Consider the following 110,093-nt stretch of genomic DNA (forward strand, 5'->3'; position numbering starts at 1 on the left):
CCGCCGCGCCGGCGCCGGCGACGACCAGATCCACGCGGTCGCCGCCTGGCGGGAGACGCCCTGCTTCGGCGCCGGGGAACGGGCCGCGCTGGCCCTGACCGAGGCGGTGACCCGGCTCGCCGACCGCGGCGACGCGGTGCCGGACCGGGTCTGGGACGTGGCCGCCACGCATTTCGACCGCACCGAGCTGGCCGCGCTCCTGCTCGCCGTCGCCATGACCAACGCCGTCAACCGGCTCAACGCACCGACCCGTCAGCAAGCCAGTTTCGAGATCTGAGGAGAATCCGATGGCCACCACCAAGACCACCGCCAAGACCACCGCCGGCTTCAGCGACGCCGAGCGCGGCGCGATGAAGGAGCGCAACCGGGAGCTGAAGGCCGGCAAGGGCGACACCGAGGGCGAGGTGCTCGCCAAGATCGAGTCGATGCCGGACGCCGACCGCGCGATCGCCGAGCGGCTGCACGAGGTGATCAAGGCCGCGTCGCCCGAGCTGACCCCGAAGACCTGGTACGGGATGCCGGCCTACTACCGCAACGGCAAGATGATCTGCTTCTTCCAGGCCGCCTCGAAGTTCAAGGCGCGGTTCGGGATGCTCGGCTTCAGCGACCAGGCGAACCTCGACGACGGCGACATGTGGCCGGCCTACTACGCGGTGGCCGCGCTGTCCCCCGCCGTCGAGGCCCGGGTGACCGCGCTCGTGCAGCGGGCCCTGAGCTGAGACCGGACTGGCCGGGAGCCGCACCCCTCCGCTAACTTCTACGTCTTGTAGGAGTCCGGCGGAGGGGGCGCATGACGGCGCTGCTTGGGGACGTGCTGCTCGTGCTGCTCGCCGACCAGGGCGGGACCACGCACGAGATCCAGCGACGGCATGCCGCCGCGTTCGGGGCAGGGCAGAGCGTGGACATCTCGCGGGTGTCGTGGACGCTCAGCCGGCAGGAAAGACTGGGACTCGTACGCTCGTCCGCCGCCCCCGCGCATGCCCGGCAACGCCGCTACGAGCTCACCGACGACGGCGCCCGGCGGCAGCGGATGTGGCTGTTGCGGGTGCCGGCCGACTTCACCCCCGACGAGATCCGCACCCGGGTCCTGCTCGCGCTGGACGCGGTCGACCGGTCCACGTTCGAGATGGTGGTGTCGGTCTGCCTGGCCCACCTCGAGCTGAGCCGGCTGCGGGCCCGGCCCGGCGACCCGGAGGCGCCGCTCTCGGCCGAGACGGCCCGGGCCGAGCTGGACGACGCCACGCTGGCCGCCCAGGTCGCGTGGTTGCAGAGCCTGCGCACCCGGCCCCGGCAGCGGGACCGCGCCGGGGACGCCCTGGCCCTACGCGAGACCCGCGGTCAGGACTCGTGAGTGGCCGGCCGTCGCGGCGCCCGGGACGGTGAACCAGAAGACGCTGCCGCCGCCCGGGTTGGGCTCGACGCCGATCTCGCCGCCGTGCAGGGTGACGATGCGCTCGCAGAGGGCCAGGCCGAGGCCGGTGCCGGGGTAGTCGGCGGCGTCCGGCCCGCGGTGGAACGGGGCGAACACGAGGGGTCGCTGGTCGGCGGGGATGCCGATGCCGCGGTCGGCCACCTCGATGCGCCACCGGCCGCCGTCGAGCTCGCGGGCGCCGACGGCGATGCGGGCGGGCCGGCCGGGCCGGACGAAACGGACCGCGTTGGCGATCAGCTGGTCGAGGACCTGCCGCAGCAGGACGGCGTCGCCGGCGACGGCGGGCAGCTCGCCGATCTCGATGTCGGGGCCGGGCAGGTGCGCGGCGGCGACGTCGAGGGCGAGCATGCTGGCCTCGATCGGCTCGGGGTGGATGGCGGCGCCGGCCGAGGAGGCGTACGCGATGAGGTCGTCGACCATCCCGAGCATCCGCCGGGTCGCGCCGTCGATGCGCCGCACGAAGCTCGCCGACTCGGCGTCGAGCCCCGGGGCGACGTCCTCGAGGAGGATCTCGGTGAAGCCGGCGATGGTGTGCAGGGGCGACTGGAGGTGCGAGCCGGCCGTTACCGCGAACCCGGACAAATCGGTCTGGGGCGAAGGCGGCGGCGAAAGTGAAAGCGGCGGCGCGGCCATCAGGACGAACGCGGCCAGTCCCAGGCTGCCCAGTGCGGTCACGACGAGCACGACGGGCGCCGCCAGCGCGTCCGTGGTCCCGATGAGCGACGTGGTCGGCCGGACCAGCACCTGCCAGGTCCCGCCGGCGAAGGGCAGGTCGATCACGCGCGGCCGGTCACCGCGCGCCGATCCGCCCTGGGCCCACGCGGCGACCGACCGGGTCGCCTGGGTGCGGGCGGTGTCGGCCGGGTCGGCCGCCGACGTGGTCTCGGTGAGGGTGGCGGTCACGCCGGTGACGCCGGCGGCGCGCAGGGCGGCGTCGAGGAAGTCGCCGGCCCGGACGCTGACCACGACCCAGCCGCCCGCGTGCGGCGGCAGGGGCGTCACCAGCTCGAATCCCAGCTGGCGCTGCCCGGCGGGCAGGCCGGTGTCGGCGGGGAGCACGTGCGCGGTGCCGGCGACCAGGCCGCCGTGCTGCGCGGCGAGCGCCATGGCCCGCGACAGCTCGGGCCCGAAGCCGTCCGGCGCCACGGGGGTGCTGCCGTCGGCGGCGTGCCGGGCCAGCACCTCGCCCGAGGCCGAGACGATCTCGACCTGGTGGGCGCCGGGCAGCCGGCCGCCGGCCATCCGGTCGGCGGTGACGGCGGCGGCCGGGTCGTCGGCGAGCGTCGAGAGGTCGTGCATCGTGTCGGCGTACCGCTGAATCGCGGAACTCAGCGCCGACCGCACGCCCGCCTCGCGCAGGGTGAGGGCCGCGGCGCCGGCGTCGGCGGCGGCCAGCGCGAGCGCCACCGAGGCCGTCGCGCCGGCGGCGAGACCGAGGGTGAGCACGGCGGCCGCCAGACCGACGGCACGCCGGCCACGGGACCGCAATGCTCCGATGTTCACGGCTGGCTCTTCGGACCGGCCCGGCGGCGACTGAGCCGGTCACCGCCTTGCTCCCGAGCTGAACCGGAAACCCTCAAGCGCGCCGCCCGGCGGCCGATGAGCGTGAATCATGACAGCGCGTGAAACGACCAGAGGGCCGCGAGCGGCGATGCCGGCGTGGCCGGTGCACGCCGGCGTCCTTCTCGTCTCGGTCGCGGCGGTCGTCGCCTACCTGATCGCCGGGCCGCACCTGCGGGTGGCGATCTTCGCGCTGGTCACGGTGGTGCCGATCGTCAGCTTCGCCGGGGCGCTCGCCGCCGGGCGCCTGCCCGACCGCCGGCCGTGGCTCACCGCCACCGTGGGGCTCGTGCTGCTCTCGGTGAGCATGGCCTTCTGGTCGGACTGGGTGACCGGGCATCATCTCGGGCGGGCCGAGGGTCGCGCCGCCGACTTCACGATCGCGTTCGCGCACCTGGTCTTCCTGGCCGGCACCGCGGGCGTGCTGCGCAAGCACGGCGCCAACGACCTGGCCGGGCTGCTCGACGCCGCCCTCTTCGGGGTGTGCGTGGCCGGGCCGATCTGGGCCTGGCTGATCGCGCCGCGGCTCACCCCGGCCGCGACCCTGCTCGGCGAGGTGCTGGTGCTGAGCGACGTGGCCGTGCTCGCGGCCATGCTCGGCTGCCTGGTCCGGATCGGCCGGCGGGCGTCGCGGGCGCGGGGGCCGATCGCCTATCTGGTGCTGACCGCCGCGTTCACCCAGGCCGCCCAGATCACGTCGGTGCTCACCGTCCACGCCACCGCCGACGTGACCGCGGTGCTGCTCATGCTGGCCTACCTGACCATCGCGGCGGCGCCGATCCACCCGGCCGCGCCGCTGGTCACCAACCCGGACCGGCCCGGCAAGGTGCCGACCGGCCGGCCGCCGCTGCTCTGGATGGGCGCGGCGCTGTGCGCCAACCCGCTGATCGCCGCGATCCAGCTGGCCCGCGGCGACGAGACGGCGAACGTGCTGCTGCCGGTGGGCACGATGCTCGCGGTGCCGCTGGTGCTGCTGCGGCTGCGGCAGATGTCGGCGCTGCGCAGCGAGGCCGAGCGGACCCTCGCCCACCACGCGCACCACGACGAGCTGACCGGCCTGCACAACCGCCGGCACGTGGTCACCGAGATCGACCGGGCGCTCGCCGACCTCGAGCGCGGCGACCTCGACGAGGTGACGCTGCTGCTGCTCGACCTGGACGGGTTCAAGCCGATCAACGACCGCTACGGCCACCAGGCGGGCGACGCGGTGCTGCGGGCGGTGGCGTCGCGGCTGTCCGGGATCACCGGGCCGGACGACCTGGTCGGCCGGATCGGCGGCGACGAGTTCCTGGTGCTGCGGCGCGGCCGCGGCGGCGCGGACGAGCTGGCCGGGCGGGTGACGAGCGAGGTGGGCCGGCCGATCTCGGTGGGTGCGGCGACGGTACGGGTGGGAGCGTCGGCGGGCTCGGCGACGGCGGCCCGGGGCGAGGTGATCGATCGCGACACCCTGATCGGGCTGGCCGACGCGGCGATGTACGCCCAGAAGGCCGCCCACCGCCGCGACCGGCACCCGGTGACCGCCTGACCTACCCCGCGGGCAGGCGCAGCGTGACGACGGTGCCGACGTTCTCGGTCGAGTCGACGGCGATCGTGCCGCCGTGGTTGTCGACGATCTTGTGGCAGATGGCCAGGCCGAGGCCGGTCCCGGGGACGGCCTGACGGATCGCGTTGGTGGCCCGGAAGAAGCGCACGAACAGGGCCTGCTGCTCGCCGGCCGGGATGCCCATGCCGGTGTCGGCGACCACCACCACCGCCTCGCCGCCGTCGTGTTCGGCGCGGATCGTCACGGTGCCGTCGGCGGGCGTGAACTTGACCGCGTTGCCGAGCAGGTTGGCGAAGACGCGATCGAGCTGAACGCCGTCACCCCGCAACGGCAGCGGTCCCCGTACGTCGGAATGAAGCCCCACCGACGCCTTCTCCGCCGCCGGCGAGATCGCGGTGAGCGCGCGCTCGATGACCTGGGCCAGGTCCACCTCGCCCGGCTCACTGCGGAAGCCGCCCGACTCGATCCGGGAGAGCGTGAGGATGTCCTCGATCAGCTCGCGCAGCCGGCGGGCGTTGCGGGCGATCACCTCGATCATCCGCAGCTGGGCGTCGCTCAGCTCGGGCGGCTCGGCGTCGCGCAGCAGCTCGACGTAGCCGGAGATGCTGGTCAGCGGCGTGCGCAGCTCGTGCGACACGGTCGCCATGAAGTCGGTCTTGGCGGCGTCCAGGGCGTACAGCTTTGCTTCGAGCTCATGCTCCCGCCGGCGGCACCGGCCGACCTCGGCTCGCATGCGGGCCGCCGACTGCCCCAGCGCGAGGGTGGCGGCCGCGCCACCGGCGATCAGACCGGCCGCGAGGAGACAGGCGCCGAGTCCCGTGCGCCGCATCGGAGGGCCTCGTCTCAGGCCCGGGCCCGGCTCAGCAGCGCCTGGATGCGGGAGACCAGTTCGCGCGGGCTGAACGGCTTGGTCACGTAGTCGTCGGCGCCGGCGCTGAACCCGCCCTCGACGTCCTGCTCCTGCACCCGGGCGGTGAGCATGATGATCAGGATGCCCGCGGTGGCCGGATCGGCGCGCAGCATCCGGCACACGTCGATGCCGGAGAGGCCGGGCATCGAGACGTCGAGCACGGCGAGCGTGGGCTGCCGGCCGCGCGCCTGGTCGAGCGCCGTCTGGCCGTCCTCGACCGCGATGACCTCGAAACCGGCCTGTTCCAGCTTGAACGCGACCAGGTCACGGATGTCGGCGTCGTCGTCGGCGACCAGAACCACCGTCACAGCATCTCCTCCATCGGTGCCACTAATCGGCACCATATCCCGTTATTTGGTGTTGTGACGGGTGCTCAAGGGAATGGGGCTCACAGCGACCCGCAACTCAAGCGCAACCGTGGCGCATCGAACCTGCAGCCCAGGACGGGTGTTCTGGAAGGCACGACGCCCGACACGACCGCCGGCAGGAGGATCCGATGACCGTGATGATGGACGAGGTCCGTACCGAAGCGCTCTTCGTCTCGAACGTTCAGCGTTCCCAGCAGCTGACGGCGGAGCTGATCCGGGCGGCCGTGCTGGCCACGGTCGACCGGCTGGGCGAGGCCCGCTGCGCCGAGCTGGTCGCGCAGGAGTTCGGCGAGCACCCCGACTGCGCCCCGTCCCGGATGATGTGGGCCCGCAACGCGGTGCGTCTCGCCTTCGCCTGAGCCATGCCCTAAGCTTCCGAACCATGCACGCGCGATTGAGCATGTGGTGGCCCGCCTCTCCGGCGGCCACACCCACCCGCGCGTAACCAACCCACGCGGCCGCCTCTCCGAGGCGGCCGTTCTGTTTGGCCTCGACCTCGGCCGGCGCACCGCCCAGCGAGGAAGAGGACCAGCCATGCAGCCCTTCGCCCTGCTCCACCGCGACGGCGCCGACCACGTCGAGGTGCTCACCGGTGACGTGATCACGGTCGCCACGCTCGACGACATCCCGCTCAAGCGCGGCCGCCGCACGCTCGCGGTCATCCCCTATCGGCAGATCGCCGAGCGCGGCTTCGCCTGCGTCGACGACGGCGCGCCGCTCGAATGCCTGCTGGTCACCGAGAGCCGCACCGAGCCGCTCGACCGTTTCCCGCCCGGCGAGCTGCGGATCACCGGCGGCGAGTTCGACCTCTCGGACGACGAGTACGGCGAGATCGTCGAGACCGTTCTGCGCGACGAGATCGGCCGCGGCGAGGGCGCCAACTTCGTCATCCACCGGGTCTTCGAGGCCGGCGTCGAGGGCGACCCGGTGGCGGCGGCCCGGGCCGCGTTCGGCCGGCTGCTGGCCGGCGAGCGGGGCACGTACTGGACCTTCCTCGTGCACACCGGAAGCCGCACGCTGGTCGGCGCCACCCCCGAGCGGCACGTCAGCGTCCTCGACGGGATCACCATGATGAACCCGATCAGCGGCACCTTCCGCCACGGCGACCGCGAGCTGCTCGACTTCCTCGCCGACCCCAAGGAGGTCGAGGAGCTCTACATGGTGCTCGACGAGGAGCTCAAGATGATGGCCACGGTGGCCGAGCACGGCGGGCAGGTGGCCGGACCGTACCTCAAGCAGATGGCCCACCTCACCCACACCGAGTACCTGCTGGCCGGGCGCGGGTCGCTGGACGTGCGCGAGGTGCTGCGGCAGACGATGTTCGCGCCGACGGTGACCGGCAGCCCGATCGAGAACGCGTGCCGGGTGATCGCCCGCCACGAGCGCCGCGGCCGAGGCTACTACGCCGGGGTGCTGGCCCTGCTCGACCACGACGACCAGGGGCGGCAGACGCTGGACGCGCCGATCCTGATCCGCACGGCCGAGATCTCGCCGGCCGGCCGGCTGCGGGTGCCGGTGGGCGCCACGCTGGTGCGGCACTCGACGGCGGCGGGCGAGGTGGCGGAGACGTACACCAAGGCGGCGGGCATCCTGGCCGCGCTGGGCGCGAAGGGGTCGGCGGCCCCGCCCGTACGACCGGAAGACGAGTCCCCGGAGGTACGCGCCGCGCTCGCCGCCCGCAACGACCAGCTCGCGCGCTTCTGGCTCGACTCCCGCGCCCCCGGCGCCCTCACCGTCCCGGCGCTCGCCGGCAAGACCGCGCTGATCGTCGACGGCGAGGACACGTTCACGGCGATGCTCGCCCACCAGCTCAAGGCGCTGGGCCTGACCGTCGAGGTGAAGCCGTGGCAGTCCGCCGTCGCCCGGACCCCGACCGAGCCCGACCTGGTCGTGGTCGGCCCCGGCCCGGGCGATCCCGACGACCCGGCCGACCCGAAGATGGCGGCCATGCGCGACCTGGTCGCCGATCTGCTGGCGGCCCGCCGCCCGCTGCTCGGCGTCTGCCTCGGCCACGAGATCCTGGCCGTGCTGCTCGGGCTGCGCCTGCGCCGGCGGGACTCGCCGTACCAGGGGCTGGCCCGCGACGTCGACCTGTTCGGCCGGGTGCGGCGGGTCGGCTTCTACTCCAGCTTCGCGGCCGTCTCGGGGTCGAGCCGCCTGGACTCGCCGCTGGGCCCGGTGGAGATCGCCCGGGACGAGATCGACGACGCCGTGCACGCGCTGCGCGGCCCGGGCTTCGCCGGCGTGCAGTTCCACCCCGAGTCGGTGCTGAGCCGGGACGGGGTCGCGGTGCTCGCCGAGCTACTTCCCACATTGATGTCCGGCGTGGTTAGCCCGGCCACGAACGGGTAGCAGAACTGGCACCGGTGGTTCAAGGGGATCGAGAGCCTCCGCTTGGACCACCGGCCATATTCAACTTCTCTCCGTAGCGTTTTCTCTCCGTCGCGTTGTCGATTCCGCGGCCGCCCGTTTGTCGGGTCGGCAGAGGACCACGACGGAGAGGCGTTTTCATGACCGGGAACTTTGAGGTGCGCTGGTCCGGCGATCTGCCGGGCACGCCGGAGCAGATCTGGCGCCTCGACGGCACCCACCTCGACTACATCCACCACGGGACGACCACCGGGGACCACGACGCCGAGGTGGACGCCTGCCGGCAGCACACCGACTTCTACTACGCGACGCTCGGCGAGTACCTGCGGCACTTCGCGGGGCGGGAGGCGGCGTACGTGAGCCTGGACGCGCCGCCGGGGGTCACGTTCGCGGCGGTGCGGCGGAAGCTCGGCATCGGCGACGAGGTCGGGGCCGGGAAGCTCGGCATCGGCGACGAGGTCGGGGCCGGGATCGTCGACTATCTGACCCCCAACTTCGTCGGCCTGCGCACCGACCGGGCGCTGTACCGTTTCTTCGGCAGGGACGCCTGGGGCTATCCGGTCGGTCTCTCCGTGCATCTGTTCGACGGCGATGCCGCCGCCGAGACCAAGACGTGGACCGCCTGGCTGGAGGGGGTGCGCTGATGGCGCGCTACGCGGTAATGATCTTCGAGCGCAACGGGAACGACCTCCCGCCGGAGGTGATAGCCGAGCACGTGGCGCTGGCCGGGCGGATCGAGGAGAACGGCGGCCGGGTGGTCGCCGGGATGGCCCTCGAGGACAACAGCACGGCGACGGCGATCCGCGGCGACCTGATCACCGACGGGCCGTTCATCGAGACCAAGGAGATGATGGCCGGCATCTTCGTGATCGAGGCGCGCGACCTCGACCACGCGATCGCGCTGGCCCGGATGACCCCGATCCTCGACGGCGGCGTGGAGGTCCGCCCGCTGATCGACTTCCAGGTGCTGTGAGCGGCGTGGTGATCCGGCCGCCGATCGCTCTGCGGACGCCGTGAGCGGCGTACCCGATGCTGTCGCGGACGCGCATCGCCGGGAGTGGGCCCAGGTGCTCGCCTCGACGGTGCGCGTCACGCGCGATCTCGACCTGGCCGAGGAAGCCGTGCAGGACGCCTACGTCCAGGCGCTGACGGCGTGGGCGTCCGGCGGCGTTCCGGACCGGCCGGGCGCCTGGCTCACCACGGCGGCCCGGCGGAACGCGCTCAACGTGCTGCAACGGCGGCGCACGCTGGCCACGAAGCTGCCGCTGCTGATCGTTCCCTCTTCCGACGTCTCGGATATTCCGGACGATCGGCTGCGGCTCGTCTTCACCTGCTGCCATCCCGCGCTCGCGCTCGACACCCAGGTGGCGCTCACCCTGCGGCTGATCTGCGGCATGGCGACCCCCGAGGTGGCGCGGGCGTTGCTGGTCTCCGAGACGACCATGGCGGCCCGGATCACGCGGGCCAAGAAGAAGATCGCCATAGCCCGGATCCCGTACGCCGTCCCGGCCCCGGACGAGCGCCCGGCGCGCGTGGGCGCCGTCCTCACGGTCATCCACCTGCTCTATGCGGCCGGGCACACCGCCACCGCCGGTTCCGCCCTGCTCCGCGACGACCTCGGCGACCGCGCCCTCGACCTGGCCCGGATGCTGCGCCTGCTGCTGCCGGCCGAGCCCGAGGTGGCCGGCCTGCTCGCCCTGCTGCTCATCCACCACGCCCGCCGGGCCGGGCGCGCCGACGCCGGCGGCCGCCTGGTGCGCCTGGTCGATCAGGACCGGGCGAGCTGGGACCGTACGCTCATCGCCGAGGCCGACCAACTGATCACCGCAAGCCTGACCGCCGCCCCGCCCGGCCGGTTCACCCTCCAGGCGGCGATCGCCGCCCTGCACGCCGAGGCCGCCACCTTCGCCGGCACCGACTGGCCCCAGATCGTCCTGCTCTACGACCAGCTCCTGACGATCTGGCCGTCCCCCGTCGTCGCCCTGAACCGGGCCGCCGCCGTGTCCATGGTCGACGGCCCGGCGGTGGCGCTGGCGCTGGTCGAGGCCCTGGAACGGGACGGCCGGCTGGCCGCCTACCAGTACCTGCCGGCCACCAAGGCCGACCTGCTGCGGCAACTGGCCCGTCGCACGGAGGCGGCCGCCGCGTACGCCGAAGCCCTTGCCCTGGCCGGCAACGACGCCGAGCGCGAGTTCCTCGCCGCGCGCCTAGGGTCTGTTTCGTGACCAATCCCCTGCGCAAGCTCACCCTCGACCAGCTCCGCGAGCGCACCAGCGAGAAGTGGCGAAACTTCCCCGCCGACGTCCTGCCGCTGTTCGTCGCGGAGATGGACGTCCCGCTGGCGTCGCCGATCGTGCGGGCCGTCGGCGAGGCGATGAGCCGCGGCGACACCGGCTACCCGGCCGGCACCGACTATGCCGACGCCCTGGCCGAGTTCGCCCGCAAGCGCTGGGACTGGGACGGCATCGCCGTCGAGCGCACCACGATGGTCCCCGACGTCATGAACGGCATCGTCGAGATCCTCCGCCTGATCTCCGCCCCCGGCGACCCCGTCGTGATCAACTCGCCGGTCTATCCCCCGTTCTACGACTTCGTCCGGCACAGCGGCCGGCGCATCGTGGAGGCCCCGCTCGGCGCCGACGGCCGGATCGACCTGGCCGTGCTCGACGAGACGTTCGCCCGCCTCACCAGCCCCGTCTACCTGCTGTGCAGCCCGCACAACCCGACCGGCGTCGTGCACACCGCCGCCGAGCTCACGTCCATCGCGGCGCTCGCCGACCGGCACGGCGTCCGGGTCGTGGCCGACGAGATCCACGCGCCGCTGGTGCTGGCCGGGGCGCGGTTCGTGCCGTACCTGAGCGTCGCCGACAACGCCTTCTCGGTGATGTCCGCGTCGAAGGCGTGGAACCTGGCCGGCCTCAAGGCCGCCCTGGCCATCGCCGGCCCCGCCGCGGCCCCCGACCTGGCGCGGCTGCCGTGGTGGCTGAAGGCGGGCCCGAGCCACGTGGGCGTCCATGCGCACGTGGCGGCCTTGCGCGAGGGCGGCGACTGGTTGGACGCTTTGCTGGCCGGCTTGCTGGAGAACCGCGGCCTGCTGGCCGCGCTGCTGGCGTCGCACCTGCCGGAGGTGGTCTACCGCCCGGGCGACGGCACTTACCTGGCGTGGCTCGACTGCCGCGCGCTAGCCCTCGGCGACGACCCGGCGGCGGTGTTTCGCGAGCGTGGGCGGGTAGCGCTGAATTCGGGCCCAAGCTTCGGCACCGGCGGGGCGGGCCATGTGCGGTTGAATTTCGGCACGACCCCGGAGATCGTCACCGAGGCCGTGCGGCGGATGGGGAGCGCTCTTTGAGGGCTAGGCCGCCCGGAAAGGGTTGGGCCGCGCCGTCACGCCCGGGCCCGACCCCACGCAGCCCGACACCGCCCCAGCCCGACGCCAACCCCGCCCCACCCCGGAACTGGGTGGGGCGACACTAGCGGGCGGGACCGACAATCGAGGCCCGTTGTCCACAGCTCTATCAGCGGGGCCGCGGCAGGTCTCGGGTGTCGGCCTCGGCGACGATTGCCTCGGCCACGTGGCGTAGCTGGGCCGGGTCGGGGTGGAAGCCGTCGGCGATGTCGTGGTGCAGGCCGGACCGGGTGCGTTCGAGCAGGGTGTCGGTCACCTGGTCGACGGTCTCCCCGGCGTACGCGTGCTTGGTCTTCTCCGTCGCCGCCCGCAAGGCCGACGTCAGCTGCTCCTCGAGTGGCCCGCGCAGCTTGTCCTCGATCGGGCTGAGGCTGTTCGGGTCCAACGTGACCTGCGGCTCCGCCATCTTCGTCCCCCATAGTAAGGAAAAGGCGCGACGCGAATACCCCACCGCGCCGCGCCGAAAACGTATGACGTCAGGGTCGGCCGCGCTTCACCTCGAAGAAGGTCTTCACCCGCATGAGGGGCACGATCGCGTCCCAGATGGTCAGCGCCTCCTCGGCGTCCGGCACCTCGCCCACGATCGGGCCGTGGAAGCCGCGCTCGGCGCCCTCCACCTGGAGCACCGGCGAGCCGATTCCGGGGCCGGCCGCCTTCAGGGCCGTCTCGTGTGACTCGCGCACCGCCTCGTCCCAGCGGGGGTCGTCGAGCACCGACCTGGCGTCGGCGATGCCCGCGGCCTCGGCGGCGGCCAGCACGATCTCGTCGCTCAGCTTGTCGCCGGCGTCGTGCGTACGCCGGCCCAGCTCGGTGTAGAAGGTGGCGACCGTCTCCTCGCGGCGATCCGCCCGCAGCGCCTCGACCAGGCGCAACGCCTTCGCCGAGGCGGCCATCATCGGCCGGTACTGCTCGGGCGCGTTGTCGCCGTTGAGGATGGAGAGGCTGAACGCCCGCCAGTCGATGGTGAGATCACGCTCGTGCGCGACCTTGGTCAGCCAGCGCGACGTGCGCCAGGTGAACGGGCACGCGGGATCGAAGAAGTAGGTGACCTTCATGAATCAGAGCCTAGAACGCCCGATCGGTCACATGCGCGCCGTCGGCGGTGCTTGACGGGTATGGAAGCGGCCGGCGGTAGCAGACCCGACCTCGAGCAGGTGTTCCGTGCCACCTACCCGCGGGTGGTGGCGGTCGCCGCGCGGGTGCTCGGTGCCCGCCACGAGGCCGAGGACGTGGCGCAGGAGGTCTTCCTGACGTTCTCGCGCTCGTCGGTGCCGGCCGGCGAGGCGCTCGGCTGGCTGTCGGTGGCCGCCGTGCACACCGCGCTCAACCACATCCGCGCCGGTCGCCGCCGGGCCAGCCGGGAGGAGGCCGCCGGCCGCCACGATCCGGTCGCGCCCGACATCGCCGACGCGGTGGTGGCCGGCGACGAGCGCCGCCGGGTGCGCGCGGCGCTCGCGCGGCTTCCCCGCAAGCAGGCCGTGGCGCTGGTGCTGCGGCATTCCGGCCTCAGCTACGCCGAGGTCGCCGCCGCCCTCGGCATCGCGCCCGGCGGCGTCGGCACCACCGTGCGGCGTGCCGAGGCCGCCCTTCGCTCCGCCCTTCACGAGGAGTTGACCAGCCATGCGCCATCCGACTGACGGCACGCTGCGCCGCCTGGCCGACGAGCCCGAGCCGGCCGGGGTGGCCGGGGTCGCCGACACCGACCGCGCCCACGTCGCCGATTGCCCGGTCTGCCAGGCCACCCTCGCCACGGTCCGGTCCGACGCCGCGTTCGCGGCCGGCGTGCTGGAGGTCGACGCCACCGACGTCGATGTCGACGCGGCGTGGCGGCGTCTCTCGGCGGCGGCACCGGGCCGGGCCGGGGCCGGGCGGGTGTCCCGGTGGCGGAAGGCGATCCGCAGCCCGTTCGTGGCCGGGGCGGCGGTCGCCGCGCTGCTGGCCGGGGCCACTGCCGCGGCCGCCACCGACTGGCTGCCGATCTTTCACACCGCCAAGGTCGCGCCGATCACCGTGAACCAGGACGACCTGCTGAAGCTGCCCGACCTCTCCGCCTACGGCAGCGTCGAGATCACCCAGCGGGCGAACATCCACCGGGTCGCGAGCGCCGCCGCCGCCCGCGACGAGAGCGGGCTGGCCGTGCCGCAGGTCGCTCACCTGCCGCACGGCGTGACCGGCTCGCCCAGCTATCAGGTCGGCGACCGGATCGGCGCGACGTTCACCTTCTCCGCGGCAAAAGCCAGGGTTATGTCCGAAAAAGCCGGAAAACCGCTCCCGCCGCCGCCGGCGGGCCTCGACGGTGCCGAATTCCGGCTCACCGCGGGTCCCGGCGTGGCCGCCGTCTGGTCGGAGGCGCGCGGCGTCCCGGCCCTGATCGTGGCTCGGGCGGTGCCGCCGACGGCCTTCTCCTCGGGCATCGCCTTCGCGACCGCCCGCGACTACCTGCTCACGCTTCCCGGCCTGCCCGCCGATGTGGCGGCCCAGCTGCGCGACTTCACCGGTGACGGCCGGACGTTCCCGCTGATCGTCAAGGCGGAACGGGAGAAGGCCTCGACCGCGGATGTCGGCGGCGTGCCGGCCACCGTGATGACCACCCGTGACAGCTCGCTGGCCGCGGTGATCTGGGTCAAGGACGGGGTGGCGACGGGAGTGGCCGGTTCCCTGAGCGCGGACGAGGTGCTGACGGTGGCCCGGGAGCTGCAGTGGTGACGTCACCGGCGGTCTGGTGCGACGGGCTGCGCAAGACCTACAAGCGGCGGGTGGCGGTCGACGGCGTCTCCCTGACCGTCGACCGGGGCGAGGTGGTCGGGCTGCTCGGGCCGAACGGCGCCGGCAAGACGACCGTGATCAAGATGCTGCTCGGGCTGGTGCGACCCGACGCCGGCGAGATCATGCTGCTCGGGCAGCCGTGGCGGGAGCCGCGCTCGCGGGCCCGGGTCGGGTACCTGCCCGAGCTGTTCCGCTACCAGCCGTGGCTGACGGCGTCCGAGGTGCTGGCTCTGCACGTACGGCTGAGCGGTGTTGAAGTGCCGGCGAAGGAGAGCCTCGGCGCCGTCGGCCTGGCCGATCGCGCCGGCGACCGGGTGGGCGGGTTCTCGAAGGGCATGCAGCAGCGGCTCGGGCTCGCGGTGGCGCTGGTGGCGAGGCCGGAGCTGGTCATCCTGGACGAGCCGACGAGCGCGCTCGATCCGCTCGGGCGGGCCGACGTGCGCGATCTGCTGCTGTCGCTGCGGGAGCGGAACGTGGCCGTGCTCCTCAACTCGCACCTGATCGGCGAGGTCGAGCGGGTCTGCGATCGGGTGGTGATCCTCGACCACGGGCGGGTGGCCGCGGCCGGCACGCTCGGCGATCTCCTCGGCCGGCCCACGCTCTCCCTGCGACTCGGGAACGTCACGCCCCAGGCCGAAGCCCTGCTCGACAAATACGGACAAAAATCCATAAACAAGCAGACGTACGCCGGGGAAAGGCCGCCCGACGTGCCCGATCTCGTCGCCGGCCTCGTCGGGCTCGGAGTGGAGATCCACGCTGTCGAACCGGGTCATGTCAGCCTCGAGGAGCGCCTTCTCGAGGTCCTGCGCGCGGGGGACAAATCATGATTCGCACCATCGGGACGATCGCCGCCCTGACCCTGCGCGAAGCGGCCCGCCGCCGGGTGCTGAGATCCCTGGCGATACTGACCGTAATTCTGCTCGCCCTCAGCGCCTGGGGCTTCAGCCGGATCGAGGCCGAGTTCGGCGACCTCACCAGCGGCGAGGCCCAGATCACCGCCTCCTCGGTGCTCAACCTGGTGATGTTCGGGCTCAGCCTGATCGCCGCGCTCGGCACCGCGTTCCTGGCCGGCCCGACGGTCGGCGGCGAGGCCGAGTCCGGCATCGCGCTCGCCCTGCTGGCCCGCCCGATCCGCCGCGCCGGCGTGCTGCTCGGCAAATGGCTGGGCCTGGTCGTCTTCGCCTGCGGCTTCGTCGGCGTGGCCGGGCTCGCCCAGCTCGTCATCGTGCGGGTCGCGATCGGCTACTGGCCGCCGCACCCGGTCACCGGCCTCGTCCTGCTCGCCGGCCAGGCCGCCGTGCTGCTCACGCTCAGCCTGCTGCTGTCGACCGCGGTCTCGCCGATGGCCTCGGGCATCGTCGCGGTCGGGCTGTTCGGCGCGACCTGGATCGCCGGTGTGGTCGGCTCCGTCGGGGAGGACCTCGGCAACGAGAGCGTGGCCCGGGTCGGCACGGTCTCCCGCATCCTGCTGCCGACCGACGGGCTGTGGCAGGGCGCGATGAACGCGTTCCAGGACCCGGGCGTGATGGCGCAGTTCGCGACCGGGCTCGGGCACTCGCCGTTCGTCAGCGAGGCCTCCCTCACCATCGCCTATCTGAGCTGGACCGTGCTGTGGGTCGCGGCCGTGCTCGGGCTGGCCGCCGTCGCCTTCCAGCGCCGCGACCTGTGACGCCAGGGCCCGGGCCAGGGATCTCCCTGGGGCGGCCGGGGTCCCGCACCGGGGAATCTGTAGGCAACCGAGCCGAAGGAGCCCCCGCGATGTCCACGATCCGCATGCACGCGACCACCACCGCCACCCCCGAGCAGTTCATCACCGGCCTCACCGACTTCGGCCCGGGCCGCAAGGAGCTGTTCGGCAACAGCTCGGACGAGGATCTGCAGGTGCACTCCCAGGACGCGACGCACGCCGATGTCACCGAGGGCGCGGGCGGCGTCTGGGAGCGCCTCTCCTACGACTGGTCCGACCCGTCGCGGGTGACGATGAAGACCACCGACTCCAACCTGTGGGGCGGGGCGTCGGGTCACACGTACACCCTCACCCGCCGTCCCGACGGCCGGACCGACATCGACGCGGTCGTCGTGCGCGACGGCAAGAACTTCAAGGGCAAGGTCGTCGGCCTGCTGCTCGGCACCGCCGGCAAGGGCACGCTGACCAAGGCGTTCGCCAACTCGGTCAAGGCCATCGAGACCCGCGACTACAGCCCGCGTGGTTGAGCCCGGCTGCGCTGGGTGAGGACCACGCACGCCAGCACCAGCAGGGCGGCGCCGATCGAGGCCGGGGTGACCGTCTCGCCGAGCAGGAGCGCCGACCAGAGCAGGGTGAGCACCGGCTGGCCGAGCTGGATCTGGCCCACCCGCGCGATGCCGCCCCGGGCCAGGCCCGCGTACCAGGCGAAGAAGCCGAGAAACATGGAGATCACCGTGAGGTAGCCGAACGCCGCCCAGGCGGCGGCGTTCGCCCGGGGCGGGTGAAAGGTGGCCGCGCCGAGCGCGATGGTCACGGTGGCCGGCAACGACAAGATCAAGGCCCAGCAGATGGTACGGGCGCCGCCCAGCTCCCGGGCGAGCCGGCCGCCCTCGGCATAGCCCAGCCCGCACAGCACCACCGCCGCCAGCAGGTAGAGGTCGACGGTGGAGAGCGACCCGTGGACCGTTCCGGTGGTGACGAGGAAGACCAGCACCGCGGCGAGGCCGCCGGCGACCGCGAGCCAGAACAGCGGCGGCGGCCGTTCGCCGGCCCGCAGCACGGCGAAGACGGCGGTCATGGCCGGCAGCACCGTGATGACCACCGCGCCGTGCGCCGAGGTCTGCGAGGTCAGCGCCAGCGAGGTGAACAGCGGGAAGCCGACCACGACGCCGAGCGCCACGATCGCCAGCCGCCGCCACTGGTCGCCGGTCGGCCGCGGCGCCCCGGTGGCGCGCAGGTAGATCCAGGCCAGCAGGCCGGCGCCGACCGCCCGGCCGAACGCCACGAACCATGGGTCGAGGTGCTGCACCGCGACCCGGGTCATCGGCAGCGACATGCTGAACGCCAGCACCCCCAGCGCGCCGAGGGCGAGGCCGGCCGTTACCGTCTTCGGCTCGGTAGCGCTACTCTTCGTCTCCATGAATGACGGTAACGCAGTCGAGCGCGTTATCCAAGGTCTCCGGGTCCTGGCCGCCGCCACCCCGCCCGGGGGCCGCCTCCCGTCGGTGCGTGTCCTGAGTGACCGTCACCGCGCGTCCCCGGTAACCGTGACGGCTGCCATCCGGCACCTGGTGGCGGCGGGCGTCATCGAGACGCGGCCGGGGAAGGGTACCTTCGTCGCCGCCCGATCCCCGGTTGGCAGAACGCCCGATCTGTCCTGGCAGACGGTGGCATTGGGCGCCGGACCGGCCGGTAACGCCGACATGCAGGCGTTACTGGCGTTACCGCCGGACGGGGCGATCCCGCTCTCCGGCGGCTACCTCGACGCCGATCTCCAGCCGACCGCCGCGCTCGGCGCCGCCCTGGCCCGGGTCGCCCGGCAGCCCGCGACCTGGCAGCGCGGGCCGGTCGAGGGGCGGGCCGACCTGCGCGCCTGGTTCGCCCGCGAGGTCGGCCTGCACGCCGACGACATGGTGATCTGCCCGGGCGGCCAGGCCGCGCTCTCCTCGGCGCTGCGCTCGCTGGCGGCGCCCGGCGACACGCTGCTCGTCGAGTCGCCGACCTACCTGGGCGCGCTCGCCTCGGCGCGCGCGGCCGGGCTGCGGGTGGCGCCGGTGCCGGCCGACGCGGGCGGTGTGTTGCCCGATCAGCTGGCGGCGGCCTTCGCGCGTACGGGCGCCCGGTTGTTCTATTGCCAGCCGCTGCATTCCAACCCGGCCGGCGCGACGCTCGCGGCCCACCGCCGGGCCGCGGTCGCCGCGGCCGTCCGCGCGGCCGGCGCCTTCCTGATCGAGGACGACTACGCCCGGGACCTCACGATCGACGGTGACGCCCCTCCCCCGCTCGCCGCCGACGACCCCGACGGCCACGTCATCTACCTGCGCTCGCTCACCAAGTCGGCGGCGCCCGGCCTGCGCGTGGCCGCGATCGGCGCCCGCGGCCCGGCCCGGGAACGCCTGCGCGCGGCCCGCCTGCTCGACGACTTCTTCGTAGCCGGCCCGCTCCAGCAGGCCACCCTCGAACTGGTCACCGCCCCCGGCTGGGCCCGCCACCTGCGCACGCTGCGCACGGCGTTGCGCGAGCGTCGCGAGGCACTGCTGACCGCCCTGCACCGCCACCTGCCGCCGCTGGTCCCGCCGGTCGTCCCCCGCGGCGGCCTGCACCTGTGGACGCCGCTGCCCCCGGCCACCGACGACGTCGCGCTGGCCACGGCGGCCGCGGCCGAGGGCGTGGTCGTCTTCCCCGGCCGCCCGTGGTTCCCGGCCGAGCCCCCGGCGCCGTACCTCCGCCTCACCTACGCCGTCGCCCCGCCGGACCGGATGGACGAGGCCGTCCGCCGCCTGGCACGCTGCCTCGGATGACCGAGGTCCTCCAGGACGATCCGCACCGCCGGGTGGTTCGCATCGGCGACACCGTCCGGCGTCCGACGCACCCGTGGTCGGCGTCGGTTCACGAGCTGCTGCGGCATTTGGAGACGATCGGTTTCCCGTACGCTCCGCGCCTGCTCGGCATCGACGAGGAAGGCCGGGAGGTGCTCACCTACCTCGCCGGCGAGTCGGGGCCGGCGGGCTGGTCGAAGGTCGTCGACGACCCGGCGCCGGCCGACCGCCGGCGCCGCATCGAGCTGTTCGCCGCCGCCTACGGCCTGACCGCCACGGACGGACTCGTCGACGAGGTCTTCGCCCAGCAGGACAGCGTCGCGCGGCGCACCCCGGCCCTGGCCGCCGAGGGGCGTCAGCCGCAGGCCGCCTGGCAGCAGAGCGGCGCCCTCGACGCGATGGACGCCAAGCGTCGCTGGGCCCGCGACCACCGCTACCTGTTCACGTAGGAGGCGGTCAGGGCCAGCCCGCCGGCCGCCACGATCGGCAGCCCGATCGTGAGGATCCCGGCCAGCCCGAGCCCGACCAGCAGCACGCCCGACGCGGTCAGGGCCGGCCGGCGCGGGCGAACGGCGCCGTACCCGGCCAGCAGCGCGGCCACCACCAGCCCGGCCAGGAACCACACCGCCGGCTCGTCACCCTGCCGGTGGATCAGTCCGAGGTAGACGATCAGCATCACCAGCGCGATCGCGGCCGCCGCCAGCGCCAGGAGACGGGACATCGCTGGCGATCTCATAGACGTACTCCAACCCATCCTCGTCGTCCCACTGCTCGCCCACCTTCGTGAACCCGTACCGCATGGCCAAACCGTACGAGGCCACGTTGTCGGGCCGGATGCTGACCCGCACCCGCCGCACCCGGGGATCCGCCTCCGCCCGCGCCAGCAACGACTCGAGCGCGGCCCGCGCGTAGCCCCGGCGGCGATGGGCCGGGTCCACGGCATAGCCGATCTCGACCAGCCCCGCCTCGTCCGGCGGCGCGTGGAACCCGGCGCGCCCGACCGCCACCCCCGCCGCCTCGTCCCAGATGATGCCGGTCACCCAGGCGGCGACCTCCGGCTCCCGGGCGCATTGCTCGCTCCGGCGCCGCCACACGCCCTGGCACTCCGGCCCCACCAGGTACGGCGAGAGCGGAACCGGGCTCGACGAGGGGTCGCCCACGGCGAGGTCCCGGAAGACCGGCCCACTCAGATGCACGATGCGCACGTCAGTCACCACCAAGGTTTACCGTCTCCCGGCGGCATCCCGCCACGGCCGGCCGATCGGAGCGTTGCGGCCGGGTGCGAGACTTCCGGGTCGTGGATGTGACGCCGGTTCTGGTGACGACCTTCGGTGGTGCGCTCTCGGCGACGCTCGGTGTGGTCGTCGGCGGCCTCGTCTCGCGGCGGGCGCAGGAGCGGCACTGGCTGCGGGACAAGCAGCTGCTGGCCTATCAGGAGCTGTTCGCGCAGTACTCGCGGTTCATGATGACGCTGCGCCGGGCCCACCTCGATCGGGTGGCGGCCGACGCCGACTGGGCCGCCTGGAGCGTCGCGCTCACGTCGGCGAGCCTGGTCGCCCCGCTGCCGGTGGCGCGCGCGATCGACGACTTCGGCCGGGGGGTCGCCGTCTTCCTGACCGCGCACGGCGCCCACGACATGGTCACGAACCCGCTCGACGAGGAGGCCCTGACCGAGGCGTCGCGACCGGCCGCGGCCGCCCACCTGGCGCTGCTGAACGCGATCCGCCGCTCGATGGGCCGCTCGCTGGCGGACGTGCCGTTCTATCTCGGCGGCACGCTGGGCCGCCACCCGGAGGGTACCGGCTCCGAGCCTCGGCCGTAGCCCGGTGGACGGGCCGGCGCGCGATCCGCTACGAGGCCCTGGTCGTGGCCCACCCGTTCACCGGGACGAGCTGTTCGGAGCTCCGGCCGGCCGTCGCCGACGCGCTGGCCGACCAGGGACGGATGGACGAGGCGGTCGCCCTGGTGCGTGACGCCGAGATCCCCGGCCGCGGGGCAAGCGACGAGCTGGTCGCCGTCCTGGCCCGGGCGGGACGGGTGGCGGAGCTCGACGCGCGCGCCGACGCCGGGGAGCCCGCCGCCGTGTCCTGGCGGGTCGGCCGGCTCGCCGAGGCGCAGAACTGGCTCGGTGCGGTCGATCGCGGCGAGCCGGCCTTCTGAGCCGGGGCGCGGCGTCACCCGAAGGCGAGCTCCCGCCGGCCGGCCCGGGTCATGGCCGCCGCCTCGGCCGGGGTGACGGCGGCGCGCCCGGTCGCCTTGCGCAGCACGGTCACCTCGTCCCAGCCGAGCTCGGCCACCGCGCTCGGAGTGGCGAAAAGCAGGGCGAACAGGCATTCCGCGGCCGCGGGGGTGAGCCACGGCGGCCGGCCGGCCGCGTCGGCGACGTCGAGGCCGTGCAGGGCCAGCTCGACCACGCGGGTGATCAGAAACTCGGAGAGCGGCATCGCGTCGCCGTGGCGGGTGCGGATCAGGCGGCCGGCCGGCTCGCGCTCGACCGCGGCGAGCAGCTCGGCGACGGAGGCGGCCACCTCGCCGGGCGTGACGGGCCGGGCCTGCGCGGTGCGGATGCGGTCGGCGTTGGTGGCCGGGCTGAATCGGTCATCGGGGCGGTAGTAGCTCACCGCGGTCGTGTCCGGGCCGTCCGGAGCCGGCCGGGCGAGATTTTCCCGTACGCGGTCCAGCGCCGTCACCACGTGAGCGACCAGTTCCCGCACATCCCAGGGGGTGCAACGGGTGGGCCGGTCCCAGTCGGCCGGCGCCAGCCCGCGCACCCCGTCGAGAAACGCCGCGGCCTCATCGGTCAATGCGTCCACGGCGCGATGATGTCACGTCAGCAACCGAGGTTGCCGCCCGTGGCCACGCCGAGCAGGCCGGCGAACCGGGTGTAGAGGTCGACCCGGCTCTGCACCTGGGCCGGGTTGCCGCCGTTGCACTCGATGCTGTTGATGGCCCGGATCGTGGTGCCGAAGCCCTGGCCGTTGACCATCGCGTTGTGCGAGGTCGTCCCGGCGTTCCCGGTGCCGGTCATCCAGTACCAGAGGCCGGTCTGCCAGGAGATCGACGCGTTGGTGCCGACCAGGCCCGGGTTGTCGAGCAGGTCGACCCCGAGCGCGTTGCCGGCCGCGTAGTAGTTGAAGTTCCAGCTCAGCTGGATCGGCCCACGGCCGTGGTACGCGGACTGGCCGGCCGGGCACCCGTACGGCTGGGAGTAGTCGCAGTAGTGCGGCCAGTTGGCCGTGTTGATCTCGTCGATGTAGACCAGCCCGCCGGTCTCGTGGCTCACGTTGGCGAGGAAGGCGGCGGCCTCCTGCTTCTTCACGGTGTCGCTGCCGGAGGTGGCGAAGGCGGGATATTTCTTCATCGCGTCGGTGAGCCCGGCGTACGTGTAGAAGGAGTTCCGCCCCGGGAACATCTGGTTGAAAACGCCCTCACTGACGACAAACCCCGAGTTTCCGCCGCCCCCGCCGCCGCCGCCGGTGCAGGAGTACGGCGACCAGAACCAGGTGCTGATCGTCGGGTCGTAGCCGGGATTCTCGTGCGTCGCCTGGTAGTACTGACCGTTGGTGTACCGGACGATCGCCCCGACCGCGTAATACTGCCCGGCGACCCAGTTCGGGTAGTTGCAGGTGGTCCCGCCCCCACCGCCCCCGCCGCCGTCGCCGCACGAGCCGCCGTCCTGCCAGACGCCCGAGCCGCCGGTGCTCGGCGCCTCGCCCTGCGTCCACCATTTGGCGGTCCAGTTGTGGCCGTTGTAGGAGGCGGTCATGCCGCCGGTGTACACCGCCGAGCTGTTGTAGGGAGTCACACAGGCCGTGGCCGCGTCGGACGCGGTCATCGGCAGGATCGCCGCGGCGGCGGCGATCAGCGCCGCGGCCACGGCCGCGAACACGCCTCGTTTCGTCATGGATAGACGAAACCAAATGTCTTCACGACTGTAAAGAAACTTAAGACTTTCGGGCAACGGGAATCGTTCAGGTCGCGGCGGCCACCGCCGATCACAACGGAGTCCCCCTCCGGCGGCCCCGCCGGCTGGGCGATCCCTTTCCTTGGAGCCTCCATGCCCGAATCACCTGGAGGCCACGGCCCCAGACCGCTTCGTGGCCTGGCCTGGCTGTGGTTTCTGCTCGCCGGCACGATCGCCGCCACGGCCTACACCGTGCTGCCGCAGAACCAGATCACCAACTGGATCTTCCCGGCGGTGAACACCAGCGGCGCCATCGCCGCGATCATCGGCCTCTACCGGAACCGCCCGCGCAACCGCTCGGCCTGGACCATGCTGGCGGCGGCCCTGACGCTGTCGGCGCTGGGCGACATCATCTTCGCGGGCTACGACCTGTTCCGTACCGAACCGCCGTTTCCGTCGGTCGCCGACGTCCTCTACATCGCCGCCCACCTGCTGGCCGCCGCCGGCGTGGTCCGGCTCAGCCACCACGCCGGCCGGGACAGCATGCTCGAGGCCGGCGTCCTGACCGTCCCGCTGGCCCTGCAGTACTGGATCCACATCATCAGCCCGACCCTGAACGACGGCGGCAACGGCCTGGCGGTGCTGGTCGCGGTCGGCACCCCGGTCGGCACGCTGATCGTGCTGTTCGGCGCGCTGCGGGCCGGCCTCAGCATGGAGATGCGCAAGATCCCGGCCCGGCTCCTGGTGGCCGGCATGGTGGCCTGGTTCGTCCCGGACGCCTACTACGCGACCGCCAGCCTCAACGGCACCTACACCGGCGGCGGCTGGCTGGACTTCAGCTGGATGCTGTTCCCGCTGCTGCTCGGCGCGGCCGCGCTGCACCCGCAGATGCAGCAGCTCAACGTGCCGCTGCACGTCTCGACGAACATCCTGAGCGTGCGCCGCTACCTGGTCGTCATCGCCGGGGTGCTGGCGCTCGACGGGTACGCGGTAGTCAGCTCGCACGGCCCGACCCGGCTCGTGGCCATCGCCGTGCTGGTCTCGGCCACGCTGGCCGCCATCCGCATCCGCCGCCCGCTGCGTGACATGGGCCGGCGCGCCACCCAGGACGCCCTGACCGGCCTGCCCAACCGTACCGAGCTGCTGCGCCGGCTGACCTTCGCGCTGGCCGAGCTGCCGGCCGACGGCAGCAGCAAGGTCGCCCTGCTCTTCTGCGATCTCGACCGCTTCAAGGACGTCAACGACAGCCTCGGCCACGAGGCCGGCGACCGCATGCTGGTCACGATCGCCGAGCGCATCGTCGCCTCGGTGCGCGACGACCGCGACATCGTGGCCCGCCTCGGCGGCGACGAGTTCGTGATCCTCATGCCCGGCGCCACCGACGCCGACACCGACGTCGTCGCCGAGCGGCTGGTCACCACGTTCACCGAGCCGATCGTCATCAACGGCACCGAGCTCTACCCGTCGGTCTCGGTCGGCGTGCGCACCACCGACGACTACCAGGCCGACCCGGCCGAGCTGCTCCGCGACGCGGACGCCGCGATGTACCGGGCCAAGAGCGGCGGCCGCGGCCGGGCCGAGCGCTTCGACGACGCGTACGCGGTGGAGGCCAGCGCCCGCCTGCGGCTGGACACCGAGCTGCGGCACGCCCTCGCCAACGGCGAGCTGCTGTGCGTCTACCACCCCGAGATCGACATCGTCACCGGCCGGCTGTACGCGCTGGAGGCCCTGGTCCGCTGGCAGCACCCCGAGCGCGGCCTGCTGTCGCCGGACGAGTTCGTGCCGCACGCCGAGACGCACGGCATCATCGGGCAGCTCTTCGAGCAGGTGCTCGACCAGGTGCTGGCCGCGCAGGACGCGTGGCTGGACGAGTTCGGCTGGCGCCCGCCGGTGGCCGTGAACGTGTCGCCGCGCCAGCTCAGCGACCAGCGCCTGGTCCCGATCGTGCTGGCCGCCCTGGAGGCGCACGACGCGCCGGCCTCGGCCCTGATCCTCGAGGTCACCGAGACCGCGCTGGTCGACGACGCGATCATGACGGGCACGCTGGCCGACCTGCGCCGGCACGGCGTGGCCGTGGCCGTCGACGACTTCGGCACCGGCTACTCGTCCGTCTCCCGCCTCGCCGACCGGCACTGGGACGCCCTCAAGATCGACCGCAGCTTCGTCTCCGGCATCACCGAGGACCCGGCCCGCGAGGGCGTGGTCAACGCCATGATCGCCCTGGCCCACGCGCTGCGGCTGCGGGCCATCGCCGAGGGCGTCGAGGACGAGCCGACCCTGGAGAAGCTGCGCGAGCTCGGCTGCGACGCCGCCCAGGGCTACCTGTTCACCCGCCCGGTCGGCGCCGCCGAGATCAGCCGCATGATCGAGATGTCCCCGGAGTGGAACGCCGAGCCCGAGCCGGCCGGCGAGGTCGCCGCGGTCGCCTAGGCACGGCCCCCGGGCACCCGGATCGCGGCCAGCTGACTGGCCTGCGCCACCAGGTTGCCCTTGGCGTCCCAGGCCAGCGCCGTCTCGTCCATCCGGCCCGAGGTGATCTCGGCCGCGCTCATCAGGATCCGGAGCGGGCCGGCGGCCGGCAGCCGGCGGTTGTAGGCGGTGAAGGTGATCGTCGGCGCCCACCCGGTCACGCCGAGGGTCAGCGAGATCGGTGGGGCCAGGTCCATGGCCACCAGCATGCTCAGCGGATCCCAGTCGGCCCCGTCGGCGAGCCGCAGATAGGCGCCGACCCGGCCCTTCGGCGACGGCTGCCCGACGGCGAACCCGAGCGAGGCCGGGTCGAGGCGGTGCTCCACGACGTCGAGCAGGTGGACCCGGAACGCGGCGCCCGGCGCGTCGGCCGGCAGCAGGAAGCAGTCGTCCTCGGGCGGCAGCTCCGGCGGCGGCGCGGCCGACCAGTACGGCACGGCGTCGTCGAGCACGCCCTGGGTGACCAGCGCCTCGGCGCAGACCTTCCCGTCCTGGGCGAGCGTGGCCCGGAACTGGCCGGTCGACCGGCCCTCGCGCAGCGGCGTGACGGTGACCTCGGCCGGGCCGGGCGCGGGCGGGAGCAGGAACGAGGTGCTGACCGCGACCGTGTGCGGGTGGCTCGCGGCGGCCGTCACCGCGCGGGCGAGCACCGCCATCAGGTAGCCGCCGTGCAGCTTGTCGCCGACCGCCCACTGCGCGTCGAGGTCGGCCCGGAAGGCGCCGTCCACCGGCCGCACGGCCGTGGCCTCCGCGAACGTCTTCATATTGATCAAGCTGTCACGGCCGCCGAGTGGCGGTCAAATCCCGGGACCGGTGTGGAAAAATCGCGCCGTGCAGCTTCGTCGCGCCGAGGTCCTGCGGGGCGCCCGCGAGTTGATCGACGCCGAGGGTCTGGACGGGCTCGGCGCCGAGGAGCTCGCGACCCTCCTGACGGTGCCGGCGGCCGAGGTCCACCGGCACTTCCCCGACCGCGACGCGCTGCTCGCGGCCGTCGCCGAGGACCTGCTCGCCGGCGTCGGCGCGCCCCCGGCCGGTCCGTGGGACCAGCGCCTGGTCACGCTCGCGCACGGCCTGCGGCGGGCGCTGCTGGCAACGCGCGACGGCGGCCGGCTGCTGGCCGGCACGCTGGTGACCGAGCCCGGCACGATCCGGGCCGGCACCGAGATCCTGGTCGACGACGGGATGCCGGCCGAGCAGGCGGCGTGGTCGGTGCTCGCGCTCGCGCACTTCATCCTCGGCCACATCCTCGAGGAACAGCGCGACGGCCCGTCCGGCGACGCCGACCGGCTCTTCGACTTCGGCCTCGGCCTGGTGGTCGACGGCATCCGCCGCCGGATGCCGGAGGTCTAGGGCCAGGTGGTGTATTCGCGCAGGTAGGCGATCCGCCCGTCCGCGGGCCGGGCGATCGTGGCGCCGGCCAGCAGGGACCGCTCGCCGCGCCAGCTGCGGGTGAGCTCCCACTCGGCCACGAGCAGGTCGCCGGCGGCGGCACTGTTGGTGATCTGCCACTCGTGCACCTCGCCGTGCGCGAACCACTGCCGCAGCCACCGCTCGACCCGCTCGACCCCGCGGTGGACCGTGCCGCGCGAATCGACGACCACGCACTCCAGGGCGAGCGTGGCCAGCACGGCGTCGACGTCGTGCCGCCGCCACCCGTCGACGTATTCGTGCAGCAGGTCAGGGGCGAGTGTGGGGTCGTTGTTCACGAACGCCCACCGCAACGGGGCTCTCTCCACGCGCATGTCCGGTGTTCGCACGCCGGCCGTCAACGGATGGGCGCTGTCGCGGTTCCGTCTCGAGCTGGCGCAAACCGTGCACGGTCGTCGATCCTTGGGACCCGGGAAAGGGGGTGGGCCTATGCACCCGGACGATCTGGAGGCGTACGCCTTCGGTGATCTCCCCTCGCCCTCGGTGACCACGCACGTCTCCGAGTGCGAGCGGTGCGCGGCGATCGTCGGCCGGGCGCGCGAGGTGGCCGGCTGGCTCGCGTCCACGCATGCCGAGCCGCCGCCGCCCGGACTGCGCTCCCGCGTTCTCACCAAGGCGCTCGATCAAAGGCCTTCCTCCCCGTACGCGTCACAGGCCGCCGCCCTCGCCGACCTGCTCGACTCGCTGCTGCCGTCGCAGTGGCAGGCCCGCACGGCCGACGGGCGCACGGTCCGGGAGCTCATCCGGCACCTCGCCGGCAACGACGGGCTGGTGCTCGCCGACCTCGGCCTGCCGACCGCGCCGTCGTGGCGCGACCAGTCCGAGCGGCTGCTCACGGTGACCGGCGACCTCGACCGGCCGGTGCGGCTGGCCGGCAAGGTCCCGATGCGCCGGCCGCTGCGCGAGGCGCTCACCCAGCGGGCCTTCGAGACCTGGATCCACCACGACGACATCCGGGCCGCCGTCGCCCTGCCGCTCGCGCCGCCCCCGCCCGGCCACCTGGCCCGGATCCTCGGGTTCGGCCTGGCCCTGCTGCCCGGCGCGATCGACGCGGCCGGGCGTGGCCGGCCCGGCTGCTCGGTGCGGCTCGCGCTGACCGGCCCCGGCGGCCTCGACCACGTCGCGGCCCTCTCCGCCCGCGGTCCCGCCACCGGCCCGCCGGCCGCCGCGGTGACCATGCCGGCCGAGCGGTTCGGCCGCCTGATGGCCGGGCGCATCCCGGTCGAGCCCACGGTCGCCACGATCAGCGGCGACCGCGCGACCGCCCTGCTCCTGCTCACCGTCGCCGGAACGCTGGGGTGTGAGTGACGTGCGATCCCAGCCCGACGACGCACGGCTGCACGCCATGCTGACCGCCGCCGACGAGAACGCGCTGGCCGAGGCGTACGACCGGCACGCGCCGTCGGCGTACGCCCTGGCCCTGCGGATCACCGGGGACCAGTGCTGGGCCGAGGACGCGGTGCAGGAGGCGTTCGTCGAGCTGTGGCGGCATCCCGGCCGGTTCGACCCGCAGAGCGGCTCGCTGCGGGCCTGGCTCTGCATGCTGACCCGCCGCCGGGCGATCGACCTGCTGCGCCGCCAGTCGGCCCAGCGCACCCACCTGACCCGGCTGGCCGGCCAGGCTCCGGTCGAGGGCGGTGTCGAGGACGATGTGGTCGGGGCCGCTCAGGCCAAGGCGGTGCGCGAATGCGTACGCGATCTGCCCGTTCTGTACCGCGACCCGATCGCGCTGGCCTACTACTACGGGTTGTCCTACCGCCAGGTGGCCGCCGAGCTGGGCGTCCCCGAGGGCACCGCGAAGTCACGCCTGCGCTCGGGCCTGCGCCTGCTGGCCGAGCGCATGTCCGCGGCCGGCTACCCCGGGTAGGCAGTGGTGCGGCGAGGCCGGGTGGGGCGGCCCAAGCCGTCCGGTCGGCCGTTCCGCCGCGCCCGGCCCGCCGCTACCCTGCCCAGATGTTTCCGGAAAAATCCGGCTTTGGTGGGCGCCCACGCGTCGTAACCGTCGCCTTCTGGCTTCAGACCGGCGTCGCGGCGCTGCTTGCCCTCGTCGCCGCCGTCGCCCTGGCCGACACCCTGCAATACCGGGTGCTGCCCGGAAACCCGCTCTCCTCCGGGCTACTTTTCGCCTTCGCCGCCGGGCTGGCCGTCACCGCCGCCGGCCTGCGGCGCGGTAGCCGGATCGCGCACCGGCTGAGCCTGGCCGGCCTGGTGCTGCTGATGACCGTGCAGGTGGCGAGCGTGCTCGGCGTGGGCACGACCTACGAGTCCTCGTTCGGCGGATTCACCTACGGCAGTTCGGTCGTATGGCTCGCGCTGTCGTGGGCCGTGACGGCGACGGCGTCCGCGGCCGTGCTCGGGCTCGCCGTACCGGCCATAGCGATGCTCGCGAGCACCCCCGCCCGCCGCTTCTTCGCCGGGGCCTAGATCACCCGGATCACCACGTTGCCGACCCTGCGGCCGCCGTCGACGTGGCGATGGGCCTCGACGATCTCGGACATCGGGTAGGAACGGTCGATCACCACCCGCAGGCGACCCTGTTCCAGCAGGCTTCGCAGCGCCGCCAGGGCCTCGTGCCGGCGCGCCCGCGGGCCGGTGATCGCGGTGCGGACGGCGGTCGTCGACAGGTAGCGGCCGGTGCGCGCGAGCAGGCGCCGCGACCCGGCGCGCCCGATGTCGAGCACGACGTCGTACCGCTCGCCGGCCGCCGCGAGCGCGTTCTCGAAGACGCGGGCGGCGCCCAGCTCCTCGACCAGGCGGGCGTCGCGCTCGCCGCACACCGCGTGGACGGTGGCGCCGAGATGGGCGGCGAGCTGCACCGCGTACGTGCCGATGCTCCCCGACGCCCCGATGACCAGCACCTTCTGCCCGGCCTGCACCCGGCCCCGCTCCCGCAGGAAGTGCCAGGCCGTGGTGAAGCCACCGACCGCGGCGGCCGCCTGCGCGTACGTCACATTGGCCGGCATCGTCGTCAGGCAGGCGCGTTCCGACAGGCCCGTGAACTCGGCGTTGGCGCCGAAGCCGGTGAGCCCGAAGACCCGGTCGCCTTTCCGGAGGGTGCGCGCCCCGGGGCCGGTCCCCTCGATCTCGCCGGCAAATTCCCTGCCCAGCACGCGTACGCCCCGGCGGGGTCGCCGCATGCCGATCAGCACCCGCCCCCAGCGCGGCTCCCCGCGCCGCACCCCGCACTCGGCCGGCGTCACGGTCGTCGCGTGCACCCGCACCAGCACCTCATCGCCCCGCGGCACCGGCCGGGGCAGATCGACCGGGACGAGCACCTCGGGCGGGCCGTAGGACTCGAAGATCACCGCGCGCATGGCCGACATGATCGAGGGCCGTCCCTGTGATTCGCCTGAGCCCCGTGGAACCCTTTGTGGCGCCGATGTCTTTCAAGGGTGGACGGGAGACGACGGGGAGGACGCGGTGACGGAACGGATCAGGGAGTTGCTCGACGGGGCGGTGGCCGGCGTCGAGCCGGGCGACCGCGACCCGGTCGGGGCGGTGGTCCGGCGCGGCCGGGCGGCGCGCCGGCGGGCGATGGTGGCCGGGGCGCTGGTGGTGGCGCTGATCGGGGGCGGGCTGGCGGCCGGCCGGCAGCTGACCGCGGCGCCCGTCCCACCGCCGGCCGGCACGAGCCCGCTCGGCGGTCCGCCGGTGCCGCGGGTGGTCGGCCACAACGTGGTGGCGGGCGCGATGCGGCTGCCCATCCCGGACGGCTGGACGGTGCTGAAGAACGACCCGGCCCGGCCCTGCGGCGACCTCACCAAGACCATCCTGATCGTCGTCACCGGCAACCGGGGCTGCCAGTACGCGCCGGTCGAGGTCTACGGGAGCACGGACATCACCCCCGGCGGGCCGCTCCTCGCCGGCGCGGAACTGCAGGCCGAGCGCAACATCGCGACCCCGCCGACCGCGGTGACGCTGCGCGGCGGCGAGCCGGCCTGGCTGTCGGAGAGCCTCGAGGCCGCGGACCTCGCGCCGGACCGGTCGCCCGACTTCAGCTTCTGGAACGTGGTCGTGCTGCCGTGGTCGATGGTGATGCTGCAGCTGCGCGAGAACGGCCCCGCCGAGCGGAAGATCCTCAACTCGATCGTCACCACGCCGACCGAGGCGGGCGTCCTGGCCCTGCCCGACTCGGCCGACGCGGTCTCGCTGACCACGCCGGACGCGAAGGGCGTGAACCGCAAGACCGGGGCCGCGTGGTCGGAGAATCCGGCGACGATCGCGGCGGTGATCGCGTTGCTGCGGGCGCAGTCGGACGTCGTGGACGACTCGGCCGCGTGCGCGCACGCCGGCCAGCCCCGGGCGGCGCTCACCCTGCAGTCGGACGACCCGGCCCAGGTGGTCATCACGCTGGGCGGCGGGTGCCAGGAGGCGGTTTCCTCGTCCGGCGGGCGCGTACGCGTGAGCGACGCGACCGTGGCCCAGCTCAAGACCCTGCTCGGGATCGCCCGGTGACGGCCGCGGGGTTCGCCGGCTTCGTGACGGACCGCTACCCGGCGCTGGTCCGCTACGGCACGCTGCTGACCGGCGACCGCGGCAAGGGCGAGGACCTGACCCAGGAGGCGCTGGTCAAGACGTACCGGGCGTGGCGCCGGCTGCACGAGCAGGGCGACCCGGAGGCGTACACCCGGCAGGTCATGGCCCGCGCCGCGTGGCGGGCCGGCCGGCGGCTGTGGCGGCGGGAGATTCCGGCCGAGGCGCTCCCCGACCGGCCCGCGGCCGGCGACGCGTACGACCAGAAAGAGACCGCCCAGGTCGTGCTCGCCGCCCTGCGCGAGTTGCCGGCCGCCCAGCGTGTCGTGCTGGTCCTGCGTTACTGGGCCGGCCTCACCGAGCAGGAGATCGCCGCCCAGCTCGGCTGCTCGGCCGGCACCGTGAAGAGCCGGGCGAGCCGCGCCATCGCGGCCCTGCGCCGCGCCGACGGGCCGCTCGCCGACGCGTTCGCGCTCACCGAGGCCGGGCCCGTCCCCTGACGGCGGCCCACCCGCATCGCCGGCCGGCTCCGGACGGCGGCGCCGGGTGGGCGCGGCGTGCCCGGCAGAGCAGGATCGCGGCGTAGCCGTGGGAACCTCGCTGGGCCGTCGGGATGACCTCGATTCCCTCGCGCAGGGGTTCGAAGTCGGGGCGTAGGGCCGCTCGGAGGTCGCGTTCGTCGATGTCGGCGCCGGGGAAGGTCATGCCGCCGACCGTGTAGCCGCGGCACCGGCGCAGCGCCGCGGTGAGGAAGAGGCCGCCGGGCTGGACCAGGCCGGTGATGTGGCGCATGAACAGGTGCCACGTGGCGCGGTCGCCGGTCGCCGAGTCCGCGCAGTAGGCACTGATGACGGTCGCGTAGCTTCGGGCCAGCGGACGAGGGTGACGGGCGTCCACCCGTACGAGCGTGGTGATCTTTGCTCTGGTCAGGTCTTCCCGCGCGGTCACTTCGTCGTCGGTCGGACAGGTGTTGCCCTCGCATTGCAGGGTGTAGCGGACGAACGGCCGCCAGTCGTGGGCGCCCGGCGCACGGTCGATCCACCGCCGGATCTCGGCCAGGTTCCCGGGCAGATAGTCGCCCAGATGGATCTCGGACGCCGTCTCGGCGCACGCGAACACGTGGTGGAGGGTGGGACCGGTCCCGAAGAACAGGATCGGCCGATCGCGTTCGGCGTGGCGCATCGCGTCGACGAGAAACGCGATCGTGGCGACCTCGTCCGGCTCGACGGTGCGGTAGTAGCCGGCGAGGTACTCGGCCGGCACCCAGTCGGTGTCGAACGACGCGTGCCCGCGACGCCGGCCGAGGACGGTCCGGGTGAGCCGGGCAAGCGCGACTTCATAGAACGCGGCGCCGAGGTTGGCGCCGCCGAGGAAGACGAGCGCCTCGTCGGTGGTGATCGAATCGGTCGCCACGGCGGCCCCGAACGCGGCCGTGTAGTACGGCACCTCCTTGGCGACCTCGGTGCCGGTGTAGGCCACGGCCGCGGCCACCCGGGCGGCGCGCTCACCGCCGACCCGGCGCCGGGTGACGTCGTACGCCAGCTTGGACAGCACGTTGGTGCTCGTCCCCGTCGCCGCCAGCAGAGCTCCGTTCGCCCTCAGGTTGACGCGCAGCCCGAGCACCCAGACCGTGTAACTCGCGAGGAGAAACGCCACGACCGACCGATGGCCGAGTTCGGCCAGCAACCCGGTGGCGACCAGCCCGGCGCCGGCGGCCGCCGCCAAGGCGTCCAACGCATAGGTGGACGCCGCGGTGGCCGCCAGGCTGACGCCCCAGGCAAGGAGCGGCGACGATCGAACCATGGGGCGCCTCCGGGCGGTGATCCGGTGAGGTGCCCAGGGTCGGCCGTGCGGGTGCTCACCTTCCAGGTCAGATCGTGGTCAATTGCTGCTCACGTCGACCGCACTCATTTTCTTTCCGACGCCCTTGGTGACGCCGACCAAAGTGCATCCAACGGAAGCACCAGCGTGCCGTCGTCGAAGCGGAACGTCAGTGTGCCGGTGTACAACACCGCGGCCATCGCGAGGCGGTTGCCGGCCTTGATCTCAAACGCAAAGACCATCCCGTCGTCGCGCTCCAGAATCAGATCGACCTCGTGAGCCTCGGACGTGCGCGATCCTTTCCGGCGTAAGGCCGAGAAGCCACGCCATGACGCCCGCGTCAACCAGATGCACCTTCGGCTGGCGGGCGACCCGGGAGCCCAGTGTCGTTCCCCAGGCCGGCACCCGCTGAGGCCGCGCCGGCGATGTTCGACACCTGACCCGATCGGGCGGCGAGAACGCGGAGGAGCCGGGGGAGCATCTCTCGTTGGCGTACTCGGCTCAGCTCCAGCACATCACGCTCAATGACGAGATCGAGGTAGTTCGCGAACCAGCGCGACGAGCGTGAGGAGCGCCGCGTGCGTCGGAGCGTCGGCCGCCGCCAGCAGGCCGGGCCCGGAGTGCAGCGGCGAGCCGTCGAGGGCGGTCACCACGCAGCCGGCCGCCTCGCACAGCGCGATCCCGGCCGCGAAGTGCACGCTGTCGCGCAGGTCGCCGCCGGTGACGTAGGCGGCCCGCCGGCCCGCCGCCACCCAGGTCAACGCCAGCGTGGTGGAGAGCACCCGGGGCCGGAAGCGGGCGGCGAACCCGGGCGCGGTCAGCAGCGCGTGCGCCCGGTCGATCGGATAGGGCGGGTCGAGGTTGATGTCGACCAGCGCCGTGGCGGACGACGGCGCGAGCGGGAGGTCGGCGCCGTCGTGACGCACGAAAGCCCGGTCGCCGCCGGTCCAGAAGACCTCGCCGGTGAACGGGTCGGCGACGGCGGCCACGGACGGGCGGCCGCCGACGCGCAGCGCCACGTTCACCGCCACCGCCATCGTGCCGGCCGCGAAGTTCAGCGTGCCGCAGAGCGGGTCGACCAGCCAGCGCCGGTCGGCCGCGCCCGCGCCGGTCGCGCCGCTCTCCTCCCCCACGAACGCGTCGAGGGGCCGGGCCTCGCCCAGCACCGCCAGGATCGCCTTCTCGGCGTCCAGGTCGGCGGCGGTGGCGAAGTCGCCGGCCCCCTTGTCGAAGCGGGTCAGCGGGCCGCCGAACGCGGCCCGCACGACGGCGGCCCCGGCCGAGGCCGCGGCGATGGCGAGTTCTCGATCATCTGAGTGCACGCCATCAGTCAACCGTGGGCTCGCCACCAAGGCAGTGCCGCCACCGCCAGCGCTCGCCGGCCAGCTCCACCATCCCGGAGACCCGGTACGGGAACGTGTCGGTCTCGCCCGCGTCGGTGCGCACGAGACCGTCGGCCTCGGCGAAGACGTACGCCTGAGCGCCGTACCGGTGCACGACCGAGCGGGTCACCGTCCAGGCGTACGCCTCATCGCGCAGGAAGACCTTGCCGAGCAGCGCCGCCAGCGCGTCCCGGCCGGTCGCCGTCTCGTCCCGCTCGGACCCGGCGTAGCCGATGTCGTCGCCGCCGGCGAAGCAGGCCAGGGCGGCGCCGAGGTCGCGGGCCGCGAACGCGTCGCTGAGGTCGCGGACGGCGTCGAGGGGTTCGGTCATGCGGGCTGTTTCTCCTTGGAAGGACGCTGGTTCTCCACAGAAGGACGCTGGTTCTCCACAGAAGGACGCTGGTTCTCCACAGAAGGACGCTGGTTCTCCATAGAAGGACGCTGGTTCTCCATGGAAGGACGCTGGGCGAGCACGAACCGCTCGGCCAGGACGAACCGGGCCGGCCGGTCGGACGAGTGCCGGGCCTCGTAGTGCGCGTCCTTCTCCGGCTTCCGCATCCCGGGCAGGAACAGGAAGCCGAACGTCACCGCCGCGCCCAGCAGGCCGGCCCCGAGCAGCGTCTCCCGGACGCCGATCCAGGCGGCTACGGGCGCCGCCAGCGCGTACGAGAGCGGCAGCAGCGCCGTGGAGACGAACCAGTCCACGCTCGACACCCGGCCGAGCATCCCGTCCGGGACGAACCGCTGCTTGGCCGTGGCCCAGGCGATCGTGCCGGCCGCCTCGAGCCCGTTGACCGCGACGCAGGCGAGAGCCAGGTGCCACGTCTGGGTGGCGGCGCCGTAACCGGCCACCGCCAGCGTGGCGACGGCCCAGGTCCCGTACATGTAGCTGATGAATTTCCGCGGGATGCCGATCCAGCCGACCGTCAGCGCCGCCACGATCGCCCCGAGGCCGCCCGAGGTGAGCACCAGGCTCAGGGCGGTGGCGCTGCCGTTCAGCTCGGTCTTCACCACGTACGGCAGCAGCACCTCGGTCGGGCCGATGAACAGCAGATAGGTGAAGGTCGCCGACAGGAACGTGCCCCACAGCCAGATGTGCCGCCGGACATATCCGATACCTTCCCGCATTTCCTGCCAAAGCGATTCCGAGGATGAATCGGATATGTCCGATTCAACCGAAGCGCGCATCGCCAGCAGGCAGACCACCGAAACGAGGAACGTAAAGGCGTCGAAGGCGAACGCCCAAGGCGCCCCGACCAGGGCGATGACCGCGCCGCCCAGCATCGGCCCGAAGATCTGCAGGCAGGCCGGCCGGACGAACTGGTCGAGCGCGTTCGCCGCGACCAGGTCATCCTCCGGCACCACCTGCGGCACCAGCGCGTCGAACGACGGTCCGAAGAAGCCGGCCGACGCGCCGTACACCACGATCAGCCCGAGCAGCATCCAGAGCGAGGTCATCGCCCCGGTGAGCGCGAGCGCCGCCACGCCGGCCATGACCAGTCCCCGGATCACGTCCGAGACCAGCATGACCCGGCGTGGGTCGAAGCGATCGCTGATCACCCCGCCCAGCAGCAGCGTGACGACCTGCGGGAGGGAGAGCGCGACGCCCACGGCGGACATCGCGCTCGGCACCCCGAACCGGTCGTACACGTACCAGGCGAGAGCGACCAGCAGCATCCCGTCGCCGATCAGCGAAGCGCTCATGCCGGTCCACAGCAGCCGGAACTGTTTGTGGCGCAGGGGCGCCAGCGGACCGGCGACGGTCAGCACGTGCGGAGCTTGCCGTCGTTGTGGAGCTCGGTGATGGCGGCGTTCAGCTCGTCGATCTCCTCGTCGGTGTTGGCCGCGGTGACCTGGGCCCGGAAGCCGACCTGGTCGCGCGGGACCAGCGGGTACGCGGCCAGCGTCACGTAGATGCCCCGGTCCCAGAGCAGCTTGCCGACGGCGTCGATGTCCTGGCCCTCGGCCAGCGGCAGCTCGATGACCGGCGTGGTGCCGGTGTTCGGCGTGTAGACGCCCAGGCCGCGGACGTGGTCGAGCACCTTCATGCTCTTGCGGTACAGGTCGGCACGGATGTCGTCGCCGCGCTTCTCGTTGAGGTCGAGGCCGGCGTTGACCGTGGCCAGCGACGCGGTCGGGGCCGGGCCCGAGTACAGGTACGGCGCGGCCGAGACCTTGAGGTGGTTCTTCAGCCAGGTCGGCAGGGCCAGGAAGGCCAGCAGCGACGAGTACGACTTGGAGAAGCCGCCCACGAGCACGATGTTGTCGTACGTCTCGCCGCAGTACTTGACGATCGCGTTGCCCTTGATGCCGTACGGCGACTTCTCGTTGGCGGCCCGCTCGCCGATGACGCCGAAACCGTGCGCGTCGTCGACGTAGACCAGGGCGCCGAACTCGCGGGCGACCGCCGCGAACGCCTTGATGTCGGGGGCGTTGCCGGTCATCGAGTTCACGCCGTCCATGGCGATGATCTTCTGCACGCCGGCCGGCGCGGCGGCGAGCAGCTCGCGCAGGTGCTCGTGGTCGTTGGCGCGGAACCGCTGCACGGTGGCGCCGAGGCCGCGGGCGACCATGCTGCCGTCGTAGATGGTCTTGTGGGCCTGCGAGTCGAGGAAGATGTAGCCGTTCTTGCCGGTCAGGATCGGCAGCACCGACATGTGGATGTGGGTGATCGTCGGCAGGACGAGGGTGTCGGGCGCGTCGAGCAGCGCGGTCAGCTTCTCCTCGATCTGCGGGTAGATCGACGGGTTGCCGAGCAGGCGCGACCAGCTCGGGTGGGTGCCCCAGCGGGACACCTCGGGAGCGATCGCGTCCATGATCTCGGGCTCGAGGTCGAAGCCGAGGTAGTTGCAGGACGCGAAGTCGGCCAGCCAGTGGTCACCCACGCGGATCCGGCGGCCCTTGATCTCCTCGATCGTGGCGTCGTACATCGGGTTGCCGGCCCGCAGCCGCTCGAGGTCCGCCCAGCGGCCTTCGCGCTGCACGAACTCGAGGCCGTCACCGGGGATGGGAGCGAGGGACATGTGGTTCCTTCCAAGGGGGTGGGGATTCATCGGGTGGAGGTCGCGGTCAGCCAGTCGCCGATCTCATCGGCAGTCACCGGCCTGGAGAAGAGGTATCCCTGGCCAAAAGGACAGCCCATTTGCACGAGCGCCTGGCGGTGCCCGTCGAGCTCGATGCCCTCGGCCACGACGGCGAGGTCGAGCGTGCGGGCGAGGCTCACGATCGTCTCGACGAGCGCCATCTGTTGCGTGCTGTCCAGGATGTCGTCGATGAACGATTTATCGATCTTGAGAACGTCGACCGGCATCTGGCTCAGGTAGCTGAGCGACGAGTAGCCGGTGCCGAAGTCGTCGATGGCGATCCGGACACCCATGGCGCGCAGCTCACGGAGGTCGGCCCAGACCTGGTCGGCGTCGTGCAGCACGAGGCTCTCGGTGATCTCCAGCAGCAGCCATTCCGGGCGCGAGCTGGTCTCCACGAGCACCGCGCGCACCTGGTCGACGAAACCGGGCGTACGGAACTGGCGGGCCGAGACGTTCACCGACACGTACCGCAGCAGGTTGCCCTCGGGCCGGCGCCGCCAGGCGGCGAACTGCTCGAGCGCCTGCCGCAGCACCCACCCGCCGATCGCGACCACCGAGCCGTTCTCCTCGGAGAGCTCGATGAACTCGTTCGGGCCGAGCAGGCCGCGGGCCGGGTGCTGCCAGCGCACCAGGGCCTCCATGCCGATGACCAGGCCGGTGGGCAGGTCGACAATGGGCTGGTAGCGCAGCCGCATCTGGTCGCCGGGCACCGCCTCGATCAGCGCCGAGCGCATCTCGAGCCGGCGCATCATCGCCTCGTGCAGCTCGTCCTGGTAGCCGCGCCAGGTGCTCTTGCCGTCGGTCTTGGCCACGTACATGGCCACGTCGGCGCGGCGCAGCAGCTCGGTGATGCCCTCGGACTCCGCGCTGGTCGCGACGCCGACGCTGGCGGCGCCGCTGACCAGGTGCAGACCGCCGTTGCCGTCGGAGACCTCGATCGGCACGCCGAGCGCCGCCACGATGCGGGCCGCGATGCCCTCGATCTCCTCGATGTCGGTCACGTGCTCGATCAGCACCGCGAACTCGTCGCCGCCGGTGCGGGCGGCCGTGTTCAGCGGGCCGACCACCTCGGTGATCCGCCGGCCGACCGCGATCAGCAGCTGGTCGCCGGCGGCGTGCCCGAGCGAGTCGTTGACCTCCTTGAAGTCGTCGAGGTCGACGAACAGGACGCCCACGGTGCTGAGGGTGTTCTCGGCGGCCACGGCCGCCTGCTCGAGCCGGGTCTGGAACAGCGCCCGGTTGGCGAGCCCGGTCAGGGTGTCGTGGAACGCCTGGTGGGCCAGGTCGGTCTCGAGGCGCCGGCGCTCGGTGACGTCGCGGATGGTGACCACGAGGCCGCCGACGGCCGGGTCCGCGCGCAGGTCGCGGCAGGTGCACTCGACCTGCAGCAGCAGGTCGTCGCCGGAGATCGCGGTGAGGTCGACGCCGTCCCGCGGCCCGCGGCCGGCCCGCACCTCGTCGAGCAGCAGGCGCAGGTCGCCGTGGTCGGTGCCGGCGATGAGCCGGGACAACTCGGTGCCGACCAGGTCGGTGCGGCCGAAGACGGGCAGGGCGGACGGGCTCGCGTACCGGATCATCTCGTCGTCGCCGACGATGAGGATGACGTCGGAGGCGCTCTGGATCAGCGCGCGGAAGTAGTCCTCGCTGCTGCGCCGGTTGATCTCCTTGGTCAGGGTGATCCGCTCGACGGCCATCGTGCCCTGCGCCATCAGCGCGTCGAAGGACGGCTGGAGCGAGGTGAGCACGGCGTCGTCGGCGGCCAGGTAGGCGCGGTTGCGGTGGGGCCGGCTGTCGGCGACCGAGCCGGAGACGGCCTCGGCGAACAGCGCGGACTCGAATCCGGCCAGCTCGGCGGCGATCTCGGCGGGCAGGTCGGCCACCGACACCCAGCCGGTGCCCATGAGACCGGTCGGCTCGCCGTGCTCGGCGTCGTTGCGGGTGTAGAAGAACCGGTAGAGCTCGCCCTCGGGCACGATCGCGGCCACGGCCTGCTGCAGCGCCTCGCCGGCCTCGGACTCGCTGCTGGCGGCGACCAGGTCGGCGGCCGAGATGCGCAGGGTGCGCTCGCGGGCGGTGTTGTCCCGCTGCGCCTGGAGCAGGCCGGCCACGCGGGCCATCACCAGCAGGAACATCGTGCCGGACGCGGTCGAGATCATGATGGCGTCCTCGACGCCGCCGGTGAGGTCCTCGACGACCAGCACGGCCGGGGCGATCAGCGACGCGACCGCCATGGCCGCGATCCGCCGGCCACCGGCGACGGCGTGCTTGGTGGCCGCCCCGCCCGAGGTCATCTTGCGCATCGACGGGTGCAGCGCGGCCAGCGCCGTGGCGGTGTAGAAGAAGATCCAGCCGGAGTCGGTGGGGCCGCCGACGTGCCAGGTGCCGTCGAGCTGGCGCAGACCGTAGATCACGTCGGTGACGAGCAGCCCGGTGACGCCGAACAGCAGCGTGGTCAGCGCGACCGGCTTGCGGCCGCCCGCCGTGATCAGGCGCAGCAGCATGGCCAGCGCCAGCACGTCGCCGAGCGGGTACGCGGCCGAGGTCAGCTTCTCGAAGACGCCCATGCTCTCGTCCCGCACGTACGGCGAGATCAGGAAGACCCAGGAGAGCAGGCCGAGACCGGCGGTCGGCACCAGCGCGTCGAGCAGCGCGGCCCGGTTGTTCTGACCCGACCGGGCCCGGATGAAGATGATCAGGGCAACCGCGAGCATCGGGTAGACCAGCAGGTAGAACGCGTCCGCGACGGACGGGAACGGGTTCTGCCGCCCGAGGAAATCGGTGAGGACGTTGTACGTGGTGTCCCCGAGCGTGAAGCTGACCAGCACCGCGGCGAGCAGGTACCAGGGCAGTCGTTTCGACGGCCGGTGTGCCCGCACGCCGATGACGACGGCGGCCGCGGCCGAGAGGCCGATCGCCGCCCAGATGTACATGCTGTAGGCCGGCAACGTGTAGAACACGACCGACAGCGCGACGATCCAGGCGGCGAAGCACGACTGCAGACGCGTCGGCGACATCCGTGCTCCGATCCACTGGTAGAGGCTTGCTGAGGCCTCCTGGATCGGCACCGCGGCGGCGCCGTTTTACCCTCCGCCGCCAAACTCGTCCGAACGGATGATGCCCTTTAGGTCATTCGGCCGAGGGCATGCCGCACCCGCCCAAGATCCCGGCGGCGTCGCTCGAGCGTGGCGGCCAGGATCACCAGCAGGAGGCCGCCCGCCGCCAGCGGGATCCAGCGCGGGACGAGGTCCCAGACCAGGGCCAGCTCGTGCAGCGCGACCAGGGCGAGCGTGAGGCCGCCGGCGATCACCGGCGCGCGCAGCCGCAGCCGGGCGCCGATCAGCAGGATCGCGAGAGCGGCCAGGCCGAGCAGCAGCCGCCGCAGATGCTGGTCGCCGTCGCCGGCCAGGATCATGATCAGGCTGGGCGTGAGGCTCGCGCTGAGCGCCGGGCCAAGGACGATCCAGCTGGGCGTGGGGTCGCGCCGGGCGAGCAGGGCGGCGGCGAGTGCCAGGCCGCTTGCCGGCAGCGTGTACGCCTCGAGCACCGTCCCCGCGGGGCACGCAAGCGCGACCCCCCACCCCGCCAGCACGGCAAGCACGAAGCCGAGCGTCCCGCCCAGCGCCGCCCCCGCCGCCAGCACGACCGCGAAGCCGCCGGCCACGACGATCGCCCGGTCGTCCCCGTGCAGCCCGAGCGCGACCGCCCCGGCCCACGCGATAGCGGGCACCGGCACCAGCGCGATCAGCAGCCCCAGGGCCCTCACTACGACCGCGACGTCGGCGATCCTCGTGCGCAGGCCGAACAAGGCGATCACCGTGAGGACGGCCGCGGCCATGCTCGGGCGCCCGAACCCGGCGGCGATCGCGTGCGCGCCCAGCACGACCGAGGCGATCACCTGGCCGGCCGCGGTGATCGCCGCCGCGACCGAGGCCGAGGTGGCGACCCGGGTGCCGAGCGTGACCGCCGACGCGGCGGCCGAGGCGGCCGTGGGCGACGCCACCGCGGGCAGCGCGGCCACCCGGCCGGCGGGCGCGGCCAGCGCCGGGGCGGCCCGCCGCAGGCTCAGCGCGAGCAGCGTGCCGACCACCGCGAGATCGAGGATCGGGCCGTTCCACCAGGGCAGGTGCAGACCCGATGGGAGGGCCAGGGCGACCGCCGAGACGCCGGCGACCAGGACGGCGGTGCGCAGCCGCCGCGGCGCCGAGAGCCACAAGGCCGCGGTGACCACGGCGAGCGCGGCCGGCAGCCGCCAGCCCGGGCCGGGCACGGTCGCGCTCCAGGCGGCGTGCAGGGGCGGCCCCGCGGTGACGAGCGTGCGAACCGCGGCGACGGCGGCCGGCACGAACGCGACCACCGCCGCGAGACTCGCAAAGACGTAGGCAACCGGCGCGTATGGGTAAGCAGAGCCGTTCTGCTCACCCATACGCGCAGCCAGGCCACGAGCGGCATCGCTCTGCTCACCAATACGCGCAGCCACGCCCCCACCGGCACCGCTCTGCTCACCCATACGCGCAGCCACGCCGCCACCGGCACCGCTCTGCTCACCAATACGCGCGGCCACGCCCCCACCGGCATCGCTCTGCTTACCGATACGCGCGGCCACGCCACGACCGGCATCGCTCTGCTTACCGATACGCGCGGCGAGGCGGCGGCCGGCACCGCTCTGCTCACCCATACGCGCGGCGAGGTTGAGGGCGGCCAGTGCGCCGAAGGTCAGGGTCCAGCCGGCCGGGCCCGGGTGGGCCGGGGCGACCAGCAGCGGCAGGGCCGGCTGGGCGAGCACGAGCGCGGCATAGCGGGGGCCGGCGAGGCCGGTGGCCAGGGCATACCCGGCGGCGAGCGCGGCCGCGGCGGCGAAGACCACGCCGGCGTAGCGGGCCGGCGCGAACGCGGTCACCCCGAAGAGGTCGATGTACCAGGCCGCGTACCCGTCGAGCAGGATGAGCAGCAGGCCCACCGCCGCCAGGGTCTCCGCCGTGCCGCGCAGGCCTCGGCGCAGCGCGACCGGCGGCGCTGCCAGGGCGGCCAGCGTGAAGGCGGCGAGCAGCGCGGCCCGCCCGCCGTCGCCGAACTGCGCCCACGCCACCGCCGCGAAGACGATCGCCGCGACGCCGAGGAGGAGGCCGCCGAGCAGGAACAGGACGTTCTGCACCGCCCGGGTCGAGGTTTCCCGGGGCGGAGACGGAGGCGGCGGCGGGAGAACCGGCGCCGGATAGAGCGGGCCACCGCAATGCGGGCACGTGTACATCACGCAACCGATCCTTGTGCCCCGCGGCCCGCAAGTATTGAGCACGCATACTCACCGCGAACGAGCGAACGAGCGAACGAGCGAACGTGACCCTGACGCTGCCGGCACCCCGGCCATGCTCACCGAGTCGAAGGACGACCCGCCCCCGCGATCGTCACGGCCGCCACGCTGACCATCGCCGCACGGCGATCTCCAGGAACGGGCCGGGCGGCGGCGCCTCGCGATACTGCGGATAGCGTGCGGTCAGCGCGCTGAGGCCGGCCGGCGAGACGTCGAGGACCCGGGCCACCCCGTCGGCCCGCGCCCACCACAGCCGCGACCAGTCCTCCTCGTAATGGTCGGCCAGCACGCTGACCCGCGGGTCGGCGGCGATGTTGGCGAGCCGCCGCAGCTGCCGGGTGCGCTTGGGCTTGGCGTCGACCGCGGTGTGGATCACGTCGCCGGTCACCGCGAAGACGATCGGCACCAGGTGCGGCGTGCCGTCGGGGGCGACCGTGGCGAGACGGGCGACCCGGACGGCGCCGAACAGCTCGGCGGGGGTCACCGGCCGACCAGGTCGGCGATCGCCTTCTCCCACTTCTCCAGCGCCGGCTCGACCACGCTCCACGGGCCGGACGGCAGCCAGGCCGACGCCCGGTCGACGCCCGCCTCCTCCAGCTGCTCCAGGGCCTTGGGGTCGGGCGGGACGCTCAGCACCTGGATCTGCAGGTAGCGGTCGGCCGAAGCGCGGAGCGCGGCGATGCGGGCCAGCACGTCGGGATCGTGCCACTGCGGGAACCAGCCGTCGCCGTACTCGAGCACCCGCTTCTCGGCCGTCGGGCCGCCCCCGCCGACCAGGATCGGCGGCCACGGCTTCTGCGCCGGCTTGGGCCACGACCAGATCCGGTCGAAGTTCACGAACCTGCCGTGGAAGGTCGCCTCGTCGTGCGTCCAGATCTCGCGCATCGCCCGCACGCGCTCGCCGAGCAGGGCGAGCCGGGTGCGCGGGTCGGTCCCGTGGTTGGCCATCTCCTCGCGGTTCCACCCCGAGCCGATGCCGAACTCGAACCGGCCGCCGCTCAGGTGGTCGACGCTCGCCACCTCCTTGGCCGTGGTGATCGGGTCGCGCTCGATCACCAGGCAGACGCCGCTGCCGATGCGGAGCCGGCTGGTCGCCTCGGCCGCGGCGGTGAGGGCGACGAACAGGTCGTACGTGTGCCAGTACTTCTGTGGCAGCTGTTTACCGCCGCCCCAGGGTGTCTCGCGGCTCGCCGGGATGTGCGTGTGCTCGGCGAAATAGAGCGCCGAGTGCCCGCGCTCCTCCACCCGGCGGGCGATCTCGCCGGGTCGCACGCCGTCGTGCGTTGGGAAATATCCGACACCGAAGTCCATGGGGACGAGCTTGGCACGATCGATACTCTTCGACCATGCAAAGGGCGGAGCTGTCGGCCGGGACCGTCGAGTACGACGACAGCGGCGGCGACGGCCCGGTCCTGGTCTTCCTCACCGGCATCCTGGTCGGCGCGACCCTGTGGCGCGAGGTGGTCGCCGGCCTCGGCGCCGGGCACCGCTGCGTCGTGCTCGAGCTGCCCCTGGGCGCGCACCGCATTCCCCTCGAGCCCGGCGCCGACCTGAGCTCGCTCGGCCTCGCGCGCCTGGTCGCCGAGTTCCTCGAGCGGCTCGACCTGCACGAGGTCACCCTGGTCGGCTGCGACTGGGGCGGCGCGCAGCTGGTCGCGGCCCACCGCCTCTCCGACCGTCTGGCCCGGCTGGTGCTGCTGCCTCAGGAGTCCTTCGACAACTTCCCGCCGGGTCTCCCGGGCCGCGCGCTCCACCTGTCGTCCAAGATCCCGGGCGCCACGGCCGCGGCTTTACAGACTTTGCGCGTACGGCCGATGCGCCGTTCGCCGGTGAATTTTGGTTTGATGTCGAAGCGCCCGGTGCCGCACGACGTGCTGGACGCCTGGCTGGCGCCCGCGCTGGGTTCGTCCGAGATCCGCCGCGACCTGCTGAAATACCTGCGCACCACGCGCCGTGACGAGTACACCGAGGCCGCCCGCCGGCTGTCCGCCTTCGACGGCCCGGCCCTGGTGCTGTGGGCGCCCGAGTGCCGCATGATGGTCCCCGGGAACGGCGCCCGGCTGGCCGAGGCGTTGCGAGCCGGCCGTCTCATCCAGGTGCCCGGCAGCTACACGCTCATGCCGCACGACCAGCCCGACGCCTGTGTCCGCGAGATCCGCTCGTTCGTGGCGGCGCCGCCCCTCTGACCCGCGCGCGCTCAGGCGTTCGCGCTGCGGCGGATCGCCCAGGTGACCAGCACCGCGCAGATGCCGGTGAGCACCAGGGTGGCGACGGTGACCGCGTTCTCGAAGGACTGCGTGCCGGCCGGGCTCGAGCCGATCTGCGCCAGCGAGCCGGTCAGCCCGGCGGCGACGATCGTGCCGGTGACGGCCATCCCGACGCTGCTCGCGACCTCCTGGCTGGTGTCGTTGAGCGCGGCGCCGGTCGAGGTCTTGTCCGCGGGCAGGCCGCGCATGACCGTGACGGCGGCGATGATCAGGACGACCCGCATGCCGGCCGCGGCCAGGACCAGCGCCACCGCGATCCAGCCGTAGCCGTGCCGGCCGAGCAGGGCGTACAGCAGAAGGCCCGCGATCACCGCCACCGCGCCGAGCGGACCGGCGCGGTGGGCGCCGAGCTTGGTCACGAGCTTCTCCACGAACGGGCCGATCGCGAGCATCATGATGATCTGCGGCAGGTTGCCGAGCGCGGCCTCGGCCGGCGACCAGCCCCAGACCAGCTGGAGCTGGAGCGAGACGCTGTAGCCGAGGGCGGCCAGCCCGAGGCCGAGCGCGGCCTGGTAGGCCAGGCTGGCCGAGACCAGCGGGCGCTTCAGGAGGGCGAAGTCGAACATCGGGTGCGCGGTGCGGCGCTCGTGCGCGACGAAACCGGCGGCGCCGAGCACGGCGGCGAGACCGGCGAGCCACGGCGTCGCGTGACCCCAGCCGTCCTCGACGACCAGGGTGGCCGTCCACAGGGACAGGATGATCGTGGCCGTGCCGAGCAGGGCGCCGGGCAGGTCGAGCGGCGACGTGGTGCGGTGGGCGCGGTTGTCGGCCGGGATGCCGAAGCGGATGCACAGCGCCGCGACCACGGCGATCGGCACGTTGATCACGAGCAACGTCTGCCACGACGAGACCTGCAGCAGCAGGCCGCCCAGGGTCGGCCCCGCGGCCAGGCCGACGAGCCCGACCGAGGAGATCACGCCGGTCGCCCGCATCAGCAGGTTCTCCTGGTCGAACAGGCGGAAGCCGAGGGCCATCGTGCCCGGGGCGGTCATCGCCGCGGTGACGCCGATGGCGGCCCGGACGGCGATCAGCTCGGCAGGCGTCCGCACGGCCAGGACGGCGAGGTTGGCCAGCGCGAAGAGAGCCAGCCCGATCAGCATCACGCGCTTCGCCCCGTACCGGTCGGCGATCGCCCCGAAGGCCATCATCAGGCCGCCGAACAGCAGCGAGTAGCCGGACGTGATCCATTGCAGGTCGGACGCCGAGGCGTCGAGCTCGCGGGCGACGGTCGGCAGCGCGACGTTCAGCACCGAGTTGTCGAGCATCTCCACCAGGAAGACGACCGACAGCCCGAGGATCGCGGGCCAGACCGCCCGCAGCGAGGTGGCGCGCACGTTGTCGCGCGCATCCATGACGTCGGCACTCATGATCGGCCCCTATCCCGGAACTATGGAACGGCGTTCCATAGCTCAAGTTTGGAACGCCGTTCCAGACGTGTCAAGATGGAGGCATGCCGAGGACACGTGACACGGATCGCCTGTCCCGGGAGCGCATCGTCGAGGCGGCGGTCGAGCTGCTCGACGAGGCCGGCGAGGCCGGCGAGGCCGGCCTGACCTTCCGGGCGCTGAGCGCGCGGCTGAAGACCGGTCCCGGGGCGATCTACTGGCATGTGGCGAACAAGGGCGAGCTGCTGGTCGCCGCCACCGACGCGGTCCTCCCCGACACCGGCGCTCTGCGGGCCGCGACCCCGGAGGACGCCATCCGGGCCATCGCCCTCGGCCTGTTCGACGCGATCGACGTGCACCCGTGGGTCGGCGGGCAGCTCTCGGTGCTCGCGTCCCGGTCGGCGACACTACGGCTCTTCGAGCACGTCGGCCGGCAGATCCAGGCGCTCGGCGTCCCCGACGCGGCGCTGTTCTACTCGGCGTCCGCGCTGCTCAACTACATCCTCGGCATGGCCGGGCAGAACGCGGCGAACGCGCGCGCCCAGCGGCCCGGCACCAGCCGCGACGACATGCTGGGCGCCGAGGCGGCCCGGTGGGCGGCGCTCGATCCGGCCGAGTTCCCGTTCGCCCACACCGTCGCCGGCCAGCTGCGCGACCACGACGACCGGGCCCAGTTCCTGGCCGGCGTCGACCTCATCATCGCCGGCATCAAGGCCGGCTGACCTCAGCGACTTCGAACGACGGCCCAGACGACCTTGCCGTCGTGGGTCGGGGAAGCGCCCCAGACATAGCTCCGGGCCGTCGCCATCGGCAGGCGCGGCGCCAGGGCCGGGGCCCGGGCGCGGCCGGGACCCTGCAGAGGCGGCAGCGTCGGCTCGTGATCGCGCAGGGCCAGGTACAGGCTCTCCTGGCGCCGGCAGACGGTGAAGAGCATGGCGGTCCCGGCGAACTCCAGCGAGTCCGCGACCAGATCCAGTGCCACGTCGCACCCGTCGGCGGCCAGTTCCGGCATCGTCCACAGACGACAGGCCAGGGCGACCACGTCGCGTACGGTCGCCAGCGAGTCCGGATGCGCCGGCAGCCAGCGCAGCTGGAGCCGGTCGGTCAGCGGCAGGGCGCTCGCCACCGCCGCCCGGGCCTGGTCGACCGTGCCGAACAGGGAGAGAAACCGGGTGCAGCCGAGCTGCCGCAGCCGGGTCACGATCTGCCGGGTCGGCGGCGCGCACACGGCCACCTGCGCGGGCGGCTGCAGCGACGTCGCGGCCTGGCTGGCGGCGATCCAGGTGGCCGCGCTGCTGGCGTCGAGATCGTTCATCTCGTGCAGGTCGATGATGATCGCGGACGGGTGCTCGGCGAGACTCTTGCGCAACACCTGGTAGACGTCGAGCGCGGTCTTACGGCTCCACTGGCCGCAGACCACGAGCTCGATCACCGAGTCGTCGAGGTGGTGGGTCAGCACGACATTTCCGGGATGCTCGGCGCCGCCGGCGGGCCGGCCGGCATTGTTCGCCCTCACGGTGAGACCTCCGATGTCGTCAGCTTCAGCAGCAAGTGTCTGAACGGCCGATACCCGAGGTCAACGTGAAGCTTCCTCTTGACGCGTTCATCACCCGAACGAGGAATGGGAATGCATCCGCCATTCTGCCGATGATCCGCGTGGCCTCGCCGCCGCTTGCCAACGGCACCGCCGGCGCGGCAGGTTGAGAGGCATGTTGACCTCCGCTCCGGTCGTCGCCTTCGTGCCGTCGACCGACCTCGCCCGGTCCCGTTCGTTCTACGAGTCGGTGCTCGGGCTGACGATCGCACACGCCGACGGCTTCGCCCTGGTGGTCGAGTCGCCGGGCGGCCGCATCCGGATCACCGACGTCGGCGGCGAGCTGCGCGTGCAACCGTTCACCGTGCTCGGCTGGCGGGTCGACGACCTCGACTCGGCGGTCTCCGCGCTGACCGGCCGAGGCGTCGAGTTCCTCCGCATCCCCGGCATGGACCAGGACGACCAGGGCGTCTGGACGGCCCCCGGCGGCGCGCGGATCGCCTGGTTCCACGACCCCGACGGCAACACGCTCTCGCTCGACCAGGAAAGCTAGACGGCCGGCGTCACCGCATTCCCAGCAGGGAGTCGTAATCCATCGTGCTGACCAGCCGCAGCGGCGCCGCGACAAGCAGAAGAACAACCAGAACACCGAGCGCGATCCGGTACGTCCGAAGCCCGCGCCACCACGGCAGGGCCCACACCAGAAGCCAGCCGGCAAGAAACGCCACGGCGTGCTGGCCGGCCATCCGAAGCACGACTTCCTCGCACTGATTGTCGGCCGCCGCCGACCGGCAGAGCGCCGGATAGCCGGTCTCGTTCATGGCGACCAGAAACGTGACGACCCCCGCGATCAGCGGCCCGAGCACAAGCACGAAGACCGGCGTGAGCACCCACGAAATCTTGTCCGGCCGCCGATCGAGCCCGTCCGGGGCGGGCTCGTCCGCCTCGCCGACCAGAACGTCCTCGTCGACATGCCGAGCGTCCCCGCTCGTCGGCGCGTGCGCAAAGGCCGCCGCCGGAACCGTCTCGACATCTTCGTCTTCTTCGGCCGCGGCTTCGTCCCCGGCCGGCTCCGCCTCCGCGTCGGATTCGTCGGCCGGTTCCGCTTCTTCCGCTACTTCTTCCGTTTCCTCCGCGCTTTCCGCCACCTTCTCGTCACTCGGCGCAGGCTCATCGGCGGGATCGGGAGTCTCCACGGGCTCGACCGTTTTCTCCTGCTCCGCGATCTTCTCCTCGTCCACGAGCGTGGACCTTAGCCGCAACCCACCCGCCCTCGCTGCCCCCAATATCCACAACGTCGAACCGGTGGCAGCGAGGGGAACGGGCGCTAGCTGAGGGTCAGATTCAGCTTCTTCACGCCCCCGTTGGCGGGGACCCCCACCTTGGTCGCGGAGGCCATGCCGGGCGCGTTGTCGTACCAGCCCTGGCCGCTGGCCCCGTCCCGGTACCAGCTCCAGTCGACCTTCACCTGCTGGCTGCCGATCACCGGCATCTCGTATGCCCCGCCGGGGCCGGCGCTGGACGAGTCGAACGTGGACATCTGGTCGCCGGTGACGGCGTTGAAGGCGTGGATCCGCCACGTCGCGCCGGCCGGGGCGGTCACCGTGCCCTTGAGGGTGGCGCCCTTCACCGGCGTGAAGTCGTACGTGGTGGAGCCGCCCGCGACGACCGGGACGGCGGCCGCCTGGAAGCGGTTGCCGACGTGGCCGGACCACTGACGCGGGTAACCGGCGCCGCCGAAGAGCAGCGGCCACGCGTACGGGCCGAGGTCGTCGATCGTGTATCTGCCCTGCGCGTCGGTGACCGTGTCCCAGCCGGGGCCGGCGTCACCGTACGCGCTCCACGCCACGTCGAGGCTCTTCAGCGGCGCGCCCGAGGCGTCGGTGACCACGCCCGTGATCGTGCCGGCCCGGTCGAACAGGATGGGCGGCGCCGCGACGGTCTTGCCGGGCTTGACCTTCACCCGGACCGCCGCCTTCTGGTCGCCGGTGCCGCTGGTCGCGCCGACCCACTGGTCGCCGTAGCCGGTGGGCGCCACCGCGTAGATCTCGTAGGTGTCCGCGGCCATGTGCGTCGAGGTCGCCGCGCCGGACGCCTCGGTGCAGTTGCCGTAGCCGTCGCCGAGGCCGCCGGTGCCGATCGTCCGGAAGATCGCGCAGCCGCGGGTGAGCGGGGCGCCGGTGGCGTGGTCGGCCGTCGTGTACGAGACCTTGCCGCCGAGCACCAGCTTGACCGTGATCTTCGTGGTCTTGCCCGGCGTCAGCGTCACCGGCTCGTACCCGCCGGCCAGGTAGTAGCTGTCCTCGTTCGGGTTGGCCTGCACCTGGTAGTCGCCGCCGGGCAGGTTGGAGAGCGTCACCTTGTTGCTGCCGGTCGCCGCGCAGCCGTAGCCGTCGCCCGGCGTGTCCAGGTAGGCGCAGTAGTCGGGGACCGCGGCCCCGGTCGCGGCGTCGACCGCCGTCACCACGAGCTTCGCGCCCGGCAGCCACGAGTCGTCGACGGTCGCGTCCTGACCGGCCGTCACCGGGATCAGCGACGCCGTGCTCTCGCTGCTCTTCCCGTACGCCCACTGGGTCCGCGACCCGTTCGGGTCGGCGAACGAGACCTTGTAGTCGCCGGGGAACACCCCGGGGACGCTCCAGCCGCCGCCGGCGTCGGTGGAACCGGTCAGCTGCACCCAGTTGTCGTTGCTGTTGAGCTGGACGGTCACCTGGTAGCCGGCGCCGGCGCCGGACAGCGTGCCGTGCACCGTGGACGACGCCGGCTGGGTGTCGTCGACGGTCACCGCCTCGCCGGCCGCGACCGAGAACGTCCGCGCCTTCGCCGGGTCGGCCGTGCCGGGCACGTACACCTCGGTCCCGCCGTCCTTCGCGTACGACAGCGAGTACCCGTCGCCGGCCAGCACCTCGCCGAGCGCGTAGGTGCCGTCCTCGTCGGTCGAGGACCAGCCGAGCTGCTCGCTGCCCCGGTGCAGGGTCACCGACGCATTGGCCAGCGGCGACCCGTCGCTCGTGGTGAGCCGGCCGCTCACCGTGCCGGTCGGGAGCTTGTGGTCGTCGACCGTGGTGGTCTGTCCGGACGCGACCGGGTAGACAGTCGCGTGGTCCTCGTCCGGCGACTGCACGGCCCACTGGGTCGCGTTGTCCCACCGGAAGGAGAGCTTGTACGTCCCGGGCAGCACGTCGATCGCGTAGGCGCCCTGGTCGTCGGTGCTGCCGTAGATGTAGGACCACGAGTCGACGCCGACCACGGTGATGCTCGCGTACGGCACCGTGAAGTGCCCGGCGAGGGTCCCGGTGGCCGGCTGCTTCTCGTCGACGACGAGCGTGCCGCCGGCGGCGAGCGTGAAGGTCTGGGCGTGCTCCTGGTCGGGAACGCCGGGCGCCCAGTGCTCGAGCCCGTTGTTGGCGAAGTGCAGCTGGATGCCGCCGGCGGCGATGCCGGCGAGCCGGTAGCTGCCGGCGGAGCTGGTGGTGGTGTCGTCGAGGTAGTCACCCTCGCCCGAGTAGGCGGTGACCGTGGCGCCGGAGATCGGCGTGCCCGAGCTGGTGGTGAAGACGCCCTGGACGGTGCCGGTGCCGGCGGCGAGCGCGGGCGCGGTGAGAACCCCCGCGACCAGCACTCCGACGGCCACGGCAGAGCCAAGACGAGCCAAGCGGAAGCGGCTCATCGGGTTCCCCCATGTGTTGTGCGTGGAGGGATATTAGCCCCCATCGACGCATGGAGAAGTGTCAGTGCCGAAGGGTCAGGATCAGATCGACGACAAGGGCGGTCCAGCCGGTCTGATGCCACGCGCCGAGGCCCGCGCCGTTGTCGCCGTGGAAGTACTCCGGGAAGACGATCAGGTCCTTCCAGTCGGGGTGCTGCTGGAGCAGCGCGTTGGCCCCGTAGATCGGCCGGTGACCGTCGGCGTCCGGCACGAACAGCGCGATCAGCCGCTGGGACAGGTCGTCGGCGACCGCGCCGAGCGACACCTTCCGCTGCGACCCGGTCGGGTACTCGGCCATCAGGTCGTCGCCGAAAAAGGCCGCGTACTCCCGCAATGCCTCGATGAGCAGATAGTTCACCGGCATCCAGACCGGGCCACGCCAGTTGGAGTTGCCGCCGAACAGCCCGCTGGTGCTCTCGGCCGGCTCGTACCCGACGGTGAACTCGGAGCCGCCGAGCGACACGGTGAAGGGTTTCTCCAGGTGGGCCCGCGAGAGCGTCCTGATCCCGTACGCCGAGAGAAACTCCTCGGGGTCGAGCATGCGCGCCAGGATCCGCAGCAGCTGGTCCTGGCCGACCATGGCGAGCAGTCGCTGCTGACGCCCCTCGGCCGAGAGCCGCCGGGCGCTGATCACGTCGGCGTACTCCGCCTGGGAGGCCTGCAACCAGCGCAGCCGCGCGTGCAGCTCGGGCAGCCGGTCGAGGGTCGCCGCGGTGAGCCGGGTGGTGGCCGCGAGCGGGAGCAGGCCGACGATCGAGCGCGCCTTCAGCGGCAGCTTGTGCCCGTCCGGCAGGCGCAGCTGGTCGTAGAAGAAGCAGTCCTCCTCGTCCCACAGCCCCTGCCGGTAGGCGGCCTCGGCGATGTACGCGAAGTGTTCGAAGAACTTCGTCGCCATGTCCTCGTAGGTGCGGTCGTGCAGCGCCAGCCGGATCGCCATGTCGAGCAGGTTGAGCGCGTACATCGCCATCCAGCCCGTGCCGTCGGACTGCTCGAGCACCCCGGCCACCGGCAGCGCCGCCGACCGGTCGAACGGGCCGACGTTGTCCAGCCCGAGGAAGCCGCCCTCGAAGACGTTGTTGCCGCCGACGTCCTTGCGGTTGACCCACCACGTGAAGTTGAGCAGCAGCTTGTGCATGACCCGGCCGAGGAAGTCGAAGTCACGGCCGCCGTCGATCTCGAAGACGCGCAGCGCCGCCCAGGCGTGCACCGGCGGGTTCACGTCGCCGAACGCCCACTCGTACGCGGGAATCTGCCCGTTGGGGTGCATGTACCACTCGCGGAGCAGCAACAGCAGCTGGGACTTCGCGAACCCGGGGTCGACGCGGGAGATCGACACACAGTGGAACGCCAGGTCCCAGGCCGCGTACCAGGGGTACTCCCAGGCGTCCGGCATCGAGATGACGTCGAAGCTGTTCATGTGCCACCAGGCGTTGTTCCGCCCGTAGCGGCGGCCCGGCGGTGGCGGCGACGAGCCCGGATCGCCGGTCAGCCACTGCTTCACGTCGAAGTGGTAGAACTGCTTGCCCCACATCAGACCGGCGATGCCCTGGCGGGCCACCTCGGCCTCGGCCGGCGTCGCGGCGGCCGGGATGACCTCGGCGAAGAAGTCGTCGGCCTCGGCCGCGCGGTCGCGCATCGCCGCGTCCCAGCCGGCGCCGAGGTCGAGCGCGGCCGGCTCCCGGTCGTCCTGGGCGAGCCGCAGCCGGATCGTGCGCGACTCCCCCGGCCCGAGCGTGAGCTCGTAGTGCAGCGCGCCCTTGGTGCCGAGGCCGGCCGGGTTCACCGTGGGCAGGCCGGCGATCAGGTGGTCGTTGATGCCGTCCTTGGGGAACAGGCTGGCGCCGGGCAGTCCCCAGAGCCGCTGCGCGTTGGTCTCGTTGTCGCAGACCAGGGCCGGAGCGTCGGGCCCTTCGAGAACGATGTGCCCCAGACTGCGGTGCAGACCCGCGAGGCGGCCCGGGCGACCGGCGAGCACCGGCTTCGGGCGGTTGGGCAGGCCCCACGACCAGGTGTTGCGGAACCAGAGCGTGGGCAGCACGTGCAGGGTCGCCTCGTCGGGGCCGCGGTTGGCGACGGTGACCGCGATGCACATGTCCTGCGGGCCGGCCTTGGCGTAGTCGACCGTGACGGCCCAGTAGCGGTCGTCGTCGAAGACCCCGGTGTCGATCAGCTCGTACTCGGTCTCCTCCCGGGACCGCTGCCCGTTCACGCGTACCAGCTGGTCGTACGGGAACTCCTTCTGCGGATAGTGGTACCGCCACCGCATCCAGGAGTGGGTCGGCGTCGAGTCCTGGTACCACCAGTACTCCTTGGCGTCCTCGCCGTGGTTGCCGCCGTCGCCGCCGAGGCCGAACATCCGCTCCTTGAGGATCGGGTCGCGGCCGTTCCAGAGGGCGAGCGCGAAGCAGAACGTCTGACGGTCGTCGCAGATGCCGCCCATGCCGTCGTCGTTCCAGCGATACGCTCGGGACCGCGCGTGATCGTGCGGGAAGTAGTCCCACGCCGTGCCGTGCTCGCTGTAGTCCTCGCGGACCGTGCCCCACGCGCGCTCGGCCAGGTAGGGGCCCCACGAGCGCCACGGCTGCTCACCGGAGTCGGCCTGCGCCAGGCGTAAGCGCTCCGCCACGCCGTGTCTCACCCCCCACAACTGATCATCGTCACCGATACCGCCACACTGAGTTTCATTCTGCCCGACAACTGGAGGTCATCTAGTGGCTACGGTCCGCCGCCTGGCCTTCGGCCAGCAGGTATGCGGCAGCGTCGACGAGGGCTCGGCCCGGGAGTGGCTCGTCCCGGACGGGTGCGGCGGCTACGCGATGGGCACGGTCAACGGCCTTCGTACCCGCCGCTACCACGGTTTATTGATAGTCGCCGGTGAGACGCCGGCCACCCGGCACCTCGGCCTGGCCGCCCTTGACCCGATCGTTACGCTCCCGTCCGGCGCCTCGGTCCGGCTGGCCACCCATGAGTGGGCGGATGGGACGATCGCCCCACGAGGGCACGAGTTGCTCGCCGGGTTCGAGCTCGTCGACGGCCTCCCCCGCTGGCGGTGGCGGATCGGCGACGTGGTGATCGAGCGCGAGCTCGCCATGGTCCACGGCCGGCCGTCGGTCGCCGTCGTGCACCGCCTGCTCACCGGCGGCCCGGTCAGCCTCTCCCTCGGCGCGCTGGTGACCTGGCGCGACATCCACGGCGAGCGCACGGCGAGCGGGCCGGTCCCGGCGATCGAGTCGGACGAGAGCGGCTGCGTGGTCGAGGGCGCGTACCGCCTGCGCGGCCCGGACTTCCGCCAGGCGGGCGCGTGGTGGCGCGGGGTGCGGCACCGGACGGAGGCGGCCCGCGGCCTTCCACCACAGGAGGACCTCTGGTACGCCGGAAGCTTCCACGCCGAGCTCCGGCACCCGGGCACGACGGCCGAGGTGTCGGCGTGGGCGGGCGATCTCGACGACCCGCCTCCGCGCCCGGCCGAGGTCGTCGAGGCGGCCCGGCTGCGCAACCGGGCGGTGGTCGCGGCCGCGCAGCCCGCCGACGACGCGCAGGCCACCCTGGCGCTCGCGGCCGACGCGTTCGTGGTGCGCACCCGCTCGGGACCGGACGTGGTGGCCGGCTACCCGTGGTTCGGCGCCTGGTCGCGGGACACGATGCTGAGCTACGAGGGCCTGTTCCTGACGACCCATCGCGCCGACGAGGGGCGGGAGCTGCTCATCTCGTACGCGTCGACGTTGTCCGAGGGAATGCTGGCGAACACGGCCGACACCGGCAGCGTGGAGTACAACACCGCGGACGGCACCCTGTGGTTCCTGCACGCGGTGGGCCGGCACGTGGCGACGACCGGCGACTTCGACCTGGCCGCCGAGCTGCTCCCGGCCCTGCTCGGGGTGATCGACCACCACCTCAAGGGCACCCGGTACGGGATCGTGGCCGACCCGCTCGACGGCCTGCTCCGGCAGGGCGCCGCCGGGGAGGCGCTGACCTGGATGGACGCCCGGGTCGACGGGGTGCCGGTGACGCCGCGCATGGGCAAGCCGGTCGAGGTGAACGCGCTCTGGGTGAACGGCCTGGCCACCGTGATCAAGCTGGCCTGGCAGGCGCGGACCGGGGCGGGCGCGGCGGTGCGGGCCCATCCCGAGGCGCTGTCCGGGTTCGCGCGGCGGTTCCCGGCCCCGACCGGGTGGCTCTACGACGTCGTGGACGGTCCCGGTGGCGACGATCCGGCGCTGCGGCCCAACCAGCTGCTGGCGTGGTCGCTGCCGTACGCGCCGCTGCGTCCCGAGCCGGCGACGCTTCAGGCGATCGGGTCGGCGCTGATGACGCCGCTCGGGTTGCGCAGCCTCGCCCCCGGCGCGCCCGGCTATCAGGGGGTGCACCGGGGCGGGGCGGCGGCCCGGGACACGGCCTATCACACCGGGACCGTCTGGCCCTGGCTCACCGGCCCGTTCGTGGCGGCCTGGCGGCGGCTCGGGGTCTCGGCCGACCAGACGCTCTCCGACGCCGACGACCACCTCGGGGAGTACGGGCTGGGCTCGGTCTCCGAGACGGCCGACGGGGACGCGCCGCACGAGGCGACCGGGTGCCCGTTCCAGGCGTGGTCGGTCGCCGAGACGCTGCGGGCGCGGCGCCTCTAACCGCCCGCGCCGCCGCCCGGGGTCACCTCCGTGGTCGGCGCGGTGGTCGGCTCGGTCGTGGGATCGGTCGGCGGCGTCGGGTCGGTGGTTCTCGTCGGCGGGGTCGTCGTCGGCTTGGTCCGGTACGTCTCGCGCGTGGTGCGCCGGCGGCTGGGCTGCGTCTTCTCCGGCTCGACGGTCGAGGTCGTCGGGGTCGCGCTCGAGACCGGCGGGGACAGGGTCGCCGGCAGCGCGGCGCCGCCCGGCGGCCGCAGCGCGTAGAGCACGCCGCTGTCGCTGACCGCGAAGAGCTCCGCGCCGTCGCCACGGGGAGCGAGCGAGATCGGGTCGCCGGTCACGTTCTGCCAGCGCGTGCGGATGTTCAGCGCGTCCAGACCGGCGAGGCGGCCGTCCTGGTAGGCCACGTCGACCTCGTCACCCCGTACCACCGGAATGCCCTTCTGGGTCTGGTAGCGCCAGCGCTCGGCGCCGGTGTGCGTGTTCCAGGCGGTGATCGAGCCGTCCGCGCCGGTCGCGTAGAGCACGCCGTCGCCGCCCGCGATGTGCTCGATCGCGGCCCCGTCGGCGAACCCCGGCAGCTCCGAGCCGTCCTTGAACAGCACGCACCGGACCGTCCCGTTCGCGATCGCCACGCACGCGGAGTCGCCGGCCACGACCGGGCCGTCGACGACCTGGCCCGCCTCGGCCTTCCACAGGGGCGCGCCCTGGGTGCTCACCCCGTTGAGCTTGCCGTCGCCCGAGGCGAAGACGACCACGTCGTCGTGCAGGACCGGCGCGGCGGCGATCTTCCCTTCGGCGAACGCCCGCCAGCGCCGGTGCCCCGGAGCGATCGCGAACGCGTAGAGCACGCCGTCGTCGCCGCCGGCGTAGACGTGCTTGTCGTCGGCGGCCGGATGGGCGGCGACCGGGTGACCGACGTCGCGGTGCCACAACTCCTTGCCCTGGGCGGCGTCGATCGCGACGACGCGGCCGGCGGCGGTGACCGCGTAGGCGACCCCGTTCCGGACGACCCCGTCGGCCCGCGCGCCGGCGCCGACCTTCAGCTCCCACGCCTTCGCGCCGTCCGCCCGCCGGTAGGCCCGGATCGTCCCGTCCTGCCCGCTGGTCAGCACCCAGTCCCCGCCGACCGTGGGCGGCTCGACCGGTTTGACGCCGGTGTTGGCCTTCCAGAGAACCGCGGCGCCGTTCGCCGGGGCGGCCTGCGACGTGCCACCGGCCGGGCCGCCGCCGCCCGGCCGGTCGTTCTTGTCGTCCCGGGGCCAGGCCGCCGCCGCGGTCACGGCGGTGATGGTGAGCAGCACGGCCGCGAACCCGCCGATCACCGGCCACCGATAGGCCCGCCATTTCGACCGCCCGGCCTGCCCCGCCCCGGTCCCTGGCCCGACCTTCGGCCAAGCCCCAGGCCCGGTCCCCGCTCCGGTCCCCGGCGGCGGGAACGGCTCGCGCGGCGGCACCGACGCCGACCCGGCGATCCGCGGCGGGTCACCCGGTTGTCCCGCCGGCGCCTGCGCCGGAACCCCGGCCCCGGGCGGCGGCAGCGAGATGCCCGGCGGCCGCACCGAAACCGGCAGGCTCGCAAACCCCGCCGGCGGCAAACTCCCGGGCGCCGGGCTGGCCGGCGCCGAGCTGACCGGCGCCGCGTTCCCCCACGCGCCGTGCGGCACCGGGTCGGCCGGCACTCCCGGCACGGCTTGCGGCGCGCCCGGGAACGGGAACGGCGCCGGCGAGACCGGGCTCGCGGGCCGCGGCGGCATCAGCACGACCGGCGCCGGCTCCGGCACACCGCGGGCGGACGCCGCCGGGCCGCTCAGCCGGGCCGCGCCGAGCGCGATCCCCAGCTCCGGCTGTTCGTCGACCACCACCGGGCGGTCGAGCGCGCGGGACACCATCAAGCCGACCAGCGGAATGCGCGACGAGCCTCCGGCGAGCACCACGCAGCGCAGCTCGCCCGGGTCGACCGCGGCCGAGCGCAACGCCCGGCGGACGGCCGCTACCGTCTCCTCCAGCGCCGGCGTGATCATGGCCTCGAAGGCGTCGCGGCGCAGGGTCACGCGGGTGTGCAGGCGGGGCAGCGCCACGGCGATCTGGGCCTCGACGTCGAAGGACAGGTTCTCCTTCGCCTCCACGCACTCCCGGCGGAGGCGGGCGAGCGCCTCGCGTACGTCCGGATCGGCCAGGTCGACGCCCGCGAGCCGGTCGCCCAGCGTCTCCCGCACGTGCTCGAGCACCGCCTCGTCGAAGTCGATGCCGCCCAGCTGCTCGACCCCCTGCGGCTCACCGAGCACCTCGAACCCGTCGGCCGTCTTGCGCAGCACCGCCGCGTCGAACGTGCCGCCGCCCAGGTCGTACACGGCGATGGTCTCCCCCACCGCGATGCGCGACGTGCCCGCGAACCGCACCGCCGCCGCCTCCGGCTCGGTGCGCAGCATCGCGTGCGGCACCCCGGCGAGCCCGGCCGCCTTCGCCAGCAGCTCCCGTTTGTACGGTCCCCAGTTCGCCGGGTGGGTCAGCACGATCCGCCGGGCCGGGCCGCCCTGGCCCTCCGCGACCGACTCCACGACGTGCTCGAGCAGGCGGGCCGTCAGCTCGTGGGCCGCCATCGGGCGGTCGCCGAGCAGCAGCGGCACCGGGTCGCCCATCCGGCGCTTGAACTCGCGGGCCAGCCGGGTCGGCTCACTCTCGCCGCGCCGCTGGGCCGCGTCGCCCACCAGCAACTCGCCGTCGTCGCGAAGGAACACCAGCGACGGCATCTCCGCCTCGCGCCCGCCGAGCCGGACAGTCTCGACCGTGCCGTCCACATTGACCGCGGCGGCCGTGTAGGTCGTCCCGAGATCCACCCCGAGGCCGTACTCCACCATTCACCGGATGGTAGGTGCCGCTGTCACGCCCCCGACACGCTCCGCACAAAAGCCGACAAGGCCCTATCACCCGGACGAGTGCAGACGGTAGCTTCGATCTTCATCGAAGGGGCCTGGTCATGGGGTACGTGCTCGACACCGCGGAGATGCCCGCCCGGGACCGGGTCGAGGCCGTGCACACCGCGATGATGTACGCCTCCGCGCCGTGCCACGTGCTGCACGAGGACCCCGGCGGCGCCGTGCACGCCCGCATGGAGGTGTGGGACTTCGGCAGCTCCACCATCTTCACGCACCGCTCGTCGGGCATCCGGCTGCTGCGCACGGCGAAGCTGGCCCGGCAGGACGCGATGCCGGTGGTCGCGCTCTCCGTCCAGCAGCGGGCCGACGGCCGGATCGAGCAGGGCGGCGAGAGCCGGCTCGTGCGGCCCGGGGAGCTGCTGGTCGTCGATCTGTCGGCGCCGTACGACTACTCCTGGTCGGGCAGCGGCGCCGCCGGGTGCCTGCAGATCCCGTACGACCAATTGGGTCTGCCGATCGACCTGGTCCGCCGCGCCGCGCCGAACGTGTTCGCCAGCCCGCTCTATCGCATGGTCACCGGGCACATCGCGCATCTCGCCCGCGAACCTAAGCGGATCACCGGCGACGCCTCCTCGTCCGCCGTGGCCGCCGCCAGCATCGACCTGGCCCGCGCCCTGCTGGTCTCGGCCGACCGCTCCGGCGACTCGCGGCGGGTGCTCGCCGAGACCCTGCTGTCCCGGATCCGCGCCCACGTCCGCCGGCACCTCACCGATCCCGATCTGACGCCGGCGGCGATCGCGGCGGCGCACAACATCTCGCTGCGGCAGCTCTACAAGGTCTGCGCGGGCGCGGGCCTGAGTCTCGAGCAGTGGATCATCAACGAGCGGCTTCAGCGCGTACGGCATGAGCTCACCCAGCCGGAGCGGCAGCACGTGCCGATCGCCGTCGTCGCCCGCCGCTGGGGATTCCGCGACGTCACCCACTTCACCCGCCGGTTCAAGGCCCGGTACGGGATGACGCCGAGCCAGTGGCGGCGCTCGTCGGCGGCCGCGCGCTCCTGACCACGGGTTGTGCGCTGTGGGCCGATTACTCCGCACGCACAGCCGATGACGCGCGGTGATTCCTGGTTACCGTCGGCCGCATGAGCACGATCGTCCTGATCCACGGCCTGTGGGTGACCCCGCGCAGCTGGGAGCACTGGGTGACCCGCCTGGCGGCCCGGGGCCACACCGTGGTGACGCCGGCGTACCCCGGCTTCGAGGTCGAGGTCGAGGCCCTGCGCGCCGACCCGGCGCCGATCGCGGAGCTGACCGTCCCCGAGACCGTCGCCCACCTCGAGAAGGTCATCGCCGCCCTGCCCGAGCCCGGCGAGGCGATCATCATGGGCCACTCGTTCGGCGGCACGCTGACCCAGCTGCTGCTCGACCGCGGGTACGGCGCCGCCGGCGTGGTGATCGGCTCGGCGCCGCCGGAGGGCATCCACGTGAACCCGCCGTCCCAGCTGCGGTCGTTGTTCCCGATCCTCAACCACCCGGCGAAGCGTCATCAGGCCGCCGGGTTCACGCCCGGGCAGTGGCACTACGCCTTCTGCAACACGATGTCGGCCGAGGACTCGCGGGCGGCCTTCGACCGCTATGCCGTTCCCGCGCCGGGCAGCTGGGTCTGGGCGTACGGGCTGATCGCGAATTTCTCCCCCGGCGGGCAGGGGACCTGGGTGGACTTCCACAACCGGGACCGGGCCCCGCTGCTGTTCATCGCGGGCGGCGAGGACCACATCATGCCGCCGTCGGTGAACCGCTCGAACGCCCATCACTACCGGGCCGAGGGAACGGTGACCGACTACGTCGAGGTGCCCGGGCGTTCGCATTGGACGTGCGCCGAGCCCGGCTGGGAGCGGATCGCCGATCTCGCCCTGGAGTGGGCGCTCCGGCACGCTAAGCGCCTTTGAAGAACTCGATCAGCCCGTACGGTGCGTCGTCCCGAAAACAGATCTCCAGGCTCGCGGCGGCGCCGGCCGCGTTCTCGGCGCCGCGCACGAACATCGGCTCCTCGTAGGCCTCGAGCGCCGTGCCGAGATCGCCCGGGTGGTCGGCGATGGCCCGGCCGAGGTCGGCGCCGTCGAGCAGGGCGAGGTTCGCGCCGGCCCCGGCGAACGGCGACATCAGGTGCGCGGCGTCGCCGAGCAGCGTCACGCCCGCCGTCCGCGCCCAGCGGTGCCCGATCGGCAGCCCGTGGATCGCCCGCGGGATCAAAGCGGTGTCGGCCTCGGTGATCAGCGCTCGCAACGAGGGCGCCCAGCCGGCGAACTCGTCGAGCAGAACGCCCTTGCCCGTGGCGGTGTCGGCCCAGTCGATGCCGTCGATCCAGGCCAGCGGCTTCCGCAGGGCGAGGTAGACGTGCAGGCTGCCGTCCGGCTCCCGATGGGCGAGCATCCCCCGGCCGGCGCCGAGCGCGAAGAGCATGCCCCCGCCGACGACCGCGGCCGGCCCCGGGTGCCGCCGGTCGGCGTCGAGGTGGTCGACATCGAGGAACGAGATGCCGAGGTATTCCGGGGTGGCCGCGGAGACCAGCGGCCGCACCCGCGACCAGGCCCCGTCGGCCCCCACGAGCAGGTCGGCGGCGACCGTCTCGCCGCCGGTCAGCGTGATCTCGTGCCGCCCGTCCCCCAGACTGCGCACCGTTGTGACCCCGCACCCCCAGCGAATCGTGCCCGCCGGCAGCGAGTCGAGCAGCATCCGCCGCAACCGCCCGCGCTCGACCTCGGGCCGGTCCCGGGCCGGGTCGTCGGGCTCGTCGATGTGCACGGTCCCGTGCTCGTCGAGGACCCGCATGGCCTGGCCGCCGTCGTGAATGAGCCCGAGGAACTCGTCGAAGAGCCCGCCCGCCCGCAGCGCGACCTGCCCTTCGTCCTCGTGAATGTCGAGCATGCCGCCCTGAGCCCGAGCCGTGGGCGAGGCGTCCAGCTCATAGATCGTCGACGAGATGCCCCGGACAGCGAGAACCCGGGCCAGCATGAGCCCACCGAGCCCCGCCCCCACGATGGCGATGTCCATGTCTCCTCCAGGGCTTCGGAACGCGTTCGCGACGAACACGTTCGCTTAGGTTGTGAACACGATCGTAACGAACGCGTTCGTTGGTTGGAACCCGCTGTGAGGGCAGTCACCCCGTGGACACGCGGCCAGGCGGTGCGGCTGCCCGACGGCTAGGCGGTGCGATGGCCAGGCGGCGCGGTGGCCAGGCGGCGCGGTGGCCAGGCGGCGCGGCGATCAGGGGGCGCGGCGGTCAGGCGGCGCGGTCAGGACAGCCAACCCGGGCGGATCAGGCCGGCCTCGTAGGCGTAGACGACCAGCTGGGCCCGGTCGCGGGCGCCGAGCTTGATCATGCTGCGGCTCACGTGGGTCTTGGCGGTGGCCGGGCTGATCACCAGGCGGGTGGCGATCTCGTCGTTGGAGAGGCCCTCGGCCACCAGCACCAGCACCTCGCGCTCGCGGTCGGTCAGCTGGTCGAGCTGGGGCGGCGGGGCCGCCAGGCGGTTCTGCCCGGCCTTGCCGGCGAACTCGCCGATCACCCGCCGGGTCACGCTCGGCGAGAGCAGCGCGTCACCGGCCGCGACCGCGCGCACGCCGCGCAGGAGCTCGACCGGCTCGGTGTCCTTCACCAGGAAGCCGGACGCGCCCCCGCGCAGCGCCTCGAACACGTACTCGTCCAGCTCGAACGTGGTCAGGATGACCACCTTGGTCTCGGCCAGCGCGGGATCGGCGGCGATCCGCTTGGTCGCCTCGAGACCGTCGACGCCGGGCATGCGGATGTCCATGAGCACCACGTCGGGCCGCGTCTGCTGGGCCTGCCTGACCGCCTCGAGCCCGTCCGCGGCCTCGGCCACCACCCGGATGTCGGGCTCGGCGTTGAGCAACGCCCGGAACCCGGCCCGCACCAGCGCCTGGTCGTCCGCCAGCAACACCGAGATCATCCGCGGCTCTCCTCACGATCGTGCTGGTCATGGTCCTCGCCCGGCGTCGGCAACAGCACCGACACCAGGAAGCCGCCGTCCACCGGCCCGGCCTCGACGCTGCCCCCGAGGGTCTGCGCCCGCTCCCGCATCCCGGCGATCCCCGTGCCGTCGGCGCCGGCAGCCTCGGCGCCGGCGGCGTCGGTGGGACCCGAGGCGGAGGGCGCGACGGCCTCCGGCGCGACCGTCCCCTCGTTGCGGACGGCCAGGTGCAGCGCGGTCGGCAGGTAGTCGATCGCGATCGACGCCGTCGCGCCCGGACCGGCGTGCTTGCGCACGTTGGTGAGGGCCTCCTGGACGATCCGGTAGGCCGCCCGGTCGACCTCGGCCGGCAGCGCCCGCTCGTCGCCCGTGACCTTGGTGCTGATCGGCAGGCCGGCGTCGCCGGTCAGCTCGCCGAGGCGGCTCAGGCCGACGGCCGGCTGCCGGGGCGCGGCCTCGTCGTCGGCGCGCATCACGTCGAGCACGGCGCGAACCTCGCGCAGCGCCTCGGCGCTGGCCGTCTTGATCGCGGTGAGCGCCTCGCGGGCCTGCTCGGGCCGGTTGTCCATGAGGTGCAGGCCGACCCCGGCCTGCACGTTGATCAGCGAGAGGTGGTGGCCGAGCACGTCGTGCAGCTCGCGGGCCATCCGCAGCCGCTCCTCGGAGGCCTGCCGCCGCTCCTGCTCCTGCTTGGCCCGGGCCCGCTCGGCCCGCACCTTCATCATCTCGGCCACGTGCTCGGACCGGGCCTTGGCCGCCCCGCCCAGGAAGATCATCAGTACCAGCCCGACCGCCAGCAGCACCGCCGAGCGCACGTCGGCCCGGGCGCCCGCGGGCACGCCGAGGCGATCGGCGAGGGCCCAGCAGACCACCAGATAGGCCACGTACGACACCGCGGCGGCGATCACGGCGGACCGGGCCCGCCCCATCTTGGCCAGGTTGAACAGGGCGATCGCGGGGGCGACCGCCATTGTCCAGCGCGGGGCCGCGAACGTGGCGAAGCCCAGCGAGCCCGCCGCCGCGACCGCGAAGACGGCCTCGGGAAAGAGCCGGCGGAACAGCAGGGCGACGGGGCCGACCAGCAGCAGCGCGTAGACCAGCGGGGTGATCGGCCGGTAGACCATGCTGTCGTTCAGGCCCGCCACCTGGAAGACGCCGGCCACGACCGCGGCGCCGACGCCGACGCGGCGCCGCCCGAACCGCCCAGTGCGGCGATCCTCCCGCCACGGCGGGCCCCACGGCCTGGTCTCGTCCTCCATGCGGCCGAAGTTACGGCACCCGGGCGGGGATGACATCGGAGCAGGGTCCCATCCCCGCGTACGACCTGGGTCGTACGGGAAGGCGATTGCTCAGCCCCCGGTCGTACGGGGGCCGGGAAAGAGTCGCTCCCCCGGGCCGACGCCGGGAGCGCCGGAAACGCCGACTCTGGTAACCACGACGCCCACGAGGAGGAGCAATGAGCGAGAACTGGAACGGCCCGGCCCGGCTGCGGACCTCCGACCAGGAACGCGAGCAGATCGCCGAGATCCTGCGCGCGGCCATGACCGAGGGCCGGCTCACCCTGGAGGAGGGCGAGGAGCGACTGGCCACGGCGTACGCGTCGAAGTATCGCGACGAGCTGGGACCGCTGACGGCCGATCTCCCCGACGGGGGCCGGCGCGCCCTGGCCGAGACCCCGCAGGCGCGGCTCGCGACACGCCGGAGCCTGCGCCGGCACAGCAGCTTCGTGATCTCGGCCGCGCTGATCCTCACCGGCCTGTGGGTGCTCTCCGGGGCGCACTTCTTCTGGCCGGCCATCCCGCTGGTGTTCCTGGTCATGGGTCTGGTGCGGCACGCGCGCTGGGGACGCTACGAGCACCGCTACATGTACGCGCACCGGGTCGCGCCCTGGAACGCTCCCGGCCATCGGTGAAGCCAACGCTCCATAGTGGACGCGTAGGTCGTTGATCACCCCTCCCCGCTCTGCGAAAGTGAGGCGGGGAGGGACAACAACACATGATGGGACCGTCGCACGCCCTTTCGGGGGCGGCCGCCTGGCTCGCCGGGAGCTGGGCCCTGGACGCGTTCGCCGGGTACGGTCAGTCACCGCTGACCGTCGCCGTGGGCGCCACCGTCTGCGCGGGCGGCGCCCTGCTGCCCGACCTGGACCTGTCCGGGAAGGTCACCCGCAACCAGGGCGGGGCCACCGTCGCGCGTACGTTCGGCGTGTTCTCGCTGTTCGTGGCCGAGGTGATCGAGAAGGTCTCGCTCGGCGTCTACACGGCGACCCGGCTCAGCCGCGACCCGCGCCGCAACAACGGGCACCGCACCTTCACCCACACGCTGCCGTTCGCGGCCCTGGTCGGCTGGGGCACCACGTCCCTGACCGCCCACTACGGCAAGTGGGCGGTCGTCGGCATCCTCTTCTTCATGGCCGGCCTGGCCCTGCGCGGCCTGTTCGACGAGTGGGCCGAGCGCGCCGGCTGGCTGATCGTGACGATCTGCTCGGCGGTCATCGCCTGGTTCACGGCCGGCCTGCTGCCCGGCGACCGGGGCTATCCGCTGCTCGGCTTCGCGGTCGGCTTCGGCTGCTTCGTCCACCTACTAGGGGACATAATCACCCACGCCGGGGTGCCGATCCTGTGGCCGATCCCGACCGGCCGCCGCATGTGGCGCATGATCGGCGTCCCGAACGGCCTCGCGGTCCGGGTCGGCGGCAAGATCGAAACAATCGTCCTGCGTACGGCGTTCACCGTGATCGCCCTGCTGGCCATCGCCGCGATGTTCGCACCCGGCCTGCTCCACCGCATCGAGCCGGACGCCTGGGCCGACCCCGGCCGTTAGCCGGGCACCCGCGGAAATTGTCGTACCCCCACCGCAGAATGGGGGTGTGCTGGTGGCGGTCGCGCCCGACGGGCGGCTTCAAGATCTGCGGGCGGACGGGTCGCCCGCCGGGCCGCCGCGTGCCGTGCCCGATCTGGCCGCCGCGGTCGCCGAGCGCGAGGCCGCCGACCAGCCCCGCTGGGTGTGGCCGGCCACCGCCGAGATCTATCCGGCGCTGCTGCGGGCCGGGGTGCGGGTGGCCCGCTGCCACGATCTCGAGCTGACCGAGGCGCTGCTGCTCGGCCACGCGGGCCGCTGGGGCTCGCCGCGCTCGCTCGCCGCCGCCCGGGCCCGCCTGCTCGGCCTTCCGGTGCCGCCCGATCCCCCGCCGCGGCAGCCCGAGCCGCCGGGCTTCGCCCAGGGCGCCCTGTTCGAGACCATGGCCGCGCCGCCGGCCGCCGCCGGCTTCGACGTGCTGGCGGCGATCCAGATGGTGTACGCGGACCAGCTCGCCCGCCTCGCGACGACCGAGCATCCGGGCCGGTTCCGACTGCTGGTGGCGGCCGAGTCGGCCGGCGCCCTGGTCGGCGGCGAGATGGGCCACGTCGGGCTGCCCTGGCGCGCCGACGTCCACGACGAGCTGCTGCGCGAGCTGCTCGGCGCCCCGCAGCCGGTCGGGCCGCCGCGCCGGCTGGCCGAGCTGACCGCCGAGATCAACGACGCGCTGGGCCTGCGCGGCCTGCACCCCGACTCCCCGGCCGAGGTGGTCAAGGCGTTCGCGCGCAACGGCGTCGAGATCCCCAACACGCGCGCCTGGGTGCTCAAGCGGGTCGACCATCCGGCCGTGCGCCCCCTGATCGAATACAAGGAGCTCTACCGCATCTGGACGGCGCACGGCTGGTCGTGGTGCGAGGCGTGGGTGCGCGACGGCCGCTTCCGCCCGGAGTACGTGCCGGGTGGCGTCGTCTCCGGCCGCTGGGCCACCCGCGGCGGCGGCGCGCTCCAGGTGCCCAAGGTGGTGCGCCGGGCCGTGCTCGCCGACCCGGGCTGGCGGTTCGTGGTGGCCGACGCCGGCCAGCTGGAGCCGCGCGTGCTCGCCGCCGTCTCCGGCGACAAGCGGCTGGCCGCCGCGGCCGCGGCCGGCGACCTCTACGCGGCGCTGGCCGCCGACTCGTTCGACGGCGACCGGGCCAAGGCCAAGATCGCGCTGCTCGGCGCCATGTACGGGCAGACCGGCGGCAACGCGATCCCGGCGCTGGCCGTGCTCCGCAAGCACTACCCGGTGGCGTTCGAGTTCGTCGAGGCCGCGGCCCGCACCGGCGAGGCCGGCGGCCTGGTCCGCTCGTGGCTCGGCCGCACCTGCCCGCCGTCGGCCGCCGCCCTGCGCGCTGAGCAGACTGGTGGGCCCGGGCTCGATCCGCCCGAGGAGGCCGGCTCGGCCGAGACGCCGCAGGGCGGGGCCTCCGGCCGGGCCCGGGGGCGCTTCACCCGCAACTTCGTGGTGCAGGCCACCGCGGCCGAGTGGGCGCTGGTGCTGCTGGCCACGCTGCGCACGGCGCTGGAGGGCAGCAAGGCGGAAATGGTGCTGTTCGTGCACGACGAGGTCGTGGTGCACTGCCCCGAGGAGGAAACGGCCATGGTCGCCGAGGTCGTCCACGCGAGCGCCGCCCAGGCCGGCCGGCTGCTGTTCGGCGAGACCGCCGTCCGGTTCCCGCTCGACGTCTCAACAGTTGGTGCGTACGCCGACGCGAAGTGAATCTGCGGTACCTTTGTTGGTCCGAAGCGAGAGGCGCTGCAACGGGGTGACACCCGCCACGCTCGCTCGGTGAATTCCGACCAAGGGCGCCTCCGTTGTTACCACACGGAGGTGGTCGGTATGGAGAGAAGCTCGCGTGTCGCCGAGCTCAAGCGGCTGCTGGGAGAGCGCATCCTGGTGCTGGACGGCGCCTGGGGCACGATGCTGCAGGGCGCCAAGCTCACGCCCGAGGACTACCGGGGCGAGATGATCCCGGCCGGCCACCCGCAGGACGTGACGGGCGACCCCGACCTGCTCATGCTGACCCGCCCCGACGTGATCCTCGACATCCACCGGCAGTACCTGGCGGCCGGCGCCGACATCACGACGACCAACACGTTCACGGCCACCAGCATCGCGCAGGCCGACTACGGCCTCGAGCACCTCGTGCACGACATGAACTTCCGCGGCGCCCAGCTGGCCCGCCAGGCCGCCGACGAGGCCGCCGCGGCGGACGGGAAGATCCGGTTCGTGGCCGGCTCGGTCGGCCCGCTCAACGTGACCCTGTCGCTCTCCCCCAAGGTCGACGACCCGGCCTACCGGGCGGTCACCTTCGACCAGGTCAAGGCGGCCTACGCGGAGCAGATCGCGGCGCTCGCCGAGGGCGGCGTCGACCTGCTGCTGGTCGAGACGATCTTCGACACGCTGAACGCGAAGGCGGCGATCGCGGCCGCGCACGAGGTGGCGCCCGAGCTCCCGCTGTGGATCTCGGTCACGATCGTGGACCTGTCCGGGCGTACCCTCTCGGGTCAGACCGTCGAGGCCTTCTGGCGCTCGATCGAGCGCGCCCACCCCCTGGTCGTCGGCGTGAACTGCGCGCTGGGCGCCACCGAGGCCCGCCCGCACGTGGCCGAGCTCGCGCGCCTGTCCGACACGTTCGTCGCCGCCCACCCGAACGCCGGGCTGCCCAACGCGTTCGGCGGCTACGACGAGACCCCGGCCCAGACGTCGGCCCTGATCAAGGAGTACGCGACCGCCGGCCTGGTCAACATCGTCGGCGGCTGCTGCGGCACCACGCCCGCGCACATCGGGCAGATCGCCACGTCGGTCGCCGGCGTCGCGCCGCGGCTGATCGACCCGCCGGCCGAGACCACCCGGTTCAGCGGCCTCGAGCCGTTCGCGATCGGCCCCGACACCGGCTTCGTCATGATCGGCGAGCGGACCAACGTCACCGGCTCGGCCCGGTTCCGCCGGCTGATCGAGGCCGACGACTACCAGGGCGCCGTCGCCGTGGCCCTCGACCAGGTGCGCGGCGGCGCCAACCTGCTCGACGTGAACATGGACGCCGACCTGCTCGACAGCGAGCAGGCGATGACCACGTTCCTCAACCTCATCGCCACCGAGCCCGAGGTCGCGCGCATCCCCGTGATGATCGACAGCTCGAAGTGGAGCGTGCTCGAGGCCGGCCTCAAGTGCGTGCAGGGCAAGGGCGTGGTCAACTCGATCAGCCTCAAGGAGGGCGAGGAGGTCTTCCTCTCCCACGCCCGCCAGATCAAGGCGTTCGGCGCCGGCGCGGTCGTGATGGCGTTCGACGAGAAGGGCCAGGCCGACACCCGCGACCGCAAGGTCGAGATCTGCGGCCGCGCCTACGACCTGCTGGTCAACGAGGCCGGCTTCGCGCCCGACGACATCATCTTCGACCCCAACGTCCTCGCGGTGGCGACCGGCATCGCCGAGCACAACGGGTACGCCAAGGCGTTCATCGAGGCCCTGCCGCTGATCAAGGAGCGCTGCCCGGGCGCGCGCACCAGCGGCGGCATCTCCAACCTGTCGTTCTCGTTCCGCGGCAACGACGTGGTCCGCGAGGCCATGCACTCCGCCTTCCTGTACTACGCGGTGCGGGCCGGCCTCGACATGGGCATCGTCAACGCCGGCCAGCTCGCCGTCTACCAGGACATCCCGGCCGACCTGCTGGAGCTGGTCGAGGACGTGCTGTTCGACCGCCGCCCGGACGCCACCGACCGCCTGGTCACCTTCGCCCAGACCGTCACCGGCAAGGGCAAGCAGCGCGAGGTCGACCTGTCCTGGCGCGAGGCCCCGGTCACCGAGCGGCTGTCGCACGCGCTCGTGCACGGCATCGTCGACTTCATCGAGGACGACACCGAGGAGGCCCGGCAGCTGTTCCCCCGGCCGCTCGAGGTGATCGAGGGCCCGCTGATGGACGGCATGAAGATCGTCGGCGACCTGTTCGGCTCGGGCAAGATGTTCCTCCCGCAGGTGGTCAAGAGCGCCCGCGTGATGAAGCGCTCGGTCGCCTACCTCGAGCCGTTCATGGAGGCCGAGAAGGAGCAGGCGCGCCTCGAGGGCCGCGTCGAGACCTCCCGCGGCCAGGGCAAGGTCGTGCTGGCCACGGTCAAGGGCGACGTGCACGACATCGGCAAGAACATCGTCGGCGTCGTGCTGGGCTGCAACAACTACGAGGTGATCGACCTCGGCGTGATGGTGCCGGCCGCGAAGATCCTGGACACGGCGGTGGCCGAGGGCGCCGACGTGATCGGCCTGTCCGGCCTGATCACCCCGTCGCTGGACGAGATGGTGTCGGTCGGCGCCGAGATGGAGCGCCGCGGCCTCAAGCTGCCGCTGCTGATCGGCGGCGCGACCACGTCCAAGCAGCACACGGCGGTGCGGATCGCGCCCGCGTACTCGGCGTCGACAGTGCACGTGCTCGACGCGTCCCGGGTCGTCGGCGTGGTCTCCGACCTGCTCGACGCCGATCGCGCCGAGAAGCTCGATGTGGCCAACCGGGCCGACCAGGAGCGGCTGCGCATCCAGCACGCCAACCGGCACGCCCAGCCGCTGCTGACCCTCGCCCAGGCGCGGGCCAACCGCGAGGAGGTCGACTTCGGCGATCTGCCGACGCCGGCCTTCACCGGGGTACGGGTGGTGGAGCCGGCCATCGCCGAGCTGCGCGAGATGATCGACTGGACCTTCCTGTTCCTCGCGTGGGAGCTGAAGGGCAAGTTCCCGGCGATCCTCGAGCAGCCGGTCGCCCGCGAGCTGTGGGACGACGCCAACACGCTGCTCGACAAGATCATCGCCGAGGGCTCGTTCCGGGCCCGCGGCCTGTACGGCTTCTGGGGCGCGCACGCCGAGGGCGACGACATCGTCCTCACGGTGCCCGATCGTTCTGGCGGCGCGAAGTTCCCGATGCTGCGCCAGCAGACCGAGAAGCCGGCCGGCCGGGCGAACCGCTGCCTGGCCGACTACATCGCGCCCAAGGACGACCACCTCGGCGGTTTCGCCGTCGCCATCCACGGCGCCGGCGAGCTGGCCGCGCACTACGAGGCCGAGAACGACGACTACCGGGCGATCATGGTGAAGGCGCTGGCCGACCGCCTGGCCGAGGCGTTCGCCGAGTACCTGCACCTCAAGGTCCGCCGCGAGTGGTTCGAGCCGGAGGCCGAGCCGGAGCTGGCCGACCTGCACGCCGAGCGCTTCCGCGGCATCCGCCCGGCGCTGGGCTACCCCGCGAGCCCCGACCACAGCGAGAAGAAGGACCTCTTCGAGCTGCTCGGCACCGACGCGATCGGCGTCGGCCTCACGGAGTCGTTCGCGATGACCCCGGCCGCCGCCGTGAGCGGCCTGATCTTCGCCCACCCCGACTCGCGCTACTTCACGGTCGGCCGCCTCGGCAAGGACCAGATCGCCGACTACGCCACCCGCCGGGGCATGCCGGTCGAGGAGGTCGAGCGCTGGCTGCGGCCCAACCTGGCCTACGAGCCGGAGTGATCCGGCCCGGTTCCCTGAGCGCCGGCCCGCGGCGCTCAGGGAGCTGACAGGCTCGTCCCAGGCTGCGCTCGACTCCGGCCCCTATCTTGGTGGTTGTCGAATCAGCAGCGGGAGGAGTCGTCGCGTTGGCCGGTTTCGTGAAGCGGTTCGTGCTCTCGATGGTCGCGTCCAAGGTTCAGAAGATGTCGCACAAGCGCGGGCACAGCCCGGTTCTGGACGGTCTGCTGCACGAGGTCAACCGGCGTCGCGGCCACGGCCACCCGGGCGGGCACGGCGCATACGGTCCCGGCGCATACGGCCACGGCACATACGGCCACGGCACATACGGTCAGGGCCACCCCGGGCCGTACGGCTACCACGGCCATTACAAGCACCACGGCCACTACCGGCACCACGGGCACTACCGGCGGCGGCGCTTCTTCTGACCGGCCGCGACCCGAGACCGGCGGGCCGGCGGGCCGGCGGGCCGGCGCTAGCCGATCAGGCGATCCAGCAGCGGGAACTCGTCGTAGTCCTGGCCGTGGTCGCCGAAGTGGCCGTCGTTGCGGATCATCTGCGTGCCGCCCAGATGGTCGAACAGGACCCGGCCCTGGGCGGCGTCGCAGCCGTACGGATCGATGGCGGAATTGAGGAAGTAGAACTCCCCGGCGTTCCCGCGGATCGTCGCCCAGTCGTAGGACTCCTGGAGCACCGGCTCCTCGGAGTCGTTGGGCCGCGTGCTGTAGCCGGCGACCAGGAACGCCTGGTCGACCCGCACGTGCTCGAGCAGCGCGAGCAGCAGCGCCGCCCCGCCGGAGTGGCCGATCAGCACGGTGTCCTCATCGAACTTGTGCGCGGCCAGCACCAGAGGCAGAAACTCGGCGATCGGCGTCACGTTCAGCCCGGGGTAGTGCGGCGCCTCGACGTCGTAGCCACGCGAAGTCATCCGGGCGGCCAGCCACGGGTACCAGGCCACGCCCGGGTTCCCGCCGGTCCCGTGGAAGATGATCGCTCGACGCGCCATGGGCCGGGACTATACCGCGCTGGACGACGCCCACAGGTTGATGCCGGACTCGGTGGCGTACTTGTCGATCTCGGCCAGCTCGTCGGCCGAGAATGACGTGTTGTCCAGGGCCGCCACGTTGTTCTCGAGCTGACCGACGCTCGACGCGCCGAGCACGACCGAGGTCATCCGCGGGTCGCGCAGGGTCCAGGCGATCGCCATCTGCGCCAGCGACTGCCCCCGCCGCGAGGCGATGTCGTTCAGCGAACGAATTTTGTCCAAGTTGTCCGACGACAACAGCGACGTCGACAGCGACTTGTCCTCCGAGGCTCGCGAACCCGACGGCACCCCGCCCAGGTAACGGTCGGTGAGCATGCCCTGGGCCAGCGGCGAGAAGCCGATGCACCCGGCGCCGGCCTCCTCGAGGGTGTCGAGCAGCCCGTCCTCGATCCACCGGTTCAGCATCGAGTAGGACGGCTGGTGGATGAGCAGCGGCGTGCCCAGGTCGCGCAGAATCGCCGCCGCCTCCGCCGTTTTGCCCGGCGAATACGAAGAAATGCCGACATAAAGCGCTTTACCGGCTCGGACCGCCGACGCCAGCGCCCCCATCGTCTCCTCGAGCGGCGTCTCCGGGTCGAGCCGGTGCGAGTAGAAGATGTCGACGTAGTCGAGGCCCATCCGCGTCAGCGACTGGTCGAGCGACGCGGTCAGGTACTTGCGGGAGCCGTGGTCGCCGTACGGGCCGGGCCACATGTCGTAGCCGGCCTTGGTCGAGATGACCAGCTCATCGCGGTACGGACGGAAGTCGGCAGCCATGTGCCGGCCGAAGTTGGCCTCGGCCGAGCCGTACGGCGGGCCGTAGTTGTTGGCCAGGTCGAAGTGGGTGATGCCGAGGTCGAAGGCGCGTCGCAGGACCGCGCGCTGCGTCTCGAACGGCTTGTCGTCGCCGAAGTTGTGCCACAGGCCGAGCGAGACGGCGGGCAGCTTGAGCCCGCTGCGGCCGGTGCGGCGGTACTCCATGGCGTCGTAGCGGGTGCCGGCGGCGTCGAAAGACACGAAGCGATCCTTAGGGAAGAAGGGCGAGGTCGGCGGGGGTCAGCGTGAGCGTGTCCGCCTGGGCCGAGTCCTGGATCGACTCGGGGCGGCTCGCGCCGGGGATCGGGATGACCACCGGCGACTTGGCGAGATGCCAGGCCAGGCAGACCCGCTGCGGCGAGACGCCGTACCGGGAAGCGACCGTCGCGAAGCTGCCGCTGAGATCGCCGGCCCGGCCGATGCCGGTCAGCGGCGACCAGGGCAGGAAGGCGATCCCCAGCTCGTCGCAGAGCGCCAGCTCCGGCCCCGAGGACAGGAACGACGGCGAGAACTGGTTCTGCACCGCGGCGAGGCGGCCGCCCAGGATCTCGCGCGCCTGCCGGATCTGCGACGGGTTGGCGTTCGAGATGCCGGCCGCCCGGATCTTCCCGGCGTCGAGCAGGTCGCGGATCGCGCCGATCGAGTCGGCGTACGGCACCTTGGGGTCGGGCCGGTGGAACTGGTAGAGGCCGATCGCCTCGACGCCGAGCCGCTTGAGCGACGCCTCGCACGCCTCGAACAGGTGGGCCGGCGAGCCGTCCACGTGCCAGCTGCCGTCGCCCGGCCGCACGTGCCCGCCCTTGGTGGCGACCAGCACGCCCGACGCGTCGCCGCCGTAGGAGGCGAGCGCCCGCGCGATCAGGGACTCGTTGTGCCCGACCTCGTCGGCGTGGATGTGGTACGCGTCGGCGGTGTCGATCAGCGTGACGCCGGCGTCGAGCGCGGCGTGGATGGTGCGGATCGAGCGCTCCTCGTCCGGCCTGCCCTCGATCGACATCGGCATGCCGCCGAGCCCGATCGCGCCGACCTGGACGTCGCCGATACGACGGCTCTGCATGTGACCTCCCCGGGAAACCCAACATGTTCTACCTTGCGGAAGCGGGTTCCCGGAGTCCAACAGAAGAAACCGCTCGGATTCAGCACCTAGACTGCTCAATCGTGGAACTGAGGCATCTGGAGTACTTCGTCGCGGTCGCCGAGGAGCGGCATTTCACCCGGGCCGCCGAGCGGATGCGGGTGGCGCAGTCCGGCCTGTCGGCGTCGATCCGGGCGCTGGAGAAGGACCTGAGCGCCGAGCTCTTCGTGCGCAACACCCGGCGGGTCGAGCTGACCGACGCGGGCCGGGCGCTGCTGGCCGAGGCGCATCGCACGCTGGCCAGCGCGGCCGCGGCCCGGGACGCGGTGGCCGCCGTGCGCGGCCTGCTGCGCGGCAGCCTCACGGTCGGCTCCGAGCAGTGCCTCGGCGTGATCGACCTGCCGCCGGTGCTGGCCTCGTTCCGGCGGGCGCATCCGGGGGTGGAGATCCGGTTGCGGTACGCGGGATCCGGCCACATCGTCGAGCAGATCCGGCTGGGGCGGCTCAGCGTCGGGTTCGTCGCGTTGCCCGGGCCGGCGCCCGACGGCGTACGGCTGATGCCCCTCGCCACCGAGCCGATGATGCTGCTCTGCAACGCCGCCCACCCGCTGGCCGAGCTCGACGCCGTCGGGGTGGACGAGCTCGCCGCCGAGGACTTCGTCGACTTCAGCGCCGACTGGGGCGCCCGCCGGGTCAACGACCAGGCCTTCGCCCGGGCCGACGCCGAGCGCCGGATCAGCGTCGAGGTCAACGACGTGCACACCCTGCTCGACTTCGTGCACCAGGGGCTGGGCGTCGCGCTGGTGCCGGCCCCGGTGACCCGCAAGCCGCACGCGAAGGGCCTGCACGCCGCCGCGCTGAAGATCCAGGACGCGTCCTGGCAGGTGTCGGTGGCGCTGCCGGCCGCGGGCGGGTCCGGCCCGGCGACCGAGGAGCTGCTGCGGCTCGCGCTGCCGGGCAAGATGGGCGGATGAGCGAGAAACTGACCGTGGCCGTCCTCGGCGCCGGCATCATGGGCGCCGCGATGGCCCGCAACATCGCCAAAGCAGGCCATGACGTACGGGTGTGGAACCGCACGCCTTCCAAGGCGCACGAGACGGGCCTGCCGGTCGCCGAGAGTCCCGCCGACGCCGTCCGCGACGCCGACGTGGTGCTGACCATGCTCTACGACGGCGCGACCGTGCGCGAGGTCATCGCGCAGGCGGCCCCCGCGCTGCGGCCCGGCGCGGCCTGGATCCAGTCGACCACGTCCTCCCCCGCCGACGTCGCGAGCCTCGCCGCCACCGCCGCCGAGCACGGCGTGCTGTACTTCGACGCGCCGGTCCTGGGCACCCGGCAGCCGGCCGAGGCCGGGCAGCTCCAGGTGCTGGCGGCCGGCCCGGCCCAGCACCGGGAGGCGGTCCAGCCGATCTTCGACGCGGTCGGCGCCAAGACCGTCTGGACCGGCGACGACGCCGCCTCGGCCTCCGCCACCAAGCTGAAGCTGGTCGCCAACAGCTGGGTCCTGGCCGTCACCCACGGCGCGGCCGAGACGCTGGCCCTGGCCAAGGGCCTGGGCGTCGACCCGGCCGCGTTCCTGGGACTGATCGCGGGCGGCCCGCTCGACATGGGCTACCTGCACGCGAAGTCGACGCTGATCCTCGAGGACAGGCTGACCCCGGCCAGCTTCGCGGTCGACACGGCCGAGAAGGACGCCGGCCTGATCGTCGACGCCGGGCGCGACAACGGCGTACGGCTGGATGTCGCCGCCGCCGGCCGCGAGCGGTTCCGCCGGGCCGCCGCCCAGGGCCACGGCGGCTCCGACATGGCCGCGTCCTACTTCGCCAGCTTCGACTCCTGACCCGCCTTCGGGCCCCCGGCGGCGCGCTGCGGTTCGGCGTCGCCGGGTCGGGGCGACCCGAACAACCCGAGCAGGCCGGTCACCCCCAGCAGCCGGTACACGATACGGCTGGGCCGGGTGACGACCAGCTCGACGCCGGAGACGGCGGCCAGCTGGAACGCGGCGACCAGCGCGCTCAGGCCGACGGAGTCGATGAACGTCACCCGCCACAGGTCGATCTCGATGCGGGTGGGTGTCCCCTCGGTCAGGACGGCCGCGACCGTCTCGCGGATCTCGTAGGCGTTGTCCACGTCGAACTGGCCCTCGAGCACGATCTCGGCGGTGCCGTCGGCCACCGGCGCCGGCCCGGTCGCGTCCGCCCGGGTCTTGATGTCCTCGAGCCGGCGCGTCAGCTCCGCCTCGTCCAGCTCGGCGTCGACGAGCCGGTCGATCCCCCGGATCACGTCGGCCATCGGTTCGTAGTCGGTCACCGGGTCTCACCCCTTCCCGTCGCCGCTCCCCGTTCGTACTCCGCCACGAGCGGCCGGAGCGCGGTCCGGGCGTGCTGGAAGTTCTTCCGGGCGGTCGCCGCTCTCCGCTCGAGGTCGGCGGCCTCCTCCTCGGCGCACGCCGGCCTGCCCTCGCGCTCCTGGATCTCGGCGGCGAACTCCTTGAAGCCCTTGCCGGCCAAAAACGCCTCCATCACCGCGCGCTGGGCGCCCGGCAGCCTGCTCAGCAGTTGGCCGACCCACTCCCGGCCCTCGTACGCGCCGACGTCGAGGTCGTCGCGGGGCGGCAGCGGCAGGTCCTCGCCCGGCACCGGGCTGGTGTCGTGCGCGTGCCGCTCCCGGCGGATCTTGATGATCGCCCGCACCAGCGCCACCCGGGCGTAGGCGGCTCGCCGCCCGGGGGCGATCGTGTACCAGCGCCGCCGGATGTCGATCATGACATCGCGCGCCGCGTCGTCCGCGTCCTGCCAGTTCCGGCCCCACGCCATCCCGTATTTGCGCAGCTCGGGGTAGGTCGCGCGGAAGAACGGGTCGAACTGTTCGTCGGGCGGCGTCATCGGCCCGCCACGACCACCGTCGCACCCAGGAGCACGGCGGCCAGGGCGGCGATCGCCGTCGCCAGGACCGAGGCGGTCGCGACGAAGACGCCGCCCACCCCCACGAGCGTGCCGTTGACCAGCAGCACCGGGTCGGTCCGGCCACGCTCACCGTTCGTCGTCGTCATCTGCGGCACTGCCCCTTCGCCGAAAGTCCGCGCTACGCGCCATTGTCGTAGTGCAGGGCCATCGGGCGGCCTCCGGCGTGAAACGTCCCGCGCATTTCGCACGAAAGTGGCCGCCGGGACGCGATCTCCCGGCGGCCACGTTCGAAAAGGGCTCCTACTTGACGGCGCCGGCCGTGAGACCGGCCTGGATCTGACGCTGGAAGACCGCGTACACGATGATCATCGGCAGGATCGAGAGGGTGAGCGCCGCGAAGAGCGTGGACCACTGGGCGTGGTAGCCGGCCGAGACGCTGATCTGCGCGATGCCCTGGGTGAGCAGCATCTTGTTCTCGGCGCCCGGTCCGGTGATCACGGCCACCGGCAGCAGGTACTGGTTCCACTGGCCGACGATGTTGAAGATCGTGATGCTGACCAGGCCGGACCGGGCCATCGGCATCATGATCTGGAAGAACTTGCGGGTGTGCGAGGCGCCGTCGACCGTCGCCGCTTCCTCGATCTCGTACGGCAGCGTCTTGAAGAACGCGGCCAGGAAGAACACCGTGAACGGCAGCGAGTAGGCGATGTAGACCAGGATGAGGCCGGTGTACGTGCCGAGCAGCCCCATGTTCTTGAGGATGTAGAACAGCGGGCCGAGCGCCATGAACGTCGGGAACGCGAGTCCCGAGACGAACAGGTAGTAGATGAAGCGGTTGCCCCAGAAGCGGTACCGGGCCAGCACGTACGCCGCCATCGACCCGAACAGCATGGTGCCGGCCGTGCTGATGAGCACGACGAAGACGCTGTTGAAGAAGTAGCGGCCGACGTGCGCCTCGTTCCAGGCGTCCGCGTACGTCTGGAAGGAGAAGCTCTGCGGCAGCGCGAACGGCTTGCCCAGGAAGATCTCGGTGTTGCTCTTGAACGAGGCGAGCACCACCCAGATCAGCGGGCCGGCCGTGATCAGGGCCCAGAACAGCAGGCCGATGTGGGCGAGGCCGGTGAACGCGTTGACCTCGCGCTTCTGGCTGGGCTTGACGCCGGCGCTCTTCTTGGTCTTGGTGTCCGGCACGACGTCGGCGCCGGGGACGCTGGTGAGGTTCGTCATCTCGGTCCGCCTCTCAGGCTTCGACGGACTCGCGGCGGGTGACCCGGAGGGTCAGCGCGGCGAAGGTCAGGGTCAGGAAGAACAGCACGACACCGAGCGCGGAGGCGTAACCCACCTGCGAGAACTCGAACGTGTTGCGATAGATCATGAGGCTCAGCACCGAGGTCGCGCCGTTCGGGCCGCCGCGGTCCACGGTCATGATGTTGACCAGGGCGAACGCGTCGAAGGCGGCGATGCCGAGGTAGACCCAGGCGACCTGGATCGTGCCCCACAGCAGCGGGATCGTGATCCGGAAGAACAGCGTGAACCGGGTCGCGCCGTCGAGCGCCGCGGCCTCATAGATGTCGGCCGAGATCGAGCCCATGCCGGCCGAGAACAGCACCACGTAGAAGCCGATCGCCTGCCAGATCAGCACGGCCAGGATGCACAGCATCGCGTACCGCTCGTCGGCCAGGAACAGCCACGGCTTCCACGACTCCGGGAACAAGCCGTTGATCATGCCGCTCTTGTCCGGCCCGAAGACCCGCTGGAAGATCACGGCGACGATGGCGAGGGCGAGCAACTGCGGGAAGAAGAAGATGATCCGGTACGCCTTGGAGCCGCGCACGCCCCGCGTCTGGCCGCCCTTGTGGGTGCCGCCCACGTTGAGCAGGAACGCGATCACCAGCGCCACCACGACCGTGACGAGCGGCAGGAAGATCAGCAGGAACAGGTTGTGCCGCAGCGACTTCCAGAACAGGTCGTCGTGCCAGAGCTTGGTGAAGTTCTCCAAGCCGATGTACTTGATCGCGCCGAAGCCGGACCAGTTCGTGAACGACAGCTGGAAGGCCTGCAGGTAAGCCGCGACCACGAAGATGGCGTAGAGCGCCACCGGCACGGCAAGAAAGCCGATGATGAATGGATACTTGCCGTGCCGCATGGCGTCCTACCTACCTCTTGAAACTCAGCTGCGGGTGAACTTGGTGACCGAGGAGTCCTTGGCGACGGCCTGGGAGGCCGCCTCCATCCGGTCGCAGAACTTCTTGGCGTCGCCACCCTTGAACATGAGGTCGTTGGCGGCCGCGCGCGACTCGTCATCGAGCTTCTTGTACCAGGTGTCGAACAGGTAGCCCATGAACACGTCCTTGCCGGCCTTGCCCAGGATGTCGTTGGCGCTGGTCAGCCCGGGCGAGATGGTCTGGCCGTCGGCCGCGCCCGCCACCACCGTAAGCGACTTGGTGAGCTTGGTGAAGCCCAGCGCCGCCTCCTTCGAGAGCATGCCGCGGATGTACTCCTTGCCGCCCTGCGGGTTCTTGCCCTTGGCCGCCGCGAAGTAGATCTCGCCGGCCGCCGCGTTGATGGCGGTCGCCGGGAGCTGGTCCGAGGTGGTCACGCTCGGGTACGCGGCCACCGCGTACTCGAAGGTGGGCGGGGTGTCCTTGGCCTGCTCGTTCTCGAGCCAGGAGCCGCAGGGGTAGAACGCCAGCTTGTCCTGGTCCTGCTGGAGCTGGACCTCGGTGTGGCGCAGACCCAGGTAGGTCTTGTTGATGTACTTGTTACCGATCTCGCCCCAGGCCTGGGCGGCCTTCATGATCGGGTCGGCCGTCCACGCGCCCGGCTTCAGGTTGTCGATGTCCTTGAGCGCCTGCTCGGTGCCGATCTTCGCGGCGCTGGTGAGCAGGGCACGGACCATGTAGTACGACGCGTTGGCGCCGGCGAAGCCGAACGGCGTGATGCCGGCCGCCTTGATCTTGTCGCACAGGGCGGTGAAGTCGGCCCACGTGGTCGGGACCGTCCAGCCCTTCGAGTCGAACAGCTTCTTGTTGTACCAGAGGCCGAAGACCGTGAACGAGTAGTTCATCGCCATCGGCTTGCCGTCGTACGAGCCCTGCTCGACGGCGCCCGGCACGAGCGTCTCGGCGACGGTCTTGCCGGCCACGTCCCAGGACGGCGCCGCGAACAGGTCGGTCAGGTCGGCCGCCTGGCCGGCCTTCACGATCGCGCCGAAGTCCATCAGGTTCGAGCCCGAGTTGTTGATCATGTCCGGCGGGCTGCCGGCGTTGATCCGGGGCTGCACGACCGTCGAGATCTGCTCGGTGGCCGAGTAGGTGATCTTGGCGTCCGGCCACTTCTTGTTGAACAGCGGGGTGTCGACGTCGGTGGCGTAGGCCGTGCCGAGACCACCGTTGAAGATGATGATCTCGACGCCCGCCTTGGGGTCGATGCCCAGCGGGTTGTCCGCGGACTTGGTGCCGGTCGACTGGTCCGACTTCTTGTCGTCGTCACCGCTGCTGACGCAGGCGCTCAGCATGCCCACCGCGGGGGTGGCCATCAGACCGACGGCGGCCGCGCGGCGCAGCAGCGTACGACGGTCGACCTCGGCCTTGAATATCTCGGTCACAGCATCTCCTCAGTGCTTGTGCTCTCTTGTGTGGAACCGATCAGCCCTTCACAGCACCGGCCGTGAGGCCGGTGGCGATGTTGCGTTGGATGATCAAGAAGAAGACCACCACCGGGATGGAGGTGATGATCGCACCGGCCATGAGAGGACCCCAGGCGGTACCGCGGGTTGTCTGGTTCTGCAGCAGCCAGGCCATCAGATTCTGCTTGGCCGGGCTGTTGAGCGTGTTGATGATGATGAATTCGTTCCAGGCCTGGATGAAGCCGTAGACGCTGGTCGCGACCAGGCCGGGTCCGGTCAGCGGAAGAATGATGCGCCAGAACACCTGCCCACGCGTGCAGCCGTCGATGAGGGCCGCCTCGTCGAGCTCACGGGGAATCCCGGAGATGAAGCCTCGGAGGGTCCACACGGTATACGGCAAGATCAGGACCAAGTAGGTGATACTCACACCTATCAGACTGTTGGTCAAGTTCACGCTCTGGAGCATCAGGAACAGCGGAATGATGAGCGCGAGCAGCGGTACCAGCTGGACGCAGAGGATCACCATGATGATCGCCTTGCGGCCGTAGAAGCCGAACCGGGCGATCGCGAGCGCGGCCAGGAAGCCGACCACCAGCGCGCCGGCCACCGCCAGCAGCGTGATGATCAGGCCGTTGAGCATGTCCTGGAGGAACAGCGGCGCCTTGAACGCCGACGTGAAGTTGGCGAAGGTCGGGTGCTTCGGCAGGAACGTGGGCGTCAGCGCGAGGACCTCGTCGGCCGGCTTGAACGCGGTGTTGAGCACCCAGTAGACCGGGAACAGCATCAGGAGCGAGAAGATGATGCCGGTCGCGTTGGCGGCGATCGTGCCGGCCCGGCTGCGGCCGACGGTCATCACGCCGTCGTCGGGGTTGCGCCTGCTCTTGCGGACCGGGGGCGCGCCCGGAGTCGTGGCGACGACCATCAGTCCACCTCCCCGATCTTGAACATCTGCCGGATGTAGAACGCCATCACGCCGAGCATCAGTAGCACGGTGACCACCGAGATCGCTGAGCCCAGGCTGTACAGAGACTTACCGAAGGCCTGTGTGTACGCGTACGTCGCCAAGGTCTGGAATTGCGGTTCGGGGTGGCCGTCGCGCAACGCCCAGTTCTGGGTGAACAGTCCGAAGTCCCAGATGACCGACAGCGTCGTCACGATCGTCAGCAGCGGCTTGAGGATCGGCAGCGTGATGCTGCGCAGGGTCTGCCAGGCCGACGCGCCGTCCACCGTGGCCGCCTCGACGAGCTCCTTCGGCACCTGCGTGAGCCCGGCGTTGAGGGTGATCGCGAGGAACGGGATGCCGGCCCAGACCACCAGCGTGGTGATCACCGACCAGCCCTGCCACGGGTTCACGAACCAGCTGTGGTTCGCGTAGTCCACGCCCGGCAGCTTGTCGATCATGTAGTTGAGGACGCCGAAGTCGGAGTCGGTGATCCACCGGAACGCCTGGGCGGCGACGAGCTGCGGCATCGCCCACACGAACATCATGGCGACGATCATCAGCATCCGTACGCCGCGGGTGACCCGCCGCATGAGCAGCGCGATGCCGAGGCCGATCACGACCGAGATGACGACCGTGACGGCGGTGAACGCGACCGTCCGGCCGACGACCGTCCAGAAGGCCGAGTCCGAGAGGATCTTGGTGTACTGGTCGAAGCCGACCCACGGGGGCGTGCGGCCGCTGAGCAGCTCGCGCAGCCGCATGTTCTGGAAGGACAGCGCGACCATCCGCACCAGCGGATAGCCGAGGAGGCCGGCGAGCAGGAGCAGAGTGGGGATGGAGAGCAGCCACGGCAGGGCTGCGGTTTCGCGGCGGCGGCGCACCCGGGACGCGCGGCCGGGCGCCCGGTGCGGAGTCGACCCGCCCGCCCGGCGGGTCGTCGGGGTCTCGACGACGGACATCAACAATCCTTTTCGCTTCGCTGCCGCCCGCCCCCGGTCACGGGAGCGGGCGGCCGCATCGAGGAGAAAATCAGCTCTCGTTGAGCGTGGTGTTGATCTGGTCGTCGGCCCACTTGGCGCCGTCGGCCACCGACTTCTTGCCGGTCAGGATGTCGGTGAGCATCGTCTGAAGGATGTTGCCCTTCTCGACGTCCGCCCACTTCTCCGCGTTCGGGGTGAACCAGCTGCTCTTCGCGGCCAGCGCGGCCGGCGCGATCGCCGGGTTGTCAGTGGCGGCCTTGTCCAGCAGCGCCGTCGAGTTCGGCAGCGCGTTGGCCTTGATCAGGCCGGCCATCGAGGTGCTGTCGGTGAAGTACTTGATCCACTGAGCGGCGAGCTCCTTGTTCTGGCTCTTCGCCGCCACACCCAGGTTCGAGCCGCCGAGGAAGGACGGGACGTCGGGCATCGGCGCGGCGGCCAGCTTGCCCTTGACCTTGGTGTCGACCAGCGGGGAGTTCGGGTCGTTCGGGTCCTTCTTGATCTGCTCGGCCGCACCCTGCTCCCAGGCGTTGCCGTAGAACATGCCCGACTCGCCCTGGGCGAAGATGCCGGCCTGGTCGTTCTCGTTCTTGGTGACGTCGGCCTTCGAGTACTTCTTGGCCATGTCCACCCAGCGCTGCAGGCCCTGGATCGAGGCCGGCTGCGACAGCTGGCCGACCCACTTGTCGCCGTCCTGCTTCGCGATGTCGCCACCGGTCGACTTCACCCACGACATCGCGCCGTACCAGTACTGGCCCGGCATGTAGACGGCGCCGAACTTCGAGTCCGACTTCTGCGCCGCCTGGAGCTTGTCGGCGTCGGCGAGGAACTCGTCGTACGACTTCGGGGCCGCGGCGATGCCGGCCTTCTTGAACAGGTCGGTGCGGTAGATCAGCACCCGGGCGCCCGCGTAGTAGGGCACGCAGTAGGTCTGTCCCTCGAAGTCACAGGCGCCCTTGAGGCCGGACAGCCAGGTGCCCGAGTTCTCGTAGTCGGCCGGGTTGACCGCCGCGAACGCCTGCGAGAACACGTACTTCGGGAACTCGGTGTTGCCGAGCTCGATCACGTCCGGCACGTCCGAACCGGCCAGCGTCGCGTCGAGCTTCGTGAGGTGGTTGGCCCACTGCTGGTACTCGACGTTGACCTGAGCGCCGGTCGCGTCGGTGAACCGCTTGGTGGCGTCGTCCACGACGCCCTTCCACGCGCTCTGCGCATCGACCATGAGCCAGACCTTGATGGTCTTGCCCTTGCCGTCGACCGGGCCGGAAGCGGACGTCGTGGGGGAGTCATCGGTGTTGGAACCGCACGCTGCGGCGCCGAGCAGCGTAGCGGCCAGAGCCGCGGCTGCCACGAACTTGCGCTTCACGCTTCCTCCATTGTTTTCGGTATTCGAGGGGATTTAAGGGGTGGTTCCGTCCTTGGCGGCCTTATGGCCGTGGACGGCTTGCGCGGTGCGTTGAAAGGCCGCGTGCGAACGTTCGTGGGTCCGCTGTGCGACCGCGACATAGAGAAGATCGAGAACGACCAGCTGCGGGTGCCGGGCGCTGAGCGCGTCCGGCCGGAAGGTGGTCGCCTGGGTGGCGGTGAGCAGGACGATGTCGGCGAGCTCGGCGAGGGGCGAGCGGGGAAAGCTGGTGAGCGCGATCGTCGTCGCTCCCCGGCTGCTCGCCTCGGCGAGGAGCTCGATCGTCTCGCCGGTCTCCCCCGAGTGGGAGATGCCCAGCGCGACGTCGCCCGGCCGGGACAGCGCGGCGCTGGCCAGCCCGTTGTGCACGTCCGTCCAGGCCCACACCGGCACGCCGATGCGGTGCAGGCTGAACTGCATCTCCTCGCCGACCAGCGCGCTCCCGCTGGCGCCGAAGATGTTGACCCGGGGCGCCACCGCGATCGCGCCGGCGGCCCGCTCCACCTCGGCGAGGTCGAGCAGGGCGGCGGTGTCGTGCATGGCCCGGGTGTCGGCCGCCATGATCTGCCCGAGGACCCGCCCGAGCGGGTCGCTGGGCTGGATCTCGCGGCCGATGTCGACCGTCCAGCCGGCGGAGCGAGCGCGGCCGGTCTCGGCCGCGATGCCCAGCCGCAGGTCGGCGTAGCCGTCGAAGCCGAGCGCGCGGCAGAACCGGGTGACGGTTGCCGGTGAGGTGCCGCTGCGCTCGGCCAGCTCGACGATGGTGGCGCGGGAGGCCGCCGCCGGGTCGGTGAGCACCTGCTCGGCCACCCGCCGGAGCGCGCCGGTGAATTCCGGCAGCAGCGAGCGGACCCGCAGAAGCACCCCGTCCGACGGCTGACCCTGATCCGAGACCAGGGAGTCGACGACCGCGGTCGCCGCGGCGCCGTCCATCTCTGGCTCGTTCATTGGCCACCCTTTCAGGAAGGACTGTTTACTGTCGCGGTAAAAGTTCTTACTAACAGCCCCCTTGTGTCAAGACTGTGGGCGAAGTTTTCAAACCGTTACCTGACCTGCGGCGATGAACGCGTGTTACGGCGCCACCACTTGACCGCCATCAATCCGGAAATGTTCTTTACGGCGTGACCGCCATCACATGCTCGCGTATGTCCGAGTTTGTCATAGCTCTTTCGGCCAGCGCTGGGTCGCCGTGTGGACGATGGAGCTTGGCCCGAAAGGCTGATCTCTCGAAGGGTTTGAAACATCGCCGCAACCCCCGGAAACAAGATCAAAAGATTTACCACCGGATTTTGGGTGCGCTCCCATTTCGAGGTCGGTTCCGGCCGCATCGCACCGGCGGGCGCCCTCGTCGCTGGTCAGGCCGCGGCGTCGCCGGGTTGCCCGGAGGTCGCCGCGCGTGCGGGGGCGCCCGTCGTCCGTCCCGGCCGGGTGCCGCCGGCCGTCCCAAATTCGCATCGCCGCACACGCTCGAACATCGGGAAGGCCCGCGCCTATCGACGACTCGCCCGACCGCGTGTCTCGGCGATTGGCCACGCCTCCGCGTCACGCCCGACCGGGCGTGCCGGCGATTGCCCAAGTCCCCGCGTCACGCCGACCTCGGCATCCTAGGAGGCTAGGCTTCTTTGTCTTCCGCCCTTGCCGCTGCCTCCGGCGGTTTAGCTCGCCCGACGCGGCGCACACCCGGCATCCGTGCGCCCGACGCGCCACGTGCATCCCGCGCCCGTCGCGACACACACCCAACACCCGCACCCACCCCCGCCGCGCCCAACCCGCACGGCGGGTGCGCGTATCGGTAAGCAGAGCTACAGGTCCCCGCCCCACCCTGCGCATATCGGTAAGCAGAGCTGCACGTCCCCGCCCCACCCTGCGCATATCGGTAAGCAGAGCTGCACGTCCCCGCCCCACCCTGCGCATATCGGTAAGCAGAGCTGCACGTCCCCGCCCAGCCCGTGCGTATGGGTAAGCAGAGCTGCACGTCCCCGCCCAGCCCGCGCGTCTGGGTAAGCAGAGCTGCACGTCCGGGAGCAGTCCTCCAACAGCGGGACCGACCCCAACAAGGTCCCAGCCCGCCGGAAACCGGGCTCAGGCGGACTCTCGGATGGCCTCCGTGAAGGCCTCGGAACGGTGCTCGAAATTGCGGTACCGGCCATAACTGGGCGCGGCCGGGGACAACAGCACCACCCCGCCGGCCGGGGTCAGCTCGCGGGCCAGGCGGACGGCGGCGGGCAGATCCTCGGCGTTCTCGGTGCGGATCTTCTCGAGGCCGGCCAGGGCCTCCAGGATGCGCGGGCCCGAGTCGGGGATGCCGATCACGGTGAGTTCACGAGCGGCGAGGAACTCGCGTAACGGCGCGTAGTCGAGACCTCGGTCGGTGCCGCCGACGAGCACGGTCAGTGGGCGGCTGGCGTAGGCCTCGATGGCGTGCATCGCGGAGTACGGGCTGGTCGACAGGGTGTCGTCGACGAAGGTGAGGCCGGACGGGTCCTCGATCTCGGTCAGGCGGTGCGGGAGGCCCTCGAACGACTCGACGGCGGCCTGCAGCTCGTCCTTCATGCCCCGGATGTCGACGCCCATGCCGTCCAGCACGGCAAGCGCCACGCACAGGTTGCGGCCGTTGTGCGCGCCCTTCAGGTGCAGGGCCTCGCGGTGGAACAGCGGGTCGTCCGAGCAGTACACCCACTCGTCCTCGATGCGGAACCGGGAGTCGTCCGCGCCGGCCGGGATGGGCGGGAAGCCGTTCAGGTCGCAGAGGCCACGGATCTCGTCCCGCAGGCGCAGGTCGGCGCCGTTGACGACGATCATCTCGGGGCCGTGGCGCAGCAGGTTGAGCTTGTCGCGGTAGTACTCCCGCTCGCCGCCGTGCGCGTCCAGGTGCTCGGGGAACAGCGACGTCACCACGGCCACCCGCGGCGAGTCGGTCAGGTCGGCGCACTGGTAGCTGGACAGCTCCAGCACGTACTGCGCGGCGATCGGCAGGTCGAGCAGCGGCACGCCGATGTTGCCGCCGAAGATGTTGGGCTTGCCGACGGCGGCGAGCAGGTGGCTCACGAGGCTCGAGGTGGTGCTCTTGCCCTTGCTGCCGGTGATGCCGATGGTTCGCGCTGCGTTGTCGGCCATCCAGAGGGCGCTACCGCCGGTGATGGTGACGCCGCGGTCGCGGAGGTCCTTCATCCACGGGTGGGTCTGCGGCACGCCCGGCGAGCGGACCACCACGTCGGCGGTCACCAGGGCCGGAAACGCGTGGTCGCCGCCGGCCAGCGGGGCGATCGAGGAGAGCGACTCCCACGGCACGGAGAGGAAGTTCGCGCTGTCGTCGACCGCGATCAGCCGCGCGGGTTTGTGCGGCGCGATCGCGTTGACCGCGGCCCGGCCCTCCCGCCCGGTCCCCCAGACCGCCACCGACCGGCCGTTCAGGTCTGCCAGACGCACGTCGAACCCTCCTCGTCGAGTCGAACTAGTATTGCCGGTCGGCCACAAGACAGGAGTTTCGGGTGCAGTTCGACGTCATGCGCTTCCCCTCGTACGCCTTCGACCCGCAGACCGGCGTCGCGACGTTCGACTACGTGCTCGACGGTCCCGAGCCCCTCGAGTTCACGGAGACGATCACCTTTCCGGTGAGCGCCCACGAGGTCCCGGCGGCGTTCCACCGCGTACTGGATCTCCTGCACGTGGTCGCCGGCGTGAGCTACTACAAGGTCGGCGCCCCGGCGCGCGTGGTCGCACCGAAGGCGGTGCCCCAGGCGGCGGCCGACTTCTTCACCGCCATCTACACCCACGGGATGGCGGAGTACGCGTACCGGAACCGCCTGGCCCATGTTCTTGATCTTGTGGTTGAGGTCGGCAAAGGCGATCAGCAGCGCCCGACACCAACGGACAACTCGCAGGCCCGCCCGTTGTCGGCGGTCGGCGGCGGCAAGGACTCGATCGTCACGCTGGAGATCCTGCGCGCGGCCGGCCTCGATCCGGTCCCGTTCTCGGTGAACCCGAACCAGGTGATCGTGGCGGTGAACGAGGCGTCCGGCCTCGAAGCCCTCGCCGCCCGCCGCCGGCTCGACCCGCGCCTGTTCGAGCTGAACAAGGCGGGCGCGCTGAACGGGCACATCCCGGTCACCGCGATCAACTCACTGATCGCGATCGCCACCGCGGCGTGGCACGGGCTCGGTCCCGTGGTGATGTCCAACGAGCGCTCGGCGAGCGACCCCAACCTGGTCTGGAACGGTCACGAGATCAACCACCAGTGGTCGAAGGGGGTGGTGGCCGAGGGCCTGCTGAGAAATGCCGTCATCGCGCACGCGGGGCTCACGGAGCCGTACTTCTCGCTGCTGAGGTCCCTGTCGGAGCTGCACATCGCCCAGCTGTTCGCCCGGCACGACGCCTACGACGACGTGGTGACCAGCTGCAACAAGGCGTTCAAGCTGCACGACCCGACGGCCCGCTGGTGCGGTGACTGCCCGAAGTGCCGGTTCGTGTTCCTGGCGATGGCGCCGGCCATGGAGCGGTCCCGGCTCACGCACATTTTCGGTCACGACCTGTTCGCCGACGAGGCGCAGATCCCGGGCTTCCTCGAGCTGCTCGGCATCGACGCGCACAAGCCGTTCGAGTGCGTCGGCGAGGTGGAGGAGTCGCTGGTGGCACTGTCGATGCTCACCGACGACTCCCCCGTGCTCGTCGCTCTCCGCGCGGCGGTGCCCCCCTCGGCCTGGGCGGCGGCGTCACGCGAGGCGGTGCTCACTCCGGGCGGACCGAACTTCATTCCCGAGGCGTACGCCAAGATTCTCGACGCCTCGATCCGGTGACCGCCCGTTCCGGTTACGCCGTTTCGCCGTCCTTGGCGATGTAGAGCCGCTTGCCGGTGGGCCGGTAGCCGATCCGCTCGTAGATCCGCCACGAGTCCGGCCCCGACGCCTCGAGCCAGGCGATCTCGGTGCCGCCCTCGAACAGCAGGCGGGTGACCTCGGCCGTGATGGCGGCCGCGATCCCGCGCCGGCGGTAGGCGGGAAGCACGGCGATGCCGGCGACCTCGCTCACCTTGTCGTTGGGCGGCACGGCCTGCCCGCCGCCGGCGCAGTCGCCGCCGGGGGCGACGGCCAGCACGGCGATGCCGCCCTTGTCCCGCAGGCGGCCCATCCGGGCGACGTCCTCGGGCGGGGCCACCGGCTGGGGCACGCCCGAGAACCCCTCGTGCTGGGCCCGGACCATTCCGGCGAAGTCCTCGTCGGTGACCGCCGGGCGAATGGCGAAACCGTCGGGGGCGGCCGGGACGGACAGCGTTTCCGGGGTGCAGATCAGGTATTCGTGACGTTCCTCGACCACGAATCCGGCGTCGAGCAGGAGCCGCTCGAGATCGGGGGCGGTGCTTGTCACGTACTCGAGCCGGGGTTGCCTTTCCGCCTTTTCGAAAGCGGCCACCAGATCGGTGACATCCGATGCGGTGATGACCGACCCGGGACGGGGTGTGGCGTAGTTGATTCCGGGACTCGGCGTGGCCGGATCGACCCCGATGACGAAGGGGCCGGTTTCGACCGGCGCGGGACGGCCGGAGAGGTTGGCGACGACGGACTGCTGGATGCGGGCATCCACGTTCAAGACAAGACCTCGATGCATGAGAAAAGGAAGAACTGACGGTGACGAACGGATAAGCGTCCGGCTACCGTGCGCCCCGGAGAGCTCAGGCAGCCGCGTGGCCGGCCCGAATCATTGGCGTCATTCCCTCATGCAGAGTTGTTGGCTGCGGTGCAGCTCCGAAAGCCTTGCAAACGGCCGCCGGGCTGTCAACCATGCTTCGCCCGCCGGCCATTGATGCGGCGGCGGACGAGCGCGGTGGCAATAGGGGCGACAATCCAGAGGTCGAACGCGTAGTCCGAGGCCACGAACGAGACCGGGATGCTGATCAGGAAGCCGGCCGCCTGCGCGCCCGCACCCCAATAGGCGTTGGCGAACCGGTGCGGCGGGGTGTCGGGGCGGTACAGCTTCTGTTGCTGGATGACCACCACCATCGCCAGGAACAGCATGCCCGCGATCGCCTGGATGCCGGCGTAGATGCCGATGCGCAGCTGGATCGCGCCGTCGCCGGTGCTCAGCAGCTTGGTGGCGAACGGCGTGACCACCATCATGAGCAGCCACAGGAGGCTGAGGGCGGTCATGCCCCGGCCCAGGCGAGTCACGTACCGGAAGATCCGGTGATGTCCCGCCCAGTGCATGGCGATCACGTAGAAGCTGATCAGGAACGCCAGGTACTCCTGGCGGCCCTCGCGCAAGGCGTCCCACAGCTGGGCATTGGTCTGGATGTCCGCGCCCTCGGGGACGGGCAGTTCGAGGGCGAGCAGGGTGATCGCGATGGCGATCACGGCGTCGGCGAAGAACGTCATCCGCTCGGCGGCGATGGCCCGCGGATCCGGCTCGCTCTCATCCACGGTGGTCGACAACTCCTCGCTCATGGCACGGAGCCTAAGCACTAGGCTCGACCCGTGATCAGCGAGGGACCGCGCATCGGGTTCATGTTCGACCGCGACCGCCGCCCGGAGGACCTGCCCGGCTACGCCGAGGCGATCGAGGAGCTGGGCGCCGACGATCTCTGGGTGGTCGAGGACCTGGGCTGGGCCGGCTCGATCAGCGCGGCGGCCCTGGCCCTGGGCGCCTCCCGGCGGCTGCGGGTGGGCATCGGCATCGCGCCGGTCGCGCTGCGCAATCCGGCGCTGCTCGCCATGGAGCTGGCGACCCTGGCCCGCGTCCACCCGTCGCGCCTGGTCGCCGGGGTGGGGCACGGCGTGCCGGAATGGATGCGGCGGGTGGGCGCCGAGCCGGTACGCAAGCTGGCCCTGCTCGAGGAGACGATCGCGGCCGCCCGGGGGCTGCTGGCCGGCGAGAACGTGGTGCTGCACGGCCGCGAGGTGACCGTCGACGGGGTCAAGCTGGTGCACCCGCCACGGGTCGTCCCGCCGATCGTGACCGGGGTGGTGCGGCCGCGCTCGCTGGAGCTGTCGGGCCGGGTCGCCGACGGCACGATCCTGGCCGAGGGCATCGGTCCGTCCGCGGTCGCCGAGGCATTGACCCACATCGAGCGGGGACGGCGGGCCGGTGACCGGCCGGCGCACGAGCTGATCGTGTTCGCCTTCCTGCATGTGGACGACGACGCGGCCCGCGGCGCCGCGACGGTGCGGGAGGCGATCGAGGGCCAGGCCGCCTGGCTCGGCGTCGCGCCCGAGGACGTCTTCGCGCTGATCGGCCCGGCCGCGGCGATCCCGGGGAAAGTGGCGGCGTTGCACGCGGCGGGCGCGGCGACGGTGATCCTGCGGCCGCTCGGCCCCGACCCGCTCGAGCAAACCCGGGCCGCGCTGGCATCGCTGCGTGTTTAGCTGATGACATCCCGGCGGTGGTGGGGAGCGCGGGGCAGTACGGTTGTACTGTTCGCGTGATCCGCTGAGCGGGGGTGTGGCTGTGTCGTCCGGATCGGGCTCGGGTTCGGGGGCGGACCAGCACCTGTTGGCGCTGCTCCGGGCCATCCGGCTACGGCAGGCGGCGCCCGACGCGGTGGCCGCCGGCATCGCCGACGCGGCGGAGGCGCTGACCCAGGGCGGTCTCGGGCGCCGGCCGGACCAGCCGCCGGGCGAGAAGCACGAGGCGCTGCCCGCCGGGCCAGATCCCGATAAATCCGGAATTTCCGGCAAGGGAGATGGGCCGGGCTCGGGGGAACGGGACGAGCAGGCATTGATGCCACGCCCCGGCTGGGCGGTGAACGCGACCCCGGAGAACGGCGTCGAGCCGGCGACCGCCGCCATCGACCCGCACGCCGGCCCCGAAAGCGGAGCTGACATCGGCGCCGGCGCGCCGGCCGGCGAGAGCGAAGCGGCGCGGGCCGTCGACGACGTGCGGCTGCGGACGCAGGCGGCGAACTTCTTCGATCCCGCCCGGCGCGAGACAACCGGCAGGGCGACGGCCACCGGCAGGGCGGCGACCACCGGCAGGGCGACGGCCACCGGCAGCGCGGCGACCACCGGCAACGCGGCGACCACCGAGACGGCGGCGACAAGCGAGACGGCGGCGCAGCCTTACGGCCCGCTCGTCCGGCCGCCGGGGCTCTCCCCGATCGACCCCCTGCGCAAGCCCCGCACGCCGGCATCGCCCGCCGACGTCGAGCCCGCGCCCGAGCGGGCCGACCAGCTCGCCCGGAATCGCTTCACGGGCCTGCCCCTGCGGCGCGACCCGGAGACGGAGACCACCATCGCACGCCCCCTCTGGGCCTCGGCCGACCAGCCCGGCGCCGAGACCACCGCCGCCGCGCCCCACCTGCCCGGGATGCGGGTCTCGCCGCCGATGGTGGCCTCGCCGGGGCGCGCGCCCTCGGCCGACGGGATGGACCCCGCCGACGAGGCCCTCCTGCAGCGGACGAAACGGCTTCTCGGCAACAGCCTCGCGCACGCCGGCGGGCCCGAGCACGTCGCCGAGCGGTTCCACGCGGCGCTGCTGCAGGCCAACCCGGAGCTGCTCGCGGCCATGCCCGGTGACGCCGAGATCCGCACCGCGCGGCTCGCCGACGGGCTGGGCTGGCTGGTCGAGCACCTCGACAACCCGCCCGTCCTGGTCGGCGGCTGCGCCCAGCTGGGCGGGGCGCTGGCCGAGTGCGGCGTGGCCCCGGAGCAGCTGCGGCTGGTCGGGGCGGCCCTGGCCGAGGCGATCCGGGCCGGCACCCCGGCCGGCGAGTGGGGCGAGGAGCTCGATCTCGCGTGGCGATCGACCTGGCAGCACACGTACGAGTGGATCCGGCACGGCGCGACGCTGGCCGCCCGCGAGCCGGTCACCTGGGACGCGACGGTCGTCTCGCACGAGCTGCGGCGCCCGGACCTCGCCGTGGTGCGGCTGCGGCCGTACCTGCCGATGCCCTTCCGGCCGGGCCAGTACGCCCGGATCGAGGTGCGCGAGCTGCCGGGCATCTGGCGGCCCTACTCGCTCTCCGGCGCGCCTCGCCGGGACGACCTGATCGAGCTGCACGTGCGGGCCAAGACGCACTCCGGCGTGAGCGGCACGCTGGTCTACCGCACCCGGATCGGCGATCCGGTGCGGCTGAGCCGGGCCGAGGGCGAGATGGGCGTGCCCGAGAGCCCGGACCGGAACCTGCTGATGATCGCCGGCGACACGGGCGTGGCGCCGCTCAAGGCGCTGCTGCGGGAGCTGGCGGACACCGGCGACCCGCGCTCGGCGGTGCTTTTCTGGGGCGTACGCAATCTCGCCGAGCTCTACGACATCGAGGAGATCGCCGAGATCGCCCGGTCCGCCAAGCGCGCCACCGTGGTGCCGGTGGTCTCCGAGGGCGACCCCGGCCCGTACGCGTCGGGCCTGGTCACCGACGCCGTCGCCGCCTACGGCGAGTGGTCCCGGCACGAGGTCTACCTGGCCGGTCCGCCGCTCATGCTCGCCGCCACCAGCGCCGCCCTGCACCAGCTGGGCGTCGCCCCCGACCACATCCACCACGACGCGCCGGAGTGAATCGCGCCGCAAGCGGGTAGGTGCACAGATGTTCGAATGTCTGTGAGGAGGACCGCGATGGATGCCACTTCGGGAAGCCCGGTGAAGGACCCGGACGACTGGACCACGGGCGACGAGCCGGCCACCGGCGCGCAGGAGTCGTACCTGCACACGCTCGCCACCGAGGCGGGCGAGCCGGCGCCCGAGGGCCTCACCAAGGCCGAGGCCTCCCGCAAGATCGATGAGCTGCAGGAGGAAACGGGCCGCGGCCGTTAGGGCCGGGTGATCCGGTAGAGAACCGAGCGGGCCAGGTGCGGCGGCTGGGTCGGATCGTCGAAGTCCTCGACGTGCGTCATACCCAGGCGCCGCATCACCGCGTGCGAGCGCGTGTTGCCGGCGGCGGCGATCGCGAGCACCTCCGGAAGATCAAGGACTTCCCACGCGTACGCGAGGACGCCCGCCGCCGCCTCGGTGGCGTAACCGTGTCCCCAGGCCGTCCGGGCGAGGCGCCAGCCGATCTCGACGCCGGTGAACGGCAGCTCCTCGTCGACCGGGTCGAGCCCGGCCATGCCGATCAGCGTGCCGGAGTCCGCGAGCGCCACCGCCCACCAGCCCCAGCCCCGCTCGTCGAGGCCCTCCTGGAAGTAGTCCATCGAGGCCCCGGCCTGCACCCGGGTCAGCACCTCGGGGAAGAACTCGCGCACCTCGGGGTCGGCGTTGAGGGCGGCCCAGGCGTTCAGGTCGGAGGGCTGCCACGAGCGCAGCACAAGTCGTTCGGTGGTCGGCATGATGCCGCTCAGCGTAACGGGCCATAATGCAGTCATGTCCGAGGCGCCAGAGCAGCAGGATGACGAGCAGACCGAGCAGCCCGAGGAGTTCATGAACCGGGCGGCACGCCGCGCCGCGAAGAGCAAGAAGCACCACCATGGCGAGGTGACGGCGCAGACCTCCAGCCAGCCGCACGGACGCGGCACGGTGCCCGCCCGCAAGGACTACGGGAACCGCCGCAGCGGCTGATCCGCGCCCACCGGCAGAATGGTGCGATGCCGGTACTGCAGGTGGACAGCGCGGACGACCCGCGGATCGGGGACTATCGCGCGCTGACCGATCTCGAGCTGCGCACGCGGTGGGAGCCTCCGAACGGGCTCTTCATCGCCGAAGGCGAGCTCGTGATTCGTCGTGCCCTGCGGGCCGGTTACCGGTTGCGCTCCATCCTGGTCGACGAGAAGCGCACCGAGCAGTTCGAGGACCTGCCGCCGGACGCGACGATCTACACGGCCACGCCGCCGGTGCTGGAGTCGATCACCGGATTCCACGTGCACCGCGGCGTGCTCGCCTCGTTCCACCGGCGGGAACTGCCCACCCTGGCCGCGCTGCTCGCCGGGGCGCGCCGGCTCGCGGTGCTCGAGGGGCTGAACACGCACACCAACCTCGGCGCGCTGTTCCGCAGCGCCGCCGCGCTCGGCATCGACGGCGTGGTGCTGTCGCCGAACTGCGCCGACCCGCTCTATCGGCGGGCGGTGCGGGTGAGCATGGGCGAGGTCTTCGCGATCCCGTACGTGAAGGCGGAGGCCTGGCCGGGTGCGCTCAAGGAGATCTCGGCGGCCGGGTTCCGGCTGCTCGCCCTCACGCCGGGCGACGACACCGTGAACCTGCAGGACCTGAGCCCGGCCGACCGGGCGCGGCCGGCGCTGATGCTCGGGGCCGAGGGACCGGGGCTGACCCGGGCCGCGCTGGCCCTCAGCGACGTGCGGGTGGCGATTCCGATGCAGAGCGGCGTCGACTCGCTCAACGTGGCGACGGCGGCGGCCATCGCATTCTGGGAGCTCTGCCGCTGAGAATTTCCCCCTTTTCGGGGGCGCTCGTCGATGACTACCCTTACCGCCGTGCGCGATAAATCCGGCAATATCCGAGTTCTCTTAACTATCTTGGGTATTGCCGCTCTTGTGGGAATTACGGTCATCACGATCGTGCGACTCACCCCGGGGCACGACCGCACCCGGACGCTCCCGCCCCCGGATCCCGCGTTCACCCTCCCGGGCACCCTCTCCGGTCCCCCGGCCCCGGTCAGTCTGCTCCCGTCCGGCCCCCTCGTCGAGAAGGCCGAAACGAGCCCCGCCGGTGAGACCCGACCCGGTTCGAAGCCGGCCCGGACGCTCCCCGCCGTCATCAGCCCGCCCCGCACCACCACCGCCGCGAGGCCGGCGACCGTCACCGGTCGATTCCACGTCCTCAACTCCTACTCGGACAGCTTCATCGGCGAGGTTCTCCTCACCAACCGGACCAACGCGCCGCAGGACTGGGTCGTCACGCTCACCTATCCGGGAAACCTGCGCACGTCCTGGCTGGAGTCCCTCCCCCAGCCGACGCTCGCCCAGCGCGGGCACACCTTCGTGTGGACGTCGTCGGTGCCGCTCGCCGCCGCCTCGACGGCCGAGCTCAAGTTCCACTACGACCGGTCCGGCGGCTCGGACCGGCCGTCGTCCTGCGAGGTGAACGGCGCCCCCTGCGAGTGAGGGCGCCGTCCGGGACCGCTACTCCTTGACCGGGATCGACTGCGACTTCAGCGTCTGGACCGTGCTCGTCTGCGCGCCCTGCAGCGCCTTCAGCAACGTGCCCTGCCCGGAGACCGCCGCCTTGAAGCCGTCGGACGCGTCGGCGTACGTCTGGGTCATCGTCGGCCCCCAGGTGAAGTCGGGCTTGACCTGCCCCGAGGCGGTCGCGAACACCTCGTAGATCTTCTGGCCGCCGTAGAAGTCGACGCCCTGGGACAGCGCCGGCAGCGACGTGCCGGCCTTGGTCGCCGGGTACAGGTTCGCGACCTTGTTGAGCTCGGTGAGCGCCTCGGTCGAGGTGTTCAGCCACAGCGCGAACTTCGCCGCCTCGTACGGGTGCTTGGCGCCCTTGAACACGGCGGTCGACGAGCCACCCCAGTTGCCCGCCACCTGGTCGCCGGCGGTCCACTGCGGCATCGGCGCGACCGCCCACTTGCCCGACGTCTTCGGCGCGCCGGTAGCGATCGAGTTCGCGCCCCACACGGCCGAGACCCAGGTCCAGGCCTTGCTCTCGTTGTAGGCGTTGTTCCACTCGTCGGTCCACGGCGGCACGGCCGACACCAGCTTCTTGTCGATCAGGTCCTGCCAGTAGCCGGCGACCTTGGTGGTGGCCGGGTCGGTGAGGCTGACCGTCCAGTTCGACCCGTCGTTGGTGAACCAGTGGCCGCCGGCCTGCCAGGCGAAGCCCGCGAACTGGTTGATGTCGCTGTTGGAGAAGTTCGTGATGTAGCCGCCGGCCGCCTTCACCTTGACCGCCGCGTCCGCGTACTCCTGCCAGGTCGCCGGCACCTTGATGCCGTTGGACTCGAAGAGGTCCTTGCGGTAGAACAGCGCCATCGGGCCGGCGTCCTGCGGCACCGCGTAGACGTGCCCCTGCTCGCCGAAGCTGACCTGGTTCCAGGTCCAATCGACGAACTGATCCTTCGCCTGTACGACGTCGGCACAGCCGGCCAGGTCGGTGAGGCCGTCCTGGACCCGGAAGCCGGGCAGCGCGTCGTACTCGATCTGGCCGAGGTCGGGCGCGTTGCCCGCCTTGAGCTGGTTGAAGAAGTTCTGGTAGGTGCCGCCGTTGCCGTTCGGCCCGGTCTGCACCTTCACCTGGATGTCGGGGTTGGCCTTGTTCCAGATGTCGACGACCTTCTGGATGTCCGGCACCCACGACGTGAAGGTGAGCGTGACCGGCCCGCCGGCGGGAGCGCAGGCCCCGGCTCCGGAGGCGGTCGAATCGTCCGAGGACGACGACGAGCACGCCGTTATCGACAGGGTGGACAGAAGCAGTACTGCGAGGAAGCGCCGCATTTCAGCTCCTAATTCATTTGAGAGATCCCGCGGACAGGCCGGTACGCCAGAAACGCTGGAGGGAAAGGAAAGCGATGACCATCGGCGCCAGCGAGAGAAAGGCGCCGACCAAAACCAGGCCACGCAGCTCGGGCCGCTGGTCGACCTGCGAGTTCCAGGTGTAGAGGCCGAGCGTGACGGGGAACAGCTTCTGGTTGCCGAGCATGATCAGGGGCAGCAGGAAGTTGTTCCAGACGGCCACGAAATGGAAGAGGAAGATCGTCACGAAGGCCGGTGCCATGAGGCGTACGGAAAGGGTGAAGAAGGTCCGCACCTCGCCCGAGCCGTCGATTCTCGCCGCCTCGATGAGCTCGTCCGGAACGGACGCGCTCGCATAGATCCGCGCCAGATAGACGCCGAAGGGATTGACCAGGCTGGGCAGGAAGACGGCCCAGAAGGTGTTGGCCGCGTGCGCCCGGCTGAACAGCAGGAACAGCGGCAGCGCGAGGGCGGTGGCCGGCACGAGCACACCGCCGAGCACCACGTTGAAGATCGCCTCGCGTCCGCGGAACCGGTACTTGGCCAGCGCGTACCCGCACATGCCGGCCAGCAGCGTGCCGAGCGCCGCCGCGCCGACCGTGTAGCCGATGCTGTTGACCAGCCAGCGCACGAAGATCCCGTCCTGGTAGGTCAGGACCGCGCGGACGTTGGCGCCGAGCCGGAAGTTGTCGAACCAGAGGCTCGTGCCGCGCCCGCCCGACTTGGTCGCGCCGACGAACAGCCACCACAGCGGGGTGAGGAAGTAGACCGTGCAGACGGCCATGACGAGCATGGCCGCGCTACGGCGGGTGAGCGCGCTCATTGGATGCCCTTGCGCTGGGTGAACTTCAGGAACGAGAAGGACAGGACGAACGTGGCCAGCGCCAGCACCACCGAGAACGCGGCGGCCAGGTGGAAGTTCGGCACCGACGAGGTGGCGTAGACGGTCAGGTTCGGCGTGTACGTGCTGGAGACCGCCGAGCTGAACGACCGGAACACCTGCGGCTCGGCCAGCAGCTGGAGTGTCCCGATGATCGAGAAGACGGTGGTCAGCACGATCGCCGGCAGCACCATCGGGATCTTGATCGACCACGCCGTGCGGATCAGCCCGGCGCCGTCGATCCGCGCCGCCTCGTAGATCTCGGGCGGGATGGCGAGCAGCGCCGAATAGATGATCAGCATGTTGTAGCCGATGTACACCCAGGTCACGACGTTGGCGATGGACCACAGCACGAGGTCGGCGCCGAGCAGGTGGATGTGCGCGGTGATCGCGGTGAACGGCGACAGGTTGGGCGAGTAGAGGTAACCCCACATGATCGCCGCGACCACCCCCGGCACCGCGTAGGGCAGGAAGAACGCGAGCCGGAAGAACCGCTTGCCGCGCACCAGGCCGGAGTCGAGCAGCAGGGCCAGGACCAGCGCCAGGCCGAGCATCACCGGCACCTGCACGACCCCGAACAGCAGCACCCGCTCGACCGAGTGCCAGAACGGCGCGTCGGCGAAGACCCGGCGGTACTGCGCGAGGCCGCCGAACACCTCACGGGCCGGGCCGAACGTGCCGGTGCGCTCGACCTTGTACAGCGACTGCACGATCGCGTACCCGATCGGGACCAGGTAGAACAGCGCGAACAGCACCCCGAACGGGGCGATGAAGAAGGCGACGGCGGCCCGCACGCCGCGAGATCCGGTCACGGCCGTTCCCCTTCCGCACAGGCCAGCACGCGTACGCCGCCCGGCGGCACCCGGACGCGCCCGGGCACGTGGTCGCCGGTGATCAGGTCACGGCCGGCCGCCGCGTACTCGATCTCCCGGTCGCCGTGGTTGATCACGAAGACGTAGGCGACGCCGGGCTTCCGCCGGGTGACGACCTCGACGTCGCCGTCGTTCTCCGGGCCCCGGTTCTCGACGCCGGCCCCGCGCGCCGCCGCCCGGAGGACGTCCCTGGTCGCCGCCCGGTCGAGGGCGGTCGCGACGTACCAGGCGTGTCCGTCGCCGTGCCGGTTGCGGGTGATCGCCGGGACGCCGGGAAGCGGGCCGTCGGCGTACCGGGCCCGGGTCTCGGCGGTGGTGGTGCGCAGCCGCTCGGTCCACAGGCGCGCCCGCTTGCCGTCGTCGAGGGTGACCACCGTGGCCGGCTCGAGCGGCGCGAACTCCTCGGCGACGACGCCGAGCAGGTCGCGGAACGCGCCCGGGTAGCCGCCGATCCGGATGCGGTCGTCGCGGTCGGCGATCCCGCTGAAGTACGTGACCAGCACGTGCCCGCCGTTCTCGACGTAGCTCGCCACGGCGGCCGCCTGCTCGTCGGTCACGAGGTAGAGGCCGGGCACGACCACGAAGCGGTACTTGGTGAGGTCACCGTCCGGGCTGATCACATCCGTGGTCACGCCGAGCTCGCGCAGTCCCCGATACGCCGCGTGAACCTGATCGAGGTAGTTCACGGCGGTCGACGGGCGGCCCTCCTGCTCGGCCGCCCACCACGACTCCCACGAGAAGAGCACCGCGGTGTCGGCCTCCACCGTGGAACCGGCCACCTCGGCGAGGCGGCTCAGGGCGTACGAGAGATCGAGGACCTCGCGCCATCGATCGGTGCCGGGCCCGGCGTGCGGGAGCATCGCCGAGTGGAACTTCTCGCTGCCCTGCCGGGAGGCCCGCCACTGGAAGAAGCAGATCGTGTCGGCGCCGCGGGCCACGTGGGTGAGGGTGTTGCGGAGCATCTCGCCGGGGCGCTTGGTGAGGTTGTGTGGCTGCCAGTTGACCGCGCCGGTGGACTGCTCCATGAGGATCCACGGGTCGCCGCCGGCGAGGCCGCGGGTCAGGTCGGCGGCGAAGCTGAGCTCGGCGTTCGCCTCGCCCCCCTCTCCCGTCCCCAGGCGGTGATCCAGGTAGTGGTCGTTGGCGATCACGTCCATGTGCGGGGCCCAGCGCCAGTAGTCGAGGTCGCGGATGTGCGCGGTGACCATGAAGTTGGTGGTGACCGGGATCGTGCTGTGCCGGGCGATGACCGCCTTCTCGGCCTCGAACTGGGCCAGCAGCTCGTCGGAGGAGAACCGGCGGAAGTCGAGGACCTGGGCCGGGTTGCGGATCGACAGCGCGGCCCGGGGCGGGAAGATCTCGGCCCACTCGCCGTAGCGTTGGCTCCAGAACGCCGTACCCCATGCGGTGTTGAGGTTTTCCAGGGTCTTGTAGGTCTTCTCGAGCCAGGCCCGGAACGCGTGGGCCGAGGCGTCGCAGTAGCAGAGGGCGTTGTGGCAGCCCAGCTCGTTGGAGACGTGCCAGAGCGCGATCGCCGGGTGGTTGCCGTAGCGTTCGGCGACCCGGTCGACCAGGTTCGTCGCGTGCCGGCGGAAGATCGGCGAGCTCGGGCAGTAGGCCTGGCGGCCGCCCGGGAAGCGGCGGGTGCCGTCGGCCGCCATCGGCAGGATCTCGGGGTGGCGGGTGGTGAGCCAGGGCGGCGGCGAGGCGGTCGCGGTGCCGAGATTGATCCGGATGCCGTTGTCGTGCAGCAAGGCGACGACCCGGTCGAGGCGCTCGAAGTCGAACTCGCCCGGCCGCGGCTCGATGTCCGACCAGCCGAAGACGTTGATCGCGACGAGGCCCACGCCGGCCGCCCGCATGAGCTCGACGTCCTCGGCCCATACCGCCTCCGGCCACTGCTCCGGGTTGTAGTCGCAGCCCAGCGTGATCAAGCGCGCCTCCTCGTCCGTCTGTGCACGTGCACACATTGCCGGGTGAAGAATTCGCCGGGTCGAATGTGTGAACGTGCACACACTAGGATCACGGCCGACCGTGGTCAAGAGCGAAAAGCTAAGGTCTCTGCGTGAGCACACGTCCGGCCGGCAAGCGGGCCACCGTGCACGACATCGCGGCCGCGGCCGGGGTCTCGCGCGGCACGGTGAGCCGGGTGCTCAACGGCGGCTACGTGTCGTCGACGGCGCGGGCGGCGATCGAGCGGGCGATCCGCGAGGTCGGCTACGTGCCCAACACCGCGGCCCGCAACCTCGTCATGCAGCGCTCGCAGGCGGTCGGCTTCATCGTGCTCGAGCCGCACTCGCTGTTCCTCGAGGACCCCAACATCGGCGGCATCATGCTGGGCGCGAACGCGACGCTGTCCGCCGCCGACTACCAGATGGTCAACCTCGTGGTCGACTCCGAGCGCGACACCGCCCGCATCACCCGCTACCTGAGCGGCGGCTTCGTCGACGGCGCGATCATCGTCTCGGCCCGCAGCCACGACCCGATCATCCAGGTGGTGGGCGGCCTGGCGTTGCCGTCGGCCTTCGTCGGCCACCCGCGCGACCTGCATCCCGAGATCCCGTACGTCGGAATCGACAATCTCGCCTCGTCGGAGGAGATCACCCGCCGGTTGCTGGCCACCGGCCGCCGCCGGATCGGCATGATCGCCGCGGCGGTGGACCGCGATTCCGGCGCCGACCGCCTGACCGGTTTCCGCCGGGCGCTGGGCCCCCTGTTCGACGAGACGCTGGTCGCCGAGGTCCCGCTCTACGACTTCGCGTGCGGCGCCAAGGGCATGCGCACCCTGCTCGAACGAGACCCGGCCATCGACGGCGTCTTCGCCGGCTCGGACGCGGTGGCCGCCGGCGCGATGGAGGCCTTGCGCGAGGCCGGCCGCGCGGTCCCCGAGGACATCGGCGTGGTCGGCTTCGACAACAGCTCCTGGGCCATGCGCACCCGCCCGCTGCTGTCCACGGTCCACCAGCCGGCCACCGACATCGGCGAGCACGCCGCCGACCTGGTCCTGCGCCAACTGGCCGGCGAGGAGATCACCCAGCGGGGGCTGCTGCTGCCCTCGCCCGTCGTGTGGCGGGCCTCCGCCTGATCGCTCTCGGTCGGCGGCGGCTCTCCGGTCACTGGCGGCTCTCCCTCATCGGCTGCTCCCGGTTGGTGGCGGCTCGCCGTCACCGGCCGCTCCCGGTTGGTGGCGGCCCGCCGTCACCAGCCGCTCCCGGTTGGCGGCGGCCGCTCCCCCTCACCGGCCGCTCCCGGTTGGCGGCGGCTCGCCGTCACCGGCCGCTCTCCCTCACCGGCGGGCCAGGGCGCGGAGGGTCTGCGGTGTCAGCTGGCCGGCCAGCAGGGCGGCGAGGGCCAGGCCGAAGCCGAGCAGCTGCGGTGCGGTCAGCGTCTGGCCGAGGACGACGGCGCCGGCGATGGCGGCCACCAGCGGGGAGAGCAGGCCGAGCAGGGCGGTCGCGGTCACCGGCAGGACGCGCAGGCCGGCGAACCACAGGGTGTACGCGAGCAGGCCGCCGACCAGGCCGAGCCACAGGTAGGCGCCGATCGCGGGGCCGTCGACGTGGGCGGGGACACCGCCGGTGAGGGCCACGGGGATGATCAGAACCAGACCGCCGGCGGTCAGCTGCCAACCCGCGAAGGCCATCGGACGGACGCCCTCGGGACGGCCCCAGCGCTTGGTCAGGGTGACGCCGAACGCCATGGCGACGGCGCCGGCCAGGCCCGCGGCGATGCCGGTCGCGTCGAGGGCGGCGGCGGGGCCGAGGACGACCAGGCCGACGCCGGCCACGCCGACCAGGCCCCAGGCCAGGCGCCACTTCGAGAGGCGCTCGCCGAGGACCGCCACGGCCAGCAACGCCACGATGATCGGCTGAGTGGCGCCGAGGGTGGCGGCGACTCCGCCGGGCAGGCGCTCGGCCGCCAGGAACAGCAGCGGGAAGAACGCGCCGATGTTGAGCGCGCCCAGCACGAGAGCCCGCCACCACCAGATGCCGCTCGGCAGCGTACGGGTGACGGCCAGGGCGATCAGGCCGGCCGGCAGCGCGCGCATCAGCGCCGCGAACATCGGGTGCCCGTCGGGAAGCAGCTCGGTGGTGACGATGTAGGTGGTGCCCCAGACCGCGGGGGCCAGGGCGGTGATCGCGGTGGTGGCCGCGCGTCCGGTGGCCGGGGTGGGGGTCGGTGTCGGGTTCGGCGCGGTGATTGTCATGGCTTCAGCGTCGACCCGAACCTATCAATGAGTCCAACACATACTTTTCAGCGCAGCGATCTCGTATCACGATAGATGCATGGAACTGCAGCAGATGCGGTACGTGCTGGCGGTCGCCGAGGAGGGCACCTTCACGCGGGCGGCCAAGCGGTGTCTCGTCGTACAGTCGGCCCTCAGTCATCAGATCGCCGCGCTGGAGCGTGAGCTCGGCGCCAAGCTGTTCGCCCGCACCAGCCGGCGAGTCGCCCTGACCGCAGCCGGCGAGGCGTTCCTGCCCGCCGCCCGCGCGTGCCTGGAGGCCGCCGACCGGGCCGCCGCCGACGCCGCGGCCGCCACCGGCGAGATCCGCGGCCGGCTCGCGGTCGGCATCATCCCGACCGTGACCGGCATCGACCTGCCCGCCACGCTGCGCAAGTTCCACCACGCCCACCCGCGGGTCACGATCGTCCTGCGCTCGGCGGGCAGCGACGACCTGACCGCCGCCATCCGCGCCGGGGAGGTCGACGTGGCGGTGCTCGGCCTGCCCGAGTCGATCGAGCCACGCGGCGTCCGCTTCCACGCCCTGAACCACGACAAGCACGTCGCCGTGGTGGCCCCCGACCACCGCCTGGCCACGCTCGACCGCGTCGACCTGCCCACGCTGGCCGCCGAGCCGTTCGCCGACTTCCCCGCCGCGACGGCCGGCCGGGCCCAGAGCGACCTGGCCTTCGCCGCCGCCGGCCTCGAGCGCGAGGTCGCCTTCGAGGCGATGGCCACCGACCTGATCATCGGCCTCATCCGTCAGGGTCTCGCCGTGGCGCTGCTCCCGTCGCGTTTCGTGGCCGGCATCCCCGACCTGGTGACGATCCCGGTGATCGACGGCCCCGGCCGGGTCGAGTACCTGGCCTGGAGCGACTTCAACCCCACCCCGGCGGCCGTCGCCTTTCTCGGGTCGGCGGGCCTCGGGTCGGGCGGCCCCGGGTCGGCCGGCCTCGGGTCGGGCGGGCTCGGGTCGGGCGGCCCCAGGTCAGCCGGGCTCGGTTCAACCGGCCCCGGGTCGGCCGGCCCCAGGTCAGCCGGGCCCGGGTCGGGCGGCCCCAGGTCAGCCGGGCCCGGGTCGGGCGGCCCCAGGTCAGCCGGGCCCGGGTCAACCGGCCCCGGGTCGGGCGGGCTCGGGTCAACCGGCCCCGGGTCGGCCGGTCAGTCGATGCGGTAGGTCAGGTGGGTCGCGTAGCCCGACGCCCGGACGTCGATCTGCCGCAACGCGCGCGGGGCCGCGCCCTCGAAGAGCGGCGTGCCGCTGCCGAGCAGGACCGGCGACAGGTGCAGGCGCAGCTCGTCGACCACGCCGGCCTCGATCGCGCGGCGGACGGTCTCGCCGCCGCCCATGATGACGACGTCACGGTCCTCGGCCATGGCGACGCCCTTGGCCACCGCGCTCGCGATGCCGTCGACCACGAACGTCATGCGGTCGGCGAGGCGGACCTTTTCCGGCGGGGTGCGGGTCACCACCAGCACCGGGGGCTGGGCGGCCAGATCGGCGCCGTAGCCCACCTCGTCGGTCCAGCCGCCGGGCCCGTCGATCACGTCGAACAGGCGGCGGCCCATGATGACCACGCCGGTGGCGGCGGTCGACTCCTCGAGGACCGCCCGGTCGATCGCGTCGGACTGGAACGCCCACGTGTGCAGGCCCTCACCGCCCCGGCCGAGCCCCAGCTCCGGGCTCGCATCGGGCCCCGTGACGAACCCGTCCAGCGACACCGAGATGTCGGCGACCACCTTGGCCATGCCCCGCTCCTTCCGCCGGCCCCGCCCCTCGCGAGCCGCTTTCCGGAGCATGCCACCCGGGTACGACAGTTGACCGCCGCCGGGCGCGCCAACTTGGCGGGGTCAGGCCCGGGGGATCAGGCGGCTTCCGGTCCAGGCCAGGCCGGTGCCGGCGGCCAGCAACAAAAGAGCCCCCACCGTCGGCAGGGGCTTCTGGGCGTACGCGCCGGCGCCGATCGCCGCGGCGGCCAGCATCAGCAGGATGCCGTCCGCCGGGTTGACCAGCTTGGAGCGGAAGACGGCCCAGCCGAGCAGTAACCAGCCCAGTCCCGAGGCGCCGGCGGCGACCAGGCGGGCCGTGTCCAGCTGGTCGACGGTGATCGGGGCGCCGGGCGGGAGGACGCCGTCGGGCAGCGCGGCCAGGGGCAGGGCGATGATCGTGCCGGCCAGTCCCAGCAACAGGCCGGTGAGGGCCGAGCGGCGGGTGCGGGTGCCGGAGAGCAGCGCGGCCAGGGCGATCATCGCGACGGTGGCGAGCCAGTCGGCGGCCAGGCTCGGGGCCAGCGGTCCCGGCGGGGTGCCGATGCCGAGGGTCAGCCAGCCGTCGAGCACGGCGGCGCACGGGAGTGCCCAGAGGGCCAGCCGGGCGTAGCGCCGGACCGACCAGATCCAGACGGCCTCGCGTACGGGAAGCAGATGCCCTTGATCTTTCGAGCCCGCGGCCGGGCGCGCGGCCCCGACCCAGGCCGGCGCGACCCGTAGTGGTCGGCCGCTCGCCGTGTGGTGATGGCTGGTGCTCATGGCTCCGCCTCGTGTGGGCTCAAGCCGAGCGGCCCGGGGGCAACCGTCGGGATCCTGGGCAGAGCATTCCAAACGCGCACGAAGACCGCAGCTAAATCGTGGAATTTCGGGAATGTCGGGCGCGGCAGGTGGGGCGCGGAGGGCCGCGGGCACGGCGGCGGCGCGGCGCGGAGGGGCGCGGCGCGGAGGGGCGCGGCGCGGAGGGGACGCGGCGCGGAGGGGACGCGGCGCGGAGGGGACGCGGCGCGGAGGGGACGCGGCGCGGAGGGGACGCGGCGCGGAGGGGGCGCGGCGGGGTCAGGGCTCCAGGAGGACCTTGCCGTGCAGGTCGCGCTGCTCGAGGCGGGCGTGGGCGGCAGCGGCCGACGCCAGCGGGAGAACCGTCTGCGGCCGCTGCAACACCAGGTCGCCGGCGGCCAGGTGGGTCATCAGCAGGTTCAGGGCGGGTGAAACGCCCGACGGCACCACTTCGGACAATGCGACGCCCAGCGCCGGGCCGTGGGGGTCGGACAAGGTGATCACGCGGCCGGGGCCGCCCGCCAGGGCGATCGCGGCGGTCAGGTCGGTTCGGCCCGACGCGTCGAAGACGGCGTCCACCCGGGGCGCGGCGTCGGTCAGCGGCGCCGCGTAGTCGACGGGGACCGCGCCCAGCCGTTCGGCCGAGGGGAAGTCCCGCGGGCGCACGGCAGAGATCACCGTGACGCCCCGGGCGACGGCGACCTGGGTGGCGATCGTGCCCACCGAGCCCGCCCCGCCGAGCAGCAGCAGGGTCTCCCCCGCGGTCACCCCGAGCTGGTCGAGCACGCGCACCGCGGCCTCGCCGGAGGCCGGCAGCGCGGCCGCGTCCGTCCACGAGACCGCCGCCGGCTTGCGGGCCCAGAACTCGGCCACGACCTGCTCGGCGTAGCCGCCCATGGTCGGCAGCAGCACCGCTACCTCGTCGCCGGGCACGACGTCGTCGACGCCGGGGCCGACCGCCGCGACGACGCCGGCGGCCTCGAAACCGAGCACCGGGCCGGGGAACACCGCGCTCAGGTGGCCGGCCCGGACGGCCAGGTCGGTCGGGCCGACGCCGGCGTAGCGCACCGCCACCCGGATCCGGCCGGGGCCGGGCTCTTCGTCCGGTATGTCGCCGAGTCGCAGGACGTCCGGGGGGCCGTAACCGTCGAGCACGATCGCCTTCGTCATGGCGCAACAGTATGTCGATCTTCGTGCCGGTCACCCGCGAGGTTAATTCGAGAAATTTCATCACGGGGATGAGCTGGGAAAACGTGGCCGATCGCGGACCGGGGGCGCGAGCGGCGTTGAACCCGGCCACGGGTGAGGGCCGTACAGGGGGCCAACGACCACATCGACGTCCACGAACGAGGAGTGATGATGAGATCGCGCGCGTACCGAAGGAACCAGAGCCCCAACCGGCGGAAGGTGTTCGGCGCCGTAGTCGTCGGGGGCGTCCTGGCCGCGGCCGGGCTGGCCGGCGTCAACCTGGCCTCCGCCAGCACCACGCCGAAGGCCGCGGATGTCATCGTGGTCGAGGGGCAGCAGTTCGACGTGTCGCAGTGCAAGGCCCTCGAGGTCAGCGGCGGCGACGTGGTCTGCGACGGCGAGAAGCTCGCGCCGCAGCAGGAGCAGGCCGCGGGCGACGCGGCGGCGGCCTCGGCCCAGGCGCTCGAGGCGTCCTGTGACACGTTCGCCGCCGACGCGGCGGCCGCCGAAGGCGCGGCGGGCCAGCAGGGCCAGGACGCGCAGGGCGAGGAGGGCGCGGCGGCGGCCAAGGCCGCGAACAAGAAGCTGGCGACGAAGTGGGCCAAGGCCCTGAAGGCGGCCAAGGCGGCCAAGAAGGCCAAGGCCAAGGGCAAGGCCGCGGGCGCCGGGGACGCAGCAGGTGCGGGCGACGCTGCGGGTGCGGGCCAGGACGCCGGAGCGGCCGCCGCGGCGGCGGTCACCTCGGCCCAGAAGTCGCTGCTCCAGGCCTGCCTCGCGCTGGCCGACGCGAAGGCGGCCGCGGGCGTGGGCGCGGGTGACGCGGGCGGCGCGGCCGACCCGTCGGCGGCCCCCAGCGAGGAGCCCAGCGAGGCGCCCAGCGAGCAGCCGAGCGACGACCCCAGCGCTTCCAACGAGGACTGACAACTAAGACGGCCGGCCCGGGGAAACCCGGGCCGGCCGTTTCGTACCGACGAAATCAGGCGCGCTCGCGCGAGGCGACTCCGTTGTAATCCGCCCCGCCGAGGGCGGCGGACGGCGGAATCGGGTCCGGCGCCGGCAGGGCCGCCGTCCGGTCGGGATCGCCCGAAACCTGGGCCTCGGCCACCCGTACCTGCTCATCGACCTGAGCCGCGGCATCCGCCGCGGCCTGCGCCGCCTCCGCGGCCTCGCGCTCCACCTCGGCCGCGTTGACCGTCGACGCCGGCTTGTCGCCGACCATGTTGGCCAGGCCGCCCAGCGCGCCGCCGAGACCGTCGAGGGCCTTGGTCAGCTCGGTCGGCACGATCCAGACCTTGTTCGCCGTGCCGTTCGCGATCTGCGGCAGCGACTGGAGGTACTGGTAGGCCAGCACCTTCTGGGACGGGTTCGCCTGGTGGATCGCGTCGAACACCGTACGGATGGCCTTCGCCTGGCCCTCGGCCTGCAGGATCCGCGACTGCCGGTCACCGTCGGCGCGCAGCACCGCCGCCTGCTTCTCGCCCTCGGCCGTGAGGATCTGGGCCTGCTTGTGGCCCTCGGCGTTGAGGATGGTGGCCCGCCGCTCCCGCTCGGCCCGCATCTGCTTCTCCATCGAGTCGCGGATGCTCGGCGGCGGCTCGATCGCCTTGATCTCGACCCGGGTGACCTTGATGCCCCAGCGGCCGGTGGTCTCGTCGAGCACCGTCGACAGATGGCGGTTGATCTCCTCGCGGCTGGTCAGGGCGCGCTCGAGGTCGAGCGAGCCGATGACGTTACGCAGGGTGGTGACCGTCAGCTGCTCGATGGCCTGGAGGAAGTTGGAGATCTCGTAGGTGGCCCGCACCGGGTCGACGACCTTGAAGTAGAGCACCGTGTCGATCGACACGACCAGGTTGTCGGAGGTGATGACGGGCTGCGGCGGGAACGAGACGACCTGCTCGCGCATGTCCACCTTGCTGCGGACCGCGTCGACGAACGGGACCAGCACGTTCAGGCCCGGGGTGAGGGTCCGCTTGTACTTGCCCAGGCGCTCCACCACGTCCATGCGCTGCTGCGGAACGATGCGGATGGACCGGAGCAGCGTGACGATGGCGAACACCACGATCACGATGACTAGTACGCCGATCACTGCTTCCATGGCGCCTCTCTATATGTTGGGCAGGTCGTCGCGCCACACGATGGCGGTGGCGCCGTTGACCTTGACGACCCGGACACGTTCACCCGGGAGGTACTTCTCGTTGCCGTCGAACGAGCGGGCCTGCCAGAGCTCGCCCTCCAGCTTGATCATGCCGTGGTCGCCGTCGACCTCCTCGACCACCATCCCGTGGCTTCCCTCCATGGCCTCGATGCCGAACGGCATGTCGCCGGTCTCGAGCGCCGATTTCGCGTGCTTCAGGATGATCGGCCGCAGCGCCCCGACGGAGATGCCCGAGAACAGCGCGAACACGATGACCTGGAGCAGCAGTGGAGCACCCAGAGCAGCGGCGCCGGCCGCGGCGAGGGCGCCCACCGAGAAGAAGATGATCAGGAGCGTGGCCGTGAAAGCCTCGGCGATCGCCAGCGCGATGCCGAGCACGATCCAGAGAATCGCTTCCACACCACGATCGTGACACGCTCGCGCACGCATCGCGACGCCACGTCGAGCGGTTAAGAAGAAGAGTCATTTGTCGGAGAGGGTCAATCGTGTCGCTGCTGCCGGAGACGGCCCGCCGGGTCGACGAGATCGCCGCCCGCGCACAGGCCGAGGGTCGTGCGCCGTCGCTGGCGCTCGCCATCGTCCGGGACCGTGCCGTCCTGCACTTCGCGGGGGTCGGCGCGCACCCGGTGCCGGACGCGAAGACGCAGTACCGGCTCGGTTCGATCACCAAGACGAT

The 110,093-nt window shown here is 72.2% G+C and carries 108 protein-coding genes and 1 pseudogene (2 of these 109 running past the window's edge); 50 read left to right on the forward strand and 59 right to left on the reverse strand.

All coding sequences use genetic code 11. The annotated features are described in order from the left end of the window. From ACZ6TB_RS05660 to ACZ6TB_RS05670, 3 genes are all read left to right on the forward strand, one after another. Positions 1 to 277 carry the 3' portion of a carboxymuconolactone decarboxylase family protein gene (locus tag ACZ6TB_RS05660; RefSeq protein ID WP_465550985.1) on the forward strand. 182 nt of this gene lie to the left of the window's left edge, so the window shows 277 of its 459 coding nt (coding positions 183–459); the start codon falls outside the window, past its left edge; its stop codon occupies positions 275 to 277. A gap of 10 nt (positions 278 to 287) precedes the next feature. After that, positions 288 to 719, forward strand: coding sequence for an iron chaperone (locus ACZ6TB_RS05665; RefSeq protein ID WP_465550986.1), 432 nt, complete (start codon positions 288 to 290; stop codon positions 717 to 719). A gap of 71 nt (positions 720 to 790) precedes the next feature. Continuing rightward, positions 791 to 1,351 carry a hypothetical protein gene (locus tag ACZ6TB_RS05670; protein WP_465550988.1) on the forward strand — a complete coding sequence of 187 codons (561 nt, stop codon included), beginning with the start codon at positions 791 to 793 and terminating at the stop codon, positions 1,349 to 1,351. Here ACZ6TB_RS05670 and ACZ6TB_RS05675 read toward each other — a convergent pair. After that, a complete protein-coding gene (locus tag ACZ6TB_RS05675) occupies positions 1,322 to 2,935 on the reverse strand; it encodes a sensor histidine kinase (RefSeq protein WP_465550990.1) in 1,614 nt (537 codons plus the stop codon). The two genes, ACZ6TB_RS05670 and ACZ6TB_RS05675, sit on opposite strands and share 30 nt — an antisense overlap. 109 nt (positions 2,936 to 3,044) lie before the next feature. On the opposite strand from ACZ6TB_RS05675, the gene ACZ6TB_RS05680 reads away from it, so the two are divergent. Beyond that, positions 3,045 to 4,517: a diguanylate cyclase domain-containing protein gene (locus ACZ6TB_RS05680; protein WP_465550992.1), complete on the forward strand. Its 1,473-nt coding sequence runs from the start codon at positions 3,045 to 3,047 to the stop codon at positions 4,515 to 4,517. Position 4,518: 1 nt separating this feature from the next. Here the strand turns inward: ACZ6TB_RS05680 and ACZ6TB_RS05685 are convergent, their stop codons facing one another. Both ACZ6TB_RS05685 and ACZ6TB_RS05690 read right to left on the reverse strand, forming a co-directional pair. Then, positions 4,519 to 5,364: a sensor histidine kinase gene (locus tag ACZ6TB_RS05685; RefSeq protein ID WP_465550994.1), complete on the reverse strand. Its 846-nt coding sequence runs from the start codon at positions 5,362 to 5,364 to the stop codon at positions 4,519 to 4,521. 14 nt (positions 5,365 to 5,378) lie between these two features. Further along, positions 5,379 to 5,753: a response regulator transcription factor gene (locus tag ACZ6TB_RS05690; RefSeq protein WP_465550996.1), complete on the reverse strand. Its 375-nt coding sequence runs from the start codon at positions 5,751 to 5,753 to the stop codon at positions 5,379 to 5,381. Between the two features lie 188 nt (positions 5,754 to 5,941). On the opposite strand from ACZ6TB_RS05690, the gene ACZ6TB_RS05695 reads away from it, so the two are divergent. From ACZ6TB_RS05695 to ACZ6TB_RS05720, 6 genes are all read left to right on the forward strand, one after another. Then, positions 5,942 to 6,172, forward strand: coding sequence for a hypothetical protein (locus tag ACZ6TB_RS05695; RefSeq protein ID WP_465550998.1), 231 nt, complete (start codon positions 5,942 to 5,944; stop codon positions 6,170 to 6,172). Between the two features lie 175 nt (positions 6,173 to 6,347). Next, complete coding sequence (locus ACZ6TB_RS05700) at positions 6,348 to 8,165, forward strand: anthranilate synthase family protein (RefSeq protein WP_465551000.1); 1,818 nt, start codon at positions 6,348 to 6,350, stop codon at positions 8,163 to 8,165. 158 nt (positions 8,166 to 8,323) lie between these two features. Continuing rightward, on the forward strand, positions 8,324 to 8,827 hold the full coding sequence (locus ACZ6TB_RS05705) for a hypothetical protein (RefSeq protein WP_465551002.1): 504 nt from the start codon (positions 8,324 to 8,326) through the stop codon (positions 8,825 to 8,827). After that, a complete protein-coding gene (locus ACZ6TB_RS05710) occupies positions 8,827 to 9,156 on the forward strand; it encodes a YciI family protein (RefSeq protein ID WP_465551004.1) in 330 nt (109 codons plus the stop codon). Before ACZ6TB_RS05705 ends, ACZ6TB_RS05710 begins: the two co-directional genes overlap by 1 nt. 94 nt (positions 9,157 to 9,250) lie before the next feature. Beyond that, positions 9,251 to 10,408, forward strand: a complete 1,158-nt coding sequence (locus ACZ6TB_RS05715) for an RNA polymerase sigma factor (protein ID WP_465551428.1) — start codon at positions 9,251 to 9,253, stop codon at positions 10,406 to 10,408. Further along, positions 10,405 to 11,532 carry a MalY/PatB family protein gene (locus ACZ6TB_RS05720; RefSeq protein WP_465551006.1) on the forward strand — a complete coding sequence of 376 codons (1,128 nt, stop codon included), beginning with the start codon at positions 10,405 to 10,407 and terminating at the stop codon, positions 11,530 to 11,532. Before ACZ6TB_RS05715 ends, ACZ6TB_RS05720 begins: the two co-directional genes overlap by 4 nt. A 166-nt stretch (positions 11,533 to 11,698) precedes the next feature. Here the strand turns inward: ACZ6TB_RS05720 and ACZ6TB_RS05725 are convergent, their stop codons facing one another. After that, positions 11,699 to 11,995, reverse strand: coding sequence for a hypothetical protein (locus ACZ6TB_RS05725; protein ID WP_465551008.1), 297 nt, complete (start codon positions 11,993 to 11,995; stop codon positions 11,699 to 11,701). A gap of 70 nt (positions 11,996 to 12,065) precedes the next feature. Continuing rightward, positions 12,066 to 12,644 carry a DsbA family protein gene (locus ACZ6TB_RS05730; RefSeq protein WP_465551010.1) on the reverse strand — a complete coding sequence of 193 codons (579 nt, stop codon included), beginning with the start codon at positions 12,642 to 12,644 and terminating at the stop codon, positions 12,066 to 12,068. Between the two features lie 60 nt (positions 12,645 to 12,704). Between ACZ6TB_RS05730 and ACZ6TB_RS05735 the strand changes: the two genes are divergently transcribed. The 5 genes from ACZ6TB_RS05735 (at position 12,705) to ACZ6TB_RS05755 (ending at position 16,569) form a co-directional block, all read left to right on the forward strand. After that, positions 12,705 to 13,226 carry a sigma-70 family RNA polymerase sigma factor gene (locus ACZ6TB_RS05735; protein WP_465551012.1) on the forward strand — a complete coding sequence of 174 codons (522 nt, stop codon included), beginning with the start codon at positions 12,705 to 12,707 and terminating at the stop codon, positions 13,224 to 13,226. Further along, a complete protein-coding gene (locus tag ACZ6TB_RS05740; RefSeq protein ID WP_465551014.1) occupies positions 13,210 to 14,295 on the forward strand; it encodes a hypothetical protein in 1,086 nt (361 codons plus the stop codon). Before ACZ6TB_RS05735 ends, ACZ6TB_RS05740 begins: the two co-directional genes overlap by 17 nt. Next, positions 14,289 to 15,182 (forward strand): ABC transporter ATP-binding protein, encoded by an 894-nt coding sequence (locus ACZ6TB_RS05745; protein WP_465551016.1) that lies wholly within the window; start codon positions 14,289 to 14,291, stop codon positions 15,180 to 15,182. The genes ACZ6TB_RS05740 and ACZ6TB_RS05745 overlap by 7 nt, the downstream gene beginning before the upstream one ends. Further along, the gene (locus ACZ6TB_RS05750) at positions 15,179 to 16,024 is read left to right on the forward strand and encodes an ABC transporter permease (protein WP_465551018.1); all 846 of its coding nucleotides are present in this window, start codon (positions 15,179 to 15,181) and stop codon (positions 16,022 to 16,024) included. The genes ACZ6TB_RS05745 and ACZ6TB_RS05750 overlap by 4 nt, the downstream gene beginning before the upstream one ends. Before the next feature lie 89 nt (positions 16,025 to 16,113). Next, positions 16,114 to 16,569 (forward strand): hypothetical protein, encoded by a 456-nt coding sequence (locus ACZ6TB_RS05755; RefSeq protein ID WP_465551020.1) that lies wholly within the window; start codon positions 16,114 to 16,116, stop codon positions 16,567 to 16,569. Here the strand turns inward: ACZ6TB_RS05755 and ACZ6TB_RS05760 are convergent. Beyond that, positions 16,551 to 17,462 (reverse strand): DMT family transporter, encoded by a 912-nt coding sequence (locus ACZ6TB_RS05760; protein WP_465551022.1) that lies wholly within the window; start codon positions 17,460 to 17,462, stop codon positions 16,551 to 16,553. The genes ACZ6TB_RS05755 and ACZ6TB_RS05760 overlap by 19 nt on opposite strands. On the opposite strand from ACZ6TB_RS05760, the gene ACZ6TB_RS05765 reads away from it, so the two are divergent. Beyond that, positions 17,461 to 18,843 carry an aminotransferase-like domain-containing protein gene (locus tag ACZ6TB_RS05765; protein ID WP_465551024.1) on the forward strand — a complete coding sequence of 461 codons (1,383 nt, stop codon included), beginning with the start codon at positions 17,461 to 17,463 and terminating at the stop codon, positions 18,841 to 18,843. The two genes, ACZ6TB_RS05760 and ACZ6TB_RS05765, sit on opposite strands and share 2 nt — an antisense overlap. Continuing rightward, positions 18,840 to 19,043, forward strand: a pseudogene (locus tag ACZ6TB_RS05770) (hypothetical protein); the annotation flags it as partial. The gene ACZ6TB_RS05765 and the pseudogene ACZ6TB_RS05770, both read left to right, overlap by 4 nt. 251 nt (positions 19,044 to 19,294) lie before the next feature. Here the strand turns inward: ACZ6TB_RS05770 and ACZ6TB_RS05775 are convergent. Both ACZ6TB_RS05775 and ACZ6TB_RS05780 read right to left on the reverse strand, forming a co-directional pair. After that, on the reverse strand, positions 19,295 to 19,582 hold the full coding sequence (locus ACZ6TB_RS05775; RefSeq protein ID WP_465551026.1) for a hypothetical protein: 288 nt from the start codon (positions 19,580 to 19,582) through the stop codon (positions 19,295 to 19,297). Continuing rightward, positions 19,497 to 20,075, reverse strand: coding sequence for a GNAT family N-acetyltransferase (locus ACZ6TB_RS05780; protein ID WP_465551028.1), 579 nt, complete (start codon positions 20,073 to 20,075; stop codon positions 19,497 to 19,499). The genes ACZ6TB_RS05775 and ACZ6TB_RS05780 overlap by 86 nt, the downstream gene beginning before the upstream one ends. Positions 20,076 to 20,158: 83 nt before the next feature. On the opposite strand from ACZ6TB_RS05780, the gene ACZ6TB_RS05785 reads away from it, so the two are divergent. Both ACZ6TB_RS05785 and ACZ6TB_RS05790 read left to right on the forward strand, forming a co-directional pair. Beyond that, entirely contained in the window at positions 20,159 to 20,683 is a 525-nt protein-coding gene (locus ACZ6TB_RS05785; protein ID WP_465551030.1) for a hypothetical protein, read from the forward strand. A 44-nt stretch (positions 20,684 to 20,727) separates the two neighbouring features. Continuing rightward, positions 20,728 to 21,021 (forward strand): hypothetical protein, encoded by a 294-nt coding sequence (locus tag ACZ6TB_RS05790; RefSeq protein ID WP_465551032.1) that lies wholly within the window; start codon positions 20,728 to 20,730, stop codon positions 21,019 to 21,021. A gap of 14 nt (positions 21,022 to 21,035) precedes the next feature. Here ACZ6TB_RS05790 and ACZ6TB_RS05795 read toward each other — a convergent pair whose 3' ends face one another. Further along, positions 21,036 to 21,674, reverse strand: a complete 639-nt coding sequence (locus ACZ6TB_RS05795) for a maleylpyruvate isomerase N-terminal domain-containing protein (protein WP_465551034.1) — start codon at positions 21,672 to 21,674, stop codon at positions 21,036 to 21,038. A gap of 17 nt (positions 21,675 to 21,691) precedes the next feature. Beyond that, positions 21,692 to 22,765: a glycoside hydrolase family 19 protein gene (locus tag ACZ6TB_RS05800; RefSeq protein WP_465551036.1), complete on the reverse strand. Its 1,074-nt coding sequence runs from the start codon at positions 22,763 to 22,765 to the stop codon at positions 21,692 to 21,694. Between the two features lie 153 nt (positions 22,766 to 22,918). Between ACZ6TB_RS05800 and ACZ6TB_RS05805 the strand changes: the two genes are divergently transcribed. Next, the gene (locus ACZ6TB_RS05805) at positions 22,919 to 25,195 is read left to right on the forward strand and encodes a putative bifunctional diguanylate cyclase/phosphodiesterase (RefSeq protein ID WP_465551038.1); all 2,277 of its coding nucleotides are present in this window, start codon (positions 22,919 to 22,921) and stop codon (positions 25,193 to 25,195) included. On the opposite strand, the gene ACZ6TB_RS05810 is transcribed toward ACZ6TB_RS05805, so the two are convergent. Further along, complete coding sequence (locus tag ACZ6TB_RS05810; protein ID WP_465551039.1) at positions 25,192 to 25,998, reverse strand: thioesterase family protein; 807 nt, start codon at positions 25,996 to 25,998, stop codon at positions 25,192 to 25,194. The genes ACZ6TB_RS05805 and ACZ6TB_RS05810 overlap by 4 nt on opposite strands. A 67-nt stretch (positions 25,999 to 26,065) precedes the next feature. On the opposite strand from ACZ6TB_RS05810, the gene ACZ6TB_RS05815 reads away from it, so the two are divergent. Then, a complete protein-coding gene (locus tag ACZ6TB_RS05815; RefSeq protein WP_465551041.1) occupies positions 26,066 to 26,584 on the forward strand; it encodes a TetR/AcrR family transcriptional regulator C-terminal domain-containing protein in 519 nt (172 codons plus the stop codon). On the opposite strand, the gene ACZ6TB_RS05820 is transcribed toward ACZ6TB_RS05815, so the two are convergent. Further along, the gene (locus tag ACZ6TB_RS05820; RefSeq protein WP_465551043.1) at positions 26,581 to 26,940 is read right to left on the reverse strand and encodes a nuclear transport factor 2 family protein; all 360 of its coding nucleotides are present in this window, start codon (positions 26,938 to 26,940) and stop codon (positions 26,581 to 26,583) included. The two genes, ACZ6TB_RS05815 and ACZ6TB_RS05820, sit on opposite strands and share 4 nt — an antisense overlap. Positions 26,941 to 27,091: 151 nt before the next feature. On the opposite strand from ACZ6TB_RS05820, the gene ACZ6TB_RS05825 reads away from it, so the two are divergent. From ACZ6TB_RS05825 to ACZ6TB_RS05835, 3 genes are all read left to right on the forward strand, one after another. Beyond that, positions 27,092 to 27,970: a maleylpyruvate isomerase family mycothiol-dependent enzyme gene (locus ACZ6TB_RS05825; protein WP_465551045.1), complete on the forward strand. Its 879-nt coding sequence runs from the start codon at positions 27,092 to 27,094 to the stop codon at positions 27,968 to 27,970. After that, entirely contained in the window at positions 27,963 to 28,529 is a 567-nt protein-coding gene (locus ACZ6TB_RS05830) for an RNA polymerase sigma factor (protein ID WP_465551047.1), read from the forward strand. The genes ACZ6TB_RS05825 and ACZ6TB_RS05830 overlap by 8 nt, the downstream gene beginning before the upstream one ends. A gap of 86 nt (positions 28,530 to 28,615) precedes the next feature. Then, positions 28,616 to 29,086 (forward strand): hypothetical protein, encoded by a 471-nt coding sequence (locus tag ACZ6TB_RS05835; protein WP_465551049.1) that lies wholly within the window; start codon positions 28,616 to 28,618, stop codon positions 29,084 to 29,086. Here ACZ6TB_RS05835 and ACZ6TB_RS05840 read toward each other — a convergent pair. Then, on the reverse strand, positions 29,083 to 29,976 hold the full coding sequence (locus ACZ6TB_RS05840; RefSeq protein WP_465551051.1) for an NAD(P)-dependent alcohol dehydrogenase: 894 nt from the start codon (positions 29,974 to 29,976) through the stop codon (positions 29,083 to 29,085). The genes ACZ6TB_RS05835 and ACZ6TB_RS05840 overlap by 4 nt on opposite strands. Before the next feature lie 106 nt (positions 29,977 to 30,082). Between ACZ6TB_RS05840 and ACZ6TB_RS05845 the strand changes: the two genes are divergently transcribed. Beyond that, the gene (locus ACZ6TB_RS05845; protein WP_465551052.1) at positions 30,083 to 31,117 is read left to right on the forward strand and encodes a hypothetical protein; all 1,035 of its coding nucleotides are present in this window, start codon (positions 30,083 to 30,085) and stop codon (positions 31,115 to 31,117) included. Beyond that, positions 31,114 to 31,635 carry a SigE family RNA polymerase sigma factor gene (locus ACZ6TB_RS05850; protein WP_465551054.1) on the forward strand — a complete coding sequence of 174 codons (522 nt, stop codon included), beginning with the start codon at positions 31,114 to 31,116 and terminating at the stop codon, positions 31,633 to 31,635. The genes ACZ6TB_RS05845 and ACZ6TB_RS05850 overlap by 4 nt, the downstream gene beginning before the upstream one ends. On the opposite strand, the gene gntF is transcribed toward ACZ6TB_RS05850, so the two are convergent. The 10 genes from gntF to ACZ6TB_RS05900 all read right to left on the reverse strand — a co-directional run bounded on the left by gntF (position 31,610) and on the right by ACZ6TB_RS05900 (position 44,043). Next, positions 31,610 to 32,938, reverse strand: coding sequence for a guanitoxin biosynthesis pre-guanitoxin forming N-methyltransferase GntF (gntF, locus tag ACZ6TB_RS05855; protein ID WP_465551056.1), 1,329 nt, complete (start codon positions 32,936 to 32,938; stop codon positions 31,610 to 31,612). The genes ACZ6TB_RS05850 and gntF overlap by 26 nt on opposite strands. 104 nt (positions 32,939 to 33,042) lie before the next feature. After that, on the reverse strand, positions 33,043 to 33,300 hold the full coding sequence (locus ACZ6TB_RS05860; protein WP_465551058.1) for a hypothetical protein: 258 nt from the start codon (positions 33,298 to 33,300) through the stop codon (positions 33,043 to 33,045). 177 nt (positions 33,301 to 33,477) lie between these two features. Then, complete coding sequence (locus tag ACZ6TB_RS05865) at positions 33,478 to 34,278, reverse strand: inositol monophosphatase family protein (RefSeq protein WP_465551059.1); 801 nt, start codon at positions 34,276 to 34,278, stop codon at positions 33,478 to 33,480. 4 nt (positions 34,279 to 34,282) lie between these two features. Beyond that, positions 34,283 to 34,669: a nuclear transport factor 2 family protein gene (locus ACZ6TB_RS05870; RefSeq protein ID WP_465551061.1), complete on the reverse strand. Its 387-nt coding sequence runs from the start codon at positions 34,667 to 34,669 to the stop codon at positions 34,283 to 34,285. Beyond that, positions 34,666 to 36,108: an MFS transporter gene (locus ACZ6TB_RS05875; RefSeq protein ID WP_465551063.1), complete on the reverse strand. Its 1,443-nt coding sequence runs from the start codon at positions 36,106 to 36,108 to the stop codon at positions 34,666 to 34,668. The genes ACZ6TB_RS05870 and ACZ6TB_RS05875 overlap by 4 nt, the downstream gene beginning before the upstream one ends. Next, the gene (locus tag ACZ6TB_RS05880) at positions 36,102 to 37,361 is read right to left on the reverse strand and encodes an aminotransferase class I/II-fold pyridoxal phosphate-dependent enzyme (RefSeq protein ID WP_465551065.1); all 1,260 of its coding nucleotides are present in this window, start codon (positions 37,359 to 37,361) and stop codon (positions 36,102 to 36,104) included. The genes ACZ6TB_RS05875 and ACZ6TB_RS05880 overlap by 7 nt, the downstream gene beginning before the upstream one ends. A 26-nt stretch (positions 37,362 to 37,387) precedes the next feature. Next, complete coding sequence (locus ACZ6TB_RS05885) at positions 37,388 to 40,438, reverse strand: putative bifunctional diguanylate cyclase/phosphodiesterase (RefSeq protein ID WP_465551066.1); 3,051 nt, start codon at positions 40,436 to 40,438, stop codon at positions 37,388 to 37,390. 107 nt (positions 40,439 to 40,545) lie between these two features. After that, on the reverse strand, positions 40,546 to 42,672 hold the full coding sequence (locus ACZ6TB_RS05890) for an SCO7613 C-terminal domain-containing membrane protein (protein WP_465551430.1): 2,127 nt from the start codon (positions 42,670 to 42,672) through the stop codon (positions 40,546 to 40,548). A 154-nt stretch (positions 42,673 to 42,826) separates the two neighbouring features. Beyond that, on the reverse strand, positions 42,827 to 43,216 hold the full coding sequence (locus ACZ6TB_RS05895) for a TIGR03668 family PPOX class F420-dependent oxidoreductase (RefSeq protein WP_465551068.1): 390 nt from the start codon (positions 43,214 to 43,216) through the stop codon (positions 42,827 to 42,829). Next, a complete protein-coding gene (locus tag ACZ6TB_RS05900; RefSeq protein ID WP_465551070.1) occupies positions 43,213 to 44,043 on the reverse strand; it encodes an LLM class F420-dependent oxidoreductase in 831 nt (276 codons plus the stop codon). The genes ACZ6TB_RS05895 and ACZ6TB_RS05900 overlap by 4 nt, the downstream gene beginning before the upstream one ends. 35 nt (positions 44,044 to 44,078) lie before the next feature. On the opposite strand from ACZ6TB_RS05900, the gene ACZ6TB_RS05905 reads away from it, so the two are divergent. Beyond that, the gene (locus ACZ6TB_RS05905; protein WP_465551071.1) at positions 44,079 to 44,918 is read left to right on the forward strand and encodes an alpha/beta fold hydrolase; all 840 of its coding nucleotides are present in this window, start codon (positions 44,079 to 44,081) and stop codon (positions 44,916 to 44,918) included. A gap of 11 nt (positions 44,919 to 44,929) precedes the next feature. Here the strand turns inward: ACZ6TB_RS05905 and ACZ6TB_RS05910 are convergent, their stop codons facing one another. Further along, positions 44,930 to 46,366, reverse strand: coding sequence for an MFS transporter (locus ACZ6TB_RS05910; RefSeq protein ID WP_465551073.1), 1,437 nt, complete (start codon positions 46,364 to 46,366; stop codon positions 44,930 to 44,932). An 83-nt stretch (positions 46,367 to 46,449) separates the two neighbouring features. On the opposite strand from ACZ6TB_RS05910, the gene ACZ6TB_RS05915 reads away from it, so the two are divergent. Continuing rightward, positions 46,450 to 47,106: a TetR/AcrR family transcriptional regulator C-terminal domain-containing protein gene (locus tag ACZ6TB_RS05915; protein WP_465551075.1), complete on the forward strand. Its 657-nt coding sequence runs from the start codon at positions 46,450 to 46,452 to the stop codon at positions 47,104 to 47,106. A 2-nt stretch (positions 47,107 to 47,108) separates the two neighbouring features. Here the strand turns inward: ACZ6TB_RS05915 and ACZ6TB_RS05920 are convergent, their stop codons facing one another. Beyond that, the gene (locus ACZ6TB_RS05920) at positions 47,109 to 47,900 is read right to left on the reverse strand and encodes an STAS domain-containing protein (RefSeq protein ID WP_465551077.1); all 792 of its coding nucleotides are present in this window, start codon (positions 47,898 to 47,900) and stop codon (positions 47,109 to 47,111) included. A 193-nt stretch (positions 47,901 to 48,093) separates the two neighbouring features. Between ACZ6TB_RS05920 and ACZ6TB_RS05925 the strand changes: the two genes are divergently transcribed. Beyond that, on the forward strand, positions 48,094 to 48,471 hold the full coding sequence (locus ACZ6TB_RS05925; protein ID WP_465551078.1) for a VOC family protein: 378 nt from the start codon (positions 48,094 to 48,096) through the stop codon (positions 48,469 to 48,471). A gap of 10 nt (positions 48,472 to 48,481) precedes the next feature. On the opposite strand, the gene ACZ6TB_RS05930 is transcribed toward ACZ6TB_RS05925, so the two are convergent. The 3 genes from ACZ6TB_RS05930 to ACZ6TB_RS05940 all read right to left on the reverse strand — a co-directional run bounded on the left by ACZ6TB_RS05930 (position 48,482) and on the right by ACZ6TB_RS05940 (position 54,253). Next, complete coding sequence (locus ACZ6TB_RS05930) at positions 48,482 to 49,159, reverse strand: hypothetical protein (protein ID WP_465551080.1); 678 nt, start codon at positions 49,157 to 49,159, stop codon at positions 48,482 to 48,484. Between the two features lie 86 nt (positions 49,160 to 49,245). After that, positions 49,246 to 51,552 (reverse strand): carboxypeptidase regulatory-like domain-containing protein, encoded by a 2,307-nt coding sequence (locus ACZ6TB_RS05935; protein ID WP_465551082.1) that lies wholly within the window; start codon positions 51,550 to 51,552, stop codon positions 49,246 to 49,248. Between the two features lie 97 nt (positions 51,553 to 51,649). After that, a complete protein-coding gene (locus ACZ6TB_RS05940) occupies positions 51,650 to 54,253 on the reverse strand; it encodes an MGH1-like glycoside hydrolase domain-containing protein (protein ID WP_465551084.1) in 2,604 nt (867 codons plus the stop codon). A gap of 85 nt (positions 54,254 to 54,338) precedes the next feature. On the opposite strand from ACZ6TB_RS05940, the gene ACZ6TB_RS05945 reads away from it, so the two are divergent. Next, on the forward strand, positions 54,339 to 56,252 hold the full coding sequence (locus tag ACZ6TB_RS05945) for an amylo-alpha-1,6-glucosidase (protein ID WP_465551086.1): 1,914 nt from the start codon (positions 54,339 to 54,341) through the stop codon (positions 56,250 to 56,252). On the opposite strand, the gene ACZ6TB_RS05950 is transcribed toward ACZ6TB_RS05945, so the two are convergent. Further along, positions 56,249 to 59,110, reverse strand: coding sequence for an Hsp70 family protein (locus ACZ6TB_RS05950; RefSeq protein WP_465551088.1), 2,862 nt, complete (start codon positions 59,108 to 59,110; stop codon positions 56,249 to 56,251). The genes ACZ6TB_RS05945 and ACZ6TB_RS05950 overlap by 4 nt on opposite strands. A gap of 119 nt (positions 59,111 to 59,229) precedes the next feature. Here ACZ6TB_RS05950 and ACZ6TB_RS05955 point away from each other — a divergent pair, with 119 nt between their 5' ends. Then, complete coding sequence (locus ACZ6TB_RS05955) at positions 59,230 to 60,189, forward strand: AraC-like ligand-binding domain-containing protein (protein WP_465551090.1); 960 nt, start codon at positions 59,230 to 59,232, stop codon at positions 60,187 to 60,189. An 80-nt stretch (positions 60,190 to 60,269) separates the two neighbouring features. Further along, the gene (locus ACZ6TB_RS05960) at positions 60,270 to 61,076 is read left to right on the forward strand and encodes an alpha/beta hydrolase (protein WP_465551092.1); all 807 of its coding nucleotides are present in this window, start codon (positions 60,270 to 60,272) and stop codon (positions 61,074 to 61,076) included. Here the strand turns inward: ACZ6TB_RS05960 and ACZ6TB_RS05965 are convergent. The 3 genes from ACZ6TB_RS05965 to ACZ6TB_RS05975 all read right to left on the reverse strand — a co-directional run bounded on the left by ACZ6TB_RS05965 (position 61,063) and on the right by ACZ6TB_RS05975 (position 64,378). Next, entirely contained in the window at positions 61,063 to 62,181 is a 1,119-nt protein-coding gene (locus tag ACZ6TB_RS05965; RefSeq protein ID WP_465551094.1) for an FAD-dependent oxidoreductase, read from the reverse strand. The genes ACZ6TB_RS05960 and ACZ6TB_RS05965 overlap by 14 nt on opposite strands. A 242-nt stretch (positions 62,182 to 62,423) precedes the next feature. Further along, positions 62,424 to 63,098, reverse strand: a complete 675-nt coding sequence (locus ACZ6TB_RS05970) for a response regulator (RefSeq protein WP_465551096.1) — start codon at positions 63,096 to 63,098, stop codon at positions 62,424 to 62,426. After that, positions 63,095 to 64,378 carry a sensor histidine kinase gene (locus tag ACZ6TB_RS05975; RefSeq protein ID WP_465551098.1) on the reverse strand — a complete coding sequence of 428 codons (1,284 nt, stop codon included), beginning with the start codon at positions 64,376 to 64,378 and terminating at the stop codon, positions 63,095 to 63,097. Before ACZ6TB_RS05975 ends, ACZ6TB_RS05970 begins: the two co-directional genes overlap by 4 nt. A 197-nt stretch (positions 64,379 to 64,575) precedes the next feature. Between ACZ6TB_RS05975 and ACZ6TB_RS05980 the strand changes: the two genes are divergently transcribed. The 5 genes from ACZ6TB_RS05980 (at position 64,576) to ACZ6TB_RS06000 (ending at position 71,870) form a co-directional block, all read left to right on the forward strand. Further along, positions 64,576 to 65,031: a DUF1707 SHOCT-like domain-containing protein gene (locus tag ACZ6TB_RS05980; RefSeq protein ID WP_465551099.1), complete on the forward strand. Its 456-nt coding sequence runs from the start codon at positions 64,576 to 64,578 to the stop codon at positions 65,029 to 65,031. An 83-nt stretch (positions 65,032 to 65,114) separates the two neighbouring features. Then, positions 65,115 to 65,942: a metal-dependent hydrolase gene (locus ACZ6TB_RS05985; RefSeq protein ID WP_465551100.1), complete on the forward strand. Its 828-nt coding sequence runs from the start codon at positions 65,115 to 65,117 to the stop codon at positions 65,940 to 65,942. Between the two features lie 46 nt (positions 65,943 to 65,988). Then, entirely contained in the window at positions 65,989 to 67,677 is a 1,689-nt protein-coding gene (locus ACZ6TB_RS05990) for a bifunctional 3'-5' exonuclease/DNA polymerase (RefSeq protein ID WP_465551102.1), read from the forward strand. 120 nt (positions 67,678 to 67,797) lie between these two features. Next, the gene (gene metH / locus ACZ6TB_RS05995) at positions 67,798 to 71,445 is read left to right on the forward strand and encodes a methionine synthase (RefSeq protein WP_465551104.1); all 3,648 of its coding nucleotides are present in this window, start codon (positions 67,798 to 67,800) and stop codon (positions 71,443 to 71,445) included. A 125-nt stretch (positions 71,446 to 71,570) separates the two neighbouring features. Beyond that, the gene (locus ACZ6TB_RS06000) at positions 71,571 to 71,870 is read left to right on the forward strand and encodes a hypothetical protein (protein ID WP_465551106.1); all 300 of its coding nucleotides are present in this window, start codon (positions 71,571 to 71,573) and stop codon (positions 71,868 to 71,870) included. A 47-nt stretch (positions 71,871 to 71,917) separates the two neighbouring features. Here ACZ6TB_RS06000 and ACZ6TB_RS06005 read toward each other — a convergent pair whose 3' ends face one another. From ACZ6TB_RS06005 to ACZ6TB_RS06015, 3 genes are read right to left on the reverse strand one after another with little or no spacing between them, the layout of a single operon-like run. Then, positions 71,918 to 72,448, reverse strand: coding sequence for an alpha/beta hydrolase (locus ACZ6TB_RS06005; protein ID WP_465551108.1), 531 nt, complete (start codon positions 72,446 to 72,448; stop codon positions 71,918 to 71,920). 9 nt (positions 72,449 to 72,457) lie between these two features. Further along, positions 72,458 to 73,447: an L-glyceraldehyde 3-phosphate reductase gene (gene mgrA / locus ACZ6TB_RS06010; protein WP_465551432.1), complete on the reverse strand. Its 990-nt coding sequence runs from the start codon at positions 73,445 to 73,447 to the stop codon at positions 72,458 to 72,460. Between the two features lie 46 nt (positions 73,448 to 73,493). After that, positions 73,494 to 74,339: an aldo/keto reductase gene (locus ACZ6TB_RS06015; RefSeq protein ID WP_465551110.1), complete on the reverse strand. Its 846-nt coding sequence runs from the start codon at positions 74,337 to 74,339 to the stop codon at positions 73,494 to 73,496. Between the two features lie 101 nt (positions 74,340 to 74,440). On the opposite strand from ACZ6TB_RS06015, the gene ACZ6TB_RS06020 reads away from it, so the two are divergent. Together ACZ6TB_RS06020 and ACZ6TB_RS06025 are read left to right on the forward strand one after the other, a co-directional pair. Beyond that, positions 74,441 to 75,331, forward strand: a complete 891-nt coding sequence (locus ACZ6TB_RS06020) for a LysR family transcriptional regulator (protein WP_465551112.1) — start codon at positions 74,441 to 74,443, stop codon at positions 75,329 to 75,331. Then, positions 75,328 to 76,197: an NAD(P)-dependent oxidoreductase gene (locus tag ACZ6TB_RS06025; protein WP_465551114.1), complete on the forward strand. Its 870-nt coding sequence runs from the start codon at positions 75,328 to 75,330 to the stop codon at positions 76,195 to 76,197. The genes ACZ6TB_RS06020 and ACZ6TB_RS06025 overlap by 4 nt, the downstream gene beginning before the upstream one ends. Here the strand turns inward: ACZ6TB_RS06025 and ACZ6TB_RS06030 are convergent. The 11 genes from ACZ6TB_RS06030 to murD all read right to left on the reverse strand — a co-directional run bounded on the left by ACZ6TB_RS06030 (position 76,173) and on the right by murD (position 87,645). Then, a complete protein-coding gene (locus tag ACZ6TB_RS06030; RefSeq protein WP_465551434.1) occupies positions 76,173 to 76,532 on the reverse strand; it encodes an STAS domain-containing protein in 360 nt (119 codons plus the stop codon). The genes ACZ6TB_RS06025 and ACZ6TB_RS06030 overlap by 25 nt on opposite strands. Before the next feature lie 131 nt (positions 76,533 to 76,663). Then, on the reverse strand, positions 76,664 to 77,242 hold the full coding sequence (locus ACZ6TB_RS06035; RefSeq protein ID WP_465551116.1) for an RNA polymerase sigma factor: 579 nt from the start codon (positions 77,240 to 77,242) through the stop codon (positions 76,664 to 76,666). Further along, on the reverse strand, positions 77,239 to 77,409 hold the full coding sequence (locus ACZ6TB_RS06040; protein WP_465551118.1) for a hypothetical protein: 171 nt from the start codon (positions 77,407 to 77,409) through the stop codon (positions 77,239 to 77,241). Before ACZ6TB_RS06040 ends, ACZ6TB_RS06035 begins: the two co-directional genes overlap by 4 nt. Before the next feature lie 154 nt (positions 77,410 to 77,563). Further along, positions 77,564 to 78,490 (reverse strand): carbohydrate ABC transporter permease, encoded by a 927-nt coding sequence (locus tag ACZ6TB_RS06045; protein WP_465551120.1) that lies wholly within the window; start codon positions 78,488 to 78,490, stop codon positions 77,564 to 77,566. A 13-nt stretch (positions 78,491 to 78,503) separates the two neighbouring features. Then, positions 78,504 to 79,409, reverse strand: coding sequence for a carbohydrate ABC transporter permease (locus tag ACZ6TB_RS06050; protein WP_465551122.1), 906 nt, complete (start codon positions 79,407 to 79,409; stop codon positions 78,504 to 78,506). A gap of 24 nt (positions 79,410 to 79,433) precedes the next feature. Further along, positions 79,434 to 80,870, reverse strand: a complete 1,437-nt coding sequence (gene ngcE / locus ACZ6TB_RS06055; protein ID WP_465551124.1) for an N-acetylglucosamine/diacetylchitobiose ABC transporter substrate-binding protein — start codon at positions 80,868 to 80,870, stop codon at positions 79,434 to 79,436. Between the two features lie 40 nt (positions 80,871 to 80,910). Then, entirely contained in the window at positions 80,911 to 81,813 is a 903-nt protein-coding gene (locus ACZ6TB_RS06060; protein ID WP_465551126.1) for a carbohydrate ABC transporter permease, read from the reverse strand. Continuing rightward, positions 81,813 to 82,793, reverse strand: coding sequence for a carbohydrate ABC transporter permease (locus ACZ6TB_RS06065; RefSeq protein ID WP_465551128.1), 981 nt, complete (start codon positions 82,791 to 82,793; stop codon positions 81,813 to 81,815). The genes ACZ6TB_RS06060 and ACZ6TB_RS06065 overlap by 1 nt, the downstream gene beginning before the upstream one ends. A 70-nt stretch (positions 82,794 to 82,863) precedes the next feature. Beyond that, a complete protein-coding gene (locus ACZ6TB_RS06070; protein ID WP_465551130.1) occupies positions 82,864 to 84,177 on the reverse strand; it encodes an extracellular solute-binding protein in 1,314 nt (437 codons plus the stop codon). A 33-nt stretch (positions 84,178 to 84,210) separates the two neighbouring features. Then, entirely contained in the window at positions 84,211 to 85,164 is a 954-nt protein-coding gene (locus ACZ6TB_RS06075) for a MurR/RpiR family transcriptional regulator (RefSeq protein ID WP_465551132.1), read from the reverse strand. 1,134 nt (positions 85,165 to 86,298) lie between these two features. Continuing rightward, entirely contained in the window at positions 86,299 to 87,645 is a 1,347-nt protein-coding gene (gene murD / locus ACZ6TB_RS06080; RefSeq protein ID WP_465551134.1) for a UDP-N-acetylmuramoyl-L-alanine--D-glutamate ligase, read from the reverse strand. 62 nt (positions 87,646 to 87,707) lie between these two features. Between murD and ACZ6TB_RS06085 the strand changes: the two genes are divergently transcribed. Continuing rightward, positions 87,708 to 89,012: a MurL-like N-terminal domain-containing gene (locus ACZ6TB_RS06085; protein WP_465551136.1), complete on the forward strand. Its 1,305-nt coding sequence runs from the start codon at positions 87,708 to 87,710 to the stop codon at positions 89,010 to 89,012. A 13-nt stretch (positions 89,013 to 89,025) separates the two neighbouring features. On the opposite strand, the gene ACZ6TB_RS06090 is transcribed toward ACZ6TB_RS06085, so the two are convergent. Then, positions 89,026 to 89,796, reverse strand: a complete 771-nt coding sequence (locus ACZ6TB_RS06090) for a GNAT family N-acetyltransferase (RefSeq protein ID WP_465551436.1) — start codon at positions 89,794 to 89,796, stop codon at positions 89,026 to 89,028. Positions 89,797 to 89,987: 191 nt separating this feature from the next. Next, on the reverse strand, positions 89,988 to 90,653 hold the full coding sequence (locus tag ACZ6TB_RS06095; RefSeq protein ID WP_465551138.1) for a TMEM175 family protein: 666 nt from the start codon (positions 90,651 to 90,653) through the stop codon (positions 89,988 to 89,990). 30 nt (positions 90,654 to 90,683) lie between these two features. Between ACZ6TB_RS06095 and ACZ6TB_RS06100 the strand changes: the two genes are divergently transcribed. From ACZ6TB_RS06100 to ACZ6TB_RS06110, 3 genes are all read left to right on the forward strand, one after another. Beyond that, positions 90,684 to 91,571, forward strand: a complete 888-nt coding sequence (locus ACZ6TB_RS06100) for an LLM class flavin-dependent oxidoreductase (RefSeq protein WP_465551140.1) — start codon at positions 90,684 to 90,686, stop codon at positions 91,569 to 91,571. An 82-nt stretch (positions 91,572 to 91,653) separates the two neighbouring features. Beyond that, positions 91,654 to 93,699, forward strand: a complete 2,046-nt coding sequence (locus ACZ6TB_RS06105; protein ID WP_465551142.1) for a flavohemoprotein — start codon at positions 91,654 to 91,656, stop codon at positions 93,697 to 93,699. A 57-nt stretch (positions 93,700 to 93,756) separates the two neighbouring features. Beyond that, on the forward strand, positions 93,757 to 93,954 hold the full coding sequence (locus ACZ6TB_RS06110) for a DUF3072 domain-containing protein (protein WP_465551143.1): 198 nt from the start codon (positions 93,757 to 93,759) through the stop codon (positions 93,952 to 93,954). On the opposite strand, the gene ACZ6TB_RS06115 is transcribed toward ACZ6TB_RS06110, so the two are convergent. After that, positions 93,951 to 94,466 (reverse strand): GNAT family N-acetyltransferase, encoded by a 516-nt coding sequence (locus tag ACZ6TB_RS06115; protein WP_465551144.1) that lies wholly within the window; start codon positions 94,464 to 94,466, stop codon positions 93,951 to 93,953. The two genes, ACZ6TB_RS06110 and ACZ6TB_RS06115, sit on opposite strands and share 4 nt — an antisense overlap. A 34-nt stretch (positions 94,467 to 94,500) precedes the next feature. Here ACZ6TB_RS06115 and ACZ6TB_RS06120 point away from each other — a divergent pair, with 34 nt between their 5' ends. From ACZ6TB_RS06120 to ACZ6TB_RS06130, 3 genes are all read left to right on the forward strand, one after another. Then, positions 94,501 to 94,695: a hypothetical protein gene (locus ACZ6TB_RS06120; RefSeq protein ID WP_465551146.1), complete on the forward strand. Its 195-nt coding sequence runs from the start codon at positions 94,501 to 94,503 to the stop codon at positions 94,693 to 94,695. A 26-nt stretch (positions 94,696 to 94,721) separates the two neighbouring features. Beyond that, on the forward strand, positions 94,722 to 95,516 hold the full coding sequence (locus ACZ6TB_RS06125) for a TrmH family RNA methyltransferase (protein ID WP_465551148.1): 795 nt from the start codon (positions 94,722 to 94,724) through the stop codon (positions 95,514 to 95,516). A 132-nt stretch (positions 95,517 to 95,648) separates the two neighbouring features. Then, entirely contained in the window at positions 95,649 to 96,194 is a 546-nt protein-coding gene (locus tag ACZ6TB_RS06130) for a cellulose binding domain-containing protein (RefSeq protein ID WP_465551150.1), read from the forward strand. A gap of 18 nt (positions 96,195 to 96,212) precedes the next feature. Here ACZ6TB_RS06130 and ACZ6TB_RS06135 read toward each other — a convergent pair whose 3' ends face one another. The 4 genes from ACZ6TB_RS06135 to ACZ6TB_RS06150 are packed head-to-tail and all read right to left on the reverse strand — an operon-like array spanning position 96,213 to position 101,236. Next, the gene (locus tag ACZ6TB_RS06135; RefSeq protein ID WP_465551152.1) at positions 96,213 to 97,532 is read right to left on the reverse strand and encodes an ABC transporter substrate-binding protein; all 1,320 of its coding nucleotides are present in this window, start codon (positions 97,530 to 97,532) and stop codon (positions 96,213 to 96,215) included. Between the two features lie 13 nt (positions 97,533 to 97,545). Continuing rightward, positions 97,546 to 98,373 (reverse strand): carbohydrate ABC transporter permease, encoded by an 828-nt coding sequence (locus ACZ6TB_RS06140; RefSeq protein ID WP_465551154.1) that lies wholly within the window; start codon positions 98,371 to 98,373, stop codon positions 97,546 to 97,548. Further along, complete coding sequence (locus tag ACZ6TB_RS06145) at positions 98,370 to 99,242, reverse strand: carbohydrate ABC transporter permease (protein ID WP_465551156.1); 873 nt, start codon at positions 99,240 to 99,242, stop codon at positions 98,370 to 98,372. The genes ACZ6TB_RS06140 and ACZ6TB_RS06145 overlap by 4 nt, the downstream gene beginning before the upstream one ends. After that, positions 99,239 to 101,236: a beta-galactosidase gene (locus tag ACZ6TB_RS06150; RefSeq protein ID WP_465551158.1), complete on the reverse strand. Its 1,998-nt coding sequence runs from the start codon at positions 101,234 to 101,236 to the stop codon at positions 99,239 to 99,241. The genes ACZ6TB_RS06145 and ACZ6TB_RS06150 overlap by 4 nt, the downstream gene beginning before the upstream one ends. Positions 101,237 to 101,367: 131 nt before the next feature. On the opposite strand from ACZ6TB_RS06150, the gene ACZ6TB_RS06155 reads away from it, so the two are divergent. Further along, complete coding sequence (locus ACZ6TB_RS06155) at positions 101,368 to 102,387, forward strand: LacI family DNA-binding transcriptional regulator (protein WP_465551160.1); 1,020 nt, start codon at positions 101,368 to 101,370, stop codon at positions 102,385 to 102,387. 201 nt (positions 102,388 to 102,588) lie between these two features. On the opposite strand, the gene ACZ6TB_RS06160 is transcribed toward ACZ6TB_RS06155, so the two are convergent. Continuing rightward, the gene (locus ACZ6TB_RS06160) at positions 102,589 to 103,509 is read right to left on the reverse strand and encodes an EamA family transporter (protein ID WP_465551162.1); all 921 of its coding nucleotides are present in this window, start codon (positions 103,507 to 103,509) and stop codon (positions 102,589 to 102,591) included. Between the two features lie 79 nt (positions 103,510 to 103,588). On the opposite strand from ACZ6TB_RS06160, the gene ACZ6TB_RS06165 reads away from it, so the two are divergent. Continuing rightward, on the forward strand, positions 103,589 to 104,704 hold the full coding sequence (locus tag ACZ6TB_RS06165; protein ID WP_465551164.1) for a LysR family transcriptional regulator: 1,116 nt from the start codon (positions 103,589 to 103,591) through the stop codon (positions 104,702 to 104,704). Here the strand turns inward: ACZ6TB_RS06165 and ACZ6TB_RS06170 are convergent. From ACZ6TB_RS06170 to ACZ6TB_RS06180, 3 genes are all read right to left on the reverse strand, one after another. After that, positions 104,689 to 105,276 carry a dihydrofolate reductase family protein gene (locus ACZ6TB_RS06170; RefSeq protein ID WP_465551166.1) on the reverse strand — a complete coding sequence of 196 codons (588 nt, stop codon included), beginning with the start codon at positions 105,274 to 105,276 and terminating at the stop codon, positions 104,689 to 104,691. The two genes, ACZ6TB_RS06165 and ACZ6TB_RS06170, sit on opposite strands and share 16 nt — an antisense overlap. A 102-nt stretch (positions 105,277 to 105,378) precedes the next feature. Then, positions 105,379 to 106,056: a hypothetical protein gene (locus ACZ6TB_RS06175; protein ID WP_465551168.1), complete on the reverse strand. Its 678-nt coding sequence runs from the start codon at positions 106,054 to 106,056 to the stop codon at positions 105,379 to 105,381. Positions 106,057 to 106,353: 297 nt separating this feature from the next. Beyond that, positions 106,354 to 107,244: an NADP-dependent oxidoreductase gene (locus ACZ6TB_RS06180; RefSeq protein WP_465551170.1), complete on the reverse strand. Its 891-nt coding sequence runs from the start codon at positions 107,242 to 107,244 to the stop codon at positions 106,354 to 106,356. 186 nt (positions 107,245 to 107,430) lie between these two features. Here ACZ6TB_RS06180 and ACZ6TB_RS06185 point away from each other — a divergent pair, with 186 nt between their 5' ends. After that, positions 107,431 to 108,183 (forward strand): hypothetical protein, encoded by a 753-nt coding sequence (locus tag ACZ6TB_RS06185; RefSeq protein WP_465551172.1) that lies wholly within the window; start codon positions 107,431 to 107,433, stop codon positions 108,181 to 108,183. A 55-nt stretch (positions 108,184 to 108,238) separates the two neighbouring features. On the opposite strand, the gene ACZ6TB_RS06190 is transcribed toward ACZ6TB_RS06185, so the two are convergent. Both ACZ6TB_RS06190 and ACZ6TB_RS06195 read right to left on the reverse strand, forming a co-directional pair. Beyond that, a complete protein-coding gene (locus ACZ6TB_RS06190) occupies positions 108,239 to 109,357 on the reverse strand; it encodes an SPFH domain-containing protein (protein ID WP_465551174.1) in 1,119 nt (372 codons plus the stop codon). A gap of 9 nt (positions 109,358 to 109,366) precedes the next feature. Then, positions 109,367 to 109,816: an NfeD family protein gene (locus ACZ6TB_RS06195; protein WP_465551176.1), complete on the reverse strand. Its 450-nt coding sequence runs from the start codon at positions 109,814 to 109,816 to the stop codon at positions 109,367 to 109,369. Positions 109,817 to 109,902: 86 nt separating this feature from the next. Between ACZ6TB_RS06195 and ACZ6TB_RS06200 the strand changes: the two genes are divergently transcribed. Continuing rightward, positions 109,903 to 110,093, forward strand: the start of a protein-coding gene (locus ACZ6TB_RS06200; RefSeq protein ID WP_465551178.1) for a serine hydrolase domain-containing protein. Its footprint extends 1,114 nt past the window's final position; only the first 191 of its 1,305 coding nucleotides appear in the window; it begins with the start codon at positions 109,903 to 109,905; the stop codon falls past the right edge of the window.

The organism is Actinoplanes sp. NPDC051537 (assembly GCF_055586105.1).

What these genes read in the sequence shown, in the direction of transcription:
- ACZ6TB_RS05750 (WP_465551018.1), top strand. Translation starts at nt 15,179, where the DNA reads ATGATTCGCACCATCGGGACGATCGCCGCCCTGACCCTGCGCGAAGCG.
- ACZ6TB_RS06005 (WP_465551108.1), bottom strand. Translation starts at nt 72,448, where the DNA reads ATGGCGCGTCGAGCGATCATCTTCCACGGGACCGGCGGGAACCCGGGC.
- ACZ6TB_RS05950 (WP_465551088.1), bottom strand. Translation starts at nt 59,110, where the DNA reads ATGGTGGAGTACGGCCTCGGGGTGGATCTCGGGACGACCTACACGGCC.
- ACZ6TB_RS06015 (WP_465551110.1), bottom strand. Translation starts at nt 74,339, where the DNA reads ATGCAGAGCCGTCGTATCGGCGACGTCCAGGTCGGCGCGATCGGGCTC.
- ACZ6TB_RS06115 (WP_465551144.1), bottom strand. Translation starts at nt 94,466, where the DNA reads ATGCCGACCACCGAACGACTTGTGCTGCGCTCGTGGCAGCCCTCCGAC.
- ACZ6TB_RS05665 (WP_465550986.1), top strand. Translation starts at nt 288, where the DNA reads ATGGCCACCACCAAGACCACCGCCAAGACCACCGCCGGCTTCAGCGAC.
- ACZ6TB_RS06045 (WP_465551120.1), bottom strand. Translation starts at nt 78,490, where the DNA reads ATGACGAACCTCACCAGCGTCCCCGGCGCCGACGTCGTGCCGGACACC.
- ACZ6TB_RS05685 (WP_465550994.1), bottom strand. Translation starts at nt 5,364, where the DNA reads ATGCGGCGCACGGGACTCGGCGCCTGTCTCCTCGCGGCCGGTCTGATC.
- ACZ6TB_RS06125 (WP_465551148.1), top strand. Translation starts at nt 94,722, where the DNA reads ATGCCGGTACTGCAGGTGGACAGCGCGGACGACCCGCGGATCGGGGAC.
- ACZ6TB_RS05695 (WP_465550998.1), top strand. Translation starts at nt 5,942, where the DNA reads ATGACCGTGATGATGGACGAGGTCCGTACCGAAGCGCTCTTCGTCTCG.
- ACZ6TB_RS05985 (WP_465551100.1), top strand. Translation starts at nt 65,115, where the DNA reads ATGATGGGACCGTCGCACGCCCTTTCGGGGGCGGCCGCCTGGCTCGCC.
- ACZ6TB_RS05910 (WP_465551073.1), bottom strand. Translation starts at nt 46,366, where the DNA reads ATGAGTGCCGACGTCATGGATGCGCGCGACAACGTGCGCGCCACCTCG.
- ACZ6TB_RS06110 (WP_465551143.1), top strand. Translation starts at nt 93,757, where the DNA reads ATGGATGCCACTTCGGGAAGCCCGGTGAAGGACCCGGACGACTGGACC.
- ACZ6TB_RS05670 (WP_465550988.1), top strand. Translation starts at nt 791, where the DNA reads ATGACGGCGCTGCTTGGGGACGTGCTGCTCGTGCTGCTCGCCGACCAG.
- ACZ6TB_RS05960 (WP_465551092.1), top strand. Translation starts at nt 60,270, where the DNA reads ATGAGCACGATCGTCCTGATCCACGGCCTGTGGGTGACCCCGCGCAGC.
- ACZ6TB_RS06180 (WP_465551170.1), bottom strand. Translation starts at nt 107,244, where the DNA reads ATGACGAAGGCGATCGTGCTCGACGGTTACGGCCCCCCGGACGTCCTG.
- ACZ6TB_RS05680 (WP_465550992.1), top strand. Translation starts at nt 3,045, where the DNA reads ATGACAGCGCGTGAAACGACCAGAGGGCCGCGAGCGGCGATGCCGGCG.
- ACZ6TB_RS05905 (WP_465551071.1), top strand. Translation starts at nt 44,079, where the DNA reads ATGCAAAGGGCGGAGCTGTCGGCCGGGACCGTCGAGTACGACGACAGC.
- ACZ6TB_RS05730 (WP_465551010.1), bottom strand. Translation starts at nt 12,644, where the DNA reads ATGAAGGTCACCTACTTCTTCGATCCCGCGTGCCCGTTCACCTGGCGC.
- ACZ6TB_RS05800 (WP_465551036.1), bottom strand. Translation starts at nt 22,765, where the DNA reads ATGACGAAACGAGGCGTGTTCGCGGCCGTGGCCGCGGCGCTGATCGCC.
- ACZ6TB_RS05965 (WP_465551094.1), bottom strand. Translation starts at nt 62,181, where the DNA reads ATGGACATCGCCATCGTGGGGGCGGGGCTCGGTGGGCTCATGCTGGCC.
- ACZ6TB_RS05970 (WP_465551096.1), bottom strand. Translation starts at nt 63,098, where the DNA reads ATGATCTCGGTGTTGCTGGCGGACGACCAGGCGCTGGTGCGGGCCGGG.
- ACZ6TB_RS06120 (WP_465551146.1), top strand. Translation starts at nt 94,501, where the DNA reads ATGTCCGAGGCGCCAGAGCAGCAGGATGACGAGCAGACCGAGCAGCCC.
- ACZ6TB_RS05955 (WP_465551090.1), top strand. Translation starts at nt 59,230, where the DNA reads ATGGGGTACGTGCTCGACACCGCGGAGATGCCCGCCCGGGACCGGGTC.
- ACZ6TB_RS05775 (WP_465551026.1), bottom strand. Translation starts at nt 19,582, where the DNA reads ATGTCCCGTCTCCTGGCGCTGGCGGCGGCCGCGATCGCGCTGGTGATG.
- ACZ6TB_RS05705 (WP_465551002.1), top strand. Translation starts at nt 8,324, where the DNA reads ATGACCGGGAACTTTGAGGTGCGCTGGTCCGGCGATCTGCCGGGCACG.
- ACZ6TB_RS05760 (WP_465551022.1), bottom strand. Translation starts at nt 17,462, where the DNA reads ATGGAGACGAAGAGTAGCGCTACCGAGCCGAAGACGGTAACGGCCGGC.
- ACZ6TB_RS06190 (WP_465551174.1), bottom strand. Translation starts at nt 109,357, where the DNA reads ATGGAAGCAGTGATCGGCGTACTAGTCATCGTGATCGTGGTGTTCGCC.
- ACZ6TB_RS05735 (WP_465551012.1), top strand. Translation starts at nt 12,705, where the DNA reads ATGGAAGCGGCCGGCGGTAGCAGACCCGACCTCGAGCAGGTGTTCCGT.
- ACZ6TB_RS05880 (WP_465551065.1), bottom strand. Translation starts at nt 37,361, where the DNA reads ATGTCCCTCGCTCCCATCCCCGGTGACGGCCTCGAGTTCGTGCAGCGC.
- gntF (WP_465551056.1), bottom strand. Translation starts at nt 32,938, where the DNA reads ATGGTTCGATCGTCGCCGCTCCTTGCCTGGGGCGTCAGCCTGGCGGCC.
- ACZ6TB_RS05740 (WP_465551014.1), top strand. Translation starts at nt 13,210, where the DNA reads ATGCGCCATCCGACTGACGGCACGCTGCGCCGCCTGGCCGACGAGCCC.
- ACZ6TB_RS05840 (WP_465551051.1), bottom strand. Translation starts at nt 29,976, where the DNA reads ATGCGCGCGGTGATCTTCGAGTCCTACGGCCCGCCCGAGGTGCTCGTC.
- ACZ6TB_RS06160 (WP_465551162.1), bottom strand. Translation starts at nt 103,509, where the DNA reads ATGACAATCACCGCGCCGAACCCGACACCGACCCCCACCCCGGCCACC.
- ACZ6TB_RS06060 (WP_465551126.1), bottom strand. Translation starts at nt 81,813, where the DNA reads ATGGTCGTCGCCACGACTCCGGGCGCGCCCCCGGTCCGCAAGAGCAGG.
- ACZ6TB_RS06040 (WP_465551118.1), bottom strand. Translation starts at nt 77,409, where the DNA reads ATGACGACGACGAACGGTGAGCGTGGCCGGACCGACCCGGTGCTGCTG.
- ACZ6TB_RS05825 (WP_465551045.1), top strand. Translation starts at nt 27,092, where the DNA reads ATGCACCCGGACGATCTGGAGGCGTACGCCTTCGGTGATCTCCCCTCG.
- ACZ6TB_RS06050 (WP_465551122.1), bottom strand. Translation starts at nt 79,409, where the DNA reads ATGCGGCACGGCAAGTATCCATTCATCATCGGCTTTCTTGCCGTGCCG.
- ACZ6TB_RS06095 (WP_465551138.1), bottom strand. Translation starts at nt 90,653, where the DNA reads ATGAGCGAGGAGTTGTCGACCACCGTGGATGAGAGCGAGCCGGATCCG.
- ACZ6TB_RS05915 (WP_465551075.1), top strand. Translation starts at nt 46,450, where the DNA reads ATGCCGAGGACACGTGACACGGATCGCCTGTCCCGGGAGCGCATCGTC.
- ACZ6TB_RS06175 (WP_465551168.1), bottom strand. Translation starts at nt 106,056, where the DNA reads ATGAGCACCAGCCATCACCACACGGCGAGCGGCCGACCACTACGGGTC.
- mgrA (WP_465551432.1), bottom strand. Translation starts at nt 73,447, where the DNA reads ATGGAGTACCGCCGCACCGGCCGCAGCGGGCTCAAGCTGCCCGCCGTC.
- ACZ6TB_RS05805 (WP_465551038.1), top strand. Translation starts at nt 22,919, where the DNA reads ATGCCCGAATCACCTGGAGGCCACGGCCCCAGACCGCTTCGTGGCCTG.
- ACZ6TB_RS06135 (WP_465551152.1), bottom strand. Translation starts at nt 97,532, where the DNA reads ATGCGGCGCTTCCTCGCAGTACTGCTTCTGTCCACCCTGTCGATAACG.
- ACZ6TB_RS05810 (WP_465551039.1), bottom strand. Translation starts at nt 25,998, where the DNA reads ATGAAGACGTTCGCGGAGGCCACGGCCGTGCGGCCGGTGGACGGCGCC.
- ACZ6TB_RS06075 (WP_465551132.1), bottom strand. Translation starts at nt 85,164, where the DNA reads ATGAACGAGCCAGAGATGGACGGCGCCGCGGCGACCGCGGTCGTCGAC.
- ACZ6TB_RS05870 (WP_465551061.1), bottom strand. Translation starts at nt 34,669, where the DNA reads ATGACCGAACCCCTCGACGCCGTCCGCGACCTCAGCGACGCGTTCGCG.
- ACZ6TB_RS05885 (WP_465551066.1), bottom strand. Translation starts at nt 40,438, where the DNA reads ATGTCGCCGACGCGTCTGCAGTCGTGCTTCGCCGCCTGGATCGTCGCG.
- ACZ6TB_RS06035 (WP_465551116.1), bottom strand. Translation starts at nt 77,242, where the DNA reads ATGACGCCGCCCGACGAACAGTTCGACCCGTTCTTCCGCGCGACCTAC.
- ACZ6TB_RS05755 (WP_465551020.1), top strand. Translation starts at nt 16,114, where the DNA reads ATGTCCACGATCCGCATGCACGCGACCACCACCGCCACCCCCGAGCAG.
- ACZ6TB_RS05925 (WP_465551078.1), top strand. Translation starts at nt 48,094, where the DNA reads ATGTTGACCTCCGCTCCGGTCGTCGCCTTCGTGCCGTCGACCGACCTC.
- ACZ6TB_RS06025 (WP_465551114.1), top strand. Translation starts at nt 75,328, where the DNA reads ATGAGCGAGAAACTGACCGTGGCCGTCCTCGGCGCCGGCATCATGGGC.
- ACZ6TB_RS05890 (WP_465551430.1), bottom strand. Translation starts at nt 42,672, where the DNA reads ATGTACACGTGCCCGCATTGCGGTGGCCCGCTCTATCCGGCGCCGGTT.
- ACZ6TB_RS05975 (WP_465551098.1), bottom strand. Translation starts at nt 64,378, where the DNA reads ATGGAGGACGAGACCAGGCCGTGGGGCCCGCCGTGGCGGGAGGATCGC.
- ACZ6TB_RS06140 (WP_465551154.1), bottom strand. Translation starts at nt 98,373, where the DNA reads ATGAGCGCGCTCACCCGCCGTAGCGCGGCCATGCTCGTCATGGCCGTC.
- ACZ6TB_RS06185 (WP_465551172.1), top strand. Translation starts at nt 107,431, where the DNA reads ATGATGAGATCGCGCGCGTACCGAAGGAACCAGAGCCCCAACCGGCGG.
- ACZ6TB_RS05980 (WP_465551099.1), top strand. Translation starts at nt 64,576, where the DNA reads ATGAGCGAGAACTGGAACGGCCCGGCCCGGCTGCGGACCTCCGACCAG.
- metH (WP_465551104.1), top strand. Translation starts at nt 67,798, where the DNA reads ATGGAGAGAAGCTCGCGTGTCGCCGAGCTCAAGCGGCTGCTGGGAGAG.
- ACZ6TB_RS05710 (WP_465551004.1), top strand. Translation starts at nt 8,827, where the DNA reads ATGGCGCGCTACGCGGTAATGATCTTCGAGCGCAACGGGAACGACCTC.
- ACZ6TB_RS05700 (WP_465551000.1), top strand. Translation starts at nt 6,348, where the DNA reads ATGCAGCCCTTCGCCCTGCTCCACCGCGACGGCGCCGACCACGTCGAG.
- ACZ6TB_RS06170 (WP_465551166.1), bottom strand. Translation starts at nt 105,276, where the DNA reads ATGGCCAAGGTGGTCGCCGACATCTCGGTGTCGCTGGACGGGTTCGTC.
- ACZ6TB_RS05725 (WP_465551008.1), bottom strand. Translation starts at nt 11,995, where the DNA reads ATGGCGGAGCCGCAGGTCACGTTGGACCCGAACAGCCTCAGCCCGATC.
- ACZ6TB_RS05900 (WP_465551070.1), bottom strand. Translation starts at nt 44,043, where the DNA reads ATGGACTTCGGTGTCGGATATTTCCCAACGCACGACGGCGTGCGACCC.
- ACZ6TB_RS06165 (WP_465551164.1), top strand. Translation starts at nt 103,589, where the DNA reads ATGGAACTGCAGCAGATGCGGTACGTGCTGGCGGTCGCCGAGGAGGGC.
- ACZ6TB_RS05765 (WP_465551024.1), top strand. Translation starts at nt 17,461, where the DNA reads ATGAATGACGGTAACGCAGTCGAGCGCGTTATCCAAGGTCTCCGGGTC.
- ACZ6TB_RS06065 (WP_465551128.1), bottom strand. Translation starts at nt 82,793, where the DNA reads ATGTCCGTCGTCGAGACCCCGACGACCCGCCGGGCGGGCGGGTCGACT.
- ACZ6TB_RS05835 (WP_465551049.1), top strand. Translation starts at nt 28,616, where the DNA reads ATGTTTCCGGAAAAATCCGGCTTTGGTGGGCGCCCACGCGTCGTAACC.